General features: G+C 64.7%; 109 protein-coding genes, 2 tRNA genes and 1 pseudogene (2 of these 112 only partly in view). 36 read left to right on the forward strand and 76 right to left on the reverse strand.

The features are described from left to right. Positions 1-42, forward strand: partial view of a cysteine hydrolase family protein gene (locus tag GGD65_RS13195; RefSeq protein WP_183235543.1) — the end only. 528 nt of this gene lie to the left of the window's left edge; 42 of the gene's 570 nt are visible here — the last part of the coding sequence; its start codon lies off the left edge, out of view; its stop codon occupies positions 40-42. Positions 43-209: 167 nt separating this feature from the next. Then, positions 210-533: a hypothetical protein gene (locus GGD65_RS13200; RefSeq protein WP_183235544.1), complete on the forward strand. Its 324-nt coding sequence runs from the start codon at positions 210-212 to the stop codon at positions 531-533. 30 nt (positions 534-563) lie between these two features. On the opposite strand, the gene GGD65_RS13205 is transcribed toward GGD65_RS13200, so the two are convergent. The 5 genes from GGD65_RS13205 to GGD65_RS13225 form a co-directional block, all read right to left on the reverse strand. Beyond that, complete coding sequence (locus GGD65_RS13205) at positions 564-1835, reverse strand: NAD(P)/FAD-dependent oxidoreductase (RefSeq protein WP_183235545.1); 1272 nt, start codon at positions 1833-1835, stop codon at positions 564-566. A 9-nt stretch (positions 1836-1844) separates the two neighbouring features. Beyond that, positions 1845-2555, reverse strand: a complete 711-nt coding sequence (locus GGD65_RS13210; protein ID WP_183235546.1) for a dihydrofolate reductase family protein — start codon at positions 2553-2555, stop codon at positions 1845-1847. Positions 2556-2576: 21 nt separating this feature from the next. Then, entirely contained in the window at positions 2577-3251 is a 675-nt protein-coding gene (locus GGD65_RS13215; RefSeq protein WP_179738375.1) for an FABP family protein, read from the reverse strand. 173 nt (positions 3252-3424) lie between these two features. Continuing rightward, positions 3425-3604, reverse strand: a complete 180-nt coding sequence (locus tag GGD65_RS13220; RefSeq protein ID WP_018321282.1) for a hypothetical protein — start codon at positions 3602-3604, stop codon at positions 3425-3427. Positions 3605-3987: 383 nt separating this feature from the next. Next, positions 3988-4491: a TetR/AcrR family transcriptional regulator gene (locus GGD65_RS13225; RefSeq protein ID WP_018321281.1), complete on the reverse strand. Its 504-nt coding sequence runs from the start codon at positions 4489-4491 to the stop codon at positions 3988-3990. A 143-nt stretch (positions 4492-4634) separates the two neighbouring features. Between GGD65_RS13225 and GGD65_RS13230 the strand changes: the two genes are divergently transcribed. From GGD65_RS13230 to GGD65_RS13245, 4 genes are all read left to right on the forward strand, one after another. Next, positions 4635-5333 carry a type 1 glutamine amidotransferase domain-containing protein gene (locus tag GGD65_RS13230; RefSeq protein WP_018321280.1) on the forward strand — a complete coding sequence of 233 codons (699 nt, stop codon included), beginning with the start codon at positions 4635-4637 and terminating at the stop codon, positions 5331-5333. An 88-nt stretch (positions 5334-5421) separates the two neighbouring features. Then, positions 5422-6540, forward strand: coding sequence for an FAD-dependent oxidoreductase (locus tag GGD65_RS13235; protein WP_183235845.1), 1119 nt, complete (start codon positions 5422-5424; stop codon positions 6538-6540). Further along, the gene (locus GGD65_RS13240; RefSeq protein WP_183235547.1) at positions 6534-7277 is read left to right on the forward strand and encodes an SDR family oxidoreductase; all 744 of its coding nucleotides are present in this window, start codon (positions 6534-6536) and stop codon (positions 7275-7277) included. Before GGD65_RS13235 ends, GGD65_RS13240 begins: the two co-directional genes overlap by 7 nt. Positions 7278-7279: 2 nt before the next feature. Continuing rightward, on the forward strand, positions 7280-7954 hold the full coding sequence (locus GGD65_RS13245; protein ID WP_183235548.1) for a cupin domain-containing protein: 675 nt from the start codon (positions 7280-7282) through the stop codon (positions 7952-7954). Between the two features lie 233 nt (positions 7955-8187). Here the strand turns inward: GGD65_RS13245 and GGD65_RS13250 are convergent, their stop codons facing one another. From GGD65_RS13250 to GGD65_RS13265, 4 genes are all read right to left on the reverse strand, one after another. Continuing rightward, entirely contained in the window at positions 8188-8436 is a 249-nt protein-coding gene (locus GGD65_RS13250; protein WP_026202521.1) for a hypothetical protein, read from the reverse strand. 264 nt (positions 8437-8700) lie between these two features. Further along, the gene (locus GGD65_RS13255) at positions 8701-11256 is read right to left on the reverse strand and encodes an EAL domain-containing protein (protein ID WP_183235549.1); all 2556 of its coding nucleotides are present in this window, start codon (positions 11254-11256) and stop codon (positions 8701-8703) included. A gap of 356 nt (positions 11257-11612) precedes the next feature. Beyond that, complete coding sequence (locus GGD65_RS13260) at positions 11613-12392, reverse strand: DUF2182 domain-containing protein (protein WP_246783277.1); 780 nt, start codon at positions 12390-12392, stop codon at positions 11613-11615. A gap of 60 nt (positions 12393-12452) precedes the next feature. After that, a complete protein-coding gene (locus GGD65_RS13265; protein ID WP_092254084.1) occupies positions 12453-13085 on the reverse strand; it encodes a DUF1326 domain-containing protein in 633 nt (210 codons plus the stop codon). A 490-nt stretch (positions 13086-13575) separates the two neighbouring features. On the opposite strand from GGD65_RS13265, the gene GGD65_RS13270 reads away from it, so the two are divergent. After that, positions 13576-18405, forward strand: a complete 4830-nt coding sequence (locus GGD65_RS13270; protein WP_183235551.1) for an NAD-glutamate dehydrogenase — start codon at positions 13576-13578, stop codon at positions 18403-18405. Positions 18406-19393: 988 nt separating this feature from the next. Here the strand turns inward: GGD65_RS13270 and GGD65_RS13275 are convergent. The 9 genes from GGD65_RS13275 to GGD65_RS13315 form a co-directional block, all read right to left on the reverse strand. Beyond that, a tRNA-Phe gene (locus GGD65_RS13275) sits at positions 19394-19469 on the reverse strand. 175 nt (positions 19470-19644) lie between these two features. Next, positions 19645-19827: a DNA gyrase inhibitor YacG gene (gene yacG, locus GGD65_RS13280; protein WP_026202520.1), complete on the reverse strand. Its 183-nt coding sequence runs from the start codon at positions 19825-19827 to the stop codon at positions 19645-19647. 145 nt (positions 19828-19972) lie between these two features. After that, positions 19973-20602 (reverse strand): Maf-like protein, encoded by a 630-nt coding sequence (locus tag GGD65_RS13285; RefSeq protein WP_018321268.1) that lies wholly within the window; start codon positions 20600-20602, stop codon positions 19973-19975. Positions 20603-20755: 153 nt separating this feature from the next. After that, positions 20756-21223, reverse strand: a complete 468-nt coding sequence (locus GGD65_RS13290) for a low molecular weight phosphatase family protein (RefSeq protein WP_018321267.1) — start codon at positions 21221-21223, stop codon at positions 20756-20758. A 5-nt stretch (positions 21224-21228) separates the two neighbouring features. After that, complete coding sequence (locus tag GGD65_RS13295) at positions 21229-21726, reverse strand: UPF0262 family protein (protein WP_018321266.1); 498 nt, start codon at positions 21724-21726, stop codon at positions 21229-21231. Then, positions 21723-23018, reverse strand: a complete 1296-nt coding sequence (gene hisD, locus GGD65_RS13300) for a histidinol dehydrogenase (RefSeq protein ID WP_183235552.1) — start codon at positions 23016-23018, stop codon at positions 21723-21725. The genes GGD65_RS13295 and hisD overlap by 4 nt, the downstream gene beginning before the upstream one ends. A gap of 145 nt (positions 23019-23163) precedes the next feature. Next, positions 23164-23613 (reverse strand): DUF2948 family protein, encoded by a 450-nt coding sequence (locus tag GGD65_RS13305; RefSeq protein WP_183235553.1) that lies wholly within the window; start codon positions 23611-23613, stop codon positions 23164-23166. Between the two features lie 82 nt (positions 23614-23695). Beyond that, positions 23696-24355, reverse strand: a complete 660-nt coding sequence (locus GGD65_RS13310) for an epimerase (protein WP_183235554.1) — start codon at positions 24353-24355, stop codon at positions 23696-23698. Positions 24356-24381: 26 nt separating this feature from the next. Further along, positions 24382-25320 (reverse strand): SDR family oxidoreductase, encoded by a 939-nt coding sequence (locus GGD65_RS13315; protein ID WP_183235555.1) that lies wholly within the window; start codon positions 25318-25320, stop codon positions 24382-24384. 84 nt (positions 25321-25404) lie between these two features. Between GGD65_RS13315 and GGD65_RS13320 the strand changes: the two genes are divergently transcribed. After that, entirely contained in the window at positions 25405-26046 is a 642-nt protein-coding gene (locus tag GGD65_RS13320) for a TetR/AcrR family transcriptional regulator (RefSeq protein ID WP_183235556.1), read from the forward strand. 216 nt (positions 26047-26262) lie between these two features. Here the strand turns inward: GGD65_RS13320 and GGD65_RS13325 are convergent, their stop codons facing one another. The 5 genes from GGD65_RS13325 to GGD65_RS13345 form a co-directional block, all read right to left on the reverse strand. Beyond that, complete coding sequence (locus tag GGD65_RS13325) at positions 26263-27087, reverse strand: alpha/beta fold hydrolase (RefSeq protein ID WP_183235557.1); 825 nt, start codon at positions 27085-27087, stop codon at positions 26263-26265. A gap of 130 nt (positions 27088-27217) precedes the next feature. Further along, positions 27218-27727 (reverse strand): hypothetical protein, encoded by a 510-nt coding sequence (locus GGD65_RS13330; RefSeq protein ID WP_179738358.1) that lies wholly within the window; start codon positions 27725-27727, stop codon positions 27218-27220. Between the two features lie 306 nt (positions 27728-28033). Beyond that, complete coding sequence (locus GGD65_RS13335) at positions 28034-28342, reverse strand: EthD family reductase (RefSeq protein ID WP_026202518.1); 309 nt, start codon at positions 28340-28342, stop codon at positions 28034-28036. Positions 28343-28469: 127 nt separating this feature from the next. Beyond that, complete coding sequence (locus GGD65_RS13340; protein WP_246783286.1) at positions 28470-30176, reverse strand: cyclic nucleotide-binding domain-containing thioredoxin-disulfide reductase; 1707 nt, start codon at positions 30174-30176, stop codon at positions 28470-28472. 25 nt (positions 30177-30201) lie between these two features. Further along, positions 30202-30390: a hypothetical protein gene (locus tag GGD65_RS13345; protein WP_183235559.1), complete on the reverse strand. Its 189-nt coding sequence runs from the start codon at positions 30388-30390 to the stop codon at positions 30202-30204. Between the two features lie 316 nt (positions 30391-30706). On the opposite strand from GGD65_RS13345, the gene GGD65_RS13350 reads away from it, so the two are divergent. The 4 genes from GGD65_RS13350 to GGD65_RS13365 all read left to right on the forward strand — a co-directional run bounded on the left by GGD65_RS13350 (position 30707) and on the right by GGD65_RS13365 (position 34685). Next, positions 30707-30781 (forward strand) — tRNA-Thr (locus tag GGD65_RS13350). Positions 30782-30825: 44 nt separating this feature from the next. Next, positions 30826-31176: a RidA family protein gene (locus tag GGD65_RS13355; RefSeq protein ID WP_018321254.1), complete on the forward strand. Its 351-nt coding sequence runs from the start codon at positions 30826-30828 to the stop codon at positions 31174-31176. A 797-nt stretch (positions 31177-31973) separates the two neighbouring features. Then, positions 31974-32441 (forward strand): DUF4440 domain-containing protein, encoded by a 468-nt coding sequence (locus tag GGD65_RS13360; protein WP_183235560.1) that lies wholly within the window; start codon positions 31974-31976, stop codon positions 32439-32441. Positions 32442-33479: 1038 nt separating this feature from the next. Then, the gene (locus GGD65_RS13365; RefSeq protein WP_183235561.1) at positions 33480-34685 is read left to right on the forward strand and encodes a DUF418 domain-containing protein; all 1206 of its coding nucleotides are present in this window, start codon (positions 33480-33482) and stop codon (positions 34683-34685) included. A gap of 133 nt (positions 34686-34818) precedes the next feature. Here the strand turns inward: GGD65_RS13365 and GGD65_RS13370 are convergent, their stop codons facing one another. The 3 genes from GGD65_RS13370 to GGD65_RS13380 form a co-directional block, all read right to left on the reverse strand. Next, positions 34819-35295: a Crp/Fnr family transcriptional regulator gene (locus tag GGD65_RS13370; RefSeq protein WP_183235562.1), complete on the reverse strand. Its 477-nt coding sequence runs from the start codon at positions 35293-35295 to the stop codon at positions 34819-34821. 61 nt (positions 35296-35356) lie between these two features. Next, positions 35357-36019 carry a ferric reductase-like transmembrane domain-containing protein gene (locus tag GGD65_RS13375; protein WP_183235563.1) on the reverse strand — a complete coding sequence of 221 codons (663 nt, stop codon included), beginning with the start codon at positions 36017-36019 and terminating at the stop codon, positions 35357-35359. Between the two features lie 12 nt (positions 36020-36031). Further along, positions 36032-36520, reverse strand: a complete 489-nt coding sequence (locus tag GGD65_RS13380) for a twin-arginine translocation pathway signal (RefSeq protein WP_018321247.1) — start codon at positions 36518-36520, stop codon at positions 36032-36034. Positions 36521-36943: 423 nt separating this feature from the next. On the opposite strand from GGD65_RS13380, the gene GGD65_RS13385 reads away from it, so the two are divergent. Next, positions 36944-37951 carry an LLM class flavin-dependent oxidoreductase gene (locus GGD65_RS13385; protein WP_183235564.1) on the forward strand — a complete coding sequence of 336 codons (1008 nt, stop codon included), beginning with the start codon at positions 36944-36946 and terminating at the stop codon, positions 37949-37951. A gap of 29 nt (positions 37952-37980) precedes the next feature. On the opposite strand, the gene GGD65_RS13390 is transcribed toward GGD65_RS13385, so the two are convergent. From GGD65_RS13390 to GGD65_RS13420, 7 genes are all read right to left on the reverse strand, one after another. After that, positions 37981-39546: a tannase/feruloyl esterase family alpha/beta hydrolase gene (locus tag GGD65_RS13390; RefSeq protein WP_183235565.1), complete on the reverse strand. Its 1566-nt coding sequence runs from the start codon at positions 39544-39546 to the stop codon at positions 37981-37983. A 141-nt stretch (positions 39547-39687) separates the two neighbouring features. After that, positions 39688-40563, reverse strand: a complete 876-nt coding sequence (locus GGD65_RS13395; protein ID WP_183235566.1) for an amidohydrolase — start codon at positions 40561-40563, stop codon at positions 39688-39690. A gap of 14 nt (positions 40564-40577) precedes the next feature. Beyond that, positions 40578-40970, reverse strand: a complete 393-nt coding sequence (locus GGD65_RS13400) for a RidA family protein (RefSeq protein WP_183235567.1) — start codon at positions 40968-40970, stop codon at positions 40578-40580. Positions 40971-40995: 25 nt separating this feature from the next. Next, the gene (hpaH, locus tag GGD65_RS13405) at positions 40996-41799 is read right to left on the reverse strand and encodes a 2-oxo-hept-4-ene-1,7-dioate hydratase (protein ID WP_183235568.1); all 804 of its coding nucleotides are present in this window, start codon (positions 41797-41799) and stop codon (positions 40996-40998) included. A 3-nt stretch (positions 41800-41802) separates the two neighbouring features. Then, positions 41803-42663 carry a fumarylacetoacetate hydrolase family protein gene (locus tag GGD65_RS13410; protein ID WP_183235569.1) on the reverse strand — a complete coding sequence of 287 codons (861 nt, stop codon included), beginning with the start codon at positions 42661-42663 and terminating at the stop codon, positions 41803-41805. A gap of 44 nt (positions 42664-42707) precedes the next feature. After that, positions 42708-43325: a flavin reductase family protein gene (locus GGD65_RS13415; RefSeq protein WP_179738325.1), complete on the reverse strand. Its 618-nt coding sequence runs from the start codon at positions 43323-43325 to the stop codon at positions 42708-42710. A 3-nt stretch (positions 43326-43328) separates the two neighbouring features. Next, positions 43329-44294, reverse strand: coding sequence for a tripartite tricarboxylate transporter substrate binding protein (locus tag GGD65_RS13420; RefSeq protein WP_179738324.1), 966 nt, complete (start codon positions 44292-44294; stop codon positions 43329-43331). A 127-nt stretch (positions 44295-44421) separates the two neighbouring features. Between GGD65_RS13420 and GGD65_RS13425 the strand changes: the two genes are divergently transcribed. The 4 genes from GGD65_RS13425 (at position 44422) to GGD65_RS13440 (ending at position 48124) form a co-directional block, all read left to right on the forward strand. Next, complete coding sequence (locus tag GGD65_RS13425; protein WP_018321238.1) at positions 44422-45213, forward strand: IclR family transcriptional regulator; 792 nt, start codon at positions 44422-44424, stop codon at positions 45211-45213. Positions 45214-45470: 257 nt separating this feature from the next. After that, a complete protein-coding gene (locus GGD65_RS13430; RefSeq protein ID WP_183235570.1) occupies positions 45471-46766 on the forward strand; it encodes an O-acetylhomoserine aminocarboxypropyltransferase in 1296 nt (431 codons plus the stop codon). Positions 46767-46770: 4 nt separating this feature from the next. Next, on the forward strand, positions 46771-47553 hold the full coding sequence (locus GGD65_RS13435; RefSeq protein WP_183235571.1) for an alpha/beta fold hydrolase: 783 nt from the start codon (positions 46771-46773) through the stop codon (positions 47551-47553). Between the two features lie 67 nt (positions 47554-47620). Continuing rightward, a complete protein-coding gene (locus GGD65_RS13440) occupies positions 47621-48124 on the forward strand; it encodes a DUF6496 domain-containing protein (RefSeq protein WP_183235572.1) in 504 nt (167 codons plus the stop codon). On the opposite strand, the gene GGD65_RS13445 is transcribed toward GGD65_RS13440, so the two are convergent. Further along, positions 48125-48328: a hypothetical protein gene (locus GGD65_RS13445; RefSeq protein WP_183235573.1), complete on the reverse strand. Its 204-nt coding sequence runs from the start codon at positions 48326-48328 to the stop codon at positions 48125-48127. Here GGD65_RS13445 and GGD65_RS13450 point away from each other — a divergent pair. Next, entirely contained in the window at positions 48327-48470 is a 144-nt protein-coding gene (locus GGD65_RS13450) for a hypothetical protein (RefSeq protein ID WP_157644432.1), read from the forward strand. The two genes, GGD65_RS13445 and GGD65_RS13450, sit on opposite strands and share 2 nt — an antisense overlap. A gap of 344 nt (positions 48471-48814) precedes the next feature. Here the strand turns inward: GGD65_RS13450 and GGD65_RS13455 are convergent, their stop codons facing one another. Genes GGD65_RS13455 through phnG form a run of 9 tightly spaced genes read right to left on the reverse strand, consistent with a single transcriptional unit; the run spans position 48815 to position 55749 of the window. Continuing rightward, on the reverse strand, positions 48815-49426 hold the full coding sequence (locus GGD65_RS13455) for a pyridoxamine 5'-phosphate oxidase family protein (RefSeq protein WP_092251890.1): 612 nt from the start codon (positions 49424-49426) through the stop codon (positions 48815-48817). Between the two features lie 22 nt (positions 49427-49448). Then, positions 49449-50045 carry a phosphonate metabolism protein/1,5-bisphosphokinase (PRPP-forming) PhnN gene (gene phnN, locus GGD65_RS13460; RefSeq protein ID WP_183235574.1) on the reverse strand — a complete coding sequence of 199 codons (597 nt, stop codon included), beginning with the start codon at positions 50043-50045 and terminating at the stop codon, positions 49449-49451. Beyond that, complete coding sequence (locus GGD65_RS13465) at positions 50042-51199, reverse strand: alpha-D-ribose 1-methylphosphonate 5-triphosphate diphosphatase (RefSeq protein WP_183235575.1); 1158 nt, start codon at positions 51197-51199, stop codon at positions 50042-50044. Before GGD65_RS13465 ends, phnN begins: the two co-directional genes overlap by 4 nt. Before the next feature lie 11 nt (positions 51200-51210). Then, entirely contained in the window at positions 51211-51909 is a 699-nt protein-coding gene (gene phnL, locus GGD65_RS13470) for a phosphonate C-P lyase system protein PhnL (protein WP_179738307.1), read from the reverse strand. Between the two features lie 22 nt (positions 51910-51931). Beyond that, on the reverse strand, positions 51932-52729 hold the full coding sequence (gene phnK / locus GGD65_RS13475) for a phosphonate C-P lyase system protein PhnK (protein ID WP_179738305.1): 798 nt from the start codon (positions 52727-52729) through the stop codon (positions 51932-51934). After that, positions 52722-53618: an alpha-D-ribose 1-methylphosphonate 5-phosphate C-P-lyase PhnJ gene (locus GGD65_RS13480; protein ID WP_183235576.1), complete on the reverse strand. Its 897-nt coding sequence runs from the start codon at positions 53616-53618 to the stop codon at positions 52722-52724. The genes phnK and GGD65_RS13480 overlap by 8 nt, the downstream gene beginning before the upstream one ends. Beyond that, the gene (locus GGD65_RS13485; protein WP_183235577.1) at positions 53615-54718 is read right to left on the reverse strand and encodes a carbon-phosphorus lyase complex subunit PhnI; all 1104 of its coding nucleotides are present in this window, start codon (positions 54716-54718) and stop codon (positions 53615-53617) included. Before GGD65_RS13485 ends, GGD65_RS13480 begins: the two co-directional genes overlap by 4 nt. Before the next feature lie 4 nt (positions 54719-54722). After that, complete coding sequence (gene phnH, locus GGD65_RS13490; protein ID WP_183235578.1) at positions 54723-55331, reverse strand: phosphonate C-P lyase system protein PhnH; 609 nt, start codon at positions 55329-55331, stop codon at positions 54723-54725. A gap of 4 nt (positions 55332-55335) precedes the next feature. Further along, complete coding sequence (gene phnG, locus GGD65_RS13495) at positions 55336-55749, reverse strand: phosphonate C-P lyase system protein PhnG (RefSeq protein ID WP_049815035.1); 414 nt, start codon at positions 55747-55749, stop codon at positions 55336-55338. A 170-nt stretch (positions 55750-55919) separates the two neighbouring features. Between phnG and phnF the strand changes: the two genes are divergently transcribed. After that, positions 55920-56648, forward strand: a complete 729-nt coding sequence (gene phnF / locus GGD65_RS13500) for a phosphonate metabolism transcriptional regulator PhnF (RefSeq protein ID WP_018321223.1) — start codon at positions 55920-55922, stop codon at positions 56646-56648. Between the two features lie 127 nt (positions 56649-56775). Here the strand turns inward: phnF and phnE (GGD65_RS13505) are convergent, their stop codons facing one another. From phnE (GGD65_RS13505) to phnC, 4 genes are all read right to left on the reverse strand, one after another. After that, positions 56776-57624 (reverse strand): phosphonate ABC transporter, permease protein PhnE, encoded by an 849-nt coding sequence (gene phnE / locus GGD65_RS13505; protein ID WP_183235579.1) that lies wholly within the window; start codon positions 57622-57624, stop codon positions 56776-56778. Continuing rightward, positions 57621-58505, reverse strand: coding sequence for a phosphonate ABC transporter, permease protein PhnE (gene phnE / locus GGD65_RS13510; RefSeq protein ID WP_018321221.1), 885 nt, complete (start codon positions 58503-58505; stop codon positions 57621-57623). The genes phnE (GGD65_RS13505) and phnE (GGD65_RS13510) overlap by 4 nt, the downstream gene beginning before the upstream one ends. A 71-nt stretch (positions 58506-58576) precedes the next feature. After that, a complete protein-coding gene (phnD, locus tag GGD65_RS13515; RefSeq protein ID WP_018321220.1) occupies positions 58577-59512 on the reverse strand; it encodes a phosphonate ABC transporter substrate-binding protein in 936 nt (311 codons plus the stop codon). Positions 59513-59575: 63 nt separating this feature from the next. Then, positions 59576-60385: a phosphonate ABC transporter ATP-binding protein gene (gene phnC, locus GGD65_RS13520; protein WP_018321219.1), complete on the reverse strand. Its 810-nt coding sequence runs from the start codon at positions 60383-60385 to the stop codon at positions 59576-59578. Positions 60386-60558: 173 nt separating this feature from the next. Between phnC and GGD65_RS13525 the strand changes: the two genes are divergently transcribed. The 3 genes from GGD65_RS13525 to GGD65_RS13535 are packed head-to-tail and all read left to right on the forward strand — an operon-like array spanning position 60559 to position 63137. After that, a complete protein-coding gene (locus GGD65_RS13525; RefSeq protein WP_183235580.1) occupies positions 60559-61230 on the forward strand; it encodes a chloramphenicol acetyltransferase in 672 nt (223 codons plus the stop codon). Next, positions 61227-62420, forward strand: a complete 1194-nt coding sequence (locus GGD65_RS13530; RefSeq protein ID WP_183235581.1) for an alpha-D-ribose 1-methylphosphonate 5-triphosphate diphosphatase — start codon at positions 61227-61229, stop codon at positions 62418-62420. The genes GGD65_RS13525 and GGD65_RS13530 overlap by 4 nt, the downstream gene beginning before the upstream one ends. A gap of 18 nt (positions 62421-62438) precedes the next feature. Further along, complete coding sequence (locus GGD65_RS13535) at positions 62439-63137, forward strand: DUF1045 domain-containing protein (RefSeq protein WP_183235582.1); 699 nt, start codon at positions 62439-62441, stop codon at positions 63135-63137. 3 nt (positions 63138-63140) lie between these two features. Here the strand turns inward: GGD65_RS13535 and GGD65_RS13540 are convergent, their stop codons facing one another. From GGD65_RS13540 to GGD65_RS13565, 6 genes are all read right to left on the reverse strand, one after another. Continuing rightward, on the reverse strand, positions 63141-63764 hold the full coding sequence (locus tag GGD65_RS13540; protein WP_246783288.1) for a hypothetical protein: 624 nt from the start codon (positions 63762-63764) through the stop codon (positions 63141-63143). Positions 63765-63847: 83 nt separating this feature from the next. Next, positions 63848-65248 (reverse strand): selenium-binding protein SBP56-related protein, encoded by a 1401-nt coding sequence (locus GGD65_RS13545; protein WP_018321214.1) that lies wholly within the window; start codon positions 65246-65248, stop codon positions 63848-63850. Between the two features lie 373 nt (positions 65249-65621). Next, a complete protein-coding gene (locus GGD65_RS13550) occupies positions 65622-66560 on the reverse strand; it encodes a dihydrodipicolinate synthase family protein (RefSeq protein WP_183235584.1) in 939 nt (312 codons plus the stop codon). A 129-nt stretch (positions 66561-66689) separates the two neighbouring features. After that, complete coding sequence (locus tag GGD65_RS13555) at positions 66690-68771, reverse strand: methyl-accepting chemotaxis protein (protein WP_018321212.1); 2082 nt, start codon at positions 68769-68771, stop codon at positions 66690-66692. A gap of 120 nt (positions 68772-68891) precedes the next feature. Then, a complete protein-coding gene (locus tag GGD65_RS13560; protein ID WP_183235585.1) occupies positions 68892-69662 on the reverse strand; it encodes an enoyl-CoA hydratase in 771 nt (256 codons plus the stop codon). Further along, positions 69659-70135 (reverse strand): MarR family winged helix-turn-helix transcriptional regulator, encoded by a 477-nt coding sequence (locus GGD65_RS13565; protein ID WP_183235586.1) that lies wholly within the window; start codon positions 70133-70135, stop codon positions 69659-69661. The genes GGD65_RS13560 and GGD65_RS13565 overlap by 4 nt, the downstream gene beginning before the upstream one ends. A 110-nt stretch (positions 70136-70245) precedes the next feature. On the opposite strand from GGD65_RS13565, the gene GGD65_RS13570 reads away from it, so the two are divergent. Next, positions 70246-71625, forward strand: a complete 1380-nt coding sequence (locus GGD65_RS13570; protein ID WP_312017703.1) for an ATP-binding protein — start codon at positions 70246-70248, stop codon at positions 71623-71625. A gap of 31 nt (positions 71626-71656) precedes the next feature. Here the strand turns inward: GGD65_RS13570 and GGD65_RS13575 are convergent, their stop codons facing one another. The 8 genes from GGD65_RS13575 to GGD65_RS13610 form a co-directional block, all read right to left on the reverse strand. Beyond that, entirely contained in the window at positions 71657-73318 is a 1662-nt protein-coding gene (locus tag GGD65_RS13575; RefSeq protein WP_183235587.1) for a tannase/feruloyl esterase family alpha/beta hydrolase, read from the reverse strand. Between the two features lie 96 nt (positions 73319-73414). Then, positions 73415-74869, reverse strand: a complete 1455-nt coding sequence (locus tag GGD65_RS13580) for a GntP family permease (RefSeq protein WP_183235588.1) — start codon at positions 74867-74869, stop codon at positions 73415-73417. A gap of 3 nt (positions 74870-74872) precedes the next feature. Continuing rightward, a complete protein-coding gene (locus GGD65_RS13585) occupies positions 74873-75892 on the reverse strand; it encodes a patatin-like phospholipase family protein (protein ID WP_183235589.1) in 1020 nt (339 codons plus the stop codon). A 216-nt stretch (positions 75893-76108) separates the two neighbouring features. Then, complete coding sequence (gene serA / locus GGD65_RS13590) at positions 76109-77353, reverse strand: phosphoglycerate dehydrogenase (protein ID WP_183235590.1); 1245 nt, start codon at positions 77351-77353, stop codon at positions 76109-76111. 260 nt (positions 77354-77613) lie between these two features. Continuing rightward, the gene (locus GGD65_RS13595; protein WP_183235591.1) at positions 77614-78846 is read right to left on the reverse strand and encodes a rhodanese-like domain-containing protein; all 1233 of its coding nucleotides are present in this window, start codon (positions 78844-78846) and stop codon (positions 77614-77616) included. A 69-nt stretch (positions 78847-78915) separates the two neighbouring features. Continuing rightward, positions 78916-80097, reverse strand: a complete 1182-nt coding sequence (locus GGD65_RS13600) for a PepSY domain-containing protein (RefSeq protein WP_183235592.1) — start codon at positions 80095-80097, stop codon at positions 78916-78918. Positions 80098-80099: 2 nt separating this feature from the next. Then, positions 80100-82424, reverse strand: coding sequence for a TonB-dependent siderophore receptor (locus tag GGD65_RS13605; RefSeq protein ID WP_183235593.1), 2325 nt, complete (start codon positions 82422-82424; stop codon positions 80100-80102). 208 nt (positions 82425-82632) lie between these two features. Next, positions 82633-83517 (reverse strand): dihydrodipicolinate synthase family protein, encoded by an 885-nt coding sequence (locus tag GGD65_RS13610; RefSeq protein ID WP_179738267.1) that lies wholly within the window; start codon positions 83515-83517, stop codon positions 82633-82635. Positions 83518-83697: 180 nt separating this feature from the next. Here GGD65_RS13610 and GGD65_RS13615 point away from each other — a divergent pair, with 180 nt between their 5' ends. Together GGD65_RS13615 and GGD65_RS13620 are read left to right on the forward strand one after the other, a co-directional pair. Beyond that, complete coding sequence (locus GGD65_RS13615) at positions 83698-85110, forward strand: FAD-binding oxidoreductase (RefSeq protein ID WP_183235594.1); 1413 nt, start codon at positions 83698-83700, stop codon at positions 85108-85110. Positions 85111-85119: 9 nt separating this feature from the next. Beyond that, complete coding sequence (locus GGD65_RS13620) at positions 85120-85815, forward strand: GntR family transcriptional regulator (protein WP_183235595.1); 696 nt, start codon at positions 85120-85122, stop codon at positions 85813-85815. A 6-nt stretch (positions 85816-85821) separates the two neighbouring features. Here GGD65_RS13620 and GGD65_RS13625 read toward each other — a convergent pair whose 3' ends face one another. Continuing rightward, on the reverse strand, positions 85822-85986 hold the full coding sequence (locus GGD65_RS13625; RefSeq protein WP_167443383.1) for a hypothetical protein: 165 nt from the start codon (positions 85984-85986) through the stop codon (positions 85822-85824). Positions 85987-86111: 125 nt separating this feature from the next. Further along, a complete protein-coding gene (locus GGD65_RS13630; protein ID WP_183235596.1) occupies positions 86112-87056 on the reverse strand; it encodes a DMT family transporter in 945 nt (314 codons plus the stop codon). Between the two features lie 129 nt (positions 87057-87185). Between GGD65_RS13630 and GGD65_RS13635 the strand changes: the two genes are divergently transcribed. Further along, positions 87186-89207 (forward strand): YgiQ family radical SAM protein, encoded by a 2022-nt coding sequence (locus GGD65_RS13635; protein WP_183235597.1) that lies wholly within the window; start codon positions 87186-87188, stop codon positions 89205-89207. A gap of 18 nt (positions 89208-89225) precedes the next feature. Here the strand turns inward: GGD65_RS13635 and GGD65_RS13640 are convergent, their stop codons facing one another. Next, positions 89226-89519 carry a DUF718 domain-containing protein gene (locus tag GGD65_RS13640; protein WP_183235598.1) on the reverse strand — a complete coding sequence of 98 codons (294 nt, stop codon included), beginning with the start codon at positions 89517-89519 and terminating at the stop codon, positions 89226-89228. A gap of 315 nt (positions 89520-89834) precedes the next feature. Further along, complete coding sequence (locus GGD65_RS13645) at positions 89835-91106, reverse strand: MFS transporter (protein ID WP_183235599.1); 1272 nt, start codon at positions 91104-91106, stop codon at positions 89835-89837. A 142-nt stretch (positions 91107-91248) separates the two neighbouring features. On the opposite strand from GGD65_RS13645, the gene GGD65_RS13650 reads away from it, so the two are divergent. Both GGD65_RS13650 and GGD65_RS13655 read left to right on the forward strand, forming a co-directional pair. Then, positions 91249-91707: an Rrf2 family transcriptional regulator gene (locus GGD65_RS13650; RefSeq protein WP_183235600.1), complete on the forward strand. Its 459-nt coding sequence runs from the start codon at positions 91249-91251 to the stop codon at positions 91705-91707. Positions 91708-91733: 26 nt separating this feature from the next. Beyond that, entirely contained in the window at positions 91734-92417 is a 684-nt protein-coding gene (locus tag GGD65_RS13655; RefSeq protein WP_179738253.1) for a class I SAM-dependent methyltransferase, read from the forward strand. 34 nt (positions 92418-92451) lie between these two features. Here the strand turns inward: GGD65_RS13655 and GGD65_RS13660 are convergent, their stop codons facing one another. Then, entirely contained in the window at positions 92452-93012 is a 561-nt protein-coding gene (locus GGD65_RS13660) for a group 1 truncated hemoglobin (protein WP_179738251.1), read from the reverse strand. Between the two features lie 398 nt (positions 93013-93410). Here GGD65_RS13660 and GGD65_RS13665 point away from each other — a divergent pair, with 398 nt between their 5' ends. The 3 genes from GGD65_RS13665 to GGD65_RS13675 all read left to right on the forward strand — a co-directional run bounded on the left by GGD65_RS13665 (position 93411) and on the right by GGD65_RS13675 (position 95882). Continuing rightward, the gene (locus GGD65_RS13665; protein ID WP_183235601.1) at positions 93411-93956 is read left to right on the forward strand and encodes a hypothetical protein; all 546 of its coding nucleotides are present in this window, start codon (positions 93411-93413) and stop codon (positions 93954-93956) included. A 277-nt stretch (positions 93957-94233) separates the two neighbouring features. Continuing rightward, a complete protein-coding gene (locus GGD65_RS13670; protein WP_183235602.1) occupies positions 94234-94698 on the forward strand; it encodes a hypothetical protein in 465 nt (154 codons plus the stop codon). A gap of 161 nt (positions 94699-94859) precedes the next feature. Further along, entirely contained in the window at positions 94860-95882 is a 1023-nt protein-coding gene (locus GGD65_RS13675; protein WP_179738247.1) for an LLM class flavin-dependent oxidoreductase, read from the forward strand. Positions 95883-96027: 145 nt separating this feature from the next. On the opposite strand, the gene GGD65_RS13680 is transcribed toward GGD65_RS13675, so the two are convergent. Continuing rightward, on the reverse strand, positions 96028-97791 hold the full coding sequence (locus GGD65_RS13680; RefSeq protein ID WP_179738245.1) for a phospholipase D-like domain-containing protein: 1764 nt from the start codon (positions 97789-97791) through the stop codon (positions 96028-96030). 158 nt (positions 97792-97949) lie between these two features. Between GGD65_RS13680 and GGD65_RS13685 the strand changes: the two genes are divergently transcribed. Continuing rightward, positions 97950-98348 (forward strand): VOC family protein, encoded by a 399-nt coding sequence (locus GGD65_RS13685; RefSeq protein WP_179738243.1) that lies wholly within the window; start codon positions 97950-97952, stop codon positions 98346-98348. A gap of 28 nt (positions 98349-98376) precedes the next feature. Here the strand turns inward: GGD65_RS13685 and GGD65_RS13690 are convergent, their stop codons facing one another. The 5 genes from GGD65_RS13690 to GGD65_RS40755 form a co-directional block, all read right to left on the reverse strand. Next, a complete protein-coding gene (locus tag GGD65_RS13690; protein ID WP_183235603.1) occupies positions 98377-99696 on the reverse strand; it encodes an aminotransferase class V-fold PLP-dependent enzyme in 1320 nt (439 codons plus the stop codon). Between the two features lie 163 nt (positions 99697-99859). After that, the gene (locus tag GGD65_RS13695; protein ID WP_246783278.1) at positions 99860-101404 is read right to left on the reverse strand and encodes a hypothetical protein; all 1545 of its coding nucleotides are present in this window, start codon (positions 101402-101404) and stop codon (positions 99860-99862) included. A 98-nt stretch (positions 101405-101502) separates the two neighbouring features. Continuing rightward, a complete protein-coding gene (locus tag GGD65_RS13700) occupies positions 101503-102609 on the reverse strand; it encodes a cellulase family glycosylhydrolase (RefSeq protein WP_183235847.1) in 1107 nt (368 codons plus the stop codon). A 38-nt stretch (positions 102610-102647) separates the two neighbouring features. Next, positions 102648-104819, reverse strand: coding sequence for an exopolysaccharide transport family protein (locus GGD65_RS13705; protein WP_183235605.1), 2172 nt, complete (start codon positions 104817-104819; stop codon positions 102648-102650). A 127-nt stretch (positions 104820-104946) separates the two neighbouring features. Beyond that, on the reverse strand, positions 104947-105603 hold the full coding sequence (locus tag GGD65_RS40755) for a LysR family transcriptional regulator (protein ID WP_018321181.1): 657 nt from the start codon (positions 105601-105603) through the stop codon (positions 104947-104949). Between the two features lie 151 nt (positions 105604-105754). On the opposite strand from GGD65_RS40755, the gene GGD65_RS13715 reads away from it, so the two are divergent. Beyond that, positions 105755-106972 carry an MFS transporter gene (locus GGD65_RS13715; RefSeq protein WP_183235606.1) on the forward strand — a complete coding sequence of 406 codons (1218 nt, stop codon included), beginning with the start codon at positions 105755-105757 and terminating at the stop codon, positions 106970-106972. On the opposite strand, the gene GGD65_RS13720 is transcribed toward GGD65_RS13715, so the two are convergent. Further along, the gene (locus GGD65_RS13720) at positions 106969-108012 is read right to left on the reverse strand and encodes a zinc-binding dehydrogenase (protein ID WP_183235607.1); all 1044 of its coding nucleotides are present in this window, start codon (positions 108010-108012) and stop codon (positions 106969-106971) included. The genes GGD65_RS13715 and GGD65_RS13720 overlap by 4 nt on opposite strands. A 13-nt stretch (positions 108013-108025) precedes the next feature. Beyond that, the gene (locus GGD65_RS13725) at positions 108026-108691 is read right to left on the reverse strand and encodes a class I SAM-dependent methyltransferase (RefSeq protein WP_177236872.1); all 666 of its coding nucleotides are present in this window, start codon (positions 108689-108691) and stop codon (positions 108026-108028) included. 236 nt (positions 108692-108927) lie between these two features. Between GGD65_RS13725 and GGD65_RS13730 the strand changes: the two are divergent. From GGD65_RS13730 to rnk, 3 genes and pseudogenes are all read left to right on the forward strand, one after another. After that, positions 108928-109249 (forward strand): annotated as a pseudogene (locus tag GGD65_RS13730) (hypothetical protein). 271 nt (positions 109250-109520) lie between these two features. Next, complete coding sequence (locus GGD65_RS13735) at positions 109521-110003, forward strand: GreA/GreB family elongation factor (RefSeq protein WP_018321176.1); 483 nt, start codon at positions 109521-109523, stop codon at positions 110001-110003. A 10-nt stretch (positions 110004-110013) separates the two neighbouring features. After that, complete coding sequence (rnk, locus tag GGD65_RS13740) at positions 110014-110427, forward strand: nucleoside diphosphate kinase regulator (protein WP_018321175.1); 414 nt, start codon at positions 110014-110016, stop codon at positions 110425-110427. A gap of 99 nt (positions 110428-110526) precedes the next feature. Here rnk and GGD65_RS13745 read toward each other — a convergent pair whose 3' ends face one another. Further along, positions 110527-111552 (reverse strand): tripartite tricarboxylate transporter substrate binding protein, encoded by a 1026-nt coding sequence (locus GGD65_RS13745; RefSeq protein WP_183235608.1) that lies wholly within the window; start codon positions 111550-111552, stop codon positions 110527-110529. A 22-nt stretch (positions 111553-111574) separates the two neighbouring features. After that, positions 111575-111753, reverse strand: partial view of an acetate--CoA ligase family protein gene (locus GGD65_RS13750; RefSeq protein ID WP_183235609.1) — the end only. It continues 1909 nt past the right edge of the window; the window shows 179 of its 2088 coding nt (coding positions 1910-2088); its start codon lies beyond the right edge, outside the window; the stop codon is at positions 111575-111577.

Genomic DNA, 111753 nt, shown 5'->3' on the forward strand with positions numbered 1-111753 from the left:
GTCACCAGCGACGACGTGCTCGCCTCGTTCGCGGCCAAGTGATGGCAGCAATGCGATCAATGCCGATGATGCGACAATAAATCTCACGATGTGCGTTAACGCGCGCGAATCGGACGTCGCGATACTGCGTCGTTTCGACGCCCGCACTGGCCGGAACGCAGCCGACGCCCATCTGTTGTCACACGACATTCAACTGGAGTGATGACACCATGAAGTATCTCATTGTCGCGATGGCGGTCGGTGCTGCGGCGCTTGCCGGCGGATCGGCGGCGAACGCGGCCAATAATTCAGGCGCGAAGCAGAACGCGCCAGCCGGCCAGTCGACCGACATCAGCGCGCAGCACCGGCACCATGGCCACCGCCATCACCATCACTGGCGCCATCATCACCACCATCACGGCTACTATCGTCCGCACTACCGGAGCAACGGTTATTACCCGCGGCACCACGGCTATTACGGCGGCGGGCCGTACGGATATTACGGCGGCGGCGGTCCGGGCGTGACGTTCAGCTTCGGCGGCGGACGCTGGTAAAAGGAAAGGCCCGCGATGCGGGCCTTTTTCTTACCCCCGCAAAATCATCTCTGCCGTCTCCTGACCGCTCGCCAGTGCCGCTTCCACCGTGCCCATGTCACGGCCGCGATAGAGAGCTTCGCCGGAGAACAGCACCAGGCCATCGGCACGCGCGAGGACCGCTTGTGCCGCGCGCGTCCGCGGCGTCGCCCAGGAATAGGCGCCGCGGGCAAAAGGATCATGCGCCCAGTTGGTCGCCGTGGCCGCTACAAGCTCGCGCGCGACGTCCTCGCGCGGCAGCTTGAAGATGGCAGCGAGCGAATCGAGCCCGGCGGCGATCAGTCCTTGTGGATCGAGGCTTTCCAGCTCCGCCGTGCGCGGGCCGCCGAACCAGCCGGTGAGCACGGCCTGCCCGCTCGGATATTGCGTCCACCACACCGGGATGGTCCGGTCGGACAACAGAAAGGTCATGGCTGCGAGATCCTGGTGCCGCTCGCGCCACCACGGCCGCGCAAACCGCAGCAGGATCTTGATGACGTTGCCGAAGCCGATGTCATCAGCAGCAGCAAGCTTCGCGCGCGCACTCGCCGGCAGAGCCACCCCGCGCAGCAGCGGCAGCGGTACGGTGAGGATCACGCGATCACAGGCGTGGACATCGCTGCCGCCGCAGCGAACCGCCGCCGTGTCACCATCCTGCTCGATCGCCGACACCACGGCGCCGAGATGGATGGTCACGCCAAACTTGCGGCAGTCGGCGGCCAGAAAGTCGATCAGCGCGCCATAGCCGCCATCGATGCGCGCCTGCGGCGCGTGTCCCCCATCCATCCATTCCTCGCGCAACGCCAGCGTCGAGGCGCGCTCGGGGTCGGCCGCGTCATAGCCCTCGACCATCCGTTCGATCGATTGGCGCATCGGCGCATAGTCGTCCCCGGCGAAATGCCGGCGCAGGAATTCGGCGACGGAGAGATCGTCCTTCAAGTCCTTCAGCACGGCCTGAAGCTCCGCCTCGTGCGGATCGTCGCCCTCCTCGCGCAAGAGCGCCGTGCCGTCAAAGCTCCACTGCTCGCCTGCGATCTCGTGAAGGGACAGTCCGGCCTCGCGCAGCAATCCGCGCGTGACCGGCGCCTCGCCATGGACAAATTCGGCGCCGCCCGCGGCGGGGTAGCCGAACTCCGAGACCGGCAGCGGAAGGATGCGGCCGCCGCAGCGCTCGCGCGCCTCCAGCACCGTCACCCTGCGGCCGGCCCGCGCCAGCTCGCGCGCCGCCATCAGGCCGGCCGCGCCGGCGCCGACGATGACGATATGTTCTGTTGTCTCGGGCATGGCCGCGCGTTACCGGCTCGCGGCTTGCGGATCGTTCGTGATCAGATAGCGCAGCAGCAGAACACCGCCGCCGAGCTGGCGCGTACTCTCCAGCGTCATCGCCGTGATCGGCGCGCGCTTGTCGCTGTCCGCCTCCGTCGAAGAGAACACGAAGGGCGCGCCCTCTGCGCCATCGATCGCTGGGCTGAGAATCAGGTTGAACTCGTCGATCAGACCGGCACGCAGGAACGCGCCATTGGCGACGCCGCCGCCCTCCACCAGCAGCCGCTTCACCCCCAAGTCACGGCTGAGAACGTCCAGCGCCAGCGCCAGATCGAGCTCGGACTTGCCGGCGAAAATGTAGGACACGCCCTCGCCGCGCAGGCCGGCGAGATGCGAGTCCGGCACGCTCTCGGTCAGCACGACGACGATCGGATCACCGCCGATGTCCGAGCGCCCCCAGCCGATCTTGCCCCGCGCATCGAGAACGATTCCATAGGTTTTCGCATCACGCCGCGCGAACCAGTTTTCACGCGGCAGCTTCGCATTCGTCGTCGCGGGATAGGGCTGGCCCTTGGCGAACTCCGACCCGGTAACGCGGCCGATCACCCAGGCATCGCCGCCGAGCTCGTCATGGATCTTCTCGAACCAGTCGGTGCCCGCCCCCTTCGGGCGCCAGCGGCTGGGATGCGTGCGGCCGTCGAGGCTGGAGTGCATCAGACAGATGACATAGGGCTTCATGCGATTCTCCGACGCCGCGCTTCACACTGCCGACCCATCGCCCTTCTCATCGCTCCTGGCGCGATCGTTCACGATCACCGCGAGCGGATTGAGCTTCGGCGGCGCGACCAGCTGCAGCGTGTTGGTGTCGCGATGGTCGAACGGCGCGCCGCGGACGAACAACTCGGTCTGGATCAGATAGGTCCAGCTGCCGTCGTCGTTGAAGGTGATGTCGCAGCGATAGGAGTCGGTGCGGAAGGCCTGTTCCAGAAAGTCGGTCGAGCAGATCCCGTAGGCGGTGTCGCCGCGCTTTGCGGTGACCGAGATCGTCTTGTCGTCGGGCCCGGCGTTGCCCGAGGCCAGCAGCACCTGCCCGCGCGGAATCGCCAGCGTCTGCATGATCAGGCCGGTCGCGGGCTCCCACAGCCAATAGCCGACCTGGTCGTGGAAGGTGATGTCTTCCTCAGGCGTGTTGATGTGGATGTGATAGCGCAGCCCGTACAACAGCTGCGGCCCGTTGGCCTGCGGATCGATCGGATCCATGCGGATGCGCTCGATGAAGGTCCGCCGCTCCGGCCCCTCCGCCTTCGGATTGATGTCGATGCCCTTGTCCGCTTGCCAATGCCCTGCGAGACGGCGGAGCGGGCCGAGATTGGCGAGGCCGTCGGGCGAGACGTCCTCGGGCTCGGTGAAGATATCGGCGGGAATGGGGAGCATGGCGGCCTCGCGGGAAGTTGCGGAGGCAGCAATAGCATGGCAGCGGGAAGCTGGCGCGTGCTCAGGCCTCACAATCGCGAATGGACACCGGCGTTGTGCGCGGGACGATTGTCGGGCTTTTCGACAAGACGACGAAGCCGAACCCGATCGGTTCGGCTCCGCCGCCGGGACGTTTAGTGGCGATGATCGCGGACCTCGGGCTGCGTGCGGTGGTCCCTGACGATGGTCTGATTGCGATGGTCGCGCACGATGGGCGGGTCGCGATGATCGCGGACGATGGTCAGCGCGCTCGCGGGTGTCACCACGCTTGCCAAGGTGATCGCTGCGAAGGCCACAAGGATGGTATTGCGCATAAGTCTTGTCCTCTTCCCGGTGGATCACTGCGAACCACCTGACCGCAAGCTAGATCGACCCGCGAGGAAGATATGTGTCAACGGTCACGCGATGATCATCGCTCCTGCTGGTGACCGTGCGTCGTTCGATCGGAGGAAGAGGCACGAGAGGAGCCGCCGCGACTTCAACGCCAGCCCGCAGCGAGTGCCACGCTGCTGCAATACGCTGGGCGTGTCCGTCAGCACCGTGAAGAGCCACCTTTTCATTTCTTCAAAGAGACCGGCTGCCGGCGCTCGGTCGACCGGGTGAGGCTGGCGAACTCGCTGACGTTTCCGGTCTAGCGCGAATTCTTGTCGGAGGCCGCTATGGAGCTTCCTCTCCTCGATGTCGGCGCGACTCCGCCTCAACCGAGCGCTTCGGTTGCGCGGTCGAAGAGGGTCGGATCGCCCTGTGCGCTGGCCATCAGGATCGCGCCTTCGAGCGTCGCGAGCACCTGGGTCGCACGCTGTTCGGTGAGGCCGCCGGCGACGAGGCTGGCGATGCCCGCCTGGAAAAACTGCCGCACCTCATGGGCCACGTCCGGCGCCAGGTCGGGGACGGTAGCGCCGAGCGATCCGCAGAGGCACATCTTGGCGCCATCATCGAGGGCGCTGCGAAACACTGCCCGCCAGGCCTGGACCACATTCTGTCCGGCGGCGACCCCGGCATCGGCGGCCGCGACCACGCGTTGGTTGTAACGTCGAGCCACAGCGGCCGCGAGCGCGCTCTTGGTTGGGAAATGATAGTAGATGCTCGCGCTCTTCACCCCGACGTCGGCGGCGACCTCTCGAAAACTGAAGCCGCTATAGCCAGCCTCCCGGATTCGACGCTCCGTCGCGTCCATGATTGCTTCCACCGTGTCGGTCATAGCCTTCCAGTCTGCCAAGTCGTTCACCTACCTGTTAACAGGTAGATCTTGCTATCGCGCCTGACAAGCTGTATGTGCGTCATCATTATCTACCTGCCGACAGGTAGATATCCGCAAAGCTCTGATCACCTGAAGGAAAATTTATGGGCACTGGCAACCGACAAAAGCGCATCCTCCTCATCATGTCGTCGGTCGACGAGATGGGGATCAGCGGCAAGCAGACGGGCACCTGGTTCCACGAACTGGCGGCCCCCTATTACATCCTCACCAAGGCCGGCTTTGAGGTCGTCTTTGCTTCCCCACGGGGCGGCGAAGCGCCGATCGACCTCCTCAGCATGAAGTCGCCGTTCACCACCGAATATACCGAGCGCTTCCTCGCTGATCCGGTCGCAATGTTCGCTGCCCGCAACACCCGGAAGCTGCGCAATATCGACTACCGCACGTACGATGCCGTGTTCTTCCCCGGTGGCTATGGCCTGCTCTGGGATCTCGCGTCGGATTCCTACGCGATCAAGCTGATCCGTGACTTCCATAATGCGCAGCGTCCCATCGCGATGGTCTGCCACGCGCCCGCTATCCTGCGCGACGTCAAGAAGGACGACGGCCAATATCTCGTCAACGGCCTGAACCTGACCGGCTTCAAGAACGCGGAAGACACCGAAATCGAGCTGTTGCACCATCTTCTGTTCTCGCTCGAGGACGAGCTCAGGAATCGCGGAGCCAAATATCAGAGCAAGGCCAATTGGGAGCCGAACGTGGTCGTCGATGGCGTGCTGATGACAGGTCAGAGCCCCGCCTCCGCCGTGCCGCTTGCGGAAGCTCTCGCGAACCGCCTCGCCTGAATCATCGAAGGGTGCTCTCGGGAGCACCCTTCAACATGATCGTCACAGCGACACACGTGGACTGGCGCACGAGTTGCGAAAAATGAGCATGCGAACCAAGGTAGCCATTGTGGGCGGCGGTCTTGCCGGCCTTTACGCCGCGCGTCTGCTCGATGCGGCCGGCATCGACTTCCATCTGCTTGAGGCGAGAGATCGCTTTGGCGGGCGCATCCTCTCCGCCGACAGTGCGGGAGCGATCTCTGACGATGGCTTCGATCTCGGCCCGTCCTGGTTCTGGCCCGGCTTGCAGCCGGCGATGGGAGAGCTGATCCATGAGCTTGGACTGAGCGCTTTTCCGCAAAACGGCGACGGCGACGCTCTGTTCGAACGCATGTCGAAGGAGACAGTCCAGCGCTTCAGCGCGATGAGACAGGAGCCGCAATCGATGCGGCTGACTGGCGGCACCGGAGCGCTGATCCGTGCGCTGGTCGCGGTCCTGCCGCCGCGGCGCCTCCAGCTTCGATCGGCAGTGACCAGTATCGCGCTGACGCGCGACGGGGTGACCTTGGCGATGAAAGCGGCGGATGCGTCTTCTGCCATACTGGTTGCCGATCAGGTGATCCTCGCGCTGCCGCCCCGTCTCTTGGCACGGACGGTTTCGTTTCAGCCAGGCCTCGAGCCTGCGACCGCATTCCTTTGGCGGAGTACCGCGACCTGGATGGCGCCGCACGCCAAATTCTTCGCGCTGTACGATCGACCATTCTGGCGAGAGAGGAGTCTCTCCGGCACCGTGCAGAGCATGGTCGGCCCGATGGCGGAGATCCATGATGCGACGACCGCGTTCGGATCGGCCGCGCTGTTCGGCTTTCTCGGTGTCGCCGCGGATCAGCGCCGCGCCGTTGGCGAGGATGTGCTGGTGCAGGCCTGCATTACCCAGCTCGAGCGTCTGTTTGGACCTGAAGCGGCGCAGCCTCGTGCCACCTTGTTCAAGGATTGGGCCACCGATCCGCTGACCGCAACCGACGCCGACCGCATCGGCGGAGCGCATTTGCCTCTCGGCCGAACGTCCTGGGTGAGCGGCGCCTGGGCCGACCGGATCTCGCTCGGCGGTAGCGAGACCAGTGCGACCGAACCCGGCTATCTCGCCGGCGCGATCGATGCTGCGGCTCGCGCCGTCGCCGAGGTCCTCGCCCGATTGATCGATGCACAGGAGACCATCACATGCTGAACGGAAAGACCGCGCTCATCACTGGCGGCAATAGTGGCATCGGCCTTGCCACGGCCAAGCGGCTTCGCGCTGAGGGCGTCCGCATCGCCATCACCGGCACTGATGCGGCCAAGCTGGAGGCCGCGCGTCAGGAAGTCGGCGGCGATACGCTCACGATCAGCGCCGACGTGCGCTCCCTTGCCGATCTGAAGGCGATGGTGCAGATCGTCGGCCACGCCTTCGGCAAGCTCGACATCCTCTTCGCCAATGCCGGCGTCGCCTATGGAACGCCGATTGAAACGACCGACGAAGAGAGCTTCGACCGCCTGATGGACATCAATGTGAAGGGCGTATTCTTCACGGTCCAGGCAGTGCTTCCGATCATGGCCGATGGCGGCTCGATCATTCTCAACACCTCATGGCTGGGTCAGGTCGGCACGCCGGGCCGGGCGGTCTTGTCTGCCTCTAAAGCGGCCGTACGGTCCTTCACACGCGTGTTGGCGGCGGAGCTTGTCGCTCGAAAAATCCGCGTCAATGCAGTCAGCCCAGGTCCGATCGACACGCCGATCCATCGCGCACCCGGGCAGACCGAAGAGGAGTTCAGGGCCTATGCTGATAAGGTCGGCTCCAAGGTTCCAGCCGGCCGCATGGGTAAACCGGAGGAGATCGCGGCGGCGGTGGCATTCCTGGCCGGCGACGATTCGCGCTACCTGCTTGGAGCCGAGATCAATGTCGACGGCGGATTTGCGGAGATCTGATCATGCGCATCAATGACGACCTTTCTCGCCCTGTCATCGCCCACGCCTCGCAGGAGGACTGGATCCCGAGTCCGGCGCCCGGCGTCGACCGCCGCATGCTGTTTCGGATCGGCGAGGAGAAGGCGCGCGCCACCTCGATCGTCCGCTATGCGCCCGGCAGCGCCTTTGCGCGCCATGTGCATAACGGCGGGGAGGAGTTTCTGGTGCTGGAAGGCGTCTTCCAGGACGACGAGGGCGATTATCCAACCGGGACCTATGTGCGCAATCCGCCGGGCACCTCGCATGCACCCGCATCACAGGGCGGCTGCACGATCTTTGTGCGGCTATGGCAGTTCCGCGCTGACGACAGAGCGCAGACCGTCCGCCTGCCGGGCGAAGGTCAGCCCGCGGAGCCGCGCCCCGGCGCAAGCGCCGCAACAGTGTTGTTCGATGATGGCCATGAGACGGTTCTGCTGGAGGACTGGCGGGCGACCGCGACCGTCACAGTGGAGAATTCGGGCGGCCTGGAGTTTCTGTTGGTGTCGGGCGGCCTCACGGTCGACGGCGAGGCGATGAGCCCGCAGGATTGGGGGCGTCTGCCGGCGGGCGTGAATCTGCATGCGCAGGTTGGCGCGGAGGGGGCCCGCGTTTGGATCAAGCGGGGACCGCTATTGCATCCTGACGTGTGCGAATTCTAGAGCATGATCCGGAAAAATGTGCAGCGGTTTTCCAAAAAGATCATGCTCAAACAATAAACTGAAGCGCGATGATGTTTCATCCTAATCTCATCGCGCTTTAGCACGGCCGTCGCGATGAGCTTGCGGCGGAGAACGGCGGAAGCGCCTCGCCCCATCATTACGATGGCGAGGAGGTGTCGATCGCCCGGCTGATGCCGTCGCGATCGATCGCCGCCATCAATTTGCGGCCGCTCTCAAGCCGCTTCCGACACCGACTTCGCACGCTGCTCGAGCACGCCGATCGTGGAGACCAGATTGTCGCGCCGCGCTCGGAGGTTGAGTGCAAGCAGCGGATAGGTCGGCTGCTGCACGTCAAACACCCCGGCTTTGGCTTCCTCCTCGAGAATATCGGTATTCAACAGCCGAACGCGCCACCACAAATCGGCGATCAGCGCATCGAGCCGGAGTTCTCCGGCAGTACCAGAACGGGACATTTCTTGCATCGCATGCCTCAACCTGAAACGGGCCTCCCTGCCGAGGCCCGGCTTTGGTCATGACTCAGCAAGTGGAGTGCCAGGATCGGCGGGTGCGATTGGGCTCGGGAATTGGCTCCGCGCGGTGCGGTCCTTCGGCTCTCAGCGGAAGCTTAACGTGCCAGCGAACCACCAAATCTTCCCCCTTCCAAGCTATTCAAGGGAGCCTTCACCTGCTCAGCTTTCCTGCTCTTGGGCGGCGGGCGACGATGACAAACGCCGGAGGCATTCAGCTCACGCCGCCCGCCGTTTCCGTCGCGCCGGGGGGCTTTGCCACGAGAGGCCGGCGAACGGCACGGGCTTGCTGAAGTGAAATCCCTGGCCGAGCGGGATGCCGAGTGACTGGAGCCGTTTGACCTGCTCGAAGGACTCGACCCCCTCGGCGACGATCGAGAGCTTCAACGTCTTCGCAAGCTGCACGATGGACTTCAGCACGGCGACGGTCTCGCAGCGATCGATCCTGTCGATGAACGATTTGTCGATCTTGACCTTGTCGAAAGGAAAGGCCGTCAAATAGGACAAAGACGAGTATCCGACACCGAAATCGTCGAGGGCAATGGAGACGCCGAGCGCCTTGAGGCGCTGGAGCGTCTTGAGGTTCTCCTCGGTGTCGGCGAGAAATACGCTCTCGGTGATCTCGAGCTCGAGCCGGGTTTGCGGAAGGCCGCTCTGCGCCAACGCAAACGTCACGGTGTCGACGAGATTGGTGCCGGCAAATTGCAGGGCAGAGAGATTGACAGCGACCTTGACGTCTGCCGGCATGCTCATCGCATCGCGACAGGCCCGGGCCAGCACCTGATTGCCGAGCTCGACGATCAAGCCCCCCGCCTCCGCAACCGCAATGAACTCAGCCGGAGGAATGTAGCCCCTGGTGCCGTGATGCCAGCGCGCCAGGGCTTCGACCGATTTTACCCGACCGGTGCCGAGCTCGATCACGGGCTGATAAAACACCTCCAGCTCCTCGCGCCAGATCGCTTCGCGCAGCTCGATCTCGAGCACGTTGCGCTGATCCGCTTCCGCCTTGAGCTCCGCTGAATAAAGGTGGAAGCAGCTTCGGCCGGCATTCTTCGACCTGTAGAGCGCAAGATCGGCGTTGCGAAGGATCTCATCGACCCGCGTGCCGTGCTCGGGCACGAGCGCAAGGCCAATGCTACAGCCGATCACGACGGGATGGCCATCGATGTGATAGGGCTCGGCAATGGCCTGGACCAGCCGCTCGGCCAGGCTTGCAGCGCCGTCGCGCATCGCGGCCACGATCACGGCAAACTCGTCGCCGCCAATCCGCGCCGCCGTATCGGCATCCCGAATCTGCGCCTTGATCCGGTCGGCGACCTGCTTCAGCAACGCGTCGCCGCATTGATGGCCGAGCGCATCATTGACGGACTTGAACTTGTCGAGATCGAGCAGGAGTACGGCGAACCCAGGCTCCAGCCGGCGCGAGCTGGCCAGCGCCTCGTCGATGCGCTCCTTGAACAGGTTGCGGTTGGCAAGGCCGGTCAGGCTGTCGTAATGCGCCAGCCGCTCGATGCGGTCCGCCGACGCCTTGCGCTCGGTGATGTCCTCATGAGTAGCGACCCAGCCGCCACCCTCGCGCCGGCCGTAGGAGATGTAGACGACCCGTCCATCGGGAAACTGCACGGTGTTCGAGATCTGCTCCGACCGGGCGAGCCGGTTCTTCAAATCGACGAGATAGGTCTCGACGTCGAGCACGGCGGTCTGTTTTGCGAATATATCCCGGAAATGCATGCCGATCCGAATGTCTTCCGGCAGGAGGCCATAGAGTTCGAGCCATTGCGGGTTGAATGCGATCAGGCGGTCGCGGCCATCGAACATGCTCAAGCCCTGAGGAAGGTTCCGGAGCGCATCCTCAAACTTGCTGGCAAAATCGCGCCGCTCGCGGTGAGCGCGATCCAGCGCCTGCTGCCGTCGCCAATGGAATGTCGTCGCGGCGAGGATAATGAACGTCAGCAGCAGCGCGCCGCCGAGATAAACCTTCTGCCTGACGGCGGAGCGGGAATAGATCTCCTGCCCCGAAATACCGACGGTGAAGATGAGCGGAAACGCACGCGACCTACGCGCCGTGGTCAACCGGTCGCTGCGGTTCGGTCGGTTCTCGTTCCAGTATTGCACATAGAAGCCGTCACCCAGCTCGCCCTCGACGCGGCTGGGTGCGTGTTGTCCCAGCACGGAGCCCTGGTCCACGCCCCGGGCGGCGAGCACGACGTAATTGGCATTTCTGAGCACCAGCGTTCCGCCGACGCCGAGCTTTGCCGTATCGTAGAACCTGCCGACCACGTCGACGCTGATCGAGCCGACGACCACTCCGGCCGGATTCCGCGCGAGGTCGAACACCTTTCTTGCGAGCTGGATCGTCCATTTGTTCGAGGCCCTTCCCAGCACCGGCTTGGCGACGTAGAGGCGATCGTCGGCTTGCGCCATGACATTGATGAAGTGCTCGCGATCGCCAAGATAAAGCGGCGGGCCGGAATAGCCCGCGGTCGTCTCGGTCATGTAGCCGTTCGATCCGATCAGTGCGAACTGAACCACGTCGCCGGTCGCAATGCGGGCTTTGTCCGACCATGACTTCAAGCTGAAGGTGAGCGGATCCTGGGCGTAGAGCGCTCGTACCACCAGCAATGACTGATCGACGCGCTCGAAGATGCGTTCGGTGTTTTCCTCGAACAGTTCGGCGACGCTGTTGCCGTGCGACCGCGCCTGCTCGACCGCGTCCATCCGCTCCGACGCGGTGATTGCGAAATAGCCGATCCAGACCAGGGGCAGAAAGAACAACGCAATCTGCAGCGGACCATTCCGCAGGATCGTTCTTCCGGCTTTGCGGACTGCCCCTGCGGGAATCACGACGCGCACCCCCGCTTCGGCCGCCAGGGCAGAACTGCGCTCGCCCGCAGTATTGGCATCGCCTTGTCTCCGCCTCGACTGCACAGGGACACCCGCGGCCGAAAGCGGCGCGCGGGTGCTGTTCATAGCGCAAAGGTAGCTGAAACAGCCTTAAGTTTGTGTTTGGGTAAAGCTCAATTCTTCAGATTAAAACATCCGTATCATCACGGAGGTCGGCTGGCCTTGAGCAATCAGGTACATGGGCATGTCGAAAGCCGCACATTTTTGGCCGCCTTCGGGCCGGCTTTTCAGATTGCGCGCGCAAGAACGATCGCGCCGGACAGGATGAGGACCCCGCCTGCCGCATAGCTCAATCTTCGGCCGAACGGCAGCAGCTTCTCGCCGGCGACATAGAGCGCGATGCCGATGATCCAGGCCGGGTTCATCACGCCGCCGACGAACAGCAGCACCATCAGAAACCAGCAGCAGCCGACGCAGTAGCTGCCGTGGCGAAGTCCCATTCGCAATGCGCCGCGCGTGCCGGGCCGCCAATGTCGGCTGAGAAACAACAGCGGGCTCTCGCAGTAGCGCAGGCACGCCTGTTTGAGAGGTGTGAACTGATATACCCCTGCTGCAATCAGAATGCCGCCACCCAGAATCGCGCTGGTGCTTGCCATCGCCATCGACAGCAATCCGAAGCGTTCGAACGCTCCTTGCACCAGGACCGCAGCGAGACTGAACCCCGCCCACGTCACGAGATAGCCGGCGAGAAAGATCCAGGTATCGATTGCGGCGCGGGAGGCAGTCTCCTGCTTGCGCTTGACGGTCGCGTACAAGAGAACGGTGGGCACCGCGCTCGGCGCCATCATCGCGACCATCATCACCCACCACATCACGAACAGCAGCACGCCATAGAATGGCGTCCACGGCATCGGCGCCATGTCCGGCATGTCGGCCATCATCTCGGTGTCCATGCCGGCGCCCGCGGCGAGATAGGCCCAGGCGAGCGCCACCACTGCGGCGGTCCCGATCGCGACGATCAGCCGGTCGCGGTGGAGCAAATGTTCCAGTATCGAGCGCCCCTGCATCGACTTGTCCATAGCGATGAGGAGCTGACACCGAGGTTTTGTCTCGGTGTCAGCGCCGCATCATGCCGCTACGCCCTCGGGCGTCTGCACGACATTGGCGAGCGAGCTATGCGTACCGCGGGTCTCGAACGGGATCGCGCCGGTCGAGCGGATGTTGGCGGATGCGACCTCGGCCGCCCGATGTTCGAACCCCTCGGGCATGACCACCTGGATGCGGTGCGGATCGCCGGTCACCGGATTCTTGATCGGCTCGACATCAGTCTCGAGCACGCCCCTGGCGACGAGTTTTGCGACGCGTCCTTCTTTGTCGAAGGAAAACTCGAACGGCGCAAATACCGGATCGTGGATCTTGGTCACGATCATGCTGACGATCTGAAAAAGCGTGCCTTCGGCCGAATGCTTGCCGGAAAAGATATCGAACAACGCCTGACGCTGCTCCGCCGTGGCGCGTTCGTCGATGATGGGCTGGATTGTCCCGTTGCCCTCATGAAGTGGCCCAGGGAAATCGACCGTGATCGCAAAGCAGAGACCATCGAGCCTGGTCCCTTCGAAATGTCCCTTGGCGATCCGCATGGCGACCATTCCCTTGCAATAGCCTTGGGTCGGCCGTGCGTTGAAATCGCAGGGGCAGCCAAACGCGCAGGTGCAGTTCTTCATCCATTCGCCTTCGAGACGCCAGTCCGATGCAGCCATGGCACATCTCCCAATGTGAGCGGGGACGCGGCAGCCGTTGACGAATTTGTTCAGCGTTATGTCGAAGCGAAACGTAGAGCCGCGAGCGGGATCGAAATCCGATCAGAAGGCCGGCCTCGCAAAAAAGTCGGCTGGCGAGCTGCCGTTCACCCAATGGCGAAAAGCATATCAGCTGTAGCCCTACGCGTACAGCGAACGCATGCGGCGAAGCTAGGGGGCGTCCGAAACTGAGAGGGATGGTGCGCCACTCCGAACAAAACTGAGAACTCGTATGCCATTGAATACACTTACGATTTCTCGTGGCATCTGCGACCCGGCCGTGTCGTAGGCCTTTTTGCCGCGGTTCCGCGCGCCTTGGCCGCCGGAGTGGTAAGATCAGGTGCCGAGGGCAGATTTCGCGGCGCCGGATCTCGGTCAAGATAACGGCGCTCGAAGCGATGAACTCCAGAAGCAAACTGATGATCGCGGTTGCGGTCGGACGATGCGAGAGATGGAGGACGTTATGGAAGCGTGGCGTGACGACAAGGCCCGGTCGACCCTGATTCGCAATGCTGCGGCCAACGTGCAGCTAGGCAACGCGCCCCGGACTTTTGCCGAACTCCTGTTCGGCCACACCAATAGCGAGGATCTCGCCAACCACGACGCCGCTTCGCTGGCCTTCCTGGCCGAGCAGGCCTGGGAACATGTACAGCGGCGCACGGCGGGGCACGCCGATATCCGCATCGTCAATCCGACGATGCCGGATGGCCGCGAGATCTCCGTGCTCGAAATTCTCAACGACAACATGCCCTTCCTGTTCGACTCCACTTTGGCCGAGCTAGCCGAGCAGGGCATCGAGGTCGCCCTGGTCGCCCATCCGATCATCGCCGTGGAGCGCGACGAGCAAGGCAAGCTGATGCGCTTCCATGGCGAAACCCTGCCGGCGGGAGCAAGGGGCACGCGCGAAAGCCTCATCCATCTCCACATCGCCCGCATGGACGTCGACGCCGACCGCCAAAAGCTGGTCGATGGGTTGACCATGACGTTGAACGACGCGCGTGCCTGCGTCACCGACTGGAAGCCCATGCGCGCCCGCATCGAGGAGGCGATCAAGATCTTCTCCACCAATCCGCCGCCGCTGCCGATCGACGAGATCGCCGAAGCCAGCCAGTTCCTGCATTGGCTATGCCTGGACAATTTCACCTTCCTGGGCGTGCGCGAATATCGCTTCTCCCCCGACGGCGATGCGTCGGATGACATCACGACCGGCGAGGGCCTCGGCATCCTGCGCGATCCCGAGGTGAAGGTCCTGCGCCGCGGTCGCGAAATGGTGGTGATGACGTCGGAAATTCGCGAGTTCATGCGGGAGCCGAGCCTTCTCATCGTGATCAAGGCCAACGTGTCCAGCCGCGTTCATCGCCGCATCCGGATGGATTATGTGGGCATCAAGCTCTATAGCCCCGACGGCCGGCTCGAAGGAGAATTGCGCCTCGTCGGTCTGTTCACGTCCGGCGCCTATACCCGATCGGTCAAGCAAATCCCTTACGCCCGCCACAAGGTGGCGCAGGTGCTACAGCGCGCCGGCTTCGACCCGAACAGCCATTCGGGCAAGGCGCTGACGCATATTCTCGAAGATTATCCGCGCGACGATCTGTTCCAGATCGACGTCGACACGCTCTACAATTTCGTCATGGAGATCCTGATCCTCTATGAGCGCCCCCGGGTCCGGGCGCTGGCACGCGTGGACAAGTTCGATCGCTTCGTCTCCATCCTCTGCTTCATTCCGCGCGACAAATACGATACCGACGTGCGCACGCGCGTCGGCGCCTTCCTCTCGCAGGTCTACAAGGGGACCCTGTCGGCCTCCTACGTGTCCTTCCCCGAAGGATCACTGGCGCGCGTCCACTACATCATCGGGCGATATGAAGGTAAGACCCCGGTCGTCGAGCGCGAGACACTCGAAGCCGGGATCAGCGCCATTGCCGAGACCTGGGCCGACAAGTTGAAGGTCGCGCTCGCAGCGTCTGCCGACGGCATGCGGGCGCGCATGCTCGCAAGCCGCTATGCCCAGGCCTTTTCCGGCGGCTACACCGAGATATTCAGCGCCGAACAGGCGATCGCCGACATCACCACCATCGAAAAGCTCACCTCAGCCCGACCGGTGACGATTTCGGTTTACCGCCTCGCGGGGGACGACGATCCCAGACGATTCGGCCTGAAGGTCTTCTCGGATGCCGCACCGCTGTCGCTATCCTATCGCGTGCCGGTGATTGAAAATCACGGCTTGAACGTGGTCAACGAACGCACCTATCAGATCGTGCCGCGCACCAGGCAGGCGCCGGTATGGCTGCACGATATGACAATCGAGACCAGCGACGGCAAGCCGATCGCAATCAGCCGTGAATTCAACCACCGTCTGGAAGCCTCGATCATGGCGGTGGTCCGCGATCGCGCCGAATCCGACGGGTTCAACGCACTGATCCTGCGCACAGCCCTGAGTTGGCGGGAAGTATCGACGATCCGCGCGCTGTCGCGCTACCTCCATCAGATCCGCGCTCCGTTCACCCAGGACTATATGTGGGAGACCCTGCGCAGGAACGCCGCGATTACCGCCAACGTCGTCGCCCTGTTCCAGGGCCGCCTCGATCCGCGCCTTGGACTCACGATTGCGGAGCGCTCGGCGCGCGAGATGGCTCTCGTCGCCGAGATCGAGGAGCAGCTCAAATCCGTCGCCTCGCTCGATGAAGATCGCATCCTACGCCGCTTCACCAATCTCGTGCAGGCAACCATCCGCACCAATTTGTGGCAGGTCGGTCAGGATGGACATCCGCATCCGGTGATCTCCTTCAAGTTCGACGCCCGCAAGATCGAGGCCCTGCCGGCACCGCGACCACTGTACGAGATTTTCGTCTACTCGCCCCGCGTCGAAGGCATTCATCTGCGCTTTGGCAAGGTCGCGCGCGGCGGTCTGCGCTGGTCCGACCGGCCGCAGGATTTCCGTACCGAGATCCTGGGCCTCGTGAAGGCACAACAGGTGAAGAATGCCGTGATCGTGCCGGTTGGCGCGAAGGGCGGCTTCGTGCCCAAGCGCCTGCCGTCACCCTCGGGTCGCGACCACTTCATGGCGGAAGGCACCGAAGCCTATCGTATCTTCGTTCGCACGCTGCTCGAACTCACCGACAATCTCGACGGCGACACCATCGTGCCGCCCGACTCGACTGTGCGGCATGACGGCGACGACCCCTACCTGGTCGTCGCCGCCGACAAGGGCACCGCCACCTTCTCCGACATCGCTAATGCGATCTCGGCCGAGAAGCACCATTGGCTCGCCGATGCCTTCGCCTCCGGCGGCAGTCAGGGCTATGACCACAAGAAGATGGGGATCACGGCGCGAGGCGCCTGGGAGGCGGTCAAGCGTCACTTCCGCGAGCTTGGCACCGACATCCAGACCAAGCCGTTCACGGTTGCCGGCGTAGGCGATATGTCGGGCGATGTCTTCGGCAACGGCATGCTGCTATCGCCGGCGACGAAGCTCGTCGCGGCGTTCGATCACCGCGACATCTTCATCGATCCCTCGCCTGATCCGGCGGTCAGCCTCGCCGAACGCAAGCGCCTGTTCAGCCTGTCGCGATCGAGCTGGCAGGACTACGACAAGTCCCTGATCTCGCAAGGCGGCGGCGTGTTCTCGCGCTCGCTCAAGGCGATCCCGCTTGCGCCGGAAGTGCGCGCACTGCTTGATCTCGACAAGCCGCAGGCCACGCCTTTCGAGGTGATGACAGCGATCCTCAAGGCCCGCGTGGACCTCCTGTGGTTTGGCGGCATCGGCACGTATATCCGCTCGTCCTCGGAAAGCGATGATCAGGCCGGCGATCGCGCCAACGATCCGATCCGCATCACAGGCGCCGATGTCCGCGCCCGGGTGATCGGCGAAGGCGCCAATCTCGGCGTCACCCAGCGCGGCCGTATCGAGGCGGCACAGAAGGGCGTGAAGCTCAACACCGACGCCATCGACAATTCGGCCGGCGTGAACACGTCCGACGTCGAGGTCAATATCAAGATCGCGCTGGCGCGCCCCGAGCGCGAGGGGCGCCTCAGTCCAGGCGACCGCAACAGCCTGCTCGCCGCGATGACCGAGGAGGTCGGCGCGCTGGTGCTGCGCAACAATTATCTTCAGACGCTGGCGCTTTCGCTGGCCGAACGGAAAGGGGTGGCCGAGATCAGCTTCCTCACCCGACTGATGCAGTCGCTAGAGCAGCGCGGCCTGCTCAGCCGCGCCGTGGAGTTCTTGCCCGACGATGCGGCGATCACTGAGCGTACGAGACGCAGCCAGCTCCTGACGCGGCCCGAGCTTGCCGTGTTGCTCGCTTACGCCAAGCTGACGCTGTACGACGACCTGCTTGCAACTGGCGTACCCGACGATCCCTATCTCGCCCGCGAACTATCCCAATATTTTCCGCGCCAGGTGCAGGAGCAATTCCCGACAGCGGTACAATTGCATCGGCTCCGGCGGGAGATCATCGCCACCAATCTCGCCAATGCCGTGATCAACCGGGGCGGCCCGGCCTGTGTCGTGCGCCTGACCGACGAGACCGACGCCGATATCGCCACCATCGTCATGGCCTTCGTGGCGGTGGACGAATCCTACGGCCTCAAGCGGCTCAATGCCGGGATCGATGCACTCGACACCCGCATCGACGGGCAATTGCAACTCGGCCTCTACGCAGCGATCCAGGATCTCCTGCTCTCACGCATGGTCTGGTATGTGCGCAATGCTGATTTCAAGGCCGGTCTGGACGCCGTGATCGCACGCTTCGGCCCCGGAATCCAAGAGATCGCCGCCGGGCTCGACAAGACCCTGCCGCAGGATTCGCAGGCTGGGCGCACCAGGCGGCGGCAGGATCTGATCGATGCCGGTGTCCCGGCGGGCCTTGCCGCAGAACTCGCCGATCTCGATGCGCTCCTCTCCGCACCGGATATCGTCACCGTCGCGGAGCGCACCAACCGGGCCATCGGTGACGCCGCCACGACCTTCTTCGCCGCCGAGGCCGAATTCAGACTCGATCGGATCATCGCCGCCGCGCGCAGCGTGCCGGCCAACGATAATTACGAACGTCTCGCCATCGATCGTGCCGTTGGCCAGATCGCGGCCGCGGAAAGAGCACTGGTCGCCAACATGCTGGCAAACGGCGAATCCGGCCAGCAGGCCACCGGCGACTGGCTTGCGGCTCATCCTGAGGCGATGCGCGTTCGCCGCTTGGTCGAGGAGATCGCGGCCAGCGGCTTGACGCTCGCCAAGCTGACGGTGGCAGCCAATTTGCTGGGAGACCTCGTCCAGGCCTGAGTCCCGACGGCCGACCTCGCTCGAAGCGATAGTCTGTGATGTCGACGCCAACGAGGCCGCCATGGGCCTCGATTGCCTGCTGCTGAAGATCACGCGTCTGTCCCCTCCCTCACTCGTCCAGGGTCGCGATCTCTGCCGGAAATCGCACCGCAAGCGGCGCCAGTCGCCGCTATCGGTCGGCCAGGGCTCCAGTTCCTCGGTCTCAACTCTCGGCCAGGCGAGCAGGAACGGCATGTTCAGATAGGTCCACATGGCGCAGCCGGCGAAGGAGGCGAGTTGCAGTTCCGTCCACGGCGTTTGCAACTCATGGCCGGCAAAGCTCGCCCGCGGTTCAAGCAGCTCTTCGAGCACCGTTCCGTCGTCAGCTTTCAGAGCCACCCGGCTCGGCTCAAAGCGCGAGCGCCGATTGTCAGCGCCGAACGGAGCGTGTGACGCCCACTCCCTCTTCAGACCCGCGGTGACGTTGGTCCGCTCGAGGGTGACAGCCTGTCCCTTCAAGGACCACAGGACGCCGCCCTGCACGAGATCCGCCGACACCTGCTCGAACTGCCGCCACCGATCGAGGCCTCCATGAGCTTCGATGGCAATATCCTTGAGTTGCTTCATTATTGGGCTCCTGCGGAAGCCGCGCGGGATCGCGCGGCCTTTGTGGCGGGAGCCTAGGCGGTCGGCCAAGCCTGCCGAACGACTTAGATGCCTTGATTCCAGACACCGCCGCGAGCCGCGGTTTTCCAAATGCCTCTTCCACGCGTCGCTGCTTTGAAGGCGCCGGTACGATGCCGTTTCGAGCTGGTCGACGGTCAACAGATAGTGTCGATCGCGGAGGCCGGCGTGGAAGGGCGTGCGGAAGCGTGGTCCTGAACGCTGGATTTGACGTACATAGACTTAGCGAGCCCTAGGAAGAGAAATACGCGAGCGCGCTTCGCGCCGATCATCTGGCGAGGCGCAATCGTACAAGATCGTGCTCCAGCGTGGAAAAGCGTAGAAATGGTGCCCAGGGGCGGAATCGAACCACCGACACTGCGATTTTCAGTCGCATGCTCTACCAACTGAGCTACCTGGGCGTGCTCCAAGAGAGGGGCCAAAGCCCATCGAGCGGGCGGTTTATAGTGGGCCGGAAGCGGCCTGTCCACCCGGCTTCGCCAAGAGGCTTCGCCGGGCGCGGCCCGGCTGTGCACAAGCTGCCGCCGCTGGCGCGCGGCGCGTCGACCGGCCGAATAAGTCCATGAAACTATTTGCTTATTCTACATCGTCCACGTCGTCGTCGCGGCCGGGGATGACGTAGGAGCCTTTCAGCCAGCGGTTCAGGTCGACGTCGCGGCAGCGCGACGAGCAGAACGGACGGGTGGCTTCCGATTGCGGCTTGCCGCAGATCGGGCAGGTTTTGAGCGGGCTGGCGGGCTTTTTGACGTGGTCGTCCATGATGTCGGCAGCTTGCACGGGGTGAAGGGGTTCAAGAGCCTGTCGGCAAACAGGTTCCTCGTACCGGCGGCGCGTGCGCCCCGTCAGGCTATTCTACTGTGCATGGGGTTGTTTTCGCGATTTTGTTGGGCCGCGGCTGGCCGGCTCACACCGCGGTGGCGTTGAGCCAGCCGAAGCGGATCGGAAAGCCCTCGCCGCCGAGCAGCGTGGTGGTCTCGTAGAGCGGCAGGCCGACGACGTTGCTGTAGGACCCCACCATCTTCACCACGAAGGAGCCGGCGATGCCCTGCACGGCGTAGCCGCCGGCTTTGCCGCGCCATTCGCCGGAGCCGATATAGGCCTGGATGTCGTCTTCCGAGAGGCGCTTGAAGCGGACGCGGGTCTCGACCAGCCGCTGGCGGAACGCCTCGCGCGGCGTCACCAGGGTGATCGCGGTGTAGACGCGGTGGTTGCGGCCCGACAGCAGCCGCAGGCACTGCGCCGCCTCGTCCACGAGATTCGCCTTGGGCAGGATGCGGCGGCCGACCGCCACCACCGTGTCGGCGGAGAGGATGAAGGCGCCGCGCAGCTCGTCATCCAGCTGCACCGATTTGAGCGCCGCGTCCGCCTTGGCCCTTGCGAGCCGATTGGCACAGGCGCGCGGCAGCTCGCCCCGCTTCGGCGTCTCGTCGACGTCGGCCGGCCGGAGCGCGTCCGGCTCGATGCCGGCCTGGTTGAGCAGCGACAGGCGCCGCGGCGAACCGGAGGCAAGTACGAATTTGGGGCGGCCAAGCATCAGTGATTTGGGGGATGAGCAGGGGGTGAATTGCGCGCGGAACCTATCGGAAGGGGGCTGATTTCACAACCCGGGAACCCGAGCTTTGGTGATTCGAGGCTTCCGACAGCATGTGCCCACGGTGTGTGACGGCGGTGTTACGGGTGCCGAATGCTACCCGCTCGCCGCGCCCACCTTGGCAAAACGCCGGCGGATGCGCATAAGCAGTTGGTCGCAGACGTCGCGATAGGCTGCCAGCTTCTGGTCGCGGCTGCCCTCGATGGTGGTGGGATCCTGCGTCGGCCAATATTCGACGTCGGCCGCCAGCGTCCGCGTCAGCTCCAGCGCCTTGTGGTGCGCCTCGGGCGAGAGCGTGATGATGAGGTCGAAATTCAGCCCCTCCCAATCCTCCAGCTCCTCGAAGGTCTGCGGCTTGTGAGCGGAGATGTCCTGGCCGAGCTCGGCCATCACGGACACCGCGAACGGATCGAGCTCGCCGCGCCTCGCGCCGGCCGATTTCACGTAGAGGCCCTGCGGAAACATGTGCTGCAACAGGCTCTCGGCCATCGGCGAGCGCACGCTGTTCATCGCGCAGGCGAACAGCACCGATTGCGGATCGCGTGCGCGTGGCGGACCCGCCATCGCGCTTACCCCTTCCAATGAAGGACAGTAATGAGCGTGAACAGCCGGCGCGAGGTCTCGAAGTCGACCCGCACCTTGCCCTTCAGCCGCTCCTGCAGCGTACGCGATCCCTCGTCATGGATGCCGCGCCGACCCATGTCGATGGCCTCGATCTTGTCGGGGGTCGCGGTGCGGATCGCCTGGTAGTAGCTGTCGCAGATCATGAAATAGTCCTTCACGATCCGCCGGAACGGCGTCAGCGACAACAGATGCGCGACGACAGGCGTGCCGTCGTCACGGCGGATGTCGAACATCAGCCGGTTGCCGGTGATGCCGATATGCAGCGTGAACGGGCCCTTCCCGTCGGCGCCATCGGGCGCGAACAGGTTCTGCTCGATCAGATCGTAGATCGCGATCGCGCGCTCATGCTCGATATCAGGCCCGGAACGGCCGATCGATTCTTCGTCGAGCGTGACGCCGACGATGCGATTGGTCGAGTCGTCCTGTTCGGGCAGCACTGTCATGACAGATTGAGACGCAATCCAATCGAACGCGAATGGGCGTCCAGCCCCTCCGCTTGTCCGAGCGTCATCGCGGCAGGTCCGAGCGCGCGCAGCTGATCCGGGCCGCACTTCAGGATCGAGGTGCGCTTCATGAAGTCGTGCACCGACAGCCCTGAGGAGAATCGCGCCGAGCGCGCCGTCGGCAGCACATGATTGGAGCCGCCGACATAGTCGCCGATCGCCTCCGGCGTGTGGGGCCCGAGGAACACCGCGCCGGCATTGCGGATCTTCGCAGCGAGCGCATCGGGATCAGCCGTCATGATCTCGAGATGCTCGGCGGCAATCGCATCCGCGAGCGGAATACTGTCGCTTAAGTTCTTCACCATGATGATGGCGCCGAAATCGGCCCAGGACGCGCCGGCAATCGCGGCGCGCGGCAGCGTCTTCAACTGCGCCTCGACCGCCTTTTCGACGTCGGCGGCAAGGCGCGCCGAATCGGTGATCAGGATCGACTGCGCGCTGGCATCGTGCTCGGCCTGCGCCAGGAGATCGGCGGCGATCCAGTCGGCATTGCCGGTGTCGTCGGCGATCACCAGCACCTCGGAGGGGCCGGCGATCATGTCGATGCCGACCTTGCCGAACACCAGCCGCTTGGCGGCGGCGACATAGGCATTGCCGGGGCCGACGATCTTTGCGACCGGCGCGATCGTCGCGGTGCCGTGCGCCAGCGCCGCCACGGCCTGCGCGCCGCCGACGCGGTAGATCTCGGTGACGCCGCCGAGCGAGGCCGCCGCCAGCACCAGCGGATTGAGCTTGCCGTCGGGCGACGGCACCACCATCACCAGGCGCGAGACGCCGGCGACTTTTGCAGGCACCGCGTTCATCAGCACCGAGGACGGATAGGCCGCGGTGCCGCCGGGCACGTAGAGGCCGGCGGATTCGATCGCGGTATAGCGCCAGCCGAGCTCGACGCCGAGCGGGTCGGTGAAGCGCTCGTCCTTCGGCAACTGCCGGCGGTGATAGATTTCGATGCGGTCCCGCGCGAGCTTGAGCGCATCCAGCGTCGCAGGCTCGCAGGCCTTGTTCGCGGCCTCGACTTCGGCGGCCGAGACGCGCAAGGAGGCCGCATCCAGCGTCAAGCGGTCGAACTTTGCGGTGGCCTCGAGCAGCGCGGCATCGCCCCGCTTTGCCACGTCGTCGACGATGGCGCGCGCGGCGGCTTCGACGTCGGCCGAGACCTCGCGTTTGGCGGCGAGGAAGGCCGCGAATCGCTGGTCAAAATCGGCGCTGCTGCGGTCGAGGCGAACGGGCATGTCTGGCTTGGCTTCTGGCTGGTCTTTGGAGCGGATTGGCGCACCAGGTCCCCTGCTCAATGGCGCGGCGGGGAAGCGGCGTCAACCCTCGCAAGCCGCCGTTCTGGCGCAGGCCTGAGCCGGTGCGGCTGGTATACAGGTCACCTCATCCCTCCCCTTCGATCTCCAACCCCGTTCCCAATGCGTCCGTACCGAGGTCGGTCAGCTCACATTCCAGGCATTCGACGTCGAGCCGGATGGCGCCGCCCTCGGCGAACAAGAGCAGGGCGCTGCCGCCGGGCTCCTCGTCGCGCCCGTCCCGGGGATGAAATTCGATGCCGACGAGGTCCAGGACCTTGTCGGGAGCTGCGAGCTCGATGTTGCGCGACTTGCAGGCGAGCACGCGGTCGAAGCGGAGCGCGGCGACCAGCCGGCGCGGCTCGGCCTCGCCCTCCAGCGTCTGCTCCCAGTCCAGCCGGCTCATCCCGACCACAAGCCGCTTCTCGCTCTGCCGCCAGATGATGTCAGAGGCCTGGACACGGGCGTCCTGGACATGGGTCGAGATCACGGCGAGATCGTCGGCGTCGAGGGCGATCAGTTTGAGCTGGGGCGACATCGCCGACGCTTCTCCTTCGAACTGGACAGGGTTCAACGCGCACAGGCCCCGAAATTTCCGCTCAAACTAACGGGCCGGCAGGCTAGAGGCTATTGATATCCTCCATCTCGAGCACCTTCCGCGGATACCCCTCCCGGGCGACGCGGATCATGGCGCGGCCGATCTGCTCGGTCGAGGTGACGAGCCGCGGCGAGAGCCGGCGCAGCACCGACCAGAGCGGCCAGGTTGCGGTATAGACCGCCTGCACCCAGGCGGTCTTGGAACGGGCGCCGTGCAGCGGCTGGATCGCGCCGGGCCGGAACATGTAGGCGGCCCGGAACGGCAGCTTCAAGAGATCGTTCTCGGTCTTGCCCTTGATCCGCGCCCACATCCGCGAACCCTGCTCGGTGGAATCGGTGCCGGCGCCGGTGACGTAGGTGAAGACCATCTGCGGATTGAGGCGCGCCAGCGTCGTCGCAGCCGCAAGCGTGAGGTCATAGGTGAGATGGCGGTAGCGATCTTCGCTCATGCCGATCGAGGACACGCCGAGGCAGAAAAAGCAGGCATCGAAGCCGGTGAGCTCGGCCTCGATCGTCGAATAGTTCAGAAAATTGTCGTGCATGATCTCGGTGAGCTTGGCGTTGCGCACGCCGGTTGGGCTGCGGCCGACCACGAGCACACGGTCGATGCCGGTATCGACCAGGCATTCGCGCAGAACGCCCTGCCCGACCATGCCGGTCGCACCGAAGATGATGACTTGCATCGGGATGTTCCTGGCGGGCTCGCGGCTCATGCCGCGGCCGCGATCTCGTCGAAGGATACACCGGTCAACGTCGCCGAGACATCCCACAGCATGGCAGCGGTGGCGAAATCCTTCGCGTGTGGCATGATCCGCGCTGGCGCTGGCGCCCCCTTCATTTCGTAGAATCCGTTCGGGCCGTAATAGCCGCCAGGCTCTGCCGTGGGCGAAGTCGCGGCGAGCAGCGTCGGCAGCGCACCCTCGGCGGCGGACTGGCTGAACAGCGGCTGGAGCAGCCGGCCGATCCGCCACTGGAACGTGTTGGCGCCCGGCCCGTTCGCAATCAGGTCGGTGCGCGCAAAGCCGGGATGCGCGGCAATGCTGCTCACACCCCAGCCGGCCGCGTCGCTGCGACGTTGCAATTCGAGCGAAAACATCAGCATCGCCAGCTTGGACTGGCAATAGGCGCGCCACGGACGATAGGAATGCTTGCTCTGCAGATCGTCGAAATTGATCGCGCCGGAGCGGTGCGCAAGGCTCGAGAGATTGACGACACGAGGCGCCTTCGCGCGGCGAAGCTGCGGCAACAGTTGCGCCGTCAACGCGTAGTGACCGAGATAATTGGTGCCGAGCTGCATCTCGAAACCATCCTCGGTCTGCTGCCGCTTCGGCAGCGCCATCACGCCGGCATTGTTGACGAGGAGGTCGAGCTGCTCGTTGCCGGCGGCAAAGCGCCTGGCGAAATCGGCGACGGAGGCGAGGCTGGCGAGATCGAGAGGCTCAAAGGCGATCAACGCATTGGGAAACCGCTCGCAGATGCCTTCGATCGCCCGCAGGCCCTTTGCGTCGTTGCGTCCGGTGAGTATGACAATGGCACCGGCGCCTGCCAGCGCCATCGCCGTCTCGTAACCGAGGCCACCCGTCGCCCCCGTCACGACGGCCGTCTTGCCGGCGAGAGAGGGGATGTCTGCCGTGGTCCAGTCGGTCATGCCATGTCTCCGTTCGGGGCTGGAACGAGGCCCGCGACCGGTCTAAATGTGCACTTAGTGCAATTTTGCAAGAGGTGAACCAATTTGAGGGCTTCGAAGGTGGTCCGGAAACGCGTCAAGTCATTGTCCGGGGACGGAAAATCCCCGGCCGCGCCCGGCCTGCGCCAGCGCAAGCGGCAACAGACCCGCGAGCGGTTGACCCGGGCGGCGATGGCGCTGTTCCTGGAGCGCGGCTTCGAGGCCACGACCATCGACGATATCGCGGCGGCGGCGGACGTGTCGCGCCGGAGCTTCTTCCACTATTTCGCGTCCAAGGAGGACGTGGTGGCCGCCTGGCAGGAGAATGCCGCCAGCGCGCTGGTCGCCGAGGTCGTCGCACGGCCCGCGGCCGAATCCATGCTGACGGCGGCGGAGAATGCGATCGCGGCGGCGGTCAAGCGGCTCGATCCGGCGGAAGCAGCTGCGATGTCGCGACTCAAGCGCGACAATCCGGCACTGCAGGCGCGCGATCAGCTCAAATACGAGAAGCTCGAGCGCGCGCTGGCCGAGGGCCTTGCCCAGCGCGGGCGAACCAAATCCGACCGGCTGCGGGCGCGGCTCGTCGCCATGATCGCCACCGGCGCGATGCGCGTCGGCGGCGAGAGCTGGATCGGCGAAGGCGCGCGGGAGAAGCCGGAGGCTTTCGTCAAGCGCACCTTCGATGCGATCAGGGCGATCCTGAAGTGAGCGATGCGTTCACCCTCCAGTATCGTAGCGTGGGCAAAGCGACTTGTCCGCCGTAGCTCGTAGAGCGAAGGCGGAAGCGTGCCCACGTCTTCTTCGTAATTTATGGCGGGTGGTGGGCACGGCGCAATTGCGCCTTTGCCCACCCTACGATTTCGGACTCGCGAAGAGAGACCCCTCACCCGTCTCCGCAAGGAGAGGGGGTAAGAGTCATCCTGTTCACTCCCTGAAGAACGCCAGCAGGTCCGCGTTGATGGTTTCGGCGTGCGTGGTCGGCATGCCGTGCGGGAAACCCTTGTAGGTCTTCAGGATGCCCTTCTTGAGCAGCTTGGCCGACAGCGGCGCAGAATCGGCATAGGGCACGATCTGGTCATCGTCGCCGTGCATCACCAGCACGGGCACGTTGATCTTCTTCAGGTCCTCGGTGAAGTCGGTCTGCGAGAACGCGACGATGCCGTCGTAATGCGCTTTCGCGCCGCCCATCATGCCCTGGCGCCACCAGTTCTGGATCACCGCTTCCGAGGGTTTTGCGCCGGGACGGTTGTAGCCGTAGAACGGGCCGGCGGGGAGGTCGCGATAGAACTGCGTGCGGCTGGCGGCGAGCTGCTTCTGGAGATCGTCGAATACACTTTTCGGCAGGCCGCCGGGATTGGCCGCGGTCTGCACCATCAGCGGCGGCACCGCGGACAGGATCGCAGCCTTCGCCACCCGGCTCTCGCCATGGCGCGCGATGTAGTGCACGACTTCGCCGCCGCCGGTGGAATGGCCGACATGGATGGCGTTCTTGAGGTCGAGATGCGCGGTCACGGCCGCGAGATCGTCGGCATAGTGATCCATGTCGTGACCGTCGGAAACCTGCGACGAGCGGCCATGGCCGCGGCGGTCATGGGCGATGACGCGATAACCGTTGTTGACGAAAAAAATCATCTGCGCGTCCCAGTCGTCCGCCGACAACGGCCAACCATGGCTGAACACGATCGGCTGGCCACTTCCCCAATCCTTGTAGAAGATCTCGACGCCGTCTTTGGTGGTGATGGTGGGCATTGATTGCTCTCTTTCGGTGAGGATCAGTGACGCTGCACGTGCGCAAGCACGCGCCGGTGATACGCAGATAGTCGCGCGAGACCGCGAATGCGATGCCGGGCATCAACAGGGAACGTTGAGAATCGTGTGATCAGGCAAACGCCATCGGCTTGAATCGGCGCCAGGCGCCGATGGTGAGCACGATGAAGAACACCAGCACGATGCCCTGCACCGCCGCGAACACGGGACCCGACGGCGGCGCCGGCGCCACGGCCGGCGCGAGCGCGGCAAGGGCCGGGACCTTGAGGAACGACTGGATGACCAGCACGAAAACGTTGAAGTAGAGCGAGATCATCGCGGTCACGACATAGACCGGACGCCAGACGCCGGCGAGCTTCATGCCGTACAGCGCGATGCAGGCGATGGCGAGCAGCACCAGCGAGATGATGCCGATGATGTGCGAGGGCAGCAGCTTCTCGAACGGAAACAGGAAGCCGGTGGCGCTGGTCAGGATCGTGAACAACAGGAAGATCGCGGTGAGGCCCGGCATCGACTTCGACCCGAGCAGGCCGAACATCACGACGAGGCCGGCGGCGATGGCGATCAGGCTGATGACGACATGGACCAACGTGAGGGCGGGCAAGCTCAAGCCGAGGACCATGACATCTCTCCTACTCGTCTGGTGTCAAAATTCAGGAGAGTAGTATTACGACCCTCATGGGATTGCCACCTGCGTTGTCGTCACATGCATGTGCGAAGCCATGCGTCATCGTGCGAATCGACAAACGCATGGCTGAATTTTTTGCACCGCTGTCACAAACGACGGCAGTTTGTGGTTCGTAGCGCGAATTTTGTAGCCCGGATGGAGCGCAGCGTAATCCGGGAATCGTGCCACAGGAAAGCAGGTCCCGGATTACGCTTCGCTCCATCCGGGCTACGAGATCTTCAACGAAAGTCGAATCGAGTCTCACACTTCCTTGGTGTCGAAGATCAAGAGGTCGGCACCGCCGCTGGCGAATTTCGGCACGTCGGCTCCGGTGGCCTTGCCTTCCGGACTGCCGAAGGCTGCCTGGATGTCGCCCACGCTGTCGAAGGTGAGAATGGCAACGAGATGGATTCCGGAAGGACCTGCGGGAGATGCGACCGGTCCCTTGCTGACGGCGTATTTCTTCAGGCCGGGAAGTTTCTTGGCGAGCGGAATGTGCGTCTCGGCGTAGTACTTGTCGAAGGCCGCAGCATCCTTGGGTGTCTTATAGAGCACGACGACTTCAGCCATTTAGTCCTCCCGATTGATCTCTTGTTCGTTCCGCGGGCGATACGCCTCGCGGGTGCCGCGATAGTCCGCAGGACGCGGCACGATGGCAAGCCTCATTCGACTTGCCATTCGCTTGTCTTGTCCTTGACTAAAGCGCCGGTTTTGCGGCGTCGCCGAGATAGCCGTGCAGGGAGGCCACCACCTGGGCGCCCTCGCCGATCGCGCCGCCGACGCGCTTGACCGAGCCGGAGCGGACGTCACCGACGGCATAGACGCCGGGCACGGAGGTCTCCAGCGGCGCCACCAGCTTGCCCTGGTTCTGCTCGGACTGCGCGCCCGTGACGACGAAGCCGCCGCGATCGAGCGTCACGCCGCAGCCGTCGAGCCAGGCGGTGGCGGGATCGGCGCCGACGAACAGAAACAGATTGCGGATGTCGGCAGAATCCTCGTCATCGGACAGCCGGCTCTTCCAGCGGATGCGCCGCAGCAGCGCGGCCTCGTCGCCCTCGAGCGCGGTGATCTCGGTGTTGAACATCAACTCGATGTTCGGCGTCGCTTCGATGCGCTCGATGAGATAGCGCGACATGCTGGCCCCTAGGCCGCCGCCGCGGATGATCATCAAGACTTTCTTGGCGTGCCCCGACAGGAACACGGCCGCCTGGCCTGCCGAATTGCCGGCACCGACCAGCGCCACCTCCTCGCCGGCGCAGAGCCGCGCCTCGACCGGTGAGGCCCAGTACCAGACGCCGCGTCCCTCGAACTTGTCGAGGTTTGCGATCTCCGGCCGGCGATAGCGCGCGCCGCTCGCGACCACCACCGCGCGCGAGCGCAAGGGATCGCAGCCGTCGAGCGCCACCGCGAATGCGCCGTCCTTGCGCGTGCAGTCGAGCGACTTCACCGTCACGGGAATCATGATGTCGGCGCCGAACTTCTGCGCCTGGGTGAAGGCGCGCGCTGTCAGGGCCTGGCCCGAGATGCCGGTCGGAAAGCCCAGATAATTTTCGATGCGCGCACTGGCGCCGGCCTGGCCGCCGAAGGCGCGGATGTCGAGCACCGCGACGGACAACCCTTCGGACGCCGCATACACTGCGGTGGCAAGCCCGGCCGGTCCGCAGCCGACGACCGCAACGTCGTAGATGCGGCCGTCCTTGGCGCCGCCGATCATGCCGATGGCGCGGGCAAGCTCGGTCTCGCTGGGGTTGCGCAGCACCGCGCCGCTTGCGGCGACGACCAGCGGCCAGTCTTCGGGTTTGGGCGAATAGCGCGCGATCAATTCGGCCGCGTCGGAATCACGATCGGGATCGAGCAGATGATGCGGCTGACCGTTGCGAGTGAGAAAGCCCTGCAACCGCACCACGCCGGCGGAGTTCGACGGCCCGATCAGCACGGGGCCACCGATGCCGCCCTGGATCAGATTGACCCGGCGCAGGATCAGCGCGCGCATGATGCGCTCGCCGAGATCGGCTTCGGCGACCAGCAGCGCGCGCAGCCGGTCCGGCGGCAACAGCAGCGTCTCGACATCGCCCTCGGCACGGCCGTCGACCAGCGCCGGCTGGCCCGAGAGCTGGCTGAGCTCGGCCAGAAATTGCCCCGGCCCCTGGTCGATCACAGGGGTGACGTGGCCGAGGCCATCGCGCTGGGTGATGGCAACGTGGCCCTTCAGCACGACGAACATGCCGGGCCCGGGCTTGCCGGTCTCGAACAGGAACTCACCGTCCGCATAGCTGCGGACCTCGCCGAAATGCCTGATCCGCTCGATCTCGGTCGGCGTCAGCGTCGGAAAGGTCTGCTCGGGGCGGGTGAAGCGCGACATCAGCGCCTCGTCACCGGTTGGTTGCTGTCCGTTCTGCCCCATCGTCATGCTCACTCATTCCAAATTCTTAAGTGCCGGCTTTCCCGGCGGCCCCCTCATTTAGGGAACCATCGTCGTTCTGCGAGGGGTCCGTGCTTGCGGCGCGTTCGCGCGCCTGCAGCTTCCGCCGCTTCAGGTTTTCGCGCAGCGCCGCTTTCAGGCGGTCATCCCGGGACGTCCTCGCCTCGTTCGTGCTCTTGTCGGTCTCGTTAGCCATCACGGGTCCATCACATCGATCGGCGGCAGGATGCCACCGAATGGCGACAGCTCAAGAGGCGAGCGCGATCCATTCGTGCGAAACGCGAAATGGATCGAATCCGAGGCCTGGGGCAACTGGCCAGTTGGCGGGGGATATCGGGGCCCGATTCGGCGGGAAGTCGGTGATTTTGCGTCAAAATGGGCATTTTGGCCGCGATATCGGCCCGATTTTCTCGGTTTGACGGGCCTAGCAAGCTTGCACAGGAGGGGGGCTTGTGGCAGATATCGGCCCGCTTGGTAGCGCCCCTCGGGCGCCCGATTCTTCACCAGCACATGCTGCCGTAGCTCAGTGGTAGAGCACTCCATTGGTAATGGAGAGGTCGACAGTTCAATCCTGTCTGGCAGCACCATTTTTTCCCATTGCAGCGAGCCCGCAACACCCACGGATGCGATCGTGATCACACGTTCCCTGCCCTATGAAGGACTGCTCCACGAGATCGTCGAGCATAATGGCGTGCTTTATCTCGGCGGCATCGTCCCCGAGGATGCGGGGCTCGATATGACGGGCCAGGCCGACGATGTGCTGCGCCAGATGAAGACCCTGCTCGAGGGGGCCGGCTCCGATCTCTCCCGCGTTCTGCAGGTGACGATCTTTGTGGCTGATCTCGCCGACAAGGCGGCGTTCAACCAGGTGTGGAAGCGCTATTTCCCCGCGGACCATCTGCCGGCGCGTGCGGCCGTTGGCGTTGCGGATCTCGGCCCGGGCATTAAGCTGGAGCTGACGGCGATCGCCGCCCGCCGCTGACTGGAGCGACACGGGCGAGGCGAGAGCGCGCGGTCATTCCAGTGTTCACACATCAAGCAACGTTCTCGCGGCGCGAAGCGTCCGAGTTTGGCTGTTTTCCTTGACCCTCTTCCTTGAAGAGGGCGCAGGGAAGACCGGGTGCCGGCTGGCACCCATGACCCGCTGCGCGAAGAATTTGCACACGCAAATGCGCAGGCGGACAACAGGTGGGCCGGAAAACACCCGGCCTTCCCTGCGCGATGGGTTGACGGCCTATGCCTGCTCTCCCCGGAGCCGAATTCCTTCTGGCCTCCGTCACCTCGCGAAAACCGATGCACCGCGTCCGGTCGGCCGATGCATCTTCGCGAAAGCTTGGCTGTAGCAACGACAGCCAGGACCACATGGTTTAGCCGTACGCGACTGCGTCGTTCGTCACACGGAGAAGGACCTCACGAGGTTCACCCGCCCTGGTCCCGCCTTCCCGTGCCCGACGCAGCCGCGTCCACCGCACCCCGGCCCACGTTCGTTGCGACGTACGATCGCCCCTCTCCTCGGGCAAGGATGGCGGGAATATGCCGCAATTCCGAATTTCGGTAAAGTGGAATATTTTTGAGGGAGGGGGTTGACGGGATTTGGGGTGTTTTGCCCGACGGGTCAGAAGCGTTGCGGTCAATACCGGGTTTGACCCGATGCGGGAATCCTACCCACCGGCCATGGCGTCTGAAATCACGTGGTATTTGGACCATCGTTGGGGTAATTTTCTGTTGCGACTGATAACCGCGAGCGGTTCTTCGCCGCGACATCGAGGGAGGACGATCATGACCTTCCGCGCACGAAGCCATCTGGCTCTCTTCGCTTCATTCCTGCTCCTGACTTCGGCTGACGCGGTTTACGCGGGCAGCGAGGACGAGGTGAAGGCTCTTTTCGCAAGATTTGTTGCCGCACAAAACGCTCATGACCTCAAGGAGGTTGGTGAGCTTTTGCAAGATTCAGCTCAGTTCTTGTGGATCACGCGAGGGGCCCCTGTCTGGGGTCACGCCGCAGCCATCAAGCGCTTTGAGACCCTGTATCAAGGCACTTGGTCCCTCGATCCGAAAATGGACGAACTGAAGGTCATCGAATTGCAGACGGGGGTGGCGCAACTCTATGTGCCAATAACCTTTATGATCTCACCGCCTGGGCAGACTGCGCAGCCGACACGGTTCCTGATGAATCAAGTGCTGGTGAAAACGGGCGACGGTTGGAAGATAACAAGCATCCTTCCAATTCCTGCGCCTCAGCCATAGACCAAATTCATTTGCCGAATGCTTCGGAACAATGGCGCCAGTTGGTTCGCATCGGATCAAGCGAGCCACAAGAACCGATGGCTCTCCGTCCGATTGGGCGCGGCCGCTCGGGGTGAACCGGGCGGCTTATAAGATGCCGTTGCACTGCACGTTGACCCCTCGTTTCATGGTGATAATCTTTGGCTCGCAGCCTGTCCGGGAGGACACAATGGGATGGTTCGACCGCCTGTTTGTAAGGATGTCGGAGCCGACGACCCCTCTCTTTGCGAGATTTCGGCGGAAATCGAAGGCACCGACCGACCCTGATCTTCTGAAAATCGCCAAGGACCGGAAGGGACATATTTCCCGCAGAGCCGTCAGGGACGAGTATAATCGACTGGTCTTGGAGAAGTACGCGCACGACAAGTCGTGACTGCCAAGATCCTCGAGGCCGATCTCAGCGGCAAAACATGATGGTTTCGCAACGGCTCTGTCCCCTGCGCACCATCAATTTTCGGCCATTCAACTGCAGTGCCGCGAACCGCTCATCCGCCCGCGCCGCCGTTTGTTCGCGCCAAGCGCTCCGCCCATCCTGCGCGCTGATACCGGGCTCCGGCCGGTTTGGCTGCGCAGGTAAGGTTAATTCTTCCTTTCGATTGTCGGTAAAGTTTTATCTATTATCGTTTTGCCGTGGATGATGAACCAAGAGGCTTCGATAGTGTTTGCGTGTTGCCTGATCGTGACCGGGATTGCGTTGCTTCTCTCCGGCATCGTTGCCTTCGGCTTTCATAGAAACTCACTGCACGCGATGGCGTTGCTGTAACCGTATCAGGGCGCGGGCTCGCAGGATGGGTGTCGACCTGTCCGCCTTAGCTCAATGAGCGAAGGCGGAAGCGAAACCCATCAAATCCTTTCGAGGCGGTGACCAAACGTGATGGGTTTCGCAAGGGCTCTACCCATCCCACGCGCGAAGAGTTCTGCGCTTAGAGTGCCGGTGCAGGGGTCCATAGGCGAAATGAGGCTACCCAAATTCGTGCTACAATCTATAGTCGTGGCACAATGGTCTTGGCTCCGATCCACGAAAGCCTCCCCGGCCCCATAAGCCCTTCCGACCGCATTGAAAGCATCGATGCACTTCGTGGCGTGGCTCTGCTTGGCGTTCTGGCGATCAACCTGGTTACCGAATTCCGCGTCTCGATCTTCCAGCAGTTCCTGCCGGCTAAACAGCCTGCATCGTCCCTGGATCGAGCTGTCGAGACGGTCTTGATGCTGGCCGTGGACATGAAGGCGTTTGCGCTGTTCTCGCTCCTGTTCGGCGTGGGACTCGCAATCCAGTTCGAGCATCTTGCCGCGAACTCGCGTCGCGCGCTTCTGTTGTTTCGCCGTGTGCTTGCCTTGCTGATATTCGGATTGATTCACCTGTGCCTGATCTGGAATGGCGACATTCTCACCGAATATGCGATAGCGGGTCTCGTCGTTCTGCCGTTCCTGTTTGGTCCCCGCTGGCTCTTGCTGGCAGGCGCGGCCGCGTTTCTCGGGCTTTACCTGACGATGCAGGTATGGTCGCCGCCCGGGCTGTTCCCCAGCCTCGCGTCGATCCAAGGCAATGTGGAAGAGGCGAACCGCGTCTATGCAACTGGAAACTTCGGTGAGGTGCTGGCGTTCCGGCTTCGCGAAATCGCTTTGATCCTCCCGCTGCACGTCTATGTCTTCCCTCGCACCCTGGGCCTGTTTCTATTGGGTGCATTTGTGTGGCGCAGCGGCGTCCTGCAAAAGCCGAAGCACATCCTCCTGTTCACGGCTGGGGCCGGCTGCGTTGGTCTCGGTGCAGCCATTATCCTGCTGAGAGCAGGGAACGCGATGGCCGGCACGAGTTTCGGCGTACTGGCCACTCCCGCAGGCACGATCCTGCTTGCGCTCGGCTACGGTGCCATCATCATCGCTATCGCCAGCTCCAGGGGGAAAGCGTTGCTGGGCTGGGCCGCGCCGCTGGGCCGCATGGCGTTCACGAACTATCTCGCCCAATCCGTAATCTTCGGGTGGATCTTCTATGGCTACGGCCTTGAGCTCTTCGGTCTTCTCGGCGCCGCCGAAGCGCTCGCGATCGGGTTCGTGGTCTACGTCGCCCAGGTCATCTTCAGCGGATGGTGGTTAGGTCGGCACCGATATGGTCCCGTCGAATGGTTATGGCGAACGCTCATGTACGGCACGCCACAGCCGCTTCTACGGGCTGGGCTCAACGACTCGGGCCAACGGGCGGCCTAAGTCCGTAGAATGGGTCAAGCGACTTGTCCGCCGTAGCTCAATGAGCGAAGTCGGAAGCGAAACCCGTCAAATCCTTTCGAGGCGCTGACTAAGCATGTGGGTTTCGCGAGTGCTCTACCCATCCGACGCACCATCAATTGTCGTTACCCGCCGCACGTCGGGCAAACCGCTCATCCGCCCGGCGCAGCCGCCGGCATAGCTCGCGATTGATGTTCTGCAGTACGATCACATAGGCGTGGATGTCGGCCTTGTAGCAGGCGTAGAGATTTTGGGCGGTCAGCTCGTACAGCACCGTCGGCACCTCCGCGACCACCGTTGCCGAGCGGTTTTGCATTTCGATCAGCGTCATCTCACCGAAGAAGTCGCCGCGCTCCAGTACCGAAATCGGGATGACGCTGCCCGCATTCGCCCGCTTGCTGACCGCGAGCCGGCCGGATTTGACGATGAACATCGAGCGCCCCGGCTCGCCTTCCGCCACGACGGTTGCGCCGGCGTCGAAGCTGCGCTCGACCAGCATGGACATCAGGAGGTCGAGGCTTGGCTCCGGAAGACCGCCGAAGAACGGCGTCGCGAGCAGGAACGCTTCCAGATCGGGAGCACTGACAGCCATTGCGCAAGGATACGCCCCGTCGCCATCAGCGGCAAGCAGAGCGCCGTAGCCGAATAGAGCGTTAGAGTAATCCGGGGCCCTCGGCCGCGGACCGCGCGCCACTCTCCCCGCGCAGCGTCCGTCGCTTTCGCCAGACCTGCAGGTCGATCATGACTTTCACCGTCACCGCAAGGACCAACATGCACAGCACGACCTTCGAGATCGTCTCCATCGTGCCCTCGATCAGGAGGCAATGGACCACGCTGCCCACGACGATGACGATCGCCAGCGGAATATGAATGATGCGCCAGGTTCGCGGTCGCAGTTCCAACCGCCGGCGCAGGGACGCCAGCAGCGCAACAATGAAGATGGCCCACATGGCGATCACGCCGAAGGGGGAGAAAGGCGTCGGCGATGAGAAGGTGAGAGCGTCGATCATGTCGGGCGGGCTGGTGATCCAGAGGCCGGCAACGTGGATCACCACCGCGAAGGCGAGCGTGCCGCCGATCCAGTGATGGGCACGCCGCCCGCGATAGGCCGACAGCGGCGCCAGATATCCGCCGATCAGCAGCGGCTGAACCAGCACGAGACCGAGCGCGATAATCCCGGCGAATCCGGCGAGGATATAGACCGGTCCACGCCATGCGAGCTGCTCGCTCGTCGCAGCAGCTGCGATCGGAACGCCGATGGCCAGGGCGAGGGCAACCCAGATCAGGATCGCCCGGGCCAATCTCCACCCCGTCATTCGCTGGCCCGATCAGGCCGGCTGCAGGACGAAATGCGCTTCGAGGCTGGTTTCCTTGGCGCTGCGCATCACCGGCCGCAGGAAGACGGTTTTGAACTCGCCGCTGTCATAGGCGAGGTGTCCATGCGGCTGGCCGAAGATCGGAATGATCTGCGGCATCTCGAGCCGGAACTTGCCGTCCTTGTCGGTGAGCGTGGCGCCGTGGCTCTGCGGCTCGTGCTCCTGGCCTTCGACCGTATGCGCCCAGATCTGGATACGCTGCCCGGCGAGCGGCGCGCCGTCGCCGGCGCGGCGCACGGTGCCGCTCATCCAGAACCCGCCCTTGCCGATGCGATCCACGATCGCCGCGCCCTTGCGGTAGTTGTTCGCACCACCCGACATCGTTTCGGTCGGTGCGAGGCCTGCCGCACGGGCCGGCAGCAGGAGGCCGGACACGCCGGTTGCCAGAACGGCGCCGCCGGCGGCGAGAAGGTTGCGGCGGTTGAATACGACCGTGGTCATGTCAGTTCCTCCGGGCGGTCGGCGCGACGGCGCGCCGTACGATGATTTCTCGTGCCCCGGACGCGGTGCAGCACGCAGCGATGAGCTGCAGAGCCGGGGCCTAGCCTGATGGGTTCCGGCTCTGCGGAGCAGCGTTTCACGCTGCACCGCGTCCGGGACACGCGACTAACGGGCAATGGCTGCTTCAACGATACAACAACAGGCCTGAAACGCCCAGTTACGACGCAGGGCGCAACGGGTCGCAATAACAGTGTTGTGAACGGGTGCGCGGCCGCTCGAACAGCTTCGTAGCATGGGTCAAGCGGAGCGAAACTCATCTGGCTCGTTCGGCGGCGAAGGATGATGGGTTCGCAAGTGCTCTACCCTTCCTGCGCACGGACACTACATGTGGTGGAACAGCTCCTTCTCGCCGGTACCCTCCCCATGATCCCCTTCTCCGTGCTCGACCTCGCGCCGATTTGTCAGGGCGGCGACGCCGCGCAGGCGTTCCGCAACTCGCTGGACCTCGCCCGGCACGCGGAAGCCTGGGGCTTCAAGCGGTTCTGGCTGGCCGAGCATCACAACATGACGGGCATCGCGAGCGCGGCGACGTCGGTGGTGATCGGGCATATCGCGGGCGGAACGAAGACGATCCGCGTCGGCTCTGGCGGGATCATGCTGCCGAACCATTCGCCGCTGGTCATTGCCGAGCAGTTCGGCACGCTGGAATCGCTCTATCCCGGGCGGATCGATCTCGGGCTCGGGCGCGCGCCCGGCACCGACCAGTTCACCGCGCGGGCGCTGCGGCGCGACCTCGCCACCAGCTCCGAGAACTTTCCGCATGACGTGCTGGAGCTGCAGGCGCTGCTTGGCGACGCACAACCGAACCAGGCAATCCGCGCCGTGCCCGGCATGGGGACCAGGGTGCCGCTCTGGATTTTGGGATCGAGCACCTTTGGCGCGCAGTTCGCCGCGATGCTGGGGTTGCCGTTCGCGTTCGCCTCGCATTTCGCGCCGCAGATGATGATGCCGGCGCTGCGCGAATATCGCGCGCGCTTCGAGCCATCGGTGCAGCTCGACAAGCCCTATGCGATGATCGGCGTCAATTTGTTCGCGGCCGATAGCGACGCCGAGGCGCAGCGAATGTTCTCCTCGCTGCAGCAGGCATTCATCAACTTGCGCCGCGGCACGCCGGGGCCGCTGCCGCCGCCGGTGGACGACATGGACGCGCTGTGGTCGCCGGCCGAAAAGGCCATGGTCGGCCAGTCGCTGTCCTGCTCCGCGGTCGGCTCACCCGATGTGATTGAGGCGAAGCTGAAGGCGTTGATCACTGATACCGGCGCGGACGAGCTGATCACCACCGGGCAGATCTACGACCACACCGCGCGGCTGCGCTCGTTCGAGATCGCGGCCGAGGTGCGGGACCGGCTGGCAAAGCAGCCGGCGGCGTGAGCCATACGCGCCGCGAGCGTCGCGGCGGCTTAAGGGACGGCGCAGGTGAAGTTCTCGGCCTGCTCGATGCTGCCAGTGCCGAGATAGCGCGCCTGGCGCGGATAGGGGCACAGCGGCCGGCTGCGCTCCGGCCAGGGCGTCTTCGCACCCGCACGAGCTTGGATGCGCTCAGGCGCGCGGCCCTGCTCGACCCAGTTCACCAGCGGGGTCAGCACGTCGAAGCTGTCGGTGGCAGGCCCTCCCGAACAATGGTTCATGCCGGGCACGAGAAAGAGGCGGGCGAAGTCGGCCGTCTCTTTTTCTCCGCCCGCAGCATTCATGAGCCGCTTGTACCAATCGAGCGTATCCAGCGCGGAGAACGTGGGATCGCTGACGCCGTGATAGAGCAGCAGCTTGCCGCGCCGCGCACGGAAGCCGGAGAGATCGACTGCGTTCGCCGAGATCGTCTGCACGGAGCTTTCCGGCATCGCCGCGCTCGTGCCGAAGATTTTCGCGTGGGCTTCCGTCACATCCACGGAGCGATAGAAATCGTAGACGGCGTCCGCTTCGCTCGCCAAGGGCGCGTGGGGCGGCGTCATATAGAGATAGGCCAGCGTCGCGCCAAACGAGACGTTGAAGGCGTTGACGCGGCTGTCGGGTGCGGTGCCGAGAATCCAGCGCCGCCATCCCTCCGTGGCGATGCCGGAATCATAGGGATAGGGCGCATAGATCCGGCGGCCCTGTGCCGTGGTCGGCCCCTGGAAGTAGTTCTCGACCGCTGTGACCTGCGCGGCGGAGAGACAACTCGCGGTCTTCTCGGCGGAACACTGCAGCGTGCGCGGCGAAAAACGACAGGCTGGCACGTTGTCGATGATGCCGTCGGCAAGGCCGTCGGCGGCATCGCAGGATTGAGCGATGGCCTTGGACAGCAAATCCATATCGGCCTGGGACAAGGCCTGCGCCAGGATGGGGCGACCGTCCGGCGCTTTCGGTGCGATCGCCGCAAAGGCTTGCGTCACGGCGGCGCCCGAGAGCCCCTTCTCTGGCATTCGAAACGCCGGCGCACCGGCCGCCACGCCGTCGAAATGCTCCGGGAAGCGCTGCGTGATCACCATACCGTGCCGCCCGCCGTTGGAGCAGCCCAGGAAATAAGAGTATTTTGGCAAGCGGCCGTAGTAAGCCTGGATGAAGTGCTTCGCCTGCCGCGTCACGACGTCGTCGGCGCGATAGCCGAAATCGATCCGCGCCTGCGGATCGAGGCCGAAGCTGGCGCCGCCGAGAGGGCCCGGCGCGTTGGCGTGGCCGGCGTCGGTCGTAACCGTCGCGTAGCCCTGATTGAGCGCGCTCGGCTGTCCGCCGCCGGGCTGCGCATCGCCGCTGCCGAGAACACCATCGGTGCCGCCCTGCCCCTGGAACACGAAGCGTCTATTCCATGCGTCCGGCAATCGGAGATGCAGGCCGATCGCAAACTTCTGGCCGTCGGCGCCGGTTCGCTCGTCGAGATAAGCGATCACCTCGCAATGCGCGGCAAGCCCGCCGGCCGCCGGACGCGGCTGCGCCTCGCTGACGCGCATCGCCGCGCCGGACTCCTGGTGGAGCCGATCGCATGCGGTCACGGGCGGGACGGTGTCGCTTGCCGCTGCGATTGCGGTGGAGGCAACACTTGCGATGCAAGCAAGCGCTGCCTGCCAGACCGGACGACGCAGCCTACGTGCCGAAACGATCAACATGCGGTCCCCCGACCGTGAATGCTCCGACTAGTCCGGAAAGCCGAACAGCTTGGCCGGATTGTGGACGAGAATCTTCTCCAGCTCCGCCTGGTCCGGGGCGTAGCGGTACATCAGCTCGAGCAGATCGGCGTCGTTGGGCGGCTGCTTGACGGAGACCGGATGCGGCCAGTCGCTGGCCCAGACGCAGCGGTCGACGGCGGCCTCGATATAGGCGCGCGCGATCGGGATCACGTCGTCATAGGGCGCGCCGGCCTTCGAGGTCTTCTCGCCGAGCGACAGCATCACCCAGAAATTGCCCTTCTTGAGCAGCTCGAGCATCTTGCGCAAATTCGGATCGCTCTTGCCGGCTTCCGGATCGGGGCGCGCCATGTGATCGATCAGCACGGGGACGTCGAGATTCTCGTACTTGGCGATGCTCGATATGATGCCGTCCTTCTCCGGCTGGATCTTGACGTACCAGCCGAGCTCACGGATGCGGGCGATGGCGCGGGCGAAATCGGCATCCGACAACACCGCGCCGAGCTCCTGGCGGAAGCTGAAGCGCGCGCCACGCACGCCGGCGTCATGCAGCTTGGCGAGATAAGCGTCGTTCGCCTCCGCGAACACCAGTGCGTTGGCGCAGCCGCGATAGTTCGGGCCCATCGCGGCGAGGCCGTCAAGCACGACGGCATGGTCGGCGCCGTAGGTCGTGGTCTGCACGATGATGCCGCGCTCGATGCCGAGCGCCTTGTGGACGCGCAGCGCGGCCTCCCAGGTCGCGGTCGGCATGCGGTAGGCCGCGCCGGGACGCTCCGGATATTTGTCGATCGGACCCAGCACGTGGAACTGGCTGTCGACGGTCTTCGGCGGCGGCGCCTTGATGGGGCGGCGCGGATTGGGATCGAACGGCAGATAGGTCGGCATGCGCTAGAACTCCTTCAGTCGATCACGGCGGTGAAGTCGCACTGCACCAGCGCGCCGCCGTCCATATTGTCCATCGGCAGCGCGTGGCGCGCCGGGCGCGAATGCTCGTCCGGAAACATCTTGAGCCACTCGACATTGATCGGGCCGCGCTGCGTGCGGTCCTTCAGCCATACCGTCATCTTGATGATGTCGTCGGTGGTGCCGCCGGCGGCTTCCACCGTCGCCTTCATGTGCGCGAACATGTTGGCGCATTGCGCATCGAGACTTTCCGGCATGACGCCGGCGTTATCGCGGCCGAGGATGACGCCCGACATCACGAGATTGCCGATGCGGCAGGCGTTCGGAATCGGATTGGCGTGCTTGAAGCCGCCGATATGAATGCTCTTGCGCCGCGTGTGACCACTCATAGTGCGCTCCCTCTTTGTTATTGGTTCAGACGAACTGGCACGACACCGAGCCGAAGGCGCCATAGTCGGCATGGAACGTGTCGCCGCGGCGGATGTCCACGGGGCGCGTGAACGAGCCCGCCAGCACGACTTCGCCGGCCTTCAGATGCTCGTCATGCGGCGCGAGGCGGTTGGCGAGCCAGGCGATGCCGTTGGCGGGGTGATTGAGCACGCCGGCCGCGAGCCCGGTTTCCTCGACCTCGCCGTTGCGGAACAAGAGCGCGCCGATCCAGCGCAAATCCGCATCGAGCGGGCGGAACGGCCGGCCGCCCAGCACCAGCGCGGCATTCGCCGCGTTGTCGGAGATGGTGTCCATGACCTTTCGCATCTTGCCCGTTTCAGGGTCGACGCGGTGCATGCGCGTTTCAAGAATCTCCAGCGCGGGCGTGACGTAGTCGGTGGCGTTGAGCACGTCGAAGATGGTGCAATCGGGCCCGCGCAGCGGCGCCTTCAGCACGAAGGCGAGTTCGACCTCGATCCGCGGCGCGTGGAATCGGTCGAACGGAACAGGCGTGGCGTCGGCATAGAACATGTCGGCGAACAGCACGCCGTAATCCGGCTCGTTGATGCCGACCGCGTTCTGCATCGCCTTCGAGGTCAGGCCGATCTTGTGGCCCTTGATGATTCGGCCGCGGCCAAGCTGGAGCTTGGTCCAGGCGCGCTGGACGGCGTAGGCATCCTCGATGCTGAAATCGGGATATTCCTTCGTGAACATCGGGATCAGCGACTTGGTGCGCTCGGCCTCATCCAGGCGCGCGGCGAGGCGCTCGATCGTGGCGGCATCCAGCATGATCTATTGCTCCGCGGCCACGGTGTTCCGGAGCACGCCGATGCGGCTCGACTCGACCTCGACGACGTCGCCGACCTTCAGCCAGCGCGGCGGATCGAAGCGAACGCCCGCCCCCGTCGGCGTGCCGGTCACAATCATGTCGCCGGGCTTCAACGTCGCGAAGGTCGAGAGATAAGAGATCAGATAATCGAACGGGAACATCAGCCGCTCGGTCGTGTCCTGCTGCCGCACCTCGCCGTTGACACGCGTGGTGATGTCATGAGGGCCGCGCGGGTCGAGCTCGTCCGACGTGACGATCCACGGGCCGATGCTGCCGGAGCGATCGAAATTCTTGCCCTGCGTGACGTTGAACTTGCCGTGACGCAGCCAGTCGCGAATGGTGCCCTCGTTGCACAACGTCATGCCGAAGATGTGCGACCATGCTTTTTCGCGCGGAATGTGACGGCCGCCCTGCCCGATCACGATGACGAGCTCGCCCTCATAGTCGAGCTGCTCCGAAACTTTGGGCTTCTCGAGCGGCTGGCCGGAGCCTGTCATCGACGACATGCTGCGCACGAACAGGCTCGGATATTTGGGCAGGTCCGAATTGTCCTTGTACTCGGCATTGCGCTCGGCGTAGTTGACACCGATGCACCAGAGCTTTTCCGGCGCCAGCACCGGCGGCAACAGGACGAGATCGTCGAGCGAATAGTCCGGCGTCGCGCCCGCGATCGCTTCCTGCGCGTCGGACAGCGCGTTGGCCGCGATCAGCGCCTTGACGTCGGAGAAGTCGCGGCCGATCCGCCTGGTCAGATCGATCACGCCGCCTTCGACGGCCGCGCCGTAGCGCGGCTCTCCGTCCACGAGATAGCTTACCAGTCGCATGGTCGTTCTCCAATTTGTGTCGAGCAGCGCGGCGGGCGGCGCGCTCAGTCTTTCGATTTGGGCGTCTGAAATACGGTGTTCAGCGTCACGATCTCGCCGAGGCGGGCGTAACGGGGCCCGCCGATGCGGGCGATCGGGTCGAGCGCCTTGGTCTCGACCTTGCCGTCGTTCACGAGGCCGTCGCGCAAATGGAACATCACGACCTCACCGACGATCAGCCGGCTCTTGGCCTCACCGAATTCAAGGCACTGCCGGAAGCGGCATTCCATCGCCACAGGCGCGGCGGCGAGCCGCGGCACCCTGATGCGCTCGCTCGGAATCGTCTCCAGGCCAAGATGCTCGACCTCACTGATTTCAGGCGGATGCTCGACCGATGAGTCGTGCACCGCCGACATCAGCGGGGTATCGGCGATGTGGATGACGTATTCCTCGGTATCGAGGATGTTGTGCGCGGTGTCCTTGTAGTCGGCGCCCTTGCGGCCGACGCTGATGGCGAGCATCGGCGGCTTCTGCGAGACGAAGGTGAAGGCGCTGAACGGCGCGAGGTTGAGCACGCCCTTGCTCGACAGGCTGGTGACCCAGGCGATCGGACGCGGCACCACGATGCCGGTCATCAGGCGGTAGATGCGCTCGGCGCCGAGCTCGGTCGGATCGATCCGCATCGATCAATCCGCCCTGATGTTGGCCTTGCGCACCACCGGAATCCACTTGGCGTCCTCGCGCTCGAGGTAGGCCTTGAACTCGTCCGGCGTCATCGGCGTGGCTTCGCCGCCGAGCTTTTCGAATTTGTCGACCACGGCAGGATCCTTCAGGATCGCAACCAGCGTCTCGTGCAGCTTGTCCACGATCGGCGCCGGCGTGCCGGCAGGCGCGAACAGGCCGGTGAACGTCTGGCCGTCAAAGTCCTTGTAGCCGAGCTCGGCGAAGGTCGGCACGTCGGGCAGCGATTTCAGCCGGTGCGGGCTGGTGACGGCGAGCGCGCGGAACAGGCCGGCCTTGATGTGCTGGAGGCTGACCGTGAGCTGGTCGAATGCGAACTGCACCTGGCCGCCGAGCAGATCGTTGATCGCCGGCGCGTTGCCGCGGTAATGCGCGGTGACCCATTGCAGCTCGAGGTTCGACTGCATCAGCTCGCTGAGCAAATGGTTGGTGGTGCCGGGGCCAGGCGAGGCCATCGTCAGCTTGCCGGGCTCGCGCTTGGCGAGATCGAGGAATTCCTTCAGCGTCGTCGCCTGCACCGACGGATGCACCTCGAGCACCAGCGGCGTCATCGAGATGGTCGAGATCGGCATGAAGTCCTTTTTCCAGTTATAGGCTTCACGCTTGTTGATCTCGGTTGCGAACAGCACCGGACCGTTGGCGCCGACGAACAGCGTGTAGCCGTCGGGCGCGGACTTCGCGAAGGCTTCGCCCGCGATCATGCCGCCGGCGCCGGCCTTGTTCTCGATGATGAAGGGCTGGCCGAGCTTTTCCTGAAGCTTGTCGGCGACGATGCGCGCGGCGCTATCGACATTGCCGCCGGCCGGATAAGGCACGATCAGCTTGACGCTGCGGGCCGGCCATTGCTGGCCCGACGCGGGCCCTGCCAGCATCGCGGTGGCGGCAGCTATGGCAATCCAGATTAATCTCATGTTAACCTCCCGGCAGCGCTTCCAATTCCATGTCGCGTGCGGCGATGCGCACGGCAACCCGATCGGGACGCAATCTTCAGATGGGCGCTTGTCCTGTCGAGTGAATTGTGGCGTTCTTGTCCATATTATGGACAAGACGAAAATCGCCCGCAACGCGATATCCCCGCGGCAGGGCGCGCAGGCGATCCGGCGCGCGCTCGCAGTGCTGCGCATTCTTGCCGCAGGCCGCGAGGACGGTGTGCCATTGGCCGAAGTGATCCGGGCGACCGGCCTCACCCGTCCGACCGTGCACCGCATCGTCCACGTGCTGATCGAGGAAGGCATCGTCGAGCGGCACGAGCGGACCGGCCGCTACGCGATCGGCAACCAGGTGCCGGAGCTGGCGCTGGCACGGCCACGGCCGTCGCGGCTGCTGATCGCCGCCAATCCATCGCTGCAACGTGCCTCCACCGAAATCGGCGACACGATGTTCCTGACGGTGCGCACCGGCAACGACACGCTGTGCGTCGACCGCAGGATCGGAATCTATCCGATCCAGGTGCTGTCGATCGAGATCGGCGCGCGCCGGCCGCTCGGCGTCTCCAGTGCCGGCGTCGCCATCCTCGCGGCGATGCCGGCGCCGGAGGCGCGAAAGATCGTCGCAGCGAACGAGAAGCGGTTCGAGGCTTACAAGACCGATATGGCGACGGTCCTCGGCGAGGTCACCGCCGCGCGCCGGCTCGGATACGGCCTGAGGGAAATCGGCCTCGTGCAGGGCACGAAATCGATCTCGACCTGGATCAAGACCCCGGATGGGCGGCCGGCCGCAGCCATCACCGTCTCCGCGGTGCGAACGAGGCTTGGCCCCCGCCGCGAGCAGGAGGTCGCGGAGATCTTGTTACGGGAGGCGCGGAGTATCGAGCAAGCGATCGGGGGATGAAGCGCAGACGGTGCTAGTCCTTCGCCTCTCCCGCCTGCGGGAGAGGCCGACGCGCGAAGCGCGGCGGGTGAGGGCTCTCGCCACGCAGGGACATTCTCCGCAATCAGCAACAATCCCGACGCGGAGACACCCCCTCCCCAGCCCTCCCCCGCAAGCGGGAGAGGGAGCGCACCGTCATCGCGGCTATCAATGGGCTGACGTCCCGCACAATTTTATGGCACAACGCCTCCTCCGCCGACCGACAACGAGGCCCCCGCATGCCCGCGCCGAAACCGCCTGCCTTCGAGACCCTGAGCCTGCATGCGGGCCAGCATCCGGATCCCGTGACCGGGGCCCGCGCGGTGCCGATCTACCAGACCACGTCGTACGTGTTCCAGGATTCCGATCACGCCGCCGCACTGTTCAATCTGGAGCGCGCCGGCCACATCTATACGCGCATCTCCAATCCGACCACCGGCGTGCTGGAGGAGCGGCTGGCCGCGCTAGAGGGCGGCGTCGGAGCGATCTGCACCGCGAGCGGCATGGCCGCGCTGCACCTGGCCATCGCGACGCTGCTCAATGCCGGCGACCACATCGTGGCGTCGAGCTCGCTCTATGGCGGCACCATCAACCTGCTGGCGCACACGTTGCCGCGCTTCGGCATCACCACCACTTTCGTGAAGCCGCGCGATCTCGATGCGTTCCGCGCGGCGATCAAGCCGAACACCAAGCTCGTGATCGGCGAGACCATCGGCAATCCCGGGCTGGAGGTGCTCGACATTCCCAAGGTCGCTCAGATCGCACATGACGCAAAAATTCCGCTGCTGATCGACAACACCTTTGCCACGCCCTATCTCAGCCGGCCCATCGAGCTCGGGGCCGACATCGTCATGCATTCGGCGACTAAATGGATTGGCGGCCACGGCATCGCGATCGGCGGCGCGATCATTGACGGCGGCCTCTTCGACTGGCGCGCTTCGGGCAAGTTCGGCGTGCTGACCGAGCCCTATGGCGGCTATCACGGCATCGTCTTCGACGAGCAGTTCGGCACTGCCGCCTTCATCATGCGCGCGCGGACCGAGGGCTTGCGCGATTTCGGCGCCTGCCTGTCGCCGACCAACGCGTTCCAGCTGCTGCAGGGCGTCGAAACGCTCGGCGTGCGCATGGACCGCCACATGCAGAACACGCATCTCGTGCTGGAAGCCCTGAAGTCCAGCAAGGCCGTCGACTGGGTGCTGCATCCCTCGCTGGAGACGCACACGGACTATCAGCTCGCCAAGCAGCTCCTGCCGCGCGGCGCCGGCTCGATCATCTCCTTCGGCATCAAGGGCGGCCGCCCTGCGGGCCGCAAGTTCATCGAATCGCTGCGCATGATCAGTCATCTCGCCAATGTCGGCGATGCCAAGACGCTGGTCATTCATCCCGCCTCGACCACGCATCAGCAGATGGATGCCGAGCAGCTCAAGGCGGCCGGCATCGGCGAGGAGCTGGTGCGGCTGTCGGTCGGCATCGAGACCGCCAGCGACATCATCGACGATCTCGCGCAGGCGCTGCGCATCTCGCAGAAGGTCTGACACCATGAAGCTCTCCGTCAACGGCGCTGATGTGTTCGTCGCAACCGGCGGCCGCGACTTCGACAAGTCCCTGCCCGCGGTCGTCTTCCTCCACGGCGCCGGCTTCGACCATTCGACCTGGGCGCTGCATACGCGCTGGTTCGCCCATCACGGTTTTGGCGTGCTGGCGCCGGATCTTCCCGCTCACGGCCGCTCCAGCGGACCTTCGCTCGGCAGCATCGCCGGGATGGCCGACTGGACCGCGGCACTGCTCGAAGCGGCAGGCGCCGCGAAGGCGCATCTGATCGGCCATTCCATGGGGTCGCTGATCTCGCTGGAGACGGCGGCCCGCCATCCCGACAAGGTCTCCGCGCTGAGCCTGATCGGCACCGCCGCGACCATGACGGTCGGCCCGGATCTGCTGAAGGCCGCCGAAGCCAACTCGCAGGATGCCAACGACATGGTCTCGATCTGGGGCCTCGGCTTCAACGCCGAGCTCGGCGGCAGCCTCGCGCCGGGCCTGTGGATGCATGGCGGCGCGCAGGCGGTGCTGAAGTCTTGCGAGGCCGGCGTGCTGTTCAGGGATCTGTCGGCCTGCAATGCCTACGCGAATGCGCTGACCGCCGCAGCGAGCGTGAAGGTGCCGACGACATTAATTCTCGGCGAACGGGACATGATGACCCCGGCGAAGGCGGGCAAGGCTCTTGCGGCCGCCATCCCGCATGCAAAGACCGTCATGGTGCCGGGCGCCGGGCATATGATCATGGCAGAGCGGCCTGACGAATTGCTTGCGGCCTTGCGGAACTGAGAAGGATCAATCGATCATTCTGCGCGTTGCGGTGAGACATCCCTGTACATCTTGAGGGAACTCACCCATGCCAAGACAAGAAGTGATCCGCAAAGCGAAGCGGGACAAGCGCGCGGGCAAATCGGCAAGCACGCAGGCAGGCGAATTCGTCAAGGACGAGATCGACAGGATCCGGAAAGGCAAGCACGGCGCACGGTCGACCAAGCAGGCCATTGCGATCGGCCTGTCCGAGGCGCGCCGCGCCGGCGTCGATCTGCCGCCGCCGCGCAAAGGACGAACCAAGAAATCGACACGCCGCAGCGCCAAATATGCTTACGAGGTCGGCCAAGGCAAACGCACGCCGAAGCGCCGGCCGAAAGTGTCGCGCGCGGTCGAGAACGTCCTGAAGAAAGAGCCGCGCTCGACCGCATCGCGTAGCGCGCTGTCGAAGCAGGGTAAGCGCGCCGCGAGCGGACGAACCGCGGCGTCGCGTTCGGCTGCCGCACGGAAGGCGAGCCAGACCAAGGGCGCCAAGACCCGCTCCGCTGCCGCAAAGAAAGCGGCCCGCACCAGGGCACGCCGCCGGAGCTGATCAGCTCAGGCGATTGCGACGCTCCGAGAACACGGCGCGGGCCGCGCGCTCCGCCTCGCGCGCCGAGCGGAACTGGCGGCCTTCGAGACTGTCGAACAGGCGCTCGGAGGAGAAGAAGCGGAAGCCGCGGGCATCCCTCGTGATGATGCCGGCGGCACGATCGTGGATCTCGATGATATAGGCGTTGGACTGGGTGTGGGACATGACTGCTCGTTCGCCGGAATTCCGGCGCTCCTGTCTGGCAATTGCGATGTGGATGTTGCTAGGACGCGGTCAGCAACAACAACAGGCACCCGTCGCCGCCGAGAAACAGCGCCGCGTCATGCATGCGAGCATGTCGTTCTGATTGCGCTGGCGATCGGTTCTCATGGTGCGGCTTGGACTCGAGGAGCAGTTTCGATGTGCGACTATCGAGCGATTGCCGCGATTGGTCAATGAAATGGCCATCCATATTTGCCGTGAGCGCGCTGAAGCGCTTCTCCCGCGGTGAGCAGTGGCAGCCGGATTTACCTCGCGCGGCTTCGCTCCTCTTCCTTCTCCCCTTGTGGGAGAAGGTGGCGCGAAGCGCCGGATGAGGGGTTCGTCCCGCAGGTTCAAATGAGAGAGACTAGCGCGCGGAGAGAACCCCTCACCCGTCTCGCCGCTATGCGGCGAGCCACCCTCTCCCACAAGGGAGAGGAAAAGAAAGTCTCACCACATCGTCGCAGCGGCGCGCTCGGGCCAGATGCGATCGTACTCCGCGCCGCCGACCTTGTTGTCGCTCATCTCGGCGAGGATCTGACCGGGCGTCGGCAGCGTCTTGGGATCGATGCGCTTGTCGGGATTCCAGAGGTCGGAGCGGACGATGGCGCGAGCGCACTGGAAGTAAATCTCGGCCACCTTCATCACCATGACGCTACGCGGCGCCTTGCCCTCGACCTTGAACGAGGCCAGCAGCTCGGGATCGACCGAGAGATGGGCGCGGCCGTTGGCGCGAACCGCATTGCCGGAGCCGGGGATCAGGAACATCAACGACACGCGCGGGTCGCGCACGATGTTGCGCAGGGAATCGACCCGGTTGTTGCCGCGACGATCCGGCAGCATCAGCGTCTTGGGATCATGGATACGGACGAAGCCGGGCAAGTCACCACGCGGCGAGCAGTCGATGCCCTCGGGGCCGATGGTGGCGAGCGCGGCGAACGGCGCCTTCTCGATGAAGACGCGGTAGAGCGGGGTGACGTGGTCGGCGACTTTCACGGTCGAGGCGTCGTTGGTGGCGCCGTAGATGGCCTCCAGCTGTTCGATCGTTTCAATCACCGACATTCCGTTCTCCTTGCTGTACTGGCTAATCGTGCCAGCCTTCATTCCTGATCACGCGCACGAGCTGGCGCGCATGATAGTCCACGCCGCCGGCATTGAGGATGGTGACATCAGCCTGCGCCGACCTGTCGTCGACGCTGCGGGTGAGACGCTCGGCGATGTTGCCGTCGCTTTGTCGCGCGCGGGCAGCCAGCCGTGCGGCCAGCACATCCGGCGGCGCCGTGATCGCAACCACCACGATGTCAGCATAGGCCTGGCGCAGTGCGCCGATCACGGTGCGCGAGACGTTGGCGACGACCGTGCGGCCGGCGCGGATATCGTCGTTGACGTCGAGCGGCAGCGCATAGGAATGCCCGTGCGCATCCCAATGCACGGCGAAATCGCCATGCTCGCACGCGCGGCGGAACTCGTCGGGGCCAAGCGCGACATTGTCTTCGTCGGCGGAGGATTCACGCGTCACGATTCGGCGCGGGAAGACAATGTCGTGATCGTCAGCGCAGGCCGCCTGCGCCAGCCGCAGCAGCGTGTCCTTGCCGGCGCCGCTGGGACCGACCACCAGCACGAGCCGTCCAGGTCCGATCGCGCCGGTCTGCTCGCCCGCCATGGTTGCGCTCTCGCTCATGCGACACGGTGTCCTTCGCGCCAGACACTGCGGACGACGGGAACGTGGCCTGCGACATGCACGCGGATGAGGTCGGCGCGCTTGCCGATCGCAACCTCGCCGCGGTCGGTGAGGCCAACTGCCTCCGCAGGTGCCTTGGTCACGGTGCGGATCGCCGCGGGAAGGCCGATCGCAGGCACATGCTCGGGCAATTGCAGCGCCCCCATCAAGAGGCTCGACGGGATGTAGTCCGACGACAGAATGTCGAGCAGGCCTTCGCGGGCGAGATCGACGGCGGCGATGTTGCCGGAATGCGAGCCGCCGCGCACGACGTTGGGCGCGCCCATCAGGATGTCGATACCGGCCTCGTGCAAGCCGCGCGCGGCCTCGAGCGTGGTCGGGAACTCCGCCACCGAGACGCGATCGCGCACGGCGTCCGCAACGTTCTCCTCGGTGGTGTCGTCGTGGCTTGCGAGCGGGATCTTGTACTGATGCGCCAGCGCTACGATCTCGCGCATGTTGCTCGCGGCATAGAGCTTCTGATATTCGAAGCGCTTGGCGAACAGCTCGTCGAGCTCGGCATCGGTCTTGCCGCCGCCCTTGCCGCGATAATAGTCGCGCAGCTTGACCTCGTCACGGAACTGACGCTGGCCGGGCGTGTGGTCCATCAACGACATCAGCTTGACGTCGGGACGGTCGATCAGCTCCCTGGCCTCCTCGACCACGCTCGGCATCGGGATCTCGCAGCGCAGGTGCAGGAAGTGGTCGGCGCGCAGCAGGCTGGCGTCGCGCGCGGTCGTGATCGCGGCGGCGAGCACGCCGGCGCGGCCGTCGACTTCCTCGGCGCCGTCCTCGCGCCAGACCCGGAGCGAATCGAACACGGTGGTGATGCCCGAAGTCGCGAGCTGGCCGTCATAGGAGATCACGGCCGCGACCGGATTCCAGAACACCTTTGGCCGCGGCACGTAATGGGCTTCGAGATGGTCGGTGTGCAGCTCGATCAGGCCCGGCATGATCAAATCGCCGCCGGCATCCTCGGCGCCCGCAGGCGCAGTCCCATCGCCGATCTCGGCGATGCGCCCGTCGGCAAGAGCGAGCCAGCCCTGCTCGATCACCCGGTCAGCCAGCACGATCCTGGCGTTGGCGATCACAATGTCCTTCGGCTTGGCGTTCATTTCCATTTCCTTCAGGCCGCGGCGGCAAAGCTGGTGACGTCGACGATGCGGTCGGCAATCAGATGACGGATTTCGTCGTCATGGACAATGGCAACCATGGCGACGCCCTGGCGCTTCTTCTCGGCGACCAGCTCGACCACGACCGCGCGGTTGGCGGCATCCAGCGAGGCGGTCGGCTCGTCCAGCAGCAGTATCGGCAGGTCCGAGATGAAGCCGCGCGCGATGTTGACGCGCTGCTGCTCGCCGCCGGAGAAGGTCGCGGGCGGAAGCTGCCACAGACGCTCGGGGATGTTGAGGCGGTGCAGCAGATCGCCGGCGCGGGCTTGCGCGTCGGCGCGTGGCATGCCGTTCACGATCAGCGGCTCGGCGACGACGTCGATGGTGGCCACCCGCGGCACCGCGCGCAGGAACTGGCTGACATAGCCGATGGTGGCGCGACGGACGTTGAGCACCTGGCGCGGCTCGGCGCTGGCGAGATCGATCAGCGCGCCGCGGTGGCGGATGCCGATGCGACCGCTATCGCAGCGGTAATTGCCAAAGATCATCTTCAGGATCGACGATTTTCCGGCGCCTGACGGCCCCGACAGCACGACGCATTCGCTCGCGTTGACCTGGAAGGTCACGCCGCTGACGACAGGCAACTCGATGCCGCCCTGCAGGTGCATGGTGAAGGTCTTGTTGGCATCGGTGACGTCGATCATGGCGGTCATTGGAAAGCTCATATTGAAAGGTTCATGGCGGCAGGATCGAGGAGACGAGAAGTTGCGTATAGGGCTCGCGGGGATCGTCGAGAACCTGGTCGGTGAGACCGGTCTCGATGACGCGGCCGCCCTTCATCACCATCACGCGGTGCGAGAGCAGCCGCGCCACCGCGAGGTCGTGGGTGACGATGATGACCGCGAGGTGCAGCTCGGCGACGAGGCTGCGCAGGAGGTCGAGCAGGCGCGCCTGCACGGACACGTCGAGTCCGCCGGTCGGCTCGTCCATGAACACCAACCGCGGTTCGGTGACGAGGTTGCGCGCGATCTGGAGACGCTGGCGCATGCCGCCGGAATAGGTCCGCGGTGCATCGTCGATGCGGGCGGTGTCGATCTCGACACGGGTGAGCCAGTCGGACGCGGTCTCGCGGATGCGGCCATAGTGATTCCAACCAACCGCCATCAGCCGCTCGCCGACATTGGCGCCGGCCGAGACCGCCATGCGCAGGCCCTGGGCAGGATCCTGATGCACAAAACCCCAGTCGGTACGATACAGGAAGCGCCGCTCGGCTTCGCCGAGCGTGGCGAGATCGCGGGCGACACCGTCGCGCATCCGATAGGACACGTGGCCGCCGCTGGCCGCGAGTTGGCCCGACAGCAGTTGCAGCAGCGTCGACTTGCCCGAACCGGATTCGCCGACGATTGCCAGCACTTCGCCGGGATACAGCGCGAAGGAGACGTCACGGCACGCGGCGATACGGCCGAAGGATTTGCTGAGGGAGGTCGCGACCAGCAGCGGCTGATCGTTTTCGAGCGCGGCGTGATCAACCATTGGTGCCTCCTTGCGCCTTCTCCTTGTACGGCGCGGCGCCGAGGCTGCCGTGATGACCGGCGGCCTGGCGGCTCTCGCAATAGTCGGTGTCCGAGCACACGAACATCCGTCCGCCCTTGTCGTCGGTGACGATCTCGTCGAGATAGGAATTCTCCGCGCCGCACAGCGCGCAGGGCGCGTTGAAGCGATAGGGCTCGAACGGATGATCCTCGAAATCGAGCGACACCACCTTCGTGTAAGGCGGGATCGCATAGATGCGCTTCTCGCGGCCGGCGCCGAACAATTGCAACGCCGGGCAATTGTCCATCTTGGGATTGTCGAATTTCGGCGTCGGCGACGGATCCATCACGTAGCGCGCATTGACCTTGACCGGATAGGCGTAGGCGGTGGCGATGTGGCCGAAGCGGGCGATGTCCTCATAGAGCTTCACATGCATCAGGCCGTATTCGGCGAGCGCGTGCATGCGCCGCGTCTCGGTCTCCCGCGGCTCGAGGAAGCGCAGCGGCTCCGGGATCGGCACCTGATAGACCAGCACCTGGTTTGCGTGCAGCGTCGCCTCGGGGATGCGGTGGCGGGTCTGGATCACCGTCGCTTCGTCAGTTGCGGTCGTCGTGGCAACGCCCGCGGTCTTGGCGAAGAATTTCCGGATCGAGATCGCGTTGGTGGTGTCGTCGGAGCCCTGGTCGATCACCTTCAGCACGTCGGCGGGACCGAGGATCGCGGCGGTGACCTGCACGCCGCCGGTGCCCCAGCCATAGGGCATCGGCATCTCGCGGCTGGCGAACGGCACCTGATAGCCGGGAATCGCGATCGCCTTCAGGATCGCGCGGCGGATCATCCGCTTGGTCTGCTCGTCGAGATAGGCGAAATTGTAGGCGGGCGCGTTCATTCCGCGGCCTCCTTCATGGCATCAGGCGCCTGGGCGTCAGTGAATTCCTTGCGCAGCTTGCGGAGCAGGCCGAGCTCGGACTGGAAGTCGACATAATGCGGCAGCTTCAGATGCTCGACGAAGCCGGTGGCCTGGACGTTGTCCGAATGCGACATCACGAATTCTTCATCTTGCGCGGGGGCGAGTGCCTCCTCGCCGAGCTCGCGGGCACGCAGCGCGCGGTCGACCAGGGCCATCGACATGGTCTTGCGCTCGCTCTGGCCGAAGGCGAGGCCATAGCCGCGGGTGAAGCACGGCGCTTCGGTCGCGGAGCCCTTGAACTGGTTGACCATCTGGCACTCGGTGAGCTCGATCGAGCCGAGCGGCACGGCGAAGCCGACGTCTTCCGCCGAAAATTCCACCTCGACCTCGCCGAAGCGGATCTCGCCGGCGAAGGGATGGTTGCGGCCATAGCCGCGCTGGGTGGAATAGCCCATCGCCAGCAAAAATCCTTCGTCACCACGTGCGAGATTCTGCAGGCGCAAATCACGGTCCGCAGGAAAGTTCAGCGGCTCGCGGGTGAGATCGCCGACGCTGGCGCCGTCCTCGGCCTGCGGAGAGGATTCGATCAGTCCGTCGCGGCCGAGGATGTCGGTCACGCGCGGCGTCGGCGCCGTCGAGGCTTCCGCCGTTGCCGGCGCCTCCGGCACGAAGCCTTCGGCGAGCGCGGGATCGAGCAGGCGATGGGTGTAGTCGAAGGTCGGCCCGAGGATCTGCCCGCCGGGAATGTCCTTGAAGGTCGAGGACACCCGCCGCTGCACGCGCATCGCGCCGGTGTCGACCGGCTCGCTCGCGCCGAAACGCGGCATCGTGGCGCGGAAGGCGCGAACCAGGAAGATCGCCTCGATCAGATCGCCGCGCGCCTGCTTGATCGCGAGGGCCGCGAGCTCGCGGTCATAGAGCGAGCCTTCGCTCATGACGCGGTCCACGGCGAGGCCAAGCTGCTCCGAGATCTGGTCGAGCGTGACCTCCGGAACGCCTTGGTCGCCGCGCCGCTTGTCTGCGAGCAGGCGATGGGCGTTCTCGATGGCGCGTTCGCCGCCTTTGACTGCGACATACATGCTTCTAGCTTCCCTTGCTCACGATTCGCGTGGTGCGGGGGATCGCGACCACGGCGTCATCGGCCACCAGCACCACATCGATGCCGCGCGGAAACAGCGCCTCGTTGATGTGCATACGCTCGAACAGATCGAACGGCTTGATCGACGCATTGAGCATGGCGGTGCCGTCGATGCCGGGGCCGCGCAGCTCGAAGCTCCGTCCGGAGTCGAGGCTATCGACCTGCAGGATCACCGTGGTGGACCGATCCGGATATTCGCTGGTTCCGAGCGCGAAGCGTTCGAGCGGCGGCAGCGCACCGCCGTCGCTGATCAGCGCAAAACTCGCGATCGAGGAATCCTGCACCACGGGCGCGCCGGTGTGAAACTTCAGCCATTTCACCACGTTCGGGCTCTCCGCCAGCCGCGCGTCGAGCCAGAGCGGCGTGTCGTGATCGAACAGCGTCAGCGCGATCGCGGCCGTGCCGCGCATCATCCTGTCGGGCGCCCCCGCCCCCGGTACGATGCGCTGGACCGAGCCCGGCCGCGCCATCGCGTCCATGACCGAGCGAAAGGTCGATTGCGCCGACAGCACCTTGTCGGCGAAGCCCGGCGGCAGTTCCGCAATCGTGGTCATGATCTCACCCCTCACCGCGCACCATGGTGTAGAAATCAACCTTCGTCGCAGCGGTCTCGGCCGCCGCCTGCGCGCGGCCAGCCATAAGCTGCTCACGCAACGGGGCGATAACGTCCCGCTCCACCACTCCGCCAAAATCCCTCGACTGCACCAGGGCGTCGCACAAAGCGATCAGCCGCGCTTTCTCGCCGTCGCGCCCGAGCGTGTAGCCGAATCCGACCTCGCCGCTCGCAAGCCGCACCGCGGCGCGCGACACCGTGGCTTCACCGAGATTGAACGGCGCGCCGTCGCCGCCGACCCGGCCGCGCAGCATGACGAGACCGTTTTCGGGCGCGCGCAGATCCTGATGGGCCGGGAGCGCCAAGTTGCGGAGGCGGGCGGCGATCTCGCCCGCCTCCGCGTGCGCCAGCACGGCCATGGCGGCCTGGCGCTGGGCTTGCTGGTTGTTGTGCAGGGTCACCTGATTCACCGAACCTTTGACAGAACTTGCCGCGCTGAAGTTGTCTATGATAATAGACAACTTCATACGGGAGCGCCATGACTGTTTCGTGACAAGTGCATGATTTCTGGGCTAGGCTGGCCGGCGATATGAGCATGCAAGACACTGCGTCGTCCGGCGTCGCGCTATGGCGCCTCGTTGCCGACGGCATCGAGCGCGGCATCGCCGACGGCCGTTTCGCGGCCGGCGACAAGTTGCCGGGCGAGATGGAGATCGCCGAAACCTATCGGGTGAACCGCCACACCGTGCGACGCGCGCTGGCGGCCCTCGCCGAGCGCGGCCTCGTGCGCGCCGAGCGCGGCAGCGGAACTTATGTCGAAGCGCAGAAGCTCGCCTATCCCCTGCGCTCGCGCACGCGCTTCTCCGAGATCGTCGGCGCCGGTGGCCGCGAGCCGCGCGGTCAGTTGATCGAGGCGACCGACGATGTCGCGACCCGCGAGCTGGCGCGCGAGCTCGGCCTGAAGGCCGGCGCGCCCTTGGTGCGGATCGAGGCGATTCGCCTTGCCGACCGCACGCCGATCTGCGTCTCCACCACATGGCTGTCGGCGGAATTGTTTCCCGGCGCCGGTGCCGTGTTCGCGGCGACGCGCTCGATGACGAAGCTCCTGGAGCATTACGGGGTGCGCGACTATCGCCGCGGCGCGACCCGGATCACCGCCGGCATCGTCGACGCAACCGACGCGGCCCGGCTCGATCTCGCGCTCGGACGGCCGATCCTGGTGGTCGATGCCACCGACCACGATCTCGACGGCAAGCCGCTGATGACCAAGCATTCGCGGTTTGCCGCGGAACGGGTGGAGTTTCTGGTGGAGTCGTAGGGGCTCTCTCCAAAGAAACCGGAGCCGTAGGGTGGGCAAAGGCGCACATCGCGCCGTGCCCACGATCTTTCTCGATCATTAAAAATCGTGGGCACGCTGCGCTTTGCCCACCCTACGGCACTTTTGATCAGGCCACGGCCCTGCGCCCAATGATCGCAAAGCGCAGCTTGCCCGAGATGAAATCGATCGCGGCGACCGCGACCAGGATCATCAGGATCAGGAACGACACCTTCTGCCATTCCAGCACGCGGATCTGCTCGGCGAGCTGCAGGCCGATGCCGCCGGCACCGACGATGCCGATGATGGTGGCCGAGCGGGTGTTGGATTCGATGAAATAGAGCACCTGGCCGGCGATCACGGGCAGGACCTGCGGCAACAGCCCGAAGCGGATCTCGTGCAGCGGACTGCCGCCGGAGGCGCGGATGCCCTCGACCTGCTTCTGGTCGGCGCCCTCGATCGCCTCCGAGAACAGCTTGCCGAAGGCGCCGAAATCCGACACCGCAATGGCGAGCACGCCGGCGAACGGGCCGAGCCCGACGACGTTGATCCACACCAGCGCCCAGATCAGGGTGTCGACGCCGCGGATCGAATCCAGGACGCGGCGGACAGGAAAGCGCAACAGCTTCGACGGCACCACGTTGCGCGCCGCGAGCAGGCTGACCGGAAGCGCGAAGACAGCCGCCAGCGTCGTGCCGAGCAGCGCGATCGACAGCGTCTCGCCGAGCGCCTTCAGATAGATCGGCAGTGAGGAGCCGGGATCGGGCGGGATCATCATCAAGGTGATCCAGCCGAGCTGGCCGAGACCTGCGAAGAAGCGCGACGGCGAGAAGTCGAGATCGACGAGGCCATAAACGAGGACCGCGAACGCCGCGACGATCATCGCGGGTGTGGCAAGCCGCGCCGAGGCCGGCCGGTCGAACACGTCGGGATAGCGCGCGCGAAGCTCTCGCGTGTCGACCGCTTGCCGCCTCGTCACGTCCGCGCCTCCTTGCCGAACAGGCGGCCGCGCAGCCAACCGGTGCTGATGTCGATGATGAAGACGGTGACGATGATGGTCAGCAGGATCGCGCTGACGTCCGAATAGTAGAATTTGCGGATCGCGACGACGAGCTCCTGGCCGATGCCGCCGGCACCGACGAAGCCCATCACGGAGGCTTCACGGACGTTGATCTCGAAGCGCAGCAGCGCGTAGCTCGCATAACCCGCGGTCACCTGCGGCACGACGGCGAACCGCATGCAGGACAGCCAGCTCGCGCCGGTCGAGCGGATGCCTTCGACCGGCTTCATGTCGGCGTTCTCGACGATTTCCGAGAACAGCTTTCCGAGCGCGCCGGTGGAGTGGATCGCGATCGCGAGCACACCCGCCATCGGTCCGAGCCCGAAGGCGATCACGAAGATCAGCGCGAAGACGATGCCCGGAACGGTGCGGGCGAACTCGAGCAGGCGCCGGACGACGAAGCGCAGCCAGGGTGCGGGCGAGGTGTTTTCAGCCGCGAAGAAATTCAGGCAAAATGCCAAGGTCGCGCCGATCAGCGTGCCGACATAGGAGATCAGCAGCGTCTCGCCGAGCATCTTCAGCCATTTGCGCCAGCCCCAGAGCCACTCGCCGACATCGGTCCAGACGCGCTGGCCGTTGTCGAGCGTGAGGATGCGATCGAAATAGCTGATGAAATTGCCGAAATAGGTGAAGAGCGTGCGCAGATTCACCTCCGCGCCGATTCCCGCGAGAGCCAGCGCGGCGCCGAAGACCGCGATCCCCAACAGCAGGCGGAGCCGCCTGCGCCCGACCGCCTGGCGATAAGCGGCGTTGAGCACGGCAAGCTGCTGCTCGGGGAGGATCGAAACCGCTGTTGTCATCGGCCTGAGATGAGTTCCGTCAAAGAAAGAGCCGGGTCCAGGGACCCGGCTCCAGTTGCATCGCCCAGAGATCAGGACGCCTTCTTCTTACGCAGCGCATCGACGAACTTGATCAGCTCGATCGTGCCATCCCAGTCCTTGGTGGTAGCGGGATGAAAGCCCTTCTTCTGGCCGTCGGAGAGGCGGTCGAACGCGGCCTTGTCCTTGGCCGGTGCGTCGAAGAACGCCTTCGCGATGGCGGCCTTGGCGTCTTCCGGCAGGTCGGAATTGTAGGCATAGGGGCCGTTGATGATCGGCGCCGACTTGTGGATGATGCGGAAGTCGTCCTTCTTCATCGCCGAACCGTCGGCATTCTTCAGCATGCCCTTGGTCAGCATCTGCGCCAGCGTGGAATCGTCGTCGCTGGTCCACTGGTTGGCGGCGACGTCGACCGTGCCCTGCGACAGCGCCAGCATTGCGTTCTCGTGGCTGCCGGTGAAGACGACCTTGCCGAAATAGCCGTCGGCATCGGGGATGCCCATCTTGTCCAGCTCGAAGCGCGGCACGTTGTTGCCGGAGGTCGAGTTCGGATCGACGAGGCCGAGATTCTTGCCCTTGAGATCGTCGACCTTCTTGTAGGCGCTGCTCGCCTTGACGAAGAACACCGAGTAATAGCCGGTCGAGCCGTCGGCATTGATGTCGTTGGCGAAGGCGTCGGACTTGACGCCGGTCAGGCGGGCGCGGGCGAACGAGGCCGAACCGTAGCTGGCGATGTGGATGTTGCCGGCGCGCTGGCCCTCGATGACGGCGGCGTAGTCGTTGGCGATGCGCAGCGTGACCTTCACGCCCAGTTCCTTGGAGAGATAGTTCACGAACGGCGCCCAGCGCTCGGTGACGCCGGAGGCGTTCTCGGCCGGGACGACCGCAAAGGTCAATTCGGGATATTTCGCCTTCCAATCGTCGGCGGAGGCGGAGGCGGTGAACGCGAGCGCGGCGGCGCCGGCAAGAATTAATCTGCGAGTGATCATGATACCCTCTTCATCCGTTGGGGTCGGTGGACGCAAAACTGGCAACAAAACAGGTGGCGCGGCTCAGGCGGCCGCGGCGGTTCCGAGCGCCGGGACGCCCTCGGGCGCCGGGACGGGCACGGTGCCCATGACGTCGGCGGCTTCGAGATCGTAGAGCTCACGCGCAACGTGCTCGGTCAGCGCGGACGGCGCGCCGTCGAACACCACCCGGCCCGCCGCCATGCCGATCAGGCGGTCGCAATAGCTGCGGGCGAGATCGAGCGAATGCAAATTGCAGAGCACGGTGATGCCGAAATGCTTGTTGATGCGCAGCAGCGCATCCATCACGATCTTGGTGTTGCGCGGATCGAGCGATGCGATCGGCTCGTCGGCGAGGATGATGTCGGGCTGCTGCACCAGCGCACGCGCGATCGCGACGCGCTGCTGCTGGCCGCCGGAGAGCTGGTCGGCACGCTGGGCGGCGAGCGATGCGATGTCGAACTGTTCGAGCGCCGACATCGCCAGCGCCTTGTCCTGCTCGGGCCACACTTGCGACAGTGAGCGCCAGGCCGGCATCGTCGCAAGGCGTCCCATCAGGACGTTGGTGAGGACATCGAGCCGGCCAACCAGGTTGAACTGCTGGAAGATCATGGCCGACCGCGCCCGCCACTGCCGTAGCTCCTTGCCGCGCAGCGCGGTGACGTCGATGCCGTCAAACAGGATGCGCCCCTGCGTCGGCGTCGCGAGACGATTGATGGTTCGCAGCAGCGTCGACTTGCCGGCGCCGGACCGTCCGATCACACCGACGAAGCCGCCGGGGGAGATTTGAAACGAAGCGTCGTCCACCGCGGCTTTCGCGCCGAAGCGACACGTCAGACCTTCCACCACCAGCATGCGGGACTCCAGATTAGCTGGAGCCAACCGCTAACGCCCGCGCTTGACACTTGTGTGACACGGGCGTTGCGGTGCGGCGATCCTACACAGCTCATCCCCTGTCATCGCCATGTCATGACATCGTCATCAAGCCGCTCGAAGAGGAACGCCCGCCCTCGCGCATCGGATGCAACATGGCCGCCAAGATTCTCTCGGTCCAGCCGACCGTCGACCCCTCGGCCAAGCTGCACGAGACCAGGCTCGGCGCCTATACCGAGGTCGGCGCGCGCACCATCCTGCACGACGTCGCGATGGGCGATTACTCCTATGTCGTGAACGATTCCCAGATCACCTACACCACCGTCGGAAAATTCTGCTCGATCGCGGCGATGACGCGCATCAATCCCGGCAATCACCCGATGCACCGCGCGACGCAGGCGCATTTCACCTATCGCTCCAGCGCCTACTTCGACGGCGAGAGCGACGATGCCGAGTTCTTCGACTGGCGGCGGCAGCACCACGTCCATATCGGCCACGACGTCTGGATCGGCCACGGCGCGATCGTGCTGCCGGGCCGCAACATCGGCACCGGCGCGGTGATCGCGGCCGGCGCCATCGTCACCAAGGACGTGCCGGCCTACACCATCGTCGCCGGCAATCCAGCCCGCATCGTGCGGCGGCGGTTCTCGGAAGAGATCGCCGGACGGCTCGCGCGGCTCGCCTGGTGGGACTGGGATCACGACAAATTGCGCGAAGCGCTGCCCGATTTCCGCAAGCTCGGGATTGAAGATTTTCTCGCGACATACGAAGCACGGGCGACTCCCCAGACCAGATCCCTTACCAGCAAACGAAACGCGGTCGCGTGACAGACATTTTCCTTGAAGGCGGCCGGGCCCTGATCGGCACTGAGGTCGTCGAATCGTCATTGGCGGTGTCCGGACAGGACATCGCCCAGATCGATGCTTCACGGGGCCGGGCGCGGCTGGCGATCGATGCGCGCAACCTGCTGGTGCTCCCCGGCATCGTTGACCTGCATGGCGATGCCTTCGAGCGGCAGATGATGCCGCGCGCCGGCGTCGACTTCCCGATCGATGTCGCGCTCGCCGACAGTGACCGACAGGCGATCAGCAACGGCATCACCACGGTGTTTCACGCCACGACCTGCTCGTGGGAGCCGGGCCTGCGCAGCGCCGGCAATGCGCGCGGCCTGATGGAGGCCATCGAGCGGCAGCGTCCGCAATTCGCCGCCGACACCCGCTTCCACCTGCGGCACGAAACCTACAATCTCGACGCCGAGGCCGAGATCAGCCAATGGCTCACCGAGGGCCGCGTCGATCTGTTCGCTTTCAACGACCACATGGATGGCACCGTCGCCGACATGGCCAAGCCGCGCAAGCGCAACCGTATGGTCGAGCGCACGGGGCTTTCAGCTGAGGAATTCGACCGGCTGGTCGAACGTGTGGTCTCGCGCGCCGACGAGGTGCCGGCTTCGGTTGCGCGTCTGGCCGCCGCAGCCCGCGCGGCCGAGGTGCGGATGCTCTCGCACGATGATGCGACGCCGGCAATGCGCCAGGAGTTTCGCGATCTCGGCGCTGACATCGCGGAGTTTCCGATCAACGAGGAGACGGCGCGGGCGGCGGCAAGCCACGGCGACGCCATCGTCTACGGCGCGCCCAACGTCGTGCGCGGCGGCAGCCACACCGGCTGGACCAAGGCCTCCGACATGATCGCCAAGGGGCTCTGTTCCGTGCTGGCCTCGGACTATTATTATCCTGCGCAGCTGCTCGCAGCGTTCCGCCTCGCCGCCGACGGCGTGCTGCCGCTGACGGACGCCTGGAATCTGGTCTCCGCCGGCCCGGCGCGCGCCACCGGTCTTGCCGATCGCGGCGTGCTCGCGGAAGGACGCCGCGCCGATATTCTGCTGGTCGACGACACCGTGCCGCTGCGGCCACGGCTGATTGCGGTGATCGCGGGCGGAAAGCTTGTCCATCTCACCGATGCGACGCGGCTGCTCACTGCTATGGCGACGCAGCGCGAGACTGTCGCCGCGGCCTAAATTGGTTATGCTGAGGCGATGACAGGTTTCCCCCGCTACGCGATCTATTTTGCCGCCGGCAGTGATAGCGCCCTCTCCCGCTTCGGCGCCGAACTGCTCGGCTACGATGCCTACACTGGCAACGAACTGGCCTTTCCCGCCGACGCATTGCGCGTCGCGCCGGACTGGCGTGACGTCAGCGCCGATCCCCGCAAATACGGCTTTCACGCCACGCTGAAGGCGCCGATGGCGCTCGTATCAGGCAGGACCGAAGCGGAGCTGATGGCCGCCTGCGCCGCATTCGCCGGCAAGCCTCGGCCGCTTCCCGTGATCCGGCCGGTGGTCGATTCCATCAGCGGCTTCATCGCCGTCATTCCAGCCGAGCCGGTCGAGGCGCTGCAGCAACTCGCCGCAGATTGCGTCCGCGATCTCGATTCCTTCCGCGCCGCGCTGTCGGCGGACGACCGCGCGCGACGCAAACCCGAGAAGCTGAGCGAACGTCAGCGCGACTATCTCGCCCGCTGGGGCTACCCTTACGTGATGGAAGAATTCCGCTTCCACATGACGCTGACCGGGCGGCTGGATGCCGAGCGCCGCAGGCCGATCCTGGAGATGCTGCGGACGCGGTTTGCGGCGCTGGGGATCGAGACGCTGGCGATCGACCGCATCGCGCTGTTTCGGCAGGATGATGCGTCGGCAAGATTCCACATCGTCGACGAGTGGCCGCTGGCGCGATAGACCTCAGCGCCAGCTCGCAAGATTCAAGCCGAGCGCCACCGCGCCAACCAGAACGAGGCTGGCCGCCCAGACTGCATCCAGATTGAACCAGCTTCGCGAGACGAACCTCAATCCCAGATGGCGGTAGACCAGCCACGCCAGACATCCGCCGGCGCCGACCATGGCGGCGACGTGCACCAGCGACACCAGCACCGCCATCCCAAGACTTGTCTTAAAAAGACTTGTCTCGATAAGACTTGTCTTCATCAGCGCGCCCGCCGCCTCATGGCCGGCATCGAATTCGAAAGCCTGGCAGAGCCCGAGATAGATCGGCACGAGCATCAAGGCGGCGCCGTGAGCAATGGCGACGGCAAATGACCAGAGCGCCAATTGCGTCGGCGGAATTCGTGCCAGCGCGCGGGGATGACGCCGCGCGATCAGCCGATAGACGCCGAAGCCGATGACGAGGAGGCTCGCGCCAATCTGGATCGAACGCTGCCACTCGACCAGCACGAGCAGGAACGCGAACGGCAGCAGCACGAGAAATGTTGCCAGGAGATGCCCGGCCGCCAGAGCCCACAACGCACGGAAGAGTGCGGATGGGCTCTTGTCCATGAGCCCGGCCGAAACGGCGAGCGGCCATCCCATCCCCGGATTGACGCCGTGGTAGAGACCGCTCGCAACAAGCGCGAGCCACAGCCAGCCAAGCGCCGGGCTCGCGTGCCCCCAATCTAGACCGACGGGTAGCAAAAGGAGTCCGTCGAACAATCGCCGCCCTCCAGCCTGATCTGGTGCGCACGATAGCCGTCCGGGAAGCTCACGAAATAGTCCTTGTCGAGCTCGAGGCCGCCGTTGCGACCGACATTGGCCATGACTTCCACACCCGGAACCCCATCGGGATAGAACTGGTCGTCCCAGGTGGAATAGAGCGAATTGGTCCAGTACACGCGCCTGCCGTCGCGGCTGATCTCGACCATTTGCGGGCCGGCCGCAAAGGCCTTGCCATTCGGATGCGCTGTACGGCGTGCGATGCCGCCGATGTGGACGGAGCCCGCAAGCTTCGGCTTTCTGGGATCGCTGACGTCGTACTGGCGCATTTCACCGGTGCCCCAGCACGAGACGTAGAGAAACCGGTCATCCATCGACAGGTCGATGTCGGTGACCAGCGGTGGCACGGCGCCAAATCCCTGCAGCAGCGGCGGGAGCTTCTCCTTTGGTGCGGGTTCGGGCGGGATCGTTGCCGTCTTCTCGGCATGGAATTTCCCGCCTTCGCGCCACCAGGTCCAGATCGATGCTTCGAGATTGGTGGTGTCGACCACGACGCCCACGAAACCGTATTCGCGAACCGGATCGTGCGCAGGCCGCACCTCCAGCGCCATCTGATGATTGGCGCCAAGGTCGATGGTCTGCACATTGCGCCGGGCGCGGAGATCCCAGAAGTGGAGACGATGGCCGTATTTATTCGACAGCAGATCCTCCGGGACGATCCCGTTCTCGAACTGCGGCGGCAGCGCCCATTCGCTCGTCACCATGTAATCGCGCGGCAGATTCCACCAGAAGTCATAATGCAGCGTCTGCGGGCCACGGTCGATCTCCCATCGTCCGAGGACCTCGAACGTCTCGCAATCCATGATGAAGACGCCTGGAGGCCCGTTGGTGCCGTCCTTACCGCCGCCACCCAGCGTGCTCACGTAAATGCCGTCCGGCCCGCAATGGATGGTGTGCGGCCGCGAGTAGCCGGTCTTCTTGAAGATTTCCTCGGGCTCGATGATCTTGTGGATCTTGGCTTTGGTCGGATCTGGCTTGGTATCGATGATGTAGATCCGCGACGAACGGATTCCGGGGATGATGAGATAGCGCCGCTCGATGAAGGCGTGTCCGGCGAGCGGCGACAGGGCGGAGGAGCAGGCATTCCAGCCGAAGTGATGAAATTCGTCGCCCTTATTGGGCATCGTCACGGTGTGGACGATCTGGCTGTAGGTCGGCGATCCCGGCTTGACGTCGATGACGGCGAGAGCATCCGGCTTCGAGAAATCCGGACTGAGCAGCAACGTGTAGGCAAAGTTCTCCGCAGGTGCTTCCATCGCAAGCCTGGGCGATGCGTGAAAGGTGGGGTCCGGCCTCATCGTCATGGCACTGCCTCCCTGATCTGTCGGTTCGCGCCAACCTGGCTCGGGATAACGGCATTATGAAGAGGTGTTACACGATGGCTCGAGATGCTCCGCGGGGCCTGGTTGGCGACGTATATTACTTCATCGCCGGGCCGCGGGAAACGGCTCGAATCGCGCAAATTCGACGCCTTCAGGCGAAAGGGGCCGATGAGATGAGGCGAGCGCGCAACTCCCCTTCGGGGTCGTTTCGGCAAAGCCCGGGGCGACAGCTGAAATATTCACTTCGTAGGGTGGGCAAAGCGGAGCGTGCCCACCACCTGTCGCCGTCAGTAAAGATGGTGGGCACAGCGCTCCGCGCCTTTGCCCACCCTACGACAGCGACGCGTTTGGCCCGTTACTTCCCCCACCGCAGCGCCAGCGCGTCGCGTTCCTTGGCGAGTTCCAGCAGGCCCGCGCGCGTGCCCGGATGCAGCGGCTGGAGCGGATGGCGCACCGCGTCCGACTTGATCACGCCGCCGGCCTGCATCATCGCCTTGCAGGCGATCAGGCCGCATTGACGGTTCTCGTAATTGATCAGCGGCAACCAGCGCTCATAGGCGGCCTTCGCTTCCTCGCGCTTGCCGGCGAAATAGGGATCGATGATCTGGCGGATACCGTCGGGATAGCCGCCGCCGGTCATCGCACCGGTGGCACCGGCATCGAGATCGGCGAGCAGCGTGATCGCCTCCTCGCCGTCCCAGGGTCCCTCGATGTCCTTGCCGCCCGCCTCGATCAGGCTGCGTAGCTTTGAGGCCGCGCCCGGCACCTCGATCTTGAAATAACGGATGTTGGCGAAGTCGCGCGCCAGCCGCGCCAGCAGGTCGACCGACAGCGGCGTGCCCGCGACCGGCGCATCCTGGATCATGATCGGAATGGTGATGGCGCCCGAGAGCACCTTGAAGAATTCGACGATGCCCTTCTCAGGGACCCGGAACGTCGCGCCATGATAGGGCGGCATCACCATCACCATGGCGGCGCCGGCGGCTTCGGCTTGCTGGCTGCGCGCGGCGCAGACGGCCGAGCTGAAATGCGTGGTGGTGACGATCACGGGAACCCGGCCCGCGACATGCTCCAGCACCGCATGCATCACGGTCTCGCGCTCGGCATCGGTGAGCACGAACTGCTCGGAGAAATTGGCGAGGATGCAGAGGCCGTTCGAGCCGGCATCGATCATGAAATCGATGCAGCGGCGCTGTCCCTCGAGGTCGAGCTCACCACGCTCGTCGAAGATGGTGGGCGCGACCGGGAACACGCCGCGATACGGGCGCTGGGCCTTGTGTGGGGTGACCGGCATCGAACTCTCCATCCCTGATCTGTCTTACGTCTGGCGCCGCATAGTTGATGCGGCGGCACAGATGTAGCCGCCGCGCGGACCGGCGGCAATGCCGAACCCACGACGTCAGGTTGGAAGAATGAGGCGAAACTACGCGGTCTTGACCGCGCCCAAAAAGCCCTCGACCGCGACGCGGAGGCGGTCGGCGTCGGCTGACATCTTCTTGACGGATTCCGACAACACCGTGCCGGCGTTGCCGGTCTCCTGGTTGAGCCTGGCGACGCTGCCGATGGTATCGGTGACTTCGCGCGTACCCTGCGCGGCCTGCTGGAAATTGCGCGAGATCTCGGTGGTGGCCGCGCGCTGCTGCTCGACGGCGGCGGCAATCGCCGTCATCTTCTCGTCGATGCCGCTGATGGCGCCGCCGATGGCGCGGATCGCGGTCACGGCCTGGCCAGTGGCGCCCTGGATCTCCTCGACCTGACGCGAGATCTCTTCCGTCGCCGTCGCCGTCTGTGCGGCCAGGTTCTTGACCTCGCCCGCGACCACGGCAAAGCCCCGGCCCGCTTCGCCGGCGCGCGCGGCTTCGATGGTGGCGTTCAAGGCCAGAAGATTGGTCTGGCCGGCGATGGCGTTGATCATCTTGACGACTTCGCCGATGCGGCTTGCGGTCTGGTCGAGGATCTCGACCGTCGCGTTGGTCTGCTCGGCCTGCGACACGGCTTCGCGAGCCTCGCGGGCGCTCGACTGCACCTGCGCGGAGATCTCGCCGACCGATGCGGAGAGTTCCTCGGTCGCCGCCGCGATGGTCTCCAGATTGTTGGTGGCCTGCTCGGCGGCGGAAGAGACCGCCGCGGTCTGGCTGCTCGATTCCGACACCAGCGAGCGCACGCCGGTTGCGGTGGCATCGAGCTCCCGCGTCGAGGCCACAACGCTGTGGATCACCGCCTGCACGGTGTCATCAAAACTGCGGCAGGCCTCGTCGACGGTACCGGAGCGGGCCAACTGCAAGGCCTGCTGCGATTCACGCTCCCGGCCCAGGCGCTCGGCGGTCGCCGCGCTCTCGCGCAGGCTTTCGAGCGCCGCGGCCATGGTGCCGAATTCGTCGGGATGCCGGGATTGCGGCACCGGCGTCGCATAGTCGCGCGCGCTGATGCGGGCGATGGCGTCGAGAATGGCGCGCACCGGGCGCATCAGACGATTGCGCACCACGAACACACCGGTCAGGGTCACGGCAAGCGCGAGCAGGAAGGCGAGCGACTGTACCATGAGGTTGGTGAGAGCCTTGGCCTGAACGGCCTCGGCACGCGCGATCGACTGATCCAGCGCCTTGGTCGCGACGCCGACAATGAGCGCGAACGGTGACTGGCAGAGCGTATTCCATTCTGCCGCAGGGAGCGCCGGCTTGCCGCTGCCGTCAAAATTTTTGGTGAGCTCGTTGATCTGCTTGAGGACACCATCGGTCTTGGCCTTCGCGTCCGTCGCTGCCGTGACCAGCTCCGCCGACACACCGGGCGCAGCCAGCAGCTCGGCCATGCCGGCCCATGCGGAGGTGATGGTGCCGTCCCATTGCGCCACCGACCGCTTCTGGGCGTCGTCGAGCGGCTTGCTGCTGTTGACGTTCGAGCGCAGTGACGAACAATGGATGCCATAGCGGTCGCGCACCTGCCAGGCGAAGCGGCGGACCTGGATCATGCGTGCGATATAGGGATCGTTCATCCAGGCGCGGTTCGACACCGCCGTGGAGGCGAGGTTCGCGGTGTCGATGACCTTGGTGACGGAATCGTACCAGGAGTTGGTTCGCTCAAGCTTGCGCTCGGCGCGCGGACGCTTGGCCTCGTCGTAGAACAGCTGGAATTGCGGCGCGGTCTCGCTCCAGCGCTGCTTCAGCGTGCCGGCGAGCTCGTCGCGGCGGGCGAAGTCGACGGTCGAGAGCGCAGCGCCGACGGCCTCATAGCCGGCCTGCTCGGCCTTCTCCGCCGCTTCGAGCTTGGCGCGCGGATCGTCCTCGCCGAGCAGCGCACTCTGGGCATCGCCGCGATTGGTCCGCAGCGACAGCACGCCCTGGAAGATCGCCTTATCGGCCGCGGCAAGCCGCTCGGTCTCGAGACTCTCGCTGTAGCGGCCAAAAGCCCCGGCCATCTGGAACGCCGTCGAGGCCAGCGCGCCGGCAGCAAGGAGGGCCATCAGCGTCAGGAGAAGCGAGCTTACCGATTTCTTAAACATTGCCATGGGTCGGGGGCCTACTCTTCACGAGCGGCCACCTTGCATCGCGACATGCCAAGGTTTGGTTAAGACTTTAATCAAGTACCTGCGGTTGTGCCCGCCGCGCCTCCTGGCGGGCCGCGTCCCTCACGCGACCTTGGTGAAATCCGGCGGACGGCGCTCGGCAAAAGCCGTAAACGCCTCGCGCGCCTCGGCGGTGCGCAGGCGCTGCGCGAACTGCTCGCCTTCGGCCTGCATCTGCGCGACCAGTGCTTCGCCGTTGCGCATCAGCTTCTTGGTCGCCGTGAGCGCGCCGGCCGGCTGGCGGGCAAGACGCTGCGCCAGCGCGAGCGCCTCGGCATCGAGCTTGTCGAGCGGCACCACGCGGTTGGCGAGGCCCCATTCCAGCGCGGCCTTCGCCGGTAGGGTCTCGCCCAGCGCGAACATCTCGTAGGCGCGGGCATGGCCGATACGCGCCGGCATCAGCAGGCTCGATGCGGCCTCCGGCACCAATGCGAGGCTGACGAAAGGCGTCGACAATTGCGCGTTGTCGGCGAGCACGACGAGATCGCAATGCAGCAGCATCGTGGTGCCGACGCCGACGGCGCGGCCCTGCACGGCGGCGACCAGCGGCCGGGTGCAGCGCGCCAGCGACTGGATGAAGCGCACGACGTTGCGGCTGCCTTCGGACTTGCCGGCCGCGACCGCGGCGAATTCGCCGACGTCGTTGCCGGCGGTGAACATGTCGCCCTCGCCACGGATCAGGATTACGCGGGCCGACGGATCGAACTCGGCGGATTCGATGCTGTCAGCAAGCTTGCCGTACATCGCATCGGTCAGCGCGTTCTTCTTGTCGGGACGCGCCAGCGTGAGGGTGAGAATTCCGCCATTGTTCTCGATCCGGACGTGCTCGGTCATTGATCTGCTCCTTGGTCTGAATGTCGTGTTTCTGAAGATCTTGGAAACTTGTTTTGAATGCTGGCCAGCCAGCGCGCGACGATGTCGATCTCGGCCGCCGTGAATCCATCCGTCAGGGCGGCGTTGACCTCGGCCGCCCCGGCTTTCGCCTGCGCCAGGGCGGTGCGCCCCTTCGGCGTCAGAAAGATGCGCCAGGCGCGCCCGTCCTCGCGATCGGCCCGTCGCTCGATCAATTTCGCAGCCTCGGTGCGGTCGACGAGGCCGGAAATGCCCGCCGGCCCCATGTCGAGCGCCGCGCCCGCCTCGCCCATCAGCACGCCATCCTGCTTGCCGAGGATGAACAGCAGCCCTGCCTGCGCCGGCGTCACCGCGTTCTCCGGCCGCGCCGCCATCCAGCGCTGCAGCCGGCGCTGCGCAACGCTCAGCAGGTAGATCAGCCGATGATGCCGCGCGTCGGCCGGTTTATTTCGCATGCGAAGCAAATAGCGCCTGTCGGTCTCTTTGTCAAAGCGCTTGACGTTCTCGCGCGTTCATGTTCCTTATTTGTTCCAAACTCGTTCTAGTTGCAACAGAAAGGTGAGCCGTGGCGCAGAAGCTGGAGCAAGCGGAAGAGCAAGACCAAGAACACGAAACGGAAGGCGAACTCGCCTATGCGTTCGGGGTTCTGGACGCGTACTTCCATGGCCTTCCGCTCAGCAAGCTCGTCACGACCACCCGGCAGTTTCCCGGCCACATGCGAGTGGACGTCCAAGCCGCCCTCGACGAGCTGCTTGCAGCGCACGTCGACTTGTTCGGACTTGCCGAGGAACACTACGAAACGCTGTCGTTTGCGCGCCTGCTCCGCGACGATCGGAGCGCCGTGGCGATCGCCCCGCTGCAATATTCCGATGTCGATGTCGGCGAGAGCAGTCCGTCGCGGTGCCTCGACAACGGCTTGTGGCTCTGCGAGCACGACGGCTTGCGCCATGCCGTCCTGCTCAGCGCCGACCGCGACCCCCGTCGCGAGCCCGGCATCCGGATCGAAATCATGGTGTCCGCTGGAAGCACGGGGGCGGCCGTGGTGCAGCATTGCTTCGGCGCGCTCGAAGACGCCGTGCAGGCCGCGCGCACCTATCGCGGCAAGATCCTGTCGCTCGAGGAATCTTCCGACTACCGCGGCCAATCCCGCGGCATCAATGTGCACCGGCTACCGACCGTTCGACGCGACGAGGTGATCCTGCCGGAGCGGACTCTGCGGCTGCTCGAACGCAACGTGCTCAATTTCGTTGGGACGCGCGAGCAACTGCGGCGGCTCGGACAATCGACGCGCAAAGGCATCCTGCTTTACGGACCGCCCGGCACAGGCAAGACCCATACGATCCGCTATCTCGCAACGCATCTGCCTGGACATACGACCCTGATCATCACGGCCGGGCAGATCGGCCTTCTCAGCGCCTATATGGGCCTGGCACGGCTGCTGCAGCCCGCGATGGTGGTGATCGAGGACGTCGACCTGATCGCGCGCGACCGCCGCAACATGGGGCCGTGCGAAGAAACCATGCTCAACAGGCTGCTCAACGAGATGGATGGATTGAAGCCGGATGCCGACATCCTTTTCGTTCTCACCACCAATCGGCCACAGGACCTGGAAGCTGCCCTGGCCGGTCGCCCCGGTCGCGTCGACCAGGCCATCGAAGTGCCGCTCCCGGATGAAAATGGCCGCAGCAAGCTGGTGCACCTCTATGGCAAGGGATTGCCGCTCGACGACGCGATCGTCATCGAGGCTGCCCGCCGCAGCGAGGGGACGAGTTGCGCCTTCATCAAGGAACTGATGCGGCGGCTGGCGCAAGCCAGCTTGGCGCGCGACGGCGGCAAGTCGATCGTCTCGGCCGATATCGACGAAGCCCTCGACGACATGCTGTTCTCTGGCGGCCGGCTCAATGCGCGTCTGCTCGGCGGGGCGCAGGCGATGGCAGCGGAGTGACTTCGCGGTCATCCATCCGGCCTGTGCCGCCTTACGGCGCGCAGGTGAAGCTTGCCGCCTCCGTTACCGGTCCCGCTTTGTAGTGCGGCCAGGCCGGCCAGCGGCACAGCGGCAGCGCGCGCAGCGTCGCGAATGAGGGCGCCTCGATCTTCGGCTCGCTGACTTCGAGGTCGCCGGGCGCCTTGCCTTTCTCGACCCAGTCGACCAGCACGCTCAGCATGTCGACATTGGCCGGCGCACCGGAGCCGACATGATCCACGCCGGGTGCGGTGTAGAGCCGCGCGAACTCTGCCGTTTCGGCCTTGCCCAGCTTGCGCTCGACGCTCTCGAAATAGCGGATGCCGGCATAGGGGCTCTGCGCGTAGTCGGCCATGTGCTCGAGCATGATCAGACGGCCGCCGCGGGCGCGGAAGCGGCTGAGATCGGGATCGGTCGAATCCATCAGCTTCGAAACCTCGAGCAGCCGCGCCTTGTGCTCCTCAACCTTGTAGGTGGTGACATCGAGCTTGGGATCGCGCGCGAAGACATATTGGATGCCGCCGGCGCCGTAGATCCAGGCGATGCCGTTGTTGGGTGCAGGCGGCTGCGCCGGCGGCGCGGTGCCGAGCCACCACGCCACCCAGCCGCCGGTCGGGCCGATCGCCGGCGTATCCTCGCCCGACACGCCCCAGCCGGGATAATCGTCGAGACCGTTGGCGAGCGCGAACGGGAATTTGTAGGTCCCGTGCAAGGTATCGATCGCCTTGATCTGTGCATCGGTCAGGCACTGATCGCCGCTCTTTCCGGCCTCACAGCGCAGCGTCTCGACCTTGAAGGCCGCCTTGCAGGCGACGGGATCCTGCACCAGCGCATCGTCGGAGCCATCGGCCTTGTCGCAAGCCGCCCGCACGGCATCGCCGACGAGCTTCACCTGCGCCGGATTGATCCAGCCCGCGCCCATGGTGACGAGACCCGAACGCGTGCCGGCGTGCTGCAGGCCGACCCAGTTGATCACGGGCACGCGTGCGAAGATGCCGTCGAAATCGTCAGGGTAACGCTGCGCCATGGTCAGGCCTTCACGGCCGCCCTCGGACGAACCCATGAAATACATCTTGTCCGGCTTCTTGCCGTAGGCGCGCTCCATCAACCCAACGGCCACATCGCGCACTTTCTTGTAGGCGCGGTGAGCAAAATTCTCGAAGGCTTCGTCGTTGAGCGCGAAGACCTGTGGCGGCTCGCCTTGCTTGGTCTCGTGACCCGAGTCGGTGCCATAGGTGACGAAGCCGCGCGCCAGCGGCGACGGCTTGTCGAAGGGATAGGCCGGCGGCAGCGCAAGGCCGGTGATCAGCACGCCGTTGAAACCGCCGCCGCCATATTGCAGCGAGCGGCCGTTCCATTCGACGGGAAGGTTGACCTGGAATCTGATCGGCGGCGCCTTGGGATCGACAGGGTCGATATGACCGAGCACCTTGCAGAAGGCCGGATTGGCCGGCGTGACGCGCCCTGACGGCGTCGGTCCGCGTTCGGCAACGGCGATCGGCGAGGGCGCCTGCAAGGTTGCGGAGTCGATCTTCACGGCATCGGCCCCGCCGACGAGACCCTTGCAGACCGCATCGGCGTCTTCCGCCAGCGTTGCCGCCGACGCCGTGCCCGTTTCCAGTGTCGCCATCGAGCCTACAAGCAACGCACACAGCTTCGCTCTCTTTCGCGTCATCGTTTCCACCCGGCTTTCTCGATTTGTTGCGTCGACGGCTTGCCGCATTGAATGCAACCTTCGTCCTCCCGTCAATCGCTCACGCCGAGCCGCCCATCAGAATGATCCGAGTGCGCTCCCCAAGGCGATCACGGCCACCAGCGCCAATAGCGACGTCACGATGCCCACCATCACAATGTCGAGATAGCTGTCGCGATGGGTCAGGCCGCAGATCGCGAGCAGGCTGACCACCGCACCGTTGTGCGGCAGGATGTCCAGCGTCCCCGAACCGATCACCGCGACGCGATGCATCAGCGCAAGGTCGATGCCGTTGCGCGCGGCGATCTCGACATAGGTCTGGCCGAGCGCGTCGAGCGCGATCGTCAAGCCGCCGGATGCCGAGCCGGTCAGCGCGGCCAGAATATTGGTCGCAACCGCGAGCGAGACCAACGGGCCACCTTCGATCGCAAGCACCCAGTCGCGCACCGTTTCGAAAGCCGGTAGCGCCGCGATGACCGCGCCGAATCCGACGAGGCTGGCGACGCTGAGCGCCGGCAGAACCGATGCATTGGCACCGGCGTCCATGGTCTGCCGCAGAGAGGGAAGCCGGGCCCAATTGAGGAAGATGGTCGTGACGATGGCGGCACCCAGCGCGGTGCTGACCGACCACACACCAGCGACCGCCGCCAACGATGTGCCGCCGAAGCGCTGCTCGCTCAGATACGAGACATCGAGCCGCGGCAGCACCAGCAGCGACATCACGAGATTGACAGCCACGACGACGGCCAGCGGCAGGATGGCACTCACCACCGGAGCAGACATTTCACCGCGCCGTCCATGCCGGATCTCGGCCGGATCGAATTCTCGTGCGGTGGTCGCGTATTCGCGGACCAGTTCGTCGTCGACGGCACGTTCGGCCGCACCCTCCATGTCCTCGCCATAGCCTTCCCCCGCACGGCGAGCCGCGGCTTCTGCGCGGCGCAACCACCACAATCCCGCGCCAACCATGATCAGGGAGGCGATGATGCCGAGTCCGGGCGCGGCAAAAGGCGTCGTGCCGAAGAACGGCATCGGGATCGCGTTCTGGATCGATGGCGTGCCCGGCAAAGCCGACATCGTGAAGGTCGACGTGCCCAGCACGATCGCGGCCGGAATCAATCGCCGCGGAATCGCGGCGGCACGAAACAGCGAGCGGGCCATGGGGACGATCACGAAGAACGCAACGAACAGGCTGACGCCGCCATAGGTGACCATCGCACCGGCGAGCACGACCGCCAGGATCACGTGGCGCTGGCCGAGACGTCTCGCCATGAAGGCGGCAACCGACGTGACCGCCCCGCTGTCGTCCATCAGTTTCCCGAATACGGCGCCAAGCAGAAAGATCGGGAAGAATTGCGCCAGGAATGCAGCAGCATTCACCATGAAGATCTGCGTCAGGTTCGCAAGCAGCGGCTCGCCGCCGAACAGCGCCGCGACGAGCGCGGAGAACGGCGCCAGCAGGAGAACGCTCCAGCCGCGAAAGGCGAATAGGACGAGAAGGCCAAGCCCGACGAGAATGCCGAGAAGCCCCACCTCTCAGCACTCCGACAGCAGGATGTCGAGATCGGCGGTCGAGCGCCGACCGATATCCGGGCCGTGCTCGTCGAGGAACGTTTCGGCCGCCCGACGTCCTTCGCCGTGCAGCATCGAGACGAACTCCCATTCGGCGTTGAGCTTGGACGAGGCGCCGAACTTCGCCAGCATGTCGCTCTTGACGCGGTGGGTCCGCATCTTCGCCCAGCGCGCGCCCTCGCCGCTTCCCGGGTCGGCCGCCTGACGCAGCAACGCGATCATACGCAACTCCTTCATCAGCGGCGAGTTGAACGAAATCTCGTTCAGCCGATTGAGTATCTCCGCAGCCGTCCGCGGCTCTTCCGGCTTTTCAGTCGGATTGATCTGCACCAGGATGGTGTCGTGCGCGTCGCTTTCGCGAATGAGCGGTGTGATGGTCGGGTTGCCGGCATAGCCGCCATCCCAATACGGTTCGCCGTCGATCTCGATCGCGCGGAACATGGTTGGCAGGCAGCCCGACGCGAGCAACACGTCAGCCGTGATCTCCGCGTTGCGGAAGATGCGTCCTCGCCCGGTGCGCACCCGCGTCGCAGTGATGAACAGCTTGATCGGCGAGCGCGCGAGGCGCTCGAAATCGATGCTCTCAGCCAGCACCGCATGCAGCGGATTGTAGCCGGTCGGATTGAGGTCGTAGGGAGAGAGCACCCGCGACATCAGGTCGGTCAGGATGTAGGCCGGCGAGGTATCGAGCGTCCAGCGCCCCATCAGCCGGTCGAGCGGCGAGCGCTGGAGCGGGCTGAAGGCCGCCGCCTTCGAAACGCGCCGCCAGTATCGTTCGAGTGCGTCACGCGCACCCTCGGCGCCACCGGCGGTCCACCCATCCGCCAGCACCGCTGCGTTCATCGCGCCCGCGGACGTCCCGGAGATCGCGGCGATCGTAAGCCGCTTCTCTTCCAGCAGGCGATCGAGCACGCCCCAGGTGAAGGCGCCATGCGAACCGCCCCCTTGAAGCGCGAGATCAATCAGTACGGTGTCCGGTTCCATCGCGGCACTCACGCAACTGAAGCTCAAATCCGACGCGATTTGTCACGTGCGCGTCGAAGTCGATGGCGTAGTGTAGAGAGCCTTGGCGAAGAAATGCAACCGGAACGTGGGCCCCGCGCCGTCTAGAGCGCGATGCGATGAGGATGAATCGTCATCGCGCTTTAGGTCGTTGTTTAAGCATGATCTTTTCGGAAAACCGCTGCGCGCTTCTCCGCTTTAGTGCTCGAACACCAGCCGCGCGCCGACCGTGCCGTCGAGGGCGCGGATCTGCTGGAGCAGCGCCGCGGAATCCTGCCCCGCGAGATCGGCATCGAGCACGACGTAACCAAGATCGCCTGATGTCTCCAGGTATTGCGCGGCGATGTTGATGTCGCGCTGGAGGAAGACCTCGTTGAGCCGCCGTAGCATGCCGGGGACGTTGCGATGGACATGGCTGAAGCGCGCGCCGGAAGGGCGCAAATGCAGCTGCACTTCCGGGAAATTCACCGCGCCCATGGTCGAGCCCGTGATGAAATAGTCGACCAGCTTGCGCGCGACCTCGCCGCCGATGCGCTCCTGCGCCTCCTCGGTCGAGCCGCCAATATGCGGGGTGAGGATGACGTTCTCGAGGCCCTGAATGGGGCTCTTGAAGCGATCGGAATTCGACGACGGCTCGACCGGAAACACGTCGACGGCCGCGCCGGCAAGATGGCCGTCGCGCAAAGAGCGCGCGAGCGCGTCGAGATCGACCACGGTACCGCGGCTGTTGTTGATCAGGAACGAGCCAGGCTTCATCGCCCGCAGCTCCTTCTCGCCGATCATGCCCGCGGTCTCCGGCGTCTCCGGCACGTGCAGGCTGACGACGTCGCTCTGCGCGAGGAGCTCTTCGAGCCTCTCGACCGGCTCGGTGTTGCCGTGGCGGAGCTTGTCGGTGCGATCGAAATAGATCACGCGCATGCCGATGGCTTCGGCGAGCGTCGACAGCTGCGAGCCGATATTGCCGTAGCCGACGATGCCGAGCGTGCGGCCGCGCACCTCGCGGCTGCCGGTCGCGGACTTGTCCCAGCCGCCGTCATGCGCCGACACCGAGCGCGGAAAAATCCGCCGCAGCAGCATCACGATCTCGCCGATCACGAGCTCGGCGACGCTGCGCGTGTTGGAGAACGGCGCGTTGAAGACGGGAATGCCCCGCTTGCGCGCCGCCATGAGATCGACCTGGTTGGTGCCGACGCTGAAGCAGCCGACGGCGAGAAGCTGATCGGCGGCTCCGAGCACATCATCGGTGATCTGGGTGCGCGAGCGGATGCCGAGCAGCGATACGCCCTTGAGAGCGCGCCGCAGATCCTCGCCGTCCAGCGCCTTGGTCAGCCGCTCGACATTGGTGAAGCCCGCGCTCTTGAAAAGGTCGACAGCGCTGTCATTGACGCCTTCGAGCAGCAGCGCCTTGGCACTCCGCTCAGGGCTTTGGCCTGGGGCTGGCATGGTGTCTCCATAGATGATGAGCTTTGTCGCAGCTCATAGACCGCGGACGGTGCGCGGCACAATAGGGGTCGGATACGGGGAGAAAATGGCAGATGGTCATGCTCGCATCAGCCACTCCGTCATCCTGAGGCGTGAGCCCTGCGGTGCGAATGCACCGCTGGGGCCCCGATGCAGCCGCGCGGAGAGAGTTGGGCCGTCGCCCTTCGAGGGCCGCTAAGAAGCGGCCACCTCAGGGTGACGGATAATCCACCCGTTCAAGGTCAAATCACATAAAACCCGTGCGTGCCGTCGCGGCGGAGTTGCTCGACCAGCCCATATTCCCAATCGAGATAGGCCTGCATCGCGCGCTCGGCAACATCGGTGCCTTCATAGGGCCGGCGGTAGCGGTGGGCCGGATCGGGCTTGGGCAGCATGCGCGGCGGGCCGATTTCGAGCGCGGCGTCATAGCCCCCTTCCAGCACATAGACCTCCCAGCCCATCTGCGCCAGCCACGACGCCGTCATGTCGGCACGGACACCCCTGTCGTCGGTCAGCAGAATGCGCGCGCCGCGCACGGGCACGGCCATGTCGGTCTCCTGGACCAGCTGGCCGCCGGGATAATGGCGGAAGCCCGCGAGGTGACCTGCCGCATATTCCTCGGCATCGCGCACGTCGAAGCGATAGAGCGTGCGATCGGTCTGCGCGACGAGCGCGGCCATCTCGCTTGCGCCGATATGGCGAACACCGGCTCGATAAGCGACGTCGCGCGCATTGGCCGGGCCGCTCTCGAACGAGCCGATCGCGCCGCGCCTGTCCGCACCGTGATCGAGCGTGTGCCGCGCCAGCGTCCAGCCGATGGTGCCGTTGCGCAGCGCCCGCACCTTGTTGGGCACGCCGGCATTGATCAGCGACTGCGTGCCGATGATCGAGCGGGTGCGGCCCGCGCAATTGACGATGATGGTGGTTTCAGGGTCGGGCGCAGCCTGCCCCGCCCGCAGCACCAACTCCGCGCCGGGCACGCTGACCGAGCCCGGAATGTTCATGGTGGCATATTCGTCGAAACGGCGGACGTCGAGGATGGCGATGTTGGCCTTGTCCGCGATGAGTTTTGCCACCTCGTCGGCGCTGAACGAGGGCGTGTGCTTGCGCGACTCGACCAGTTCGCCGAACGCTTTCGAATAGGAATTGACGTCCTCGAAGACCTGATAGCCCGCCTCGCGCCAGGCCTTCAGGCCGCCATCGAGCGCGCTGATACGGGTGTAGCCGAGCGCGGCGAGACGTTCGGCGCCGGCCGCGACCAGCCCCTCGCCGTCATCGTAAAGCACGATCGCCACGTCCTTGCGCGGCAGCCGCACCTCGGCCTCGATCGCGATCCGATCCACGGCCATGTTGGCTGCGAACAACGGATGTCCGGTCGCAAAACCTGCCTCGTATCGGAGATCGAGCAGCGCGATTTCTTCGCGCAGCAGCAGTGCGCGGCGGATATCGGCGGGGGTGACGGTCGGAAGCTTCATGGCACGGACCTTGAGAAGAGGACCATGAGCTTTTGACCGATTAGAAGCGCGTTGGCTAGCCTCGCCCGCTCACTCGCCGGGAACGAGCCGCCCGAGCGGCTGCTGTGCCGGACGGCGCAGCTTGCGGCGCGACAGGTAGAGCAGGATGCCGGTGATCGCGAACAAGGGCATCGACATCGCGGCAATCATGAACGCGAGCTTGCCCGGCCAGCCCAGGATCTCGCCGCGATGGATGTCGTAGATGGCCGCGATGATCTTTTCGCCGAACGTCTTGTCAGCAAAGCGCTCCGCTGAGACCAACTGCCCGGTGACGGCGTCGATGCGGAATTCGTCGCGCGTGGTTTCCAGCAACGAGGCTTTCCCCCACGACCGGATCCGTATTGTCGTGCCGGGACCAGCCGGCAGCGTCAGCAAGGCCTTCGAGAACCGATCGCCCTCCTCACGCTGGAACGTCACCCAGGCCGGATCGAATCCGATCGGCGGCGCCGGTTCGGAATTGGCCGCACGCGGCAGCTTTGTGGGCATTTTCGCTGCTGTGACGTGCGGACGCGCGAGCAGCCAGGTCACGCCGTCCTTGTACCATTCGAAGGAGAAATACAGGCCGGTGAGGGTCATCGTCAGATAGACCGGAAGGACCCAGGTGCCGATCACGGTGTGCAACGACCGGTGCAGAGCGCGGCCACCGAGCCCAAGATTCGGCTTCAGCCACATCTTTACGCTGCCTGCACGACGTGGCCAACGCAGCACGAGGCCCGTGACCAGCATGACGATCAGGCCGAGCGCGATCGTGCCGGTGATCGGACGTCCCCAACCCTTGCCGTCGCCCGGAATGAGCAGCCAGCGATGCAGCCGGCGCACGGTCGCGAAAAACGCTTCGCCGCGCGGCGCGCCGAGCACGCTAGCGTCATAGGGATCGACATAGAGCGAAGTCGGCCGGTCGCCCCGGTCGTCACGCGCAAAGCGGACATGAACCGCCGCAGACGGATCGCTCGACAGTGTGACGGCGGCGACCTTGCCGAGGTCCTGCGAGGCCTTCAGCCGCGCAACCAGCGCATCAGGCATTAACGCCGGTGCCTGACGCGGTGCGACCTGCATGATGCCGGCGTTGAGATGATCGACGATCTCGTCCTCGAAACTCATGATCGCGCCGGTCAGCGCGATCAGGGACACCAGCAGCGCAAGGACCAGGCCCGCGATGGAATGGACCTGGAACAGGACCGCCTTGATGGTGTGTCCGAGCCGCGCGGCCATGGCTAGAACTTCACCGTGGCCGACAGCGAGACGCGCCGCGCATCGCCGATCGCGACGTTGAGATTGTTGACGGCTGAGGGATAGTAGACGGTGTCGAACAGGTTCTTGACGTTGAACTGATAGATCACCGGCGTGTTCTGGTATCTCGTCTCATAGGTCGCAAAAATGTCGGCGACCACATAGGACGGCAAGAAGAAGGTGTTGGTGGAATCGCCGGGACGGTCGCCGACATAGCGCGCACCGCCGCCGAGGCGGAGCTGACCGGGCAATGCGGTGCCGAAGTCATACACCAGATAGAGCGATGCGGTGTTCAGCGCGACGTTCTGCAACTTCCTGCCGAGCAGCGTCGCATCCTCGGACGCCGTCACGCGGGCATCAGTATAGCCATAACTGCCGATCAGGGCCCAGCTATCGGTGAGCCTGCCGGTGACGTCCAGCTCGACGCCGCGCGAGTGAGCCCGGCCGACGGTGTGGAGCTCCACGTTGCCCGCGCTGTTCGTCTTCGTCGTCTGCACGTTCTTCTTGTCGAGATCGTAGAGCGCCAGCGTACCGGAGATGCGCTTGTTCAGATCGAATTTGACGCCGGCCTCGTATGACACGCCCTCTTCCGGAGCGATGTTGGAATCGATCACCACGCCGATCGGCGCAATGGTCGAGTTCGGCTTCAAGGACTGGGTGTAGCTCGCATAGAGCGAGATCTGGTCGGTCAGCTTGAAGATGGCGCCGCCGAGCGGAAGTACCTTGTCCTGTGACACATTGGTATTGGTGTTGAAGGGCTTCCCGCGGCCGGCGATCTGCTCATAGTCCATGTAGCGCGCGCCGCCGACCAGCGCGAAGCGCTCGGTCAGATGCAGCGTGTCCTGGACAAACAGAGACCACTGGCCGAGCTTGTCGGTCTGGGCGCTATCGCTGTTCGACGCCGTCGTCCCGGGCCCGATCAGCCCATAGACGGGATTGTAGACATTGAAGGCGGGCGTCGTCTGCCGAATCAGGGTGTCGCGGTAGATGGTGCGATACTGACCATCGCCGCCGAACACGACGTCATTGCGCATGTCGCCGAGCCAGAAGCTGCCGGAAATATACGACGTTCCGTAGCTGACGTTGCTGAGCGAGCTTCCCGTGCCATCGTTGCTGCGCGTCTCCCTGCCGGTCGTGAAGTCAATACCGGTGATACGGAGCTGGTTGGCGCTGAAGGTCTCGGTGTTGTAGCTGTAGCCAGCGTAGAGCTTCCAGTCCTGGTTGAAGCGATGCTCGACCGAGGCCTGCATCAGGTCGGACGTACCCCACGTGTTGTTGAAGGGCTCATCTAACCGGCGCGTGGCGGGCACCGCGAGCGGCGCCTTGGTCACCGGGTTGAACGCCGTGCCGCGATCGAACGGGTAGATGAACTCGCGATGCTCGTAGTTGAGCTGGACCGTGGTGTCCTGGCCGTACCAGGCCAGTGACGGCGCGATCAACATCTCGCGGTGGCGACCGAAATTGCGCCAATAGTCCTCGCTGACACCGTAGCCGATAAATCGATAGGCGAGACCTTGGTCGCCGATCGGGCCGGTGACGTCGAGCAGGCCGTCGGCGCCGGTCTTGGAGGCGTTGAAGGCCGAGCCGAGCAGCGTGACCGAGCCGTGCTGGTAGAGCTCGGGGCGCTTGCTGATGGTATTGACGATGCCGCCGGGGTCCATGATGCCGTAGAGCAGCGAGGCTGGTCCCTTCAGCACCTCGACACTTTCGACGGCGGCATTGAGGCTGCGGCCCTGCACCAGCGGCATGCCGTTGCGCATGATCGAGCCGTCGCGATTATCGCCGAAGCCGCGCCGGATCACCGCGTCCTGGCTGCCGGCAAGCGTGTTGGTCTGGGTGACGCCGGAGACGTTGATGAGCGCATCGTCGATGTTGCGCGGGAGCTGGTCCTTGAGCACCTGCTCGGGCACGACGTTGACGGCTTGCGACGTATTGAGCGGCGAGGCGCCGCTGCGCAACGTGGTCGCGCTCGGCATCGCGCGATAGCCGAGCTTGACGGCCTGCTGCGCGGCCGCGTCCGCGGCCGCGCGCTCCGAGAGTGTCGGTGCGGCCGGCGCAGGGTTACGATTGCGCTGGCGCGCGGCGGCCTGCGTGCGGCGTGACGTCTGATCCGATGCACGCACCGGCTTCGGCCGCTGCGCCGGCGCCTCCACCGTCACCGGGGGCAGGGCCGATTGCGCCTGCGCGGTCGTCATGTTGGAGGGGCATTCGGCGAGCAGCACGGCCGCTCCGATGAGAAGACCCGCACGGCTCTTGCCGGCATGAGTTCGATGGCCGCAGACACGCTGGCCATCCAGATGAGCACGCACGTTCGATTCACTTCCAGGTCAGACGCAGCATTGAAGCTGGCGCGTCTAACAGCCGCGGTGCCCGAAGAGAACCGCAGGCAGAGTTGAATCGCTCTAGTGTTGAATCGTTCTAAGAAGGAGCGACATCGAACGGCAATCTTCAATTGCCGTCGTGCCGGTCGCAACACGCAACACGCGAATTCGCGGCGTATCACGATTCTGTGCGATCTCAGGCGATGGCAGGAGCCGTCAACTCGTCGAGCTTCCGCTTGAACGCGGAGCCGTCGGACGAGGCGCGGAGCGGCGGGCGCACGCGCTGCCAGGCCGCATCGCCGGTCTGTGCCGCCAGGATCGCTTTCAGCGTCGCAGTGAACGAGGGCGTCTTGAGCACGACGTCGATCGCAGCCTGCATGCGCGCTTCGACATCCTTGCCCTCGACCATGCCTTTGACCAGCTCGGGCACGACATTGGCCATGCCGCAGATGGTGCCGGCACCGCCGGCGGCGATCGCTCGGGTGATATCGGCTTCATTGCCGACGGTGATGGCGAGCTCGGGAGCCGCGGCACGGAACGCCTGGAACTGCTTGAAGTCGCCGCTGGAGTCCTTCAGGCCGGCAATCACCTTGCCGTAACGCTTGCGCAAGTTCGCGGCGACGGCGGTTGGGATCGCAACGCCCGACGTCTGCGGGATGTGATAGAGATAGGCGCGCAGCCGATCGTCGGCGACGCCGTCGATGATCGCGGCAAAGGCATCCTCGATGCCTTCGGCCGTGACGCTGCGATCGAAGTAAGGCGGCAGCACCAGCACGTGGCGCAGGCCGAGGCCGAGCGCGGCGCGCGTCAGCGCGATGCCGTCGGTGATGGCGGGGAAGCCGCCGCCGATGCCGATGCGCTCCGGCGCAACGCCCGCCTTGAGCACGGCTTCGATGGTCGCGATGCGCTCGGCGACATTGAAGGAGGTGCCCTCGCCGGTGGTGCCGAACAGCACGACGCCGTCGACCCCCTTGCCGAACAGCTGCTTGGCGTGCGCCGCCAGCTTGGCGGAGTCCACGTTGCCGTCGGCCGCCAGCGGCGTCGCCGATGCCACCCAGAACCCGCGAATTGCCTCTGTCATCACACCGCCCTCTAAGCTGCGATCTCGGACCAAGCCCCTGATCTCCCAATGGTCTTTAAGGGGGCTTCCGAGCCTTGTTTTTGCTTTACTTTCCATCTTGTACCTTACATACAAGAAAGAGGCAAATCCTTTCCACCGTCACGGCGCGCATGGGCGCAGCCAGATTCAGGAAGGTCTCGCATGAACATGGTGACCCCGGTGAAGCGTCCCGATCAATTGCTCGGCGCCCTGCGCGACAAGCTCGGCGCAGCCGCCGTACTGATCGGCACCGACGTGCCGGCGCGCAATTGCAACGACTGGAGCGCGAGCCTGCCGCAGACGCCGCTTGCGGTGATCCGTCCCATCGATGCGCAGGGCGTGGCCGATGCGATTGCGACCTGCCGGCAGGCGCAGCTGCCGTTCGTGCCGCAGGGCGGACTGACCGGGCTGTGCCGCGGCGCTTCGCCCGAAGCCGGCTGGGTCGCGATCTCGCTCGAGCGCATGAGCGGCATCGAGGAGATCGACCGCGCTTCCGCGACGATGACGGTGAAAGCAGGCACGCCGCTGGAAACGATCCAGAAGGCCGCGGACGAAGCCGGCTTCTTCTTTCCGCTCGATCTCGGCTCGCGCGGCTCCTGCGCCATCGGCGGCAACCTCTCGACCAATGCCGGCGGCAACCGCGTGATCCGCTACGGCATGACGCGCGAGCTGGTGCTCGGTCTCGAAGTCGTGCTGCCCGACGGCACCATCATCACTAGCCTCAACAAGCTGATGAAGAACAATGCCGGCTACGATCTGAAGCATCTGTTCATCGGCTCGGAAGGCACGCTCGGCATCATCACCCGCGTGGTGCTAAGACTGTTCCCGAAGCCGCGCTCGACCATGGCGGCGCTCTGCGCGCTGAAGGATTACGCCGCGGTGATCGCGCTGCTCGATGCGGCGCGCAGCGGGCTCGGGCCGCTGCTGTCGGCGTTCGAGGTGATGTGGCCGGACTATTGGGACGTGATCACGACTCGCGCCGGCGTGAAGCCGCCGGTCGCCGCAGGTCACGGCCTCTATGTGCTGGTGGAAGCACAAGGCACCGACGAGAGCCTGGACGCGCCGCGCTTCCAGGCCTGGCTCGAAGAGCTGATGGAGCGCGGGCTGCTGGCCGATGCGGCGGTGGCGCAATCGCTGGCGCAGACGCAGGCCTTCTGGCGGGTGCGCGACATCTGCGCCGAGTTCGGCCAGGTGCTGGGCCCGCATATCTCCTACGACATCGGCCTTGCGGTTGCGCGGATGGACGAGTTCGTCACGCGCTGCAAGGCGGCGCTTGCTTCCGGCATCGCGGGCTGCGAGAGCGTCTATTACGGCCATATCGGCGACGGCAATCTGCATCTGGTCTCCTGGGTCACCGGCCTGTCCGTCGAGCAGCAGCCGAAGGAAGAGATGGACACGATCATCTATGGTCTGGTCCGCGAGCTCGGCGGCAGCATCTCGGCCGAGCACGGCATCGGCACGCTGAAGAAGAAATGGCTGGGCCACGCCAGGAGCGACGCCGAGATCGCGCTGATGCGGACGCTGAAAGCGGCGCTCGATCCCGACCATCTGCTCAATCCCGGCAAGGTGGTCTGAGAAACGCCAATGCGCTCGCTCAAGCTCGATACGCCGAAATCGCTGTCGCAGCGGGTGATGCAGCGGCTGCGACAGGCGATCATCGACGGCGAGTTCGCGCTCGGCGCTGCCATCTCCGAGGAGATGGTGGCCAATTCCTTCGGCGTCAGCCGCACGCCGGTGCGCGAGGCGATGGGCCAGCTGCAGGCGCAAGGCCTCGTGGTGATCCGCCCGCAGGTCGGCAGCTTTGTCTTCACGCCGAGCGCGGACGACATCAACGCGCTCTGCACCTTCCGCATCGCGCTCGAACCCAAGGCCGCCGAGCTCGCCTATCGTCACGATCGTGACGGTGCAACCGCCGCAATGGGCGAGGCCATCGCGGCAATGGAGCCGGCGGTTACGGCAAAGGACAACATCGCCTATGGCCGCGCCGATGCCGCGTTTCACGAGGCGCTGTTCACCCATTGCGGCAACCGCTACCTCGCCGAGTCCTATCAGCTGGTCTCCGGCCGCGTCGCCGCGCTCCGCACCAATCTGACCTCGCCGATCGACGTGCGCACCCGCACCTCGTTCGACGAGCATCGCAGGCTGCTCGATTTGTTCGCGCGCGGCGCGTTCGCCGCCTTCGAAGAATTGATGACCACGCATATTACCAATTCGGGCGTGGTCTACGCCAAGGCCTTGAAGGTGGAGGCCTTGAAGGTGGAGGCGCTGAAGGTGGAATAAGCGCCTCTAGCGCCCTTCCCTCGGTCCCGGCCTGTCCAGAAAATCCAGCGCGGTATTGATCTGCTCGAGCTGGTGCTCGATCCTGTCGCGGTCCTCGACCGATGGCGCCTTTTCGAGCTGCTCCACGAGCTTCTGCTTTCGCAACAGCAGGTTCTCTATGACTGTACTCACAGCTCCCCCATCGCCAGAGGCGAACATCGCGAGTGCGCGCGAGCCGGGCTCGCGGCAACCCCTCATCAGAATGTCCGCGAAGGCCGATGGTTCCTGCGGGTGAACCCGGACCCATGCGGATGGAACTAGCGGCGCAAACTGGCCCAGACGCCGCTCAAAATCAGCAAACCACCGAAAAGATGGATCAGCTGCGGCGGTTCGCCGAGGATGGCGAAAGACAGCAGCGCGCTGGCGATCGGCCCGAGATAGAGCACGAGCGAGGTCCGCACCGAGCCGAACTTGCCGCCGAGCCAGGCAAAGCCGGCATAGGCGAGCAGGCCGGGAACGATCCCGGCGAAGACATAGGCCGACAGCGCCTTGGTGCTGAAGACCTCCCCCGGCGTCGCCCACATCTCCATGGCCGCGAGCGGCAGCGAGAACAGGGCGCCGGCGCCCGAGAACAGGCTGATGCGTGCCAGCAGCGACGCCTTCGGCGCGGCGCGCGATTGCAGCAGCGTGTAGCCGGACCAGCCGAGCATCGCGATCACGACGAGGCCGTCGCCCGCCGCAGTCTGAAGTTCGATCAGCGCCTGCGGATGGCCGCCGGAGATGATGAGCAGCGCGCCTGCGAGCGCCAGCGCGGTGCCGAGCCATTGCAGCGGGCCGACATGCTCCATGCCGCGCAAGGCGGAAATCAGCAGCACCGTGATCGGCGACAGCGCCATGATCAGCGCGATGTGGATCGCCGTCGTCGAGACGCCCGCGGCATAGACCGGACCGCCGCACAGGAACATGCCCATGAAGCCGGCGGCGAGGATCGGCCAGACGTTTCGGCCGAGAGGCACGCGGCCGCCCTGGATCTCCTTGAGCGCGATCGGCGCGAGCCCGATTGCGACGATGCTCCAGCGGAAGAAGGCGAGCGCGAAGGGCGGGACGGAGCCCGCGAGCCCGCGCGCCAGAATCTGATTGGAGGCCTGCGCGGTCGCCACCAGGATGAAGCCGACCAGCGCAATCACGCCGAGCCAGACATTCGTGGACGGCGATATTCCGGCCACCGCATCATGACCGCCGTCGGAGGTTTCCTTGCCCATGGAGCAACCGGATATCCGATGTCGGCCGCGGTGAGAACCCTGACGACGCCCCGGCTGCGGCCCGGGAACCTCAACTTTCACGCGCCCGTCGGTTGAATTCGGAGGCGTGGGGACTTATCCCTTGGCGCCATGGATACCCAGATGATCACCGCCGCAAAGCCGCTGATGGCCCGAGCGCAGCCGCGCAAGCCGGCACCGTTCCTCCCGATGAGCCGCGCCGAGATGGACGCGCTCGGCTGGGACGCCTGCGACATCGTGCTGGTGACCGGGGACGCCTATGTCGACCATCCGAGCTTCGGCATGGCGATCATCGGCCGGCTGCTGGAGGCGCAGGGCTTTCGGGTCGGCATCATCTCGCAGCCGGACTGGCACTCGGCCGAGCCGTTCAAGGCATTAGGCAAGCCAAAAGTGTTCTTCGGCGTCACCGGCGGCAACATGGACTCCATGGTGAACCGCTACACCGCGGACCGGCGCCTGCGCAGCGACGATGCCTATACGGCCGGCGGCGAAGGCGGCAAGCGGCCGGACCGCTGCACCGTCGTCTACGCCCAGCGCTGCCGCGAGGCGTTCAAGGACGTGCCGATCGTGCTCGGCGGCATCGAGGCCTCGCTGCGCCGGATCGCGCATTACGATTACTGGTCGGACAAGGTGCGCCGCTCGGTGCTGGCCGACGCCAAGGCCGACCTGCTGCTCTACGGCAATGCCGAGCGGGCCGTCGTCGAGGTGGCGCAGCGGCTCGCCGCCGGCGAAGCGCCGCGCGCGCTCGACGACATCAGGGGTGTCGCGCTGTTCCGCAAGGTCCCCGAGGACTACACCGAGCTGCACGCCGACGATCTCGATTCCGCCGACGAGGGCGCGACGCGCCAGAAGGGTGCGACCGTGATCCGCCTGCCGGCGCTGGAGCAGGTCGAGCAGGACAAGGAAGCTTATGCCCGCGCATCGCGCGTGCTGCACCGGGAGAGCAATCCCGGCAATGCGCGGCCGCTGGTGCAGCGTCATGGCGATCGCGATCTCTGGCTCAACCCGCCGCCGATCCCGCTGACCAGCGACGAGATGGACGCGGTCTACGACCTGCCCTACGCGCGCGCGCCGCATCCGTCCTACGGCGAAGCAAAAATCCCGGCCTGGGACATGATCAAGTTTTCGGTGACGATCATGCGCGGCTGCTTTGGCGGCTGCACCTTCTGCTCGATCACCGAGCACGAAGGCCGCATCATCCAGAACCGCTCGGAAGGCTCGATCCTGCGCGAGATCGAAAAGATCCGCGACAAGACGCCGGGCTTCACCGGCGTGATCTCAGACATCGGCGGCCCCACCGCCAACATGTACCGGATGGCGTGCAAGGACCCGAAGGTCGAGGCGGCGTGCCGGCGGCCGTCCTGCGTCTTCCCCGAGATCTGCCCGAACCTCAACACCTCGCATGACGACCTGATCCGCCTCTATCGCAAGGTGCGCGAGACCCGCGGCATCAAGAAGGTGATGGTCGCCTCCGGCGTGCGCTACGACCTCGCGGTCGAGAGCCCCGAATACATCAAGGAGCTCGTCACCCATCACGTCGGCGGATACTTGAAGATCGCCCCCGAGCATACCGAGCGCGGTCCGCTCGACAAGATGATGAAGCCGGGCATCGGCGCCTACAACAAGTTCAAGCGGATGTTCGACGAAGCGGCCGAACGGGCGGGCAAGAAATATTACCTGATCCCGTATTTCATCGCGGCGCATCCGGGCACGACCGACGAGGACATGATGAACCTCGCGCTGTGGCTCAAGAAGAACCGCTATCGCGCCGATCAGGTGCAGACCTTCCTGCCCTCGCCGATGGCGACCGCGACCGCGATGTACCACACCGGCGTCAATCCGCTGCGCGGCGTCCGCCACGGCGGCAGCGACAAGGTCGAGGCGATCAAGGGCCTGCGCCAGCGCCGCCTGCACAAGGCGTTCCTGCGCTACCACGATCCCGACAATTGGCCGGTGCTGCGCGAGGCCTTGATCGAGATGGGCCGCCGCGATCTGATCGGCTCGCAGCCGCATCAGCTCGTGCCCGCGCACCAGCCCCCCGGCACCGGTAAAGCCGCCGGCACGCGGCGACCGGTGCGGCCGGGCGGCAAGACCCAGCGGTTCACGACCAAGGGGCTGCGGGTGATGAAGTGAACGCGCGCCGCAGCGTTGCTAGAGATCGAGCACCACCGGCCCCGACACCGCGTCCGTCACGCCGCGTCCATTGCCCTGGTCCTCGAGCACGGACCGGAAACTGTCGAGCGTCTTGATCATCGCGGGTCGCGCCGCGACCAACGCGTCCTGACTGGCCCATGTGCCGATGAGGCAAAAGGTCTGCTCGCCGGTCTTGATGATGACGCCGTGCTCCAGCCCCGGCCATTTGGCCTTGCCGTTCCGATGCGCGTCGAGGAAGGCGGCTTCCTCACCCGGTTTCACCTTGAACCTGACCACATTATAAACCTGCATGATGCGCCTCCGAAAAATGGACTGATGAAAACGGGGCCGTGCGAGGTGAGGACGAAAAGTCCAGACGGTCGCCCTGGCCGATTGTTGTCCCCGCGCGCGGCGGCGTCACCGTGACAAATCAGCATGGTCTATCCCGGCCTCCTGATCGCAGGACAGAAATGTGCGAAAACAACCCCATGCACAGTAGCCGGGGACAGCAAAATCAACAGCATAGGACGCGGCAAGAGAGCATGATCCTTTCGGAATTCGCGGCGAGAATTCCTGATTTTACGAGACGATCATTGATCCGTCGGGCAAAACAGGAGCAGGATGACATCATCGGCGCGCCCGGTGTTGCGTGTCGGCCCTGACGGCTTCAGCACGGCGCCCCGTCCAGAAAGCGTAGATCGCCAATCCCTGCACCAACGCCGCGGCAACATAGAAGCCTGGCGCGGCACCAGAGGCGGCGGCCGAAAACCATTCGCGGATCAAGCCAAAGACCGCCGGCGCGAATGAATAAGCGCCTTGCGACATCGCAACGATCAGCGCGACGACACGCGGTACGTCCGCTGGTGCAAATTCGACCTGGGCGATCAACGGCGGCAGGAACGTGCCGTTGCCGAATCCGAGACCGAACAGGACGACGCCAAGAATCAACAGCGGAACGTTCGTTCCAGCCGCGGCGATGAAGATCATCGAGCCCATGATTTGAACCGTGTAGCTGGCGCAGGCAATCAGCCGCCGGTCGGTGCGCTCCGGCATGAGCCAGCCCAGCAGCGTTCGACCCATGATCGCCATAGCGCCGATCAACCCGACCACCAGTCCGGCCCATTGCGTGCCGAGCGCAGGCAGCAGCAGCGAGAACAGGTGCGCGGTCAGACCGATCTGCGCAAACAGCCCAAGGCTCATGCCGGCCGCGAGCGTCAAGAATTTACGGTCTCGCCAGATCAACGATCCCGGCAGCCGCCGCGCAGCGTCCGCAGGCCCGGTCGCCGCGGCTGGCTCCGCTCCGTCCGGCAGCAATCCGATCTGCGCAGGCGTGCGTGACAGCACGGTGCTTGCGAGCATCCACACCAGGATGACCATGATCACGCCGAGGACGGCCGCTGCGATGGCGAAGCCGTACATTGCAATAGCCGCGGCCCAGAGCGGCGGAAAGATGATCCCTCCGACGTTCGCGCCGTTATACGCGACGGCGAGCGCCGCAGGGCGGCGGCGGACGAACCAGGGTGACACGATGGCGTTGACGGCGGCGACGCCCATCGTCACCCAGCCCGCGCCGCTCAGCAGCGTCGCGCCGAACAGCTGCCACGGCGTTGTCGCGCTCGCCCATCCCGAGATGCCGACGGCCAGCGAGAGAGCGCCGGCCTTCGTCACGGCCGCAATGCCGAAGCGCCGATAAAGCGCCGGCAGATTGGCGGTCACGATAGATCCAGTCAGGAAGTGCACGGTGACGGCCATCGAGACCAACGCCAGCGGCCAACCCCTGGCTTCACAAACCGCGTTCAGGAAGATCGGCGGACCATAGAAGCCGAAACCAAGGCCGAGAACAGCGAGACCAAAGCTCGCCGCGACGACTCGCCAACCATAAAACGTCCCGTTCTGCATCTTTGTCGACAGCCTGCGCCCCGCGGCGCGATTGTGCACAAGCCTGACGGCGGGTCCTTCGCTCGCGGTCGAATTATGGGATCGGAAAGACCTGCGTGGGGCCCGCTTGACGTCGCCGCCATCATGTAACATATAAAGTTACATGAAACGAGATTCCCGACTCTCCGGCGTTCTGCACGTGCTGCTACACATGGCGCAGCAGCCTGGGCCGTTCACGTCCGAGACGCTGGCCAAGGCCATGGACACCAACCCGGTGGTGATCCGCCGCATCATGGCGGGCCTACGGGAGATCGGTTACGTGCGCTCCGAGAAGGGGCACGGCGGCGGCTGGACCATCGCCTGCGACCTGTCGAAGGTGACGCTGCGCGACGTCTATGCCGCGCTCGGCAATCCCCCGCTTCTGGCCATGGGCAACCGGACCGAGGCGCCCGGCTGTCTGGTCGAGCAGGCCGTCAATGCCGCCCTCGATCAGGCCTTTGACGATGCGGAGGCGCTGCTGCTGGCGCGGCTCGGCGAGGTGACGCTGGCGATGGTGGGCGAGGACCTGCGCAAGCGGCTCGGGTCCCGAAAGATCCACGACATCAGCGCGCATCGCGCGTGAACGGCGCCATTCACGGGGACAACATCATGACCGACATGCAAGCCGCATTCTCCGATCCGCAATTCGTGGCGAGATACACCGAGGGGCCGCGGCGCTTCGTGCCGGGCTATGACGCCATGCAGTCCATGACGGCGATTCTGCTCGCCGAAAGCGTCCCAAGCGATGGGCGGGTGCTCGTCCTCGGCGCCGGTGGCGGCCTGGAGCTCAAAGCGTTTGCGCAGGCGCATCCCGGCTGGCGCTTCGACGGCGTCGATCCGTCCGCGGCGATGCTGGCGCTGGCCGGGCAAACCCTGGGATCGCTCGCATCCCGTGCACGCCTTCATCAAGGCTATATCGATGATGCCCCGGAGGGACCGTTCGACGGTGCCACCTGCCTCTTGACCCTGCACTTCGTCGGCGTCGAGGAGCGGCGCCGCATCGCCTCGGAGGTCCGTCGCCGCCTCAAGCCGCGCGCGCCGTTCGTGGTCGCGCATTTGAGCGCGCCCAATGGCGAGCAGGAGCGCCCGCTGTGGCTGTCGCGGTACTCGGCGTTCCTGGCCGCATCCGGCGTCGAGCCCGAGCAGGCGGCCGCCGCGCGGAACGCCGTCACCAACCATCTGGAGATTCTGGCGCCCGCGCAGGACGAGGTGATCTTGCGCGAGGCCGGCTTCACGGACCCAACCCTGTTCTATACCGGCTTCGCCTTCCGCGGCTGGGTCGCCTATGCGTGAGGTCGCAATTCGTCGTTCGGCACCACGGGATGCTTCAACCGCGCTTGGCTCTCGATACGTAACCGGCGGTCACCTCATCTTTGTGGCTGGCGAACGCAGCTAGTACTTCGGTCTTCTCGCGCTTCGGGACCTTGGCGAAGTCAAGTGTCCGTCCGAGTTCAGCGGCGACCTCGTCGAATTCCGCCGGGGAGATCCGCAAGCCCCGGTGCGCCTCCTCAAGGCCAAGGGGCGTCGTCCCCGGCCTGGTGGCTTTGAACTGGAACGGCCCACCCGAAACGTCACAGACCCAAAGTGTTCGCATGAACTTGAGACCAGGCAAGCGTTTCAGATTTTTGGTGTGCCATTCCCTCAACTGCGGATTTTTTGACTTCTGACCGACGATGGCGTTCTTTACGACAGCGTCGCTGAAGTGATCCACGACCGCTGCAATGGCGAAGACGCCGCCAAGTCGTTCATACAGGCTTTGATCCGGAGTGGTTTGCTGGGCCTGCGCACGCGCTTGATTGGCTCCAGCCAAAGCCACGGGGGCGGCTGTCAGCGCCAGTCCTGCGACCACACTTCGTCTGCTGATGGAAGTCGAACGAAGCCTTGCCATGGGCACCTCCTTACATCGGTTTCCTGAGGCATTGCAGCCAGCATATCCCGTGCAATGGCCGCCGTGCGCGTTGCCGTCCGGAGGCCTGTCGGTGATTGCCGCGCACCCATTGGATGGTTCGGAACGGAAATGGTTCCTGGAAATTTTGAGCTGGACGCCGACCCATGCCCGCCGAACTGCGAAGAAACTTGGTATGAGCAAATCTAGCCCGCCATGCCCTGAGAGCTGGCGTCGAGCCAAGCGTCGAACGCGGACGAAAAGGGCCAGGCCCCGGACTCATGCGCCGCAAAAAGGAAGTAGCAACACTACGTCCTTGCAGGGCGGGCTATGGTGGAACTAGGGGGCTGTGTGAGAAGCGACGTTCGATTGTGATGGGTCCGGACGACGAGGCTGTGCTGATGTCGGAGGTGTTACGCGACCCCGTGGTTCTTCTCGTCGATGGTCCGCGGTGGAAGTCGGCCGCGCCTCCCACAACTCGAAATATCGCTTCTGTCGGTTACCACTGCATCATCTGGTCCCCCGAGGACCTGCCAAAGCTACCGGCCGAATTCATCCCATCGTGCAACGATTGGTATTGCAGAGCTGAGCATGCCACAATTCAATTCATAAGGTGCGTAATCACCGGCACGGTGATCACACAAGGCCGATTTGCGATCGCGACTGATCAGGCAAGCGAGAAGACCGCGGCGAACGTCGAGCGCCGTTACAATTTGCTGCGTCGTTGGATCAAGAAAACCTGCGTCAACTCCGTCGTCCGCTGGCGCAATCCTGGGATTCCGGAAGCCCCGGCTGGACCAAACAGATCCGCCAATCCAAGCAGCCCAGACCGATCGCTATGGGTTGGACCCTCTGCGATGAACTGGCTGACCGCCGATGCAACACGGCGGATCAAAATCTCGCCGGAGACTCTGGTAGAAGGGTTTACCAGCCAACGATCGATCTGACCTCGGACCCTGCGGTCAACTTAGCGTCCGCGACGAGAGGGACTTTGGCGAGGCTTCGCTGCCGTCGAAGGGGAGCCTGTCTGCATTGGGTCAAAAGCAGCGGTCGCCCAATCGGTCAGGCGGTGCCCAGCTGTACGGTCTATTCTCAGCGGCCGCAGAAGCAGCACCGACGTTAACCCTGTCGGCAAATGATTCGCCGTAGGTCGGCAATCGCCGACAAGTTGCCTTATTGGCGCGGAGAATTTTCAGCGGCACTAACTTAGGTTAGAGGCGCTTTATGCTGAAAATGGCGTTGTTGGGCCTCCTCATCCTGTTGAGCGCAGGCGTGCTGTCGGCAATGGAGCTGAGCGCTCCACCGCGTCGCGCCGTCGCGATCGCCCCGCCGCTTGCCGAGCAGAGCGCTAGCGTCTCTGCGTCACATGACGCGTTGCCCAAGGCCGATCGCCTCGAGGTTGCCGCTGTGAGCAGCGCGATGCCGACACAGGACGCTCCGGTCGAGAACCCCGTTGCTCCGCGAGACATCCAAGTCGGTTCGACCGCACCGGAACCAATCGTCCGTCATCGGCGCGATACGAAGAAGATCGCGACCGCTGAACGTCCCAGGCCGAAACCAAAGGCAATTGTTGCCAAGCGAACTGCCAATGCGCAGCGTGCAAAGGCCGCCAGCGAGACCGAGCCCTGTCGACTCAAGGCGTTCGGCGGCCTGCTCAAGGCATTGAATTTGACCGGTTGCGAAATCTGAGGCCGCTTCCGGGCACGGCAGATCAAGGTCGAACGACCTGACGTCGTGGTGCGAACCCGGGCCTGCTTCCTCCTGGAGGCACTTACCGGCACACGCCTTGCCGCCACTTTTCCCTCGGCCAACGTCTCGCAAATTCTTCCGGTCATGCATACCTAGCCCTCATGAAAAAGATCGGCTTCCTCTCCTTCGGACACTGGACCCCCTCACCGCAATCGCAGACCCGCTCGGCCGCAGACACGCTGTTGCAATCGATCGAGCTTGCGGTCGCGGCCGAGCAGTTAGGGGCCGACGGCGCCTATTTCCGCGTGCATCATTTCGCGCGCCAGCTCGCCTCGCCGTTTCCGCTGCTCGCGGCGGTCGGCGCCAGAACCAGCACAATCGAGATCGGCACGGCCGTGATCGACATGCGCTACGAGAACCCCCTCTACATGGTGGAGGACGCCGGAAGCGCCGATCTCATCGCCGGCGGCCGGCTGCAGCTCGGCATCAGCCGCGGCTCGCCCGAGCAGGTGATCGACGGCTGGCGCTATTTTGGTTATCGCCCGGCCGAGGGCCAGAGCGATGCCGACATGGGCCGGCGCCATGCGGAGGTGTTTCTCGACCTGCTCCGGGGCGAAGGCTTTGCCGAGCCCAATCCGCAGCCGATGTTTCCGAACCCGCCGGGCCTCTTGCGCATCGAGCCGCACGCGCAAGGCCTGCGCGAGCGGATCTGGTGGGGCGCCGGCTCCAACGCCACCGCGGTGTGGGCGGCAAAGCTCGGCATGAATCTGCAGAGCTCGACGCTGAAGAACGACGAGACCGGCGAAGCCTTTCACGTGCAGCAGGCCGCGCAGATCCGTAGCTTTCGCGCCGCCTGGAAGGAGGCCGGCCACGCCCGTGCCCCCCGCGTCTCCGTCAGCCGCAGCATCTTTGCGCTGATGGACGATCGCGACCGCGCCTATTTCGGCCGGGAGCGCGAAGGCGAGGACCAGATCGGCTTCATCGACCCGCAGACCCGGGCGATCTTCGGCCGGAGTTATGCCGCCGAGCCGGATGTGCTGATCGAGCAACTGCGCCGGGACGAGGCGATTGCGGAGGCTGATACACTGCTGCTGACGATCCCGAACCAGTTAGGGGTCGATTACTGCGCGCATGCGATCGAGGCGATCCTGAAGCACGTCGCGCCGGCGCTGGGGTGGCGGTGAGCGAGTGGTCCACCTTGGCGCCACATTGACCTGGATTCCGGGCGCTAAAGCGCGACGCCATCAGGATGAAGCGTCACCGCGCTTTAGGTCGTTGTTTAAGCATGATTTTTTCGGAAAGCCGCTGCGCACTTTCCCGGATCATGCTTTAGGCAAATAGCTCCCGGTCTCTCCTGCTGATCGGATCGTCCCAATCCTTCTGCCACCACGGCTTCTCTGAAGCCTTTTTGGGCGGCAACTGAAGCTCGAGCACCTTTTTGCTCTTGCCCTTTGCGTCCTCGCGGGCGGAGCGGAAACGATAGTGATCGTAGATGCGCAATGCTTCAATCATGTAGCTGGTCGCGACCGTGCGATCCTTGATCAGCAACAGGTTCTCGCCATTGTCAGTATCGGCGGGCTCAGAGAAATTGTATGAGCCCAGATAAACGCGTGCATCGTCGGTATCGAAATCGAGCACGACGAATTTGTGATGCATCCGAGTACCCCGGTGCTGACCGTCGCTGCCGGCAAGTCCTGACGGTTCCGTACTGAACGGAGCCGGCACATTGCCGGTCAGCGCCGACGAACGAACGACGCGCTTCTTGTTGTCGGCCGTCAATACGGTGACGCCCAAATTCCCTTCCTTCACGCGCGCATCGGCGATGCCAAGCGCGAACACCGTCTTGCTCTTGATGGCGCGACCTAGGGCAGGACCGATCGGTCCATTTTTCATCTGACCCAGGAACGCCAAAGAAAAAAGAACACTGGATTTCGCCTTGGCTATGTCCTTGCCCACCACGGCCAGGAGCCCGTTCTCTTCGGTATGCGGCGAAAAAGCGACCTTTCCGCCGAGTCCGCTCACTCCCAGATCGCGCCAACCCGTCGCCACCTCGGAGTCGCGAAAGTCGCCGGCGGCTTCCGCCGAAAAATAACTATCGAAAACCTTGAAGTAATCGTCGACAGCATTCTTGCTGTTGACAATGACCGCATTGTTCGACTGCACGTAGAACCCGCGCCAGCTCATGTTCGTGGAGCCGTACACGACCTTATGCACACCCTTGCCGGAAACCGCGATGGATTTATGGTGCTGCAGGTTCGCCATATGTTGGCGCTTGACGTTGTCAGCCCCGGCCGATTTGCGTAAGCGCTTCTCAGCGACGCTTTCGGGCGAATCCTTGGCTTTGTGCCCGCCGCCCTTGGCCGTCGAATCGTCGATGATGACCTTCAGCCTTTTTCCGAGCTTTTCGAGACGGCTCAGGATTTCGGGCATGTTGAAGTCATAAGCGATGACGCGAACATTGGCCTTGGCGGCGATCGCCTCATCAAGCACGTCGAGGATCGACGCACGCGCTTCGAAGCCCATCCATTTGTAGGCGTCCTCGGCCTTCTTGTTCGTGGGCTTGAAGGTCAAACCATCCTTCGCATCATCTGGAATGAGGCTGCCGAGCTTGCGGTCGGGCGCGAACTTCTCAACAAAGGACTGCGAGGACACATAACCGCGCGTGAAAGCAACATTCAGCTTGCCCGGTAATGTCTCGCGCATCAGGGCGATCGAGGCTTCCTGCGGTTCGCCTCGACTGAGCGTTCCCAACTTGTCCATGAACATGGGTGTCACGCGATAGAGAAATTGTCCGTCCTTGTCGGCGTGCCAGGGGAAATGCACCCAGCGGAATTTTTGAATCGGCGCAATCGTACTCGGGAGCATCGGGTCGCTCGGCTTCTTGCGCTGACCCGGAAAGCCGATGCGGTTGGGCACCGGCCAAAACCGATCTTGCTTCGGCTCCTTGTACTCGATTGCAAAGCCGACGAAATCGCGCGGTGGCTTGCCCTGCCGCCAATTCATCGCGAGCAGCAACATCCCGTCGCCGCGATGAATCTTCAGGGTGAATGGCGCGTTCGCATTGGTGCCCGTGACCTGATAGGAATTCTTCATTCTGCCCCCCGCCCTGAAGTTTGGGGCAAATCCTATCAACACAATTTTTGATTGCAAGCGCGTGATGCTTGGCGCATGAGGGCTGCACCGGCCGGGCCAATGCGATGCTACCCTTGTCTTCCTGACAGCGAGCTTCCCGCCATCCACCAGGTTGCGTGATGAATCAGCATCTGTCCCTCGTCAGTCTCGTGGTCGCTGACTATGATGAAGCGATTGCCTTCTTCACGCGCGCTCTGAATTTCGAGCTTTGCGAGGACACGCCGCTCGGTGGCGGCAAGCGCTGGGTGGTGGTGCGGCCGCGGGGCAATTTTGGCTCCGGCTTGCTCCTGGCGCGGGCGGACGGTCCGGCGCAGATGGAACGCATCGGCGACCAGACCGGCGGGCGCGTCTTCCTGTTCCTGGAGACGGGTGATTTCGAGCGCGATCATGCGCGCATGATCGCCGCCGGCGTGCGCTTCGTCGAGGCGCCACGGCATGAGGCCTATGGCGTGGTGGCGGTTTTCGAGGATCTCTGTGGCAACCGCTGGGACCTGATCCAATCAGCCAAGCGCAGCTGACACACGAGCGACCGCGCCCCGCCCGGCTTTACCCCGTCTTCGTCCCCGTGATCACCGCCAGTGCCTCGACGAGGCGATCGAGATCGGCCTCGTCGGTAAAGAGCGCCGGCGTCACGCGAATGCACTGGCCCCTGGCGACGCCGGCCCGGCGCACCGTCATGACCTTGTGGCTGTCCCGCAGCTTTACCACGATGGCCTCGTTGTCGGCCTTGCTGGTCTTGCCGGCGAGACGGAAGGACGTGATCGCGCCGTATGAGCCGATTTCGTCCGGCGTCAGGATCTCGATGTCCTTGAATCCGCGGGCACGGCTCACCCAATAGTCGCGCAAATGGCGCAAGCGGGCCTGCTTTGCCGCGGCGCCGATCTGCTGATGCAACGCCACGGCCGTCGGCACCGTCAGCACCGTGGCGAAATTGACTGTGCCGGTGTGAACCCGCGAGCGGATATCGGCCTCCGCAAAATCCTCGTCACCCATGTCGCGGTCGATGGCGGCGCGGCGGTCCTTCCTGATGTAGAGGAAGCCCACGCCGAGCGGCGCGCCGATCCATTTGTGCAGATTGAAGCCGACGAAATCGGCCTCGAGTTCACCGACCCGGAAGTCGATCTGCCCCCAGGAATGCGCGGCGTCGACGATGGTGTCGATGCCCTTGGCCTTCGCCATGCGGGCGATCTCGGCGATCGGCATGACGAAGCCGGTGCGGTGGCTGACATGGGTCAGGAGCAGAAGTCGCGTCTTCGGGTTCGCCTCGATGGCGCGGGCATAGGCGTCGAGCACCGCCTGGCGGGTGGCGGGCTCCGGCACGTCGAACTTGACCACGTCGACGCCGCGGCGCCCCTTCAGCGCGTTCATCGCATACTGCATCGAATCATAGTCGAGATCGGCATAGAGCACGGCATCACCTGGCTTCAGCCTGTTGTAGCCGCCGATCAGGAGCTGCAGCGCTTCGGTCGCACCGCGGGTGAGTGCGATCTCCTCGGTCGCCGCGCCGACCGCCTCCGCCACCTTGGCGCGCACCGCCTCGAAATCCGCACCCGCGCGCTGCCGCGCGTAATAGGTGTTCTGAAAGTTGATCATGTCGGACTGGCGGATGAACTCGCGCCGCACGGGCTCGGCCATGATGCCCCAATAGCCGTTCTCGAAATTGACGACATCGGGCGTCACCGCGTAGAGCCCCTTCACCGCCGCCCAATAGGTCTTGTCGGCGGCGATTGCGGCGGCCGAACCGGTCGGCTGCGCCGGCAGGCCCTCGGCCGCCATCGCCGGCGCAGCCATCGGCGCCATGGCTACGGCGGCGAGGCCCTTCAGGATCGACCGGCGGTCGGACCAAATGGTCTTGATCAGATGCATATATCAGCCTCCACGATGCGCGGCGAAAGGAGCAGCGATCAGTAGAGCGCGAATGACAAGGCGATGACAGTTCGATGATGCCGGCCCCTGAAGGCCGCGGCGCGAGCGGACTAAGCGCGTGGCTGGTGCCGTTTGCGAAAGGGACGGCCGGCGTGCCGCCGGGCTACGCCACCGGCTGACAGTGCGTGAGAGGCTCGACTGCCGCATCCTCGCGGGCGACGGCCTGCATTCTCACATGGCTGCCGATGACGAGGCCCGTGAGCGAGAGCATGAGCCCGAGCGCGAGTGGCGCGAACAAGGCCTCTTCCTGGAACAATCCGTTGAGCAGCACGACCATGACGCCGAAGCCGGCGAGACCCTGCGTCAGATAGCCCGATGAGGCGTAGAGGCGCCATGCCCTAAGCGCCATCGCGAAATAGAAGGCCAGCAGCACGAAGGCGCCAACGCCCATCTGGTACAAGAGCACGCCGATCGCGCTCTCGACGGCGCCGTCGATCGTCCCGGCCGCCTGTGCGGCACTCCAGTCGATGGAGAAATAGCTCTCCGACAAATTGCCACCAATGCCGAGGCCCCGGCCGAAAGGTCTCTGCACGAAGCCGTCCAAACCACCCATCAGTCCGATGACGTGATAGTCCCCGATCTGCAGCCCGAGGCGGATCGCCAGAACCGCGAAGGCGGCCATGCCGAAGAAGCCGAGCAACAACGTCACCACTGCGCCGATCAGACGGGTCGCGACCCAGGCCGCAACCACGAAGATCACCACGATGAGCGCGCCCTTCACGCTGCAAAAGATCAGCAGCGGCAATGCTGCGAGGGCCAGCAGCGGCCGTCCCACCGAGAACAGGAACAGGGCGAGAAAGCCGACGCCGTAAGCGAAGCTGATCGGATGCATGTTCGGACCGTTGATGCGCAGCATCTTCGACAGGCCAAACCCTTCGAGCAGCGGTGTATTCAGGAAGTCGAAGCTGAAGCGGTCCTTGAGGTCGACGGGCACGTTGCCGGTGGCCCGCATCTGGGCTTCCCAGACACCCGAATGGGTCGCCTTGAGCTCGTCGAAACCCCAGAACGTATAGCTGTTGGTGATGGCCAGCCAGAGATCGCGGAAGACGAGTTCGACATAGCCGCACAGCAGAAGGATGACCGCGAGCGTCACCAGGAACGGCGTGATGCGCACCTCATAGGTCGCGGCCGTCAGAAGCGAGAGCTGGAACAGGAACAGCGGCAGCACGATATTGCGCAGATAGACCGCCGCCGGCTGTCCGTCCTGGATGAAGCCGATCGCGAAATACAGCGACACCACGGCGAGGGTGACGACACCCCAGCGCATGATCTGGTTCACCTCGGCCGATTGATTCCTCTGGCCCAGCACGTAAAGGCCGAACGTCGCCAGCCACATCACGGAGCAGACGAGGAAATTGTAGCCCTTGATGAAGTCGAGATCGGACGGCAGCGGGACCAGCGGCGACAGGATCGAGACGAACAGGTTCTGGAAGAACAGGACGAAGATCGCGATGGCCGGCGCATAGGTCGGGACCGCCAGCACGATGGCGATGCCGATGAGGACCTCGACCACGATGGCCAGGGCCGGATAGGCCAAATGCAGGACCGGAGCAAAGCCGATCGCTGCCACGGCGATGCAGAGGGTCGGAACCAGCTCGCGCCAGGCCGGCGGCGATGGCTCGGCCGGCACGGTCTGAACCTGGGTCAAGTCCCCGGCACCCATCAATCGTCCTTTGGCAGCGCGCGTCGAGCACGATAGCGGGGCGATGTGTAAGGATTCCTTAACGATAGCGAACCCGTGCGATGTCAGCGCCGGGCGCGCCGGGGCGCGCCGCCAAGCAGCGCCCGCATCACGTCGGGATCGGGCTTGCCCGTGCTGCGATCGACGAGGCCAAAGCCTTGCGCCAGCTCCCAATGCGTCCAGCCCCAGCAATGCTCCCTGGCATAAGCGGCGACGTCCGCCAGCCAGCGCAACCGGCTTTGTCTGGGCGCGCCGGCTTTCAGCACGCCGAACTCGTTGACGATGATCGGCCGCTTGAACTGCTGCTGCCATGCGAGCGCGGGCGCGAGCCAGCGACCGGCCGCCGGCTTGTCCTTGGCGGCGGCAATTGCAGTGTCGAGCATGCCGAGCGCCTTGGTCGCGCCCCTCGCCTGCAGATCCTGGCGCAGCGCCTGCACTTTGGGATCGCCGGCGTTGATCGGATAAGGCAGATCGATGATGTCGTGCAGCGGATCCTGCGCATCCCAGTGGCGCTGATGGGTGAACACCATGGGATCATAGAAGTGGATGGCATAGACGATGTCGGGATCGTCCAGCGGACGAAACCGCGGCAACGAGTCCGCGCGCTGCCAGTTGACGGGGCCGACAATGAGGGTCGTGGCGGGAAGCAATTTGCGGACGAAGCCGGCGAGCGTCTCGACCTGCCTTTGCCATGTGTCGGCATCGATATCGGGCTCGTTGAGCAGCTCGGCGAAGACGCGATCGGCCGGATAGGAGCGAATGACCTCTGCAAGACCACTCCAGGCCTCCTGCATCTCGCGCAGCGCCGCGTCCGGATCTTCCTTGTGCAGGCGATTGAAGCGCTCGCCGGGATGAAGATCGACGGAGACGGCATAGCCCAGCGAGGCGAGCTGCTTCAGCGCCTTGTCGAGCACACGCAGCGTCTCGTCGCGCTCGGCCTTTGCAGCGAAACGAGGCATCACGCGCTCGGCCGGCACCGGCAGCCGGACGTGAGTCATTCCAGCGCGGCGCAGTTGCTGCAGCAGTTCGCGGCTCGGCACCTCGCCGTTGATCCAGCCATCGGCATTGAAGCCGCGCGACAGTGCGGTGAGCCTCGCCGGCGCCACCGTCTGCGGCACGGGCACGCAAGCGTCGGCGAAGGCCGGCGCTCCGAACGAGATCGACAGCAGCATCGCAGCAGTCAGCCAACGACGGCGCGCCGCTTTCACCGTCAAACCGCAAGGCCCAATGCGCCGCCCTCGGGGTGCGGCGCCGTCGAGCCCGCAGGCGCGTGATTGATGACCAGCCCCGTCGGCACGCCCTCGTACCGCGACAGCGCGGCGGTCACCCGGCGCATCGCCGCCGAACCGAGCTCGCCGGCGCGCGTCACCAGGACGATCAGGTCCGCATGCGCCGCCAGCGCGATGGCGTCGGGCTGCAAGGCGAGATTGCCGGCATGGACGATGATCAGATCGAACTCCGAACGAATATCGTCCTCGGGCCTCGCATCGGCCTTTCGGCCGGCACTGAGGAGCTCGTCGATCGACTGGAGTCCTGCCGTGGTCGAGCCGTCGTTCCATTCGGTCACCGGCGGCTGGTGACCTGCGAATTCGCCCTGCAGCCGGATCAGTACGCTCATCATGCCCCGGTTCACGGCGGCGCGATTGAGCGAGCGCGCAACGGTGTTGCCGCCGGCGCTCTTGCCGACCGACAGCACGAGGGCGACCTTGCAACCGCGCACCGGCACGCGATCGATCCGCTCGAGCAGCGGCCGCAGATAGGCGCCGAGATCGAGCTCCCCTGGGGCAGTGATCGGTCTTTGCCAGACGGTGTTGGTGTTGGTCCCGGCTCCGGACGAAAGATCGGGGATGCGGGCCCAGACAGGAAGGCGCGGCATCGCCTCGGGCCGGGGCGCGGCAGCGGCGGGCTGCTGGACTTGCGGCTGGAGCGGCTGCTGGACTTGCCCGCCTTGCGTGTCCTGTGCCGCCGCGCGCACGGCAGCCTCGGCAGGCGCAGGCCCGCCCGACATGCTCGTCATCGCCGCAGTGGCGGCGGTCGATGTCAGCAGCGATCCGATCGCCAGCGCCGCCAGCAGCAGAGCGAGCGGCGGACGGGTCGAGCGCAGCGGCGGAATGGCGGGCGAAGCGATCTTGGTCTGGGAGTTTTGCAGCTGACGCTGCTCGTTGGTCGTCTTGAACCGCGACAGGAACTGCTCGTAAATGTTCCTGTTGGCATCGGCGTCCCGTTGCAGCTCCTGCAGCTTCACCAGCGCCTGGCCGTCGACCAGCATCTGCGTCTCGACCGCCTTGAGCTGCTTCTCCAGCGCGTTCTGCTGCTCCAGCTGGGCCTCATATTCGGACTTCGCCGTGTCGATGTTCTTTTTCCGCTCGACCTCGATCTGCCGGTTGATATCGGCCAGCTGGCTGTAGGAGATCGCGAGGTCGGGATGGCGGTCGCCGTACACCGCCTTCTTCTGCGCAATCTGGTCGTTCAGGGTTGAGCGCTGCGCACGCAGCATGCTCAACAGGTCCTGCTTCACGGGACCTTCGACATTGGCCTTGAGATCGCGTTGCACCTGCTCGTAGCGCGCCTTGGCTTCCTCGGTGCGAAGACGAGCGGCGGAGACCTGCTGATTGAGATCGGTCACCCGCAATTGCTGCGTGGTCGAATCCTTGCCGGCATTGAGGATCTTGTGCTCGAGCCTGAAGGCGGCGACGGCGTCTTCCGATGCGCGCAGCCGCTCGTTCAACGTGTTCAGCCGGTTCTTGAGCCAGTCGGCCGCCTCGTCCGTGGCCTCGGTGCGGACGCGGCCCTGGCTGGCAACGAACGCCTCGGCGATGGCGTTGGCGTAGTAAGCGGCCCGCTCGGGGCGGTTCGAGGTGAAGGAAATCGCAATGACGTAGGTGAGCCCGCGCCGCGTGATCTCGAGGCGGTTGCGGAATTTCTCGAGCAGGCGCGTCATGTCGGTATGACCGCCCGCGATATCATCGTCATCGGCGATCTTGAGCTGCTCGATCAAGGGGCGGAGAAAGCCGTCCGATTTGGCGATCTCGATCTGGCTCTGAAGCGCCGCGGCGTCCTGGCCGATGCCCGGCAGCACCTCCTGATCCGAGGTCACGCGCAGCTCCCGGGGATCGAGCACGACCAGGGCCGTCGCGGCGTACCGGACCGGCAGAATCATCAGAACGACGACGCCGAGAGCGAACAGCGCCAGGGCCAGCGTCAGAATGCGCCGGCCGTTCTCGCGCAGGAAAGACAGCACACCGGTGACGGTCAGCGATCCCTTGATCAGCGCCGGCGCGGCGCCGTCAGGTTTCATCCGCGCAGCCCGCGGCGCTTCCCACGAAGCCGCAGGCTCCGTCGGGGCGATGCTTCGCGGAGTTGCGCGGCTACCGAACGCCATGGGCTCGACTCGAAATCAACTGACAGTCACAGTTCAGAGGCTTTCGACACCGTAAATATCCATGGTTAACCGCCGGTTACGGCCGGCGCGCGAAGCCGGTCATGGCAAAACCTGAGAACAGGCCCGTTCAGGCGGAAAAGAACGGCTTGGATGGTCTGCGTCCCGGACCTGCCGCACTGGCGGCCAGCGGCGCCCTCGGCGTGGCCGGCCGCGCGCGCTCGACATCGCCAAGCAGGCAGGACCGCAAGGTTTCGATCTCCGGACAATCGGCAGTGCCCAGCGGCCCGATCAGGAAGCCGCTCTCCAGGGGCTCGCATTTGTAGCCGGGACAGCGTTGCACCCTGTCCGCGATCACGACGTCGACCTTGCCTTCGAGCAGCTCGTGCAGCCCTGCCGGCTGACTGATGCGAATGGCGAGCTGGGGCTGGGCCCGGCGGAACTGCGCCAGGCGCGCCCGCAACGCATCGACGGCAAAACTGGCGTGGAGCCCGATATGCAGCAGGCTCGTAACGCCCTCGGGCTTGAGCTCGGCGGTGGCCTCGGCAAGGCAACGAAAGGCGTCACGGACCCGCGCCAGATAGGTTTCGCCGGCAGAGGTCAGAATGATCTGCCGTGTCCGTCGCTCGAACAGCTGCACCCCCAGCCGTTCCTCCAGCAGGCGGACTTGCTGGCTGACCGCACCGGCCGTGACGTGCAGCTCGTGAGCGGCCTGCTTGAAGCTGAGATGGCGGGCGGCGGCCTCGAAGGCGCGCAGGGCATTGAGTGGCGGCAGCAGATACGTCATGGCCGGCTCCGGGCGATGCGGGAAGGCCGGGAGGATGCATGAGTTTCGCTCGCTCGACAAAAGAGAAATCCTGCTTTGTCGCCGCTGACGGCGAGCGATACCCCAGGGCCGATCTCCATGCAGCCCCAGGAAACCCGCCGCAGTGCCCGACATGCCGTCGATCGAAAATTCGTATTCCTGGATTCGCCTCACCGCCTCCATCGCCCTCAGCGCATTGGGCTGCGTTGGCATGTGGTCGCTGATCGTGGCATTGCCGGCGTTGCAGGCCGATTTCAATGCGCCTCGCGCGGAGGCGACCCTGCCCTACACGCTCGCCATCATCGGCTTCATGATCGGTGGCATCATCGTCGGCCGCTTGGCGGATCGCTTCGGCATCCTGCCGCCACTGGCCGGCGGCACAATCCTGATGAGCCTCGGCTATGTCCTGACCGCCTTTGCCCCTAACCTGTCCGTGTTCGCGACGATCTCAGGCGTCACGATCGGGCTCGGCGGCGCGGCGAGCTTCGCGCCCCTGGTGGCCGACGCATCGCTGTGGTTCGACAGGCACCGGGGCCTTGCGATTTCCCTGGCCACGGCCGGCGGCTCTCTTGCCGGCGTGATCTGGCCACCCATCGTCCAGCATGCCATCGCCGGGCATGGTTGGCGGCAGACCCATATCGGCATCGGCCTGTTCTGCCTCGCAACGATGCTGCCGCTTTGTCTCGTTCTGCGGCGGCGACCGGTATTCCACAAGGTTGCGCACCAAGCGGCGAGCTGCGGCAACACGATGCAGGCCATCGGCCTGTCTCCGGGCGTCACCCAGGGCCTGCTGGCCCTGGCCGGCATGTGCTGCTGCGTTGCCATGTCGATGCCGCAGGTCCATTTGGTCGCCTATTGCGGCGACCTCGGCTACGGCTCCGCGCGCGGCGCCGAAATGCTGGCGGTGATGCTCGGCTTTGGTGTGGCGAGCCGTCTGATCTTCGGCTGGGTGTTGAACCTCATCGGCGGCCTGCCGACCTTGCTGCTGGGCTCGGCGATGCAGGCCATGGCACTCGCGCTCTATCTGCCGTTCAACGGGCTGGTCTCGCTCTACGTCGTGTCCGCCATTTTCGGCCTGGCGCAGGGCGGCATCGTGCCGAGTTATGCGGTGATCATCCGTGAGCTGTTCCCGGCAAGGGAGGCCGGCTTTCGCGTCAGCCTCGCCATCTCGGTCACGCTCGCCGGCATGGCGCTGGGGGCCTGGATGGCCGGCGCGATCTACGACTGGACCGGCTCCTACGCTTCGGCGCTGGTCAATGGCATCGCCTGGAATATCGTGAACATGGCGATCACAGCCTGGCTGCTGCAGCGCCAGCGTCGATGTGCCGTCGGCGCCTTCGCCGCGGCCTAGCTGATGTTCAGCAGGATCCGCCCCGATGTGCCGCTGCGCATCAAATCCAGTGCGTCGTTGACGTCGTCGAGCGCGAACTCGTGGGTCACGATCCCGCGGTAGCTCACCTTGCCGGCGTCGCTCAGGCGAACGAGACGCGGGATATCGCGCGCCGGCTGGCATTGCCCGCCTTCCGAGCCCTTCAGCACCTTCTCGAAGTGCAGCGGCAGCGTATAGATCTCGGCCTTCTCGCGGGGAACGCCGACGAGGATGCAACGGCCTTTCTTCGCCGTGATCTCGTAGGCGAGCTCGATCAGATTCTTGACGCCGGTGGTCTCGACGACCTTGTCGGGTCCCTCAGTGCCGGTGATGGAGCGAACCTCGGCAGCGACATCCTTGACCGCTTCGGAGTTGATGGTGTGGGTGGCGCCGAAATCCTTCGCCATCGCCAGCTTGTTGTCGAGGCGGTCGATCGCAATGACAGGATAGGCGCCGACCATCGCGGCGAATTGCGCGATGTTCAACCCGACGCCGCCGACGCCGAACACGACGACGGCCTCGCCGATGGCGATCTGCGCATCGTTGTTGACGACGCCGAGCGCGGTCGTCACCGCGCAGCCGAGCAGCGGCGCGCTGGTGCGGTCGATCGAGGCGGGAACGGGCGTGACACGATTCTCCGACACCACGGCATATTCATTGAAGGTGGTGACCCAGCCCGCATTGAGGCGCTTGCCGCGCCAGGAATAGGCCGGCGTGTTGGACTGGATGCCCTTGCCGGGCCGCCAATGCATGACGACGGTGTCGCCATGCTTGCACGAGACGACGCCGGGTCCGGTTTCGATGATCGTCGCCAGCGCTTCGTGCCCCAAAAGATGCGGCAGGAACTTGTCGACGCCCTTGACGGCGTCGATCTCGTTGATCTGTGCGCCGCAGATGCTCGACGTATGCACATGCGCGAGCACCTGGCCGTGTTCGAGCCTATCGGGCAAGGTGAACTCGTCGACGATCAGCGGCTTGCCGGATTCGACGAGAATGGCCGCCTTGGCAGTCTTGATATCCATGAGGCGCGCCCGATCACTCGAAATAGATGAATTCGTAATCGCCGGTGTAACCGAGCTTGCCGTAGAGCCAGATCCATTCTGACGTGTGCAGGATGGACTCCGCCGTCAGCGCCCAGCATTCGAGATTGTGCAACTCGGCGACGTTCCGGTAGCCCTCGACCATGACGTATTTGTTCTTGCCGACCCGCTCGACCTCCTTGAGCGCCGCTTCGAGCTCATAGAGCCGGAGATTGTGCAGCGTGCCGAGCGAGATGACGAGATCGAAACTGTCGTCGCCATAGGGATAGATGTCCTGGGCACGGTAATTGAAGAGGTACGGCTTCACCTGCTCGTGCGCATTTTCGAGGCCGTGCTTGGAAATATCGAAGCCGACGACCTTCAAGCCCGGCAGGATCTTCTGCATCTCGTACAGCAGGAAGCCCTTGCCGCAGCCGACGTCGAGCACGCTGGAGCCGTCCTTCAGGCCATAGGTCTCGATCAGCGCCTTGGCGACCGGCGCCCAGCGCCCCTCGATGAAGCGATAGCCGCCATAGCCGAAGCGGCGGTCGCCATCCCAATAATCAGCCTCGTACTCCCGCGCTTTCAGCGAGCAGCCGATCTTGTCGTCGTTCATGCGGCCCATGTAGTCGCGCTTCGTCGCCGTATGCAGCGGCGTCACGATATTCAGTAGTCGTCCCATTGAGCCCTCAGATTCCAACACGCGCTGCGATGGTCGCGACCGGCTGGGGAGCCCTGAGTCGCGACTTGCGAGTCGTTCTAGCATTGGTGGTCGGGATCATCATTGCTTCAGATCAATGATGGGGAATTCCGAGACGGGACCGTCAGCAGCCGGCACAGGTTCCGCCGCCGGCAGCGACAGGGAGGCGCATGGAACGGGACTGCGAAGCACGGCGTTTCGCCCGGAAGGAGTCCACCATGCCGACCAAGCCGACCATCGCTCGCATCTGGCGCGGTCGCACCCGCCGCGATCTCGCCGATGCCTACCAAGCCTATCTGCAGTCCGAGGGCGCCGCTGCTCAAGACCGCGCTCGGTGTGCAGCAATTGCGCGAGGACCGCGACGAGGAGACGTGGTTCACGACCATTTCCTATTGGGCGGACATCAATGCCATGACGGCCTTCACCAAGGGCGAGCCGACCAAGGTCCATCATCTCGCGCGCGACGCGGAATTCCTAATCGAGCTGCCGGAGCGCATCGAGATCCACCGCATCCTGATCGACGAGCAGGGGCTGCGGTGAAAGGCCAGTGTCAAAACTGAAGCTCATATCACCGTCGAATTATGGCCGTTGCAGCGATTCGATCGCTCGCGACTGTGCGGTTTAGCCGCAATGTTGCTGGCGAAATGAATCACTATAGTCAGAATGTCATGGCATATGTCGTCGACATAGATGCGCGCACCGCGCGCTTCGGTCTTCACGCCGGCCGCCTCCAAGCAGGCGGTTAGCCGGACGGTGCTTGCACCGTCCGGGCTCTTTTCCAGCTTTCGTGACCTCGCCCTGAGAGGTCGTCTTGAAGCAGAAGGAGTGTGCCGTGCTGCCTCTTCCAAGAATCGCGCTCACCGCATCGGACTATCCGCGACTCGAACAGCTTGCCCGCCTTGCCGCCCAAAAAGGCGATTTGGACGGGATATTTCTCATCAGTGAGATCAACCGCGCTGACATCGTACCGAACGATTGGGACGATCTCCGTTCGCGGGTGACCGTTGGATCATGGGTCACCTATTGCACGAATTGGGGCGTTCCGCGTCGCGTCGTGCAATTGGTCTGGCCCGAGGAGTGTGGGTCGGATCCCGCCCGCATTTCGGTTCTGACACCTTTGGGGGCAGCCTTGATCGGCCTGCAGGTCGGCGACCAAATGCCATACATCCTCGCCGGCTGCCTGAACGTCGTCAGGGTTCAGAACGTGACCCAATCAAGCCCCAACGTCGTTCCGCTCTTCCGGGCTCATCGGCGCAAGCCGATCGATGACGATCCCGGACCAACGGCAGCATAGGAGACATCAAATGCACAACTTCGAAACCGAGATTCGGCGAGACCAGCCGGCGTTGCCGCCGATCAAGATCACTGAAGACGAATCGCGGCGTCTCAGCTCGCTGGCGAATTCGACCATGGATCTATTCCCTCGTGTCGCCCAGTTTCTGGCGCGCGAACTGGAGCGCGCGTCGGTCGCCGCAGAGAACGATTTGCGCGGCGTGGTCAGGATGGGCTCCAAAGTAACCTATCGCGATGACGGGACAGGTGCGAGCCGGGAGATCGTGCTGGTCTATCCGCACGAGGCGAACATCGAACTCAACCGGGTCTCGATCCTGACGCCCGTTGGAGCGGCCCTGATTGGCCTCTCGGTAGGGCAGCGGATCGAGTTCGAGACGCCGGACAAGCGCACCAGGGGGCTGACCGTTCTCGCCGTCTCCGAATGAGGGCTGTCATCCGATCGAGCAGAACACTCTGGTGAGGACAGATAGGAGCGGAGCGTGCTTGCGCAATGTTTCGCAATGCGCAGGCGCCCTCCTGCTGTCCTATTGCACCTCGATGTTGGCGTCCTTGACCAACTTGCGCCAGCGTTCCTCCTCCTGCCCGACATAGCGATCGAACTGTTCCGGAGCGCCGCCGACCATGATGAGGCCTTCGTTGGCCTCCAGCTTCTTGAAAGCGCCGGACTGAACCGCCTTTGCGATTGCCTGATTGAGACGCGCAATCACCGGAGCGGGCGTCTTGGCCGGAGCGTACAATCCGTACCAGGATTCGGCGGCATAGCCGGGCACTCCGGCCTCGGCGACAGCAGGCAATTGCGGAAATGCCGCCGAACGTTCGGCGGACGTGACAGCCAGCGCCCGGAGCTGGCCTGCAGCCACCAGCGAGGCCGCGCTTGCCACGGTGGTGAACATCACGTCGATCTGGCCGCCCAACAGATCGCTGATCGCGGGCGCCGCACCCTTGTATGGCACCGCCGTCATCTTGACCTTGGCCATCGCATTGAACAGCTCGCCGGCGAGATGGGCCGAGGTGCCGGTGCCGAATGTCCCGAAATTGAGCTTGCCCGGATTGGCCTTGGCTTCTGCGATCAAATCGGAGATCGAGTTGATCTTGGAGGCCGGGTTGACGACGACGATATTGAAGGATCGCGCGATCAGCGAGACCGCCGCGAAATCCTTGTGCGGATCGAACGGCAGCTTTTTGTACAGGCTCGGATTGACCGCGTGCGCGAAGGTCGCCATCAGGAGCGAATAGCCGTCGGGCTCGCTGGTCGCCACCGTCTGGGTCCCGATGATGGTCCCGGCGCCCGGCTTGTTCTCGATGATGACGGACTTGCCGAGATCCGTCTGGATCTCCTGCGCCGTCGTTCGCGCCATGATGTCGGTCCCGCCGCCGGCTGCGAAGGGCACCACGATCTTGATGATCTTGTCGGGATATTCGGCGCGCGCCGGCATCAGTCCGAGCCCCGAGACGACAGCACAGGCGAGCACGACGAGACCTCGCCGGCGCCGCACGACGACACCCTTTCCGCGCGCGCGATCATGATTGATGATTTCGCCATTGGCCATAAGAAGCTCCATCCGATCTTGTTCAGACATTGAGAACAACCAATCCGTCTGCCGCCTTCACGCCCCGGCCCGCCGGCAGCACGAAGACCGGATTGATTTCGGCCTCGACGAGGCGATCACCGAGCTGCGCAACCATGCGCGAGAAAGCGACGACCGCTTCTGCGAGCGCTTCGACATCGCATTTCGGCCGGCCCCGAAAGC

Origin of the sequence: Bradyrhizobium sp. CIR18 (assembly GCF_014198295.1) — a bacterium.
Lineage (GTDB): Bacteria > Pseudomonadota > Alphaproteobacteria > Rhizobiales > Xanthobacteraceae > Bradyrhizobium.

What these genes read in the sequence shown, in the direction of transcription:
- GGD65_RS13385 (WP_183235564.1), top strand. Translation starts at nt 36,944, where the DNA reads ATGATCCCCTTCTCCGTGCTCGACCTCGCGCCGATTTGTCAGGGCGGC.
- GGD65_RS13620 (WP_183235595.1), top strand. Translation starts at nt 85,120, where the DNA reads ATGCGCTCGCTCAAGCTCGATACGCCGAAATCGCTGTCGCAGCGGGTG.
- GGD65_RS13325 (WP_183235557.1), bottom strand. Translation starts at nt 27,087, where the DNA reads ATGCCCACCATCACCACCAAAGACGGCGTCGAGATCTTCTACAAGGAT.
- GGD65_RS13415 (WP_179738325.1), bottom strand. Translation starts at nt 43,325, where the DNA reads ATGCGGATCGATCCGACCGAGCTCGGCGCCGAGCGCATCTACCGCCTG.
- GGD65_RS13685 (WP_179738243.1), top strand. Translation starts at nt 97,950, where the DNA reads ATGAATCAGCATCTGTCCCTCGTCAGTCTCGTGGTCGCTGACTATGAT.
- GGD65_RS13225 (WP_018321281.1), bottom strand. Translation starts at nt 4,491, where the DNA reads ATGACCGACACGGTGGAAGCAATCATGGACGCGACGGAGCGTCGAATC.
- GGD65_RS13240 (WP_183235547.1), top strand. Translation starts at nt 6,534, where the DNA reads ATGCTGAACGGAAAGACCGCGCTCATCACTGGCGGCAATAGTGGCATC.
- GGD65_RS13430 (WP_183235570.1), top strand. Translation starts at nt 45,471, where the DNA reads ATGCCCGCGCCGAAACCGCCTGCCTTCGAGACCCTGAGCCTGCATGCG.
- GGD65_RS13435 (WP_183235571.1), top strand. Translation starts at nt 46,771, where the DNA reads ATGAAGCTCTCCGTCAACGGCGCTGATGTGTTCGTCGCAACCGGCGGC.
- yacG (WP_026202520.1), bottom strand. Translation starts at nt 19,827, where the DNA reads ATGGACGACCACGTCAAAAAGCCCGCCAGCCCGCTCAAAACCTGCCCG.
- GGD65_RS13585 (WP_183235589.1), bottom strand. Translation starts at nt 75,892, where the DNA reads ATGGAACCGGACACCGTACTGATTGATCTCGCGCTTCAAGGGGGCGGT.
- GGD65_RS13545 (WP_018321214.1), bottom strand. Translation starts at nt 65,248, where the DNA reads ATGACGATGAGGCCGGACCCCACCTTTCACGCATCGCCCAGGCTTGCG.
- GGD65_RS13210 (WP_183235546.1), bottom strand. Translation starts at nt 2,555, where the DNA reads ATGAAGCCCTATGTCATCTGTCTGATGCACTCCAGCCTCGACGGCCGC.
- GGD65_RS13335 (WP_026202518.1), bottom strand. Translation starts at nt 28,342, where the DNA reads ATGGCTGAAGTCGTCGTGCTCTATAAGACACCCAAGGATGCTGCGGCC.
- GGD65_RS13705 (WP_183235605.1), bottom strand. Translation starts at nt 104,819, where the DNA reads ATGGCGTTCGGTAGCCGCGCAACTCCGCGAAGCATCGCCCCGACGGAG.
- GGD65_RS13245 (WP_183235548.1), top strand. Translation starts at nt 7,280, where the DNA reads ATGCGCATCAATGACGACCTTTCTCGCCCTGTCATCGCCCACGCCTCG.
- GGD65_RS13680 (WP_179738245.1), bottom strand. Translation starts at nt 97,791, where the DNA reads ATGAAGAATTCCTATCAGGTCACGGGCACCAATGCGAACGCGCCATTC.
- phnH (WP_183235578.1), bottom strand. Translation starts at nt 55,331, where the DNA reads ATGACCACGATTGCGGAACTGCCGCCGGGCTTCGCCGACAAGGTGCTG.
- GGD65_RS13410 (WP_183235569.1), bottom strand. Translation starts at nt 42,663, where the DNA reads ATGCGACTGGTAAGCTATCTCGTGGACGGAGAGCCGCGCTACGGCGCG.
- GGD65_RS13480 (WP_183235576.1), bottom strand. Translation starts at nt 53,618, where the DNA reads ATGAACGCGCCCGCCTACAATTTCGCCTATCTCGACGAGCAGACCAAG.
- GGD65_RS13595 (WP_183235591.1), bottom strand. Translation starts at nt 78,846, where the DNA reads ATGAAGCTTCCGACCGTCACCCCCGCCGATATCCGCCGCGCACTGCTG.
- GGD65_RS13745 (WP_183235608.1), bottom strand. Translation starts at nt 111,552, where the DNA reads ATGGCCAATGGCGAAATCATCAATCATGATCGCGCGCGCGGAAAGGGT.
- GGD65_RS13200 (WP_183235544.1), top strand. Translation starts at nt 210, where the DNA reads ATGAAGTATCTCATTGTCGCGATGGCGGTCGGTGCTGCGGCGCTTGCC.
- GGD65_RS13290 (WP_018321267.1), bottom strand. Translation starts at nt 21,223, where the DNA reads ATGGCGGGTCCGCCACGCGCACGCGATCCGCAATCGGTGCTGTTCGCC.
- GGD65_RS13670 (WP_183235602.1), top strand. Translation starts at nt 94,234, where the DNA reads ATGCTGAAAATGGCGTTGTTGGGCCTCCTCATCCTGTTGAGCGCAGGC.
- GGD65_RS13395 (WP_183235566.1), bottom strand. Translation starts at nt 40,563, where the DNA reads ATGCCGACCTATCTGCCGTTCGATCCCAATCCGCGCCGCCCCATCAAG.
- GGD65_RS13560 (WP_183235585.1), bottom strand. Translation starts at nt 69,662, where the DNA reads ATGACCGAGCACGTCCGGATCGAGAACAATGGCGGAATTCTCACCCTC.
- GGD65_RS13565 (WP_183235586.1), bottom strand. Translation starts at nt 70,135, where the DNA reads ATGCGAAATAAACCGGCCGACGCGCGGCATCATCGGCTGATCTACCTG.
- GGD65_RS13205 (WP_183235545.1), bottom strand. Translation starts at nt 1,835, where the DNA reads ATGCCCGAGACAACAGAACATATCGTCATCGTCGGCGCCGGCGCGGCC.
- GGD65_RS13220 (WP_018321282.1), bottom strand. Translation starts at nt 3,604, where the DNA reads ATGCGCAATACCATCCTTGTGGCCTTCGCAGCGATCACCTTGGCAAGC.
- GGD65_RS13440 (WP_183235572.1), top strand. Translation starts at nt 47,621, where the DNA reads ATGCCAAGACAAGAAGTGATCCGCAAAGCGAAGCGGGACAAGCGCGCG.
- GGD65_RS13675 (WP_179738247.1), top strand. Translation starts at nt 94,860, where the DNA reads ATGAAAAAGATCGGCTTCCTCTCCTTCGGACACTGGACCCCCTCACCG.
- GGD65_RS13655 (WP_179738253.1), top strand. Translation starts at nt 91,734, where the DNA reads ATGACCGACATGCAAGCCGCATTCTCCGATCCGCAATTCGTGGCGAGA.
- GGD65_RS13615 (WP_183235594.1), top strand. Translation starts at nt 83,698, where the DNA reads ATGAACATGGTGACCCCGGTGAAGCGTCCCGATCAATTGCTCGGCGCC.
- GGD65_RS13485 (WP_183235577.1), bottom strand. Translation starts at nt 54,718, where the DNA reads ATGTATGTCGCAGTCAAAGGCGGCGAACGCGCCATCGAGAACGCCCAT.
- GGD65_RS13700 (WP_183235847.1), bottom strand. Translation starts at nt 102,609, where the DNA reads ATGCTGCTGTCGATCTCGTTCGGAGCGCCGGCCTTCGCCGACGCTTGC.
- GGD65_RS13380 (WP_018321247.1), bottom strand. Translation starts at nt 36,520, where the DNA reads ATGACCACGGTCGTATTCAACCGCCGCAACCTTCTCGCCGCCGGCGGC.
- hisD (WP_183235552.1), bottom strand. Translation starts at nt 23,018, where the DNA reads ATGCCCGTTCGCCTCGACCGCAGCAGCGCCGATTTTGACCAGCGATTC.
- GGD65_RS13345 (WP_183235559.1), bottom strand. Translation starts at nt 30,390, where the DNA reads ATGGCTAACGAGACCGACAAGAGCACGAACGAGGCGAGGACGTCCCGG.
- hpaH (WP_183235568.1), bottom strand. Translation starts at nt 41,799, where the DNA reads ATGCTGGATGCCGCCACGATCGAGCGCCTCGCCGCGCGCCTGGATGAG.
- GGD65_RS13285 (WP_018321268.1), bottom strand. Translation starts at nt 20,602, where the DNA reads ATGCTTGGCCGCCCCAAATTCGTACTTGCCTCCGGTTCGCCGCGGCGC.
- GGD65_RS40755 (WP_018321181.1), bottom strand. Translation starts at nt 105,603, where the DNA reads ATGACGTATCTGCTGCCGCCACTCAATGCCCTGCGCGCCTTCGAGGCC.
- GGD65_RS13660 (WP_179738251.1), bottom strand. Translation starts at nt 93,012, where the DNA reads ATGGCAAGGCTTCGTTCGACTTCCATCAGCAGACGAAGTGTGGTCGCA.
- GGD65_RS13535 (WP_183235582.1), top strand. Translation starts at nt 62,439, where the DNA reads ATGACAGGTTTCCCCCGCTACGCGATCTATTTTGCCGCCGGCAGTGAT.
- GGD65_RS13550 (WP_183235584.1), bottom strand. Translation starts at nt 66,560, where the DNA reads ATGCCGGTCACCCCACACAAGGCCCAGCGCCCGTATCGCGGCGTGTTC.
- GGD65_RS13235 (WP_183235845.1), top strand. Translation starts at nt 5,422, where the DNA reads ATGCGAACCAAGGTAGCCATTGTGGGCGGCGGTCTTGCCGGCCTTTAC.
- GGD65_RS13330 (WP_179738358.1), bottom strand. Translation starts at nt 27,727, where the DNA reads ATGGTCCTCGGCTTGAGCTTGCCCGCCCTCACGTTGGTCCATGTCGTC.
- GGD65_RS13690 (WP_183235603.1), bottom strand. Translation starts at nt 99,696, where the DNA reads ATGCATCTGATCAAGACCATTTGGTCCGACCGCCGGTCGATCCTGAAG.
- phnN (WP_183235574.1), bottom strand. Translation starts at nt 50,045, where the DNA reads ATGAGCGAGAGCGCAACCATGGCGGGCGAGCAGACCGGCGCGATCGGA.
- GGD65_RS13270 (WP_183235551.1), top strand. Translation starts at nt 13,576, where the DNA reads ATGGAGGACGTTATGGAAGCGTGGCGTGACGACAAGGCCCGGTCGACC.
- GGD65_RS13260 (WP_246783277.1), bottom strand. Translation starts at nt 12,392, where the DNA reads ATGCAGGGGCGCTCGATACTGGAACATTTGCTCCACCGCGACCGGCTG.
- GGD65_RS13265 (WP_092254084.1), bottom strand. Translation starts at nt 13,085, where the DNA reads ATGGCTGCATCGGACTGGCGTCTCGAAGGCGAATGGATGAAGAACTGC.
- GGD65_RS13525 (WP_183235580.1), top strand. Translation starts at nt 60,559, where the DNA reads ATGGCCGCCAAGATTCTCTCGGTCCAGCCGACCGTCGACCCCTCGGCC.
- GGD65_RS13600 (WP_183235592.1), bottom strand. Translation starts at nt 80,097, where the DNA reads ATGGCCGCGCGGCTCGGACACACCATCAAGGCGGTCCTGTTCCAGGTC.
- GGD65_RS13215 (WP_179738375.1), bottom strand. Translation starts at nt 3,251, where the DNA reads ATGCTCCCCATTCCCGCCGATATCTTCACCGAGCCCGAGGACGTCTCG.
- phnD (WP_018321220.1), bottom strand. Translation starts at nt 59,512, where the DNA reads ATGATCACTCGCAGATTAATTCTTGCCGGCGCCGCCGCGCTCGCGTTC.
- GGD65_RS13720 (WP_183235607.1), bottom strand. Translation starts at nt 108,012, where the DNA reads ATGGATATCAAGACTGCCAAGGCGGCCATTCTCGTCGAATCCGGCAAG.
- phnG (WP_049815035.1), bottom strand. Translation starts at nt 55,749, where the DNA reads ATGGCCGTGCTGGCGCACGCGGAGGCGGGCGAGATCGCCGCCCGCCTC.
- GGD65_RS13575 (WP_183235587.1), bottom strand. Translation starts at nt 73,318, where the DNA reads ATGACGCGAAAGAGAGCGAAGCTGTGTGCGTTGCTTGTAGGCTCGATG.
- phnK (WP_179738305.1), bottom strand. Translation starts at nt 52,729, where the DNA reads ATGGTTGATCACGCCGCGCTCGAAAACGATCAGCCGCTGCTGGTCGCG.
- GGD65_RS13365 (WP_183235561.1), top strand. Translation starts at nt 33,480, where the DNA reads ATGGTCTTGGCTCCGATCCACGAAAGCCTCCCCGGCCCCATAAGCCCT.
- GGD65_RS13610 (WP_179738267.1), bottom strand. Translation starts at nt 83,517, where the DNA reads ATGACAGAGGCAATTCGCGGGTTCTGGGTGGCATCGGCGACGCCGCTG.
- GGD65_RS13295 (WP_018321266.1), bottom strand. Translation starts at nt 21,726, where the DNA reads ATGACAGTGCTGCCCGAACAGGACGACTCGACCAATCGCATCGTCGGC.
- GGD65_RS13645 (WP_183235599.1), bottom strand. Translation starts at nt 91,106, where the DNA reads ATGCAGAACGGGACGTTTTATGGTTGGCGAGTCGTCGCGGCGAGCTTT.
- GGD65_RS13725 (WP_177236872.1), bottom strand. Translation starts at nt 108,691, where the DNA reads ATGGGACGACTACTGAATATCGTGACGCCGCTGCATACGGCGACGAAG.
- GGD65_RS13230 (WP_018321280.1), top strand. Translation starts at nt 4,635, where the DNA reads ATGGGCACTGGCAACCGACAAAAGCGCATCCTCCTCATCATGTCGTCG.
- GGD65_RS13715 (WP_183235606.1), top strand. Translation starts at nt 105,755, where the DNA reads ATGCCGTCGATCGAAAATTCGTATTCCTGGATTCGCCTCACCGCCTCC.
- GGD65_RS13370 (WP_183235562.1), bottom strand. Translation starts at nt 35,295, where the DNA reads ATGGCTGTCAGTGCTCCCGATCTGGAAGCGTTCCTGCTCGCGACGCCG.
- GGD65_RS13340 (WP_246783286.1), bottom strand. Translation starts at nt 30,176, where the DNA reads ATGGGGCAGAACGGACAGCAACCAACCGGTGACGAGGCGCTGATGTCG.
- GGD65_RS13360 (WP_183235560.1), top strand. Translation starts at nt 31,974, where the DNA reads ATGACCTTCCGCGCACGAAGCCATCTGGCTCTCTTCGCTTCATTCCTG.
- GGD65_RS13250 (WP_026202521.1), bottom strand. Translation starts at nt 8,436, where the DNA reads ATGCAAGAAATGTCCCGTTCTGGTACTGCCGGAGAACTCCGGCTCGAT.
- GGD65_RS13450 (WP_157644432.1), top strand. Translation starts at nt 48,327, where the DNA reads ATGACTGCTCGTTCGCCGGAATTCCGGCGCTCCTGTCTGGCAATTGCG.
- phnC (WP_018321219.1), bottom strand. Translation starts at nt 60,385, where the DNA reads ATGCTGGTGGTGGAAGGTCTGACGTGTCGCTTCGGCGCGAAAGCCGCG.
- GGD65_RS13315 (WP_183235555.1), bottom strand. Translation starts at nt 25,320, where the DNA reads ATGACCGACTGGACCACGGCAGACATCCCCTCTCTCGCCGGCAAGACG.
- GGD65_RS13455 (WP_092251890.1), bottom strand. Translation starts at nt 49,426, where the DNA reads ATGTCGGTGATTGAAACGATCGAACAGCTGGAGGCCATCTACGGCGCC.
- GGD65_RS13635 (WP_183235597.1), top strand. Translation starts at nt 87,186, where the DNA reads ATGGATACCCAGATGATCACCGCCGCAAAGCCGCTGATGGCCCGAGCG.
- GGD65_RS13425 (WP_018321238.1), top strand. Translation starts at nt 44,422, where the DNA reads ATGGACAAGACGAAAATCGCCCGCAACGCGATATCCCCGCGGCAGGGC.
- GGD65_RS13400 (WP_183235567.1), bottom strand. Translation starts at nt 40,970, where the DNA reads ATGAGTGGTCACACGCGGCGCAAGAGCATTCATATCGGCGGCTTCAAG.
- phnL (WP_179738307.1), bottom strand. Translation starts at nt 51,909, where the DNA reads ATGACCGCCATGATCGACGTCACCGATGCCAACAAGACCTTCACCATG.
- rnk (WP_018321175.1), top strand. Translation starts at nt 110,014, where the DNA reads ATGCACAACTTCGAAACCGAGATTCGGCGAGACCAGCCGGCGTTGCCG.
- GGD65_RS13665 (WP_183235601.1), top strand. Translation starts at nt 93,411, where the DNA reads ATGTCGGAGGTGTTACGCGACCCCGTGGTTCTTCTCGTCGATGGTCCG.
- GGD65_RS13640 (WP_183235598.1), bottom strand. Translation starts at nt 89,519, where the DNA reads ATGCAGGTTTATAATGTGGTCAGGTTCAAGGTGAAACCGGGTGAGGAA.
- GGD65_RS13465 (WP_183235575.1), bottom strand. Translation starts at nt 51,199, where the DNA reads ATGAACGCCAAGCCGAAGGACATTGTGATCGCCAACGCCAGGATCGTG.
- GGD65_RS13630 (WP_183235596.1), bottom strand. Translation starts at nt 87,056, where the DNA reads ATGGGCAAGGAAACCTCCGACGGCGGTCATGATGCGGTGGCCGGAATA.
- GGD65_RS13305 (WP_183235553.1), bottom strand. Translation starts at nt 23,613, where the DNA reads ATGTCGCCCCAGCTCAAACTGATCGCCCTCGACGCCGACGATCTCGCC.
- GGD65_RS13540 (WP_246783288.1), bottom strand. Translation starts at nt 63,764, where the DNA reads ATGGGATGGCCGCTCGCCGTTTCGGCCGGGCTCATGGACAAGAGCCCA.
- GGD65_RS13420 (WP_179738324.1), bottom strand. Translation starts at nt 44,294, where the DNA reads ATGAGATTAATCTGGATTGCCATAGCTGCCGCCACCGCGATGCTGGCA.
- phnF (WP_018321223.1), top strand. Translation starts at nt 55,920, where the DNA reads ATGAGCATGCAAGACACTGCGTCGTCCGGCGTCGCGCTATGGCGCCTC.
- GGD65_RS13650 (WP_183235600.1), top strand. Translation starts at nt 91,249, where the DNA reads ATGAAACGAGATTCCCGACTCTCCGGCGTTCTGCACGTGCTGCTACAC.
- GGD65_RS13375 (WP_183235563.1), bottom strand. Translation starts at nt 36,019, where the DNA reads ATGACGGGGTGGAGATTGGCCCGGGCGATCCTGATCTGGGTTGCCCTC.
- GGD65_RS13310 (WP_183235554.1), bottom strand. Translation starts at nt 24,355, where the DNA reads ATGCAAGTCATCATCTTCGGTGCGACCGGCATGGTCGGGCAGGGCGTT.
- phnE (WP_018321221.1), bottom strand. Translation starts at nt 58,505, where the DNA reads ATGACAACAGCGGTTTCGATCCTCCCCGAGCAGCAGCTTGCCGTGCTC.
- serA (WP_183235590.1), bottom strand. Translation starts at nt 77,353, where the DNA reads ATGCCAGCCCCAGGCCAAAGCCCTGAGCGGAGTGCCAAGGCGCTGCTG.
- GGD65_RS13445 (WP_183235573.1), bottom strand. Translation starts at nt 48,328, where the DNA reads ATGTCCCACACCCAGTCCAACGCCTATATCATCGAGATCCACGATCGT.
- GGD65_RS13555 (WP_018321212.1), bottom strand. Translation starts at nt 68,771, where the DNA reads ATGGCAATGTTTAAGAAATCGGTAAGCTCGCTTCTCCTGACGCTGATG.